100 protein-coding genes and 1 pseudogene (1 of these 101 running past the window's edge) are annotated in these 115343 nt (G+C 64.4%); 59 read left to right on the top strand and 42 right to left on the bottom strand.

The genetic code is table 11. The annotated features are described in order from the left end of the window. The 7 genes from HYR72_02445 to HYR72_02415 all read left to right on the top strand — a co-directional run. A protein-coding gene (locus HYR72_02445) for an MFS transporter (GenBank protein MBI1813819.1) crosses the window boundary here: on the top strand, positions 1 to 1077 show its 3' portion. 201 nt of this gene lie to the left of the window's left edge; the window shows 1077 of its 1278 coding nt (coding positions 202-1278); its start codon lies off the left edge, out of view; the stop codon is at positions 1075 to 1077. Between the two features lie 2 nt (positions 1078 to 1079). Beyond that, positions 1080 to 1703 (top strand): histidine phosphatase family protein, encoded by a 624-nt coding sequence (locus tag HYR72_02440; GenBank protein ID MBI1813818.1) that lies wholly within the window; start codon positions 1080 to 1082, stop codon positions 1701 to 1703. Between the two features lie 55 nt (positions 1704 to 1758). Then, complete coding sequence (locus tag HYR72_02435; protein ID MBI1813817.1) at positions 1759 to 3714, top strand: aminotransferase class I/II-fold pyridoxal phosphate-dependent enzyme; 1956 nt, start codon at positions 1759 to 1761, stop codon at positions 3712 to 3714. A 75-nt stretch (positions 3715 to 3789) separates the two neighbouring features. After that, positions 3790 to 5145, top strand: coding sequence for a sensor histidine kinase (locus HYR72_02430; protein MBI1813816.1), 1356 nt, complete (start codon positions 3790 to 3792; stop codon positions 5143 to 5145). Beyond that, complete coding sequence (locus HYR72_02425) at positions 5117 to 5764, top strand: response regulator transcription factor (protein ID MBI1813815.1); 648 nt, start codon at positions 5117 to 5119, stop codon at positions 5762 to 5764. The genes HYR72_02430 and HYR72_02425 overlap by 29 nt, the downstream gene beginning before the upstream one ends. Positions 5765 to 5867: 103 nt before the next feature. Then, the gene (locus HYR72_02420; GenBank protein ID MBI1813814.1) at positions 5868 to 6491 is read left to right on the top strand and encodes a response regulator transcription factor; all 624 of its coding nucleotides are present in this window, start codon (positions 5868 to 5870) and stop codon (positions 6489 to 6491) included. 134 nt (positions 6492 to 6625) lie between these two features. Beyond that, complete coding sequence (locus tag HYR72_02415) at positions 6626 to 7015, top strand: hypothetical protein (GenBank protein ID MBI1813813.1); 390 nt, start codon at positions 6626 to 6628, stop codon at positions 7013 to 7015. A 70-nt stretch (positions 7016 to 7085) separates the two neighbouring features. On the opposite strand, the gene HYR72_02410 is transcribed toward HYR72_02415, so the two are convergent. The 7 genes from HYR72_02410 to HYR72_02380 form a co-directional block, all read right to left on the bottom strand. Next, positions 7086 to 7538, bottom strand: a complete 453-nt coding sequence (locus HYR72_02410) for a cytidine/deoxycytidylate deaminase family protein (protein MBI1813812.1) — start codon at positions 7536 to 7538, stop codon at positions 7086 to 7088. Continuing rightward, entirely contained in the window at positions 7535 to 8608 is a 1074-nt protein-coding gene (locus HYR72_02405; protein MBI1813811.1) for a site-2 protease family protein, read from the bottom strand. Before HYR72_02405 ends, HYR72_02410 begins: the two co-directional genes overlap by 4 nt. A 23-nt stretch (positions 8609 to 8631) precedes the next feature. Continuing rightward, positions 8632 to 9492, bottom strand: coding sequence for an SAM-dependent chlorinase/fluorinase (locus HYR72_02400; GenBank protein MBI1813810.1), 861 nt, complete (start codon positions 9490 to 9492; stop codon positions 8632 to 8634). Positions 9493 to 9542: 50 nt separating this feature from the next. Continuing rightward, entirely contained in the window at positions 9543 to 10949 is a 1407-nt protein-coding gene (locus HYR72_02395) for a hypothetical protein (protein MBI1813809.1), read from the bottom strand. 57 nt (positions 10950 to 11006) lie between these two features. Continuing rightward, the gene (locus HYR72_02390; protein ID MBI1813808.1) at positions 11007 to 12383 is read right to left on the bottom strand and encodes a glutamate--cysteine ligase; all 1377 of its coding nucleotides are present in this window, start codon (positions 12381 to 12383) and stop codon (positions 11007 to 11009) included. Between the two features lie 83 nt (positions 12384 to 12466). Then, a complete protein-coding gene (locus HYR72_02385) occupies positions 12467 to 13951 on the bottom strand; it encodes a glycosyltransferase family 39 protein (protein ID MBI1813807.1) in 1485 nt (494 codons plus the stop codon). Between the two features lie 63 nt (positions 13952 to 14014). Further along, positions 14015 to 17284 (bottom strand): AAA family ATPase, encoded by a 3270-nt coding sequence (locus HYR72_02380; protein ID MBI1813806.1) that lies wholly within the window; start codon positions 17282 to 17284, stop codon positions 14015 to 14017. Positions 17285 to 17800: 516 nt separating this feature from the next. On the opposite strand from HYR72_02380, the gene HYR72_02375 reads away from it, so the two are divergent. From HYR72_02375 to HYR72_02345, 7 genes are all read left to right on the top strand, one after another. Beyond that, complete coding sequence (locus HYR72_02375; GenBank protein ID MBI1813805.1) at positions 17801 to 19459, top strand: amidohydrolase family protein; 1659 nt, start codon at positions 17801 to 17803, stop codon at positions 19457 to 19459. Positions 19460 to 19585: 126 nt separating this feature from the next. Continuing rightward, positions 19586 to 20326: a DUF72 domain-containing protein gene (locus HYR72_02370; protein MBI1813804.1), complete on the top strand. Its 741-nt coding sequence runs from the start codon at positions 19586 to 19588 to the stop codon at positions 20324 to 20326. 27 nt (positions 20327 to 20353) lie between these two features. Next, a complete protein-coding gene (locus HYR72_02365; GenBank protein ID MBI1813803.1) occupies positions 20354 to 21067 on the top strand; it encodes a dienelactone hydrolase family protein in 714 nt (237 codons plus the stop codon). After that, positions 21057 to 21365 carry a DUF3467 domain-containing protein gene (locus tag HYR72_02360; GenBank protein ID MBI1813802.1) on the top strand — a complete coding sequence of 103 codons (309 nt, stop codon included), beginning with the start codon at positions 21057 to 21059 and terminating at the stop codon, positions 21363 to 21365. Before HYR72_02365 ends, HYR72_02360 begins: the two co-directional genes overlap by 11 nt. Positions 21366 to 21506: 141 nt before the next feature. Beyond that, a complete protein-coding gene (locus HYR72_02355; protein MBI1813801.1) occupies positions 21507 to 23120 on the top strand; it encodes a tetratricopeptide repeat protein in 1614 nt (537 codons plus the stop codon). An 89-nt stretch (positions 23121 to 23209) separates the two neighbouring features. Next, entirely contained in the window at positions 23210 to 23593 is a 384-nt protein-coding gene (gene gloA / locus HYR72_02350; protein MBI1813800.1) for a lactoylglutathione lyase, read from the top strand. Beyond that, positions 23590 to 24036, top strand: a complete 447-nt coding sequence (locus tag HYR72_02345; GenBank protein ID MBI1813799.1) for a hypothetical protein — start codon at positions 23590 to 23592, stop codon at positions 24034 to 24036. The genes gloA and HYR72_02345 overlap by 4 nt, the downstream gene beginning before the upstream one ends. A 35-nt stretch (positions 24037 to 24071) precedes the next feature. On the opposite strand, the gene HYR72_02340 is transcribed toward HYR72_02345, so the two are convergent. The 7 genes from HYR72_02340 to cmoA form a co-directional block, all read right to left on the bottom strand. Then, positions 24072 to 24506: a helix-turn-helix transcriptional regulator gene (locus HYR72_02340; GenBank protein MBI1813798.1), complete on the bottom strand. Its 435-nt coding sequence runs from the start codon at positions 24504 to 24506 to the stop codon at positions 24072 to 24074. A gap of 173 nt (positions 24507 to 24679) precedes the next feature. Then, the gene (locus tag HYR72_02335) at positions 24680 to 26140 is read right to left on the bottom strand and encodes an adenylosuccinate lyase (GenBank protein ID MBI1813797.1); all 1461 of its coding nucleotides are present in this window, start codon (positions 26138 to 26140) and stop codon (positions 24680 to 24682) included. 43 nt (positions 26141 to 26183) lie between these two features. Continuing rightward, positions 26184 to 27230 (bottom strand): hypothetical protein, encoded by a 1047-nt coding sequence (locus HYR72_02330; protein MBI1813796.1) that lies wholly within the window; start codon positions 27228 to 27230, stop codon positions 26184 to 26186. 462 nt (positions 27231 to 27692) lie between these two features. After that, positions 27693 to 28871, bottom strand: coding sequence for a CoA transferase (locus HYR72_02325; GenBank protein MBI1813795.1), 1179 nt, complete (start codon positions 28869 to 28871; stop codon positions 27693 to 27695). Between the two features lie 49 nt (positions 28872 to 28920). After that, positions 28921 to 29715: an enoyl-CoA hydratase/isomerase family protein gene (locus tag HYR72_02320; protein ID MBI1813794.1), complete on the bottom strand. Its 795-nt coding sequence runs from the start codon at positions 29713 to 29715 to the stop codon at positions 28921 to 28923. 20 nt (positions 29716 to 29735) lie between these two features. Then, on the bottom strand, positions 29736 to 30509 hold the full coding sequence (locus HYR72_02315) for an S-isoprenylcysteine methyltransferase (GenBank protein ID MBI1813793.1): 774 nt from the start codon (positions 30507 to 30509) through the stop codon (positions 29736 to 29738). Continuing rightward, complete coding sequence (cmoA, locus tag HYR72_02310; protein MBI1813792.1) at positions 30506 to 31228, bottom strand: carboxy-S-adenosyl-L-methionine synthase CmoA; 723 nt, start codon at positions 31226 to 31228, stop codon at positions 30506 to 30508. The genes HYR72_02315 and cmoA overlap by 4 nt, the downstream gene beginning before the upstream one ends. Positions 31229 to 31735: 507 nt before the next feature. On the opposite strand from cmoA, the gene HYR72_02305 reads away from it, so the two are divergent. After that, positions 31736 to 32290: a Smr/MutS family protein gene (locus tag HYR72_02305; protein ID MBI1813791.1), complete on the top strand. Its 555-nt coding sequence runs from the start codon at positions 31736 to 31738 to the stop codon at positions 32288 to 32290. A gap of 58 nt (positions 32291 to 32348) precedes the next feature. Here HYR72_02305 and HYR72_02300 read toward each other — a convergent pair whose 3' ends face one another. Then, positions 32349 to 34598 (bottom strand): hypothetical protein, encoded by a 2250-nt coding sequence (locus HYR72_02300; protein MBI1813790.1) that lies wholly within the window; start codon positions 34596 to 34598, stop codon positions 32349 to 32351. A 140-nt stretch (positions 34599 to 34738) separates the two neighbouring features. Here HYR72_02300 and HYR72_02295 point away from each other — a divergent pair, with 140 nt between their 5' ends. The 10 genes from HYR72_02295 (at position 34739) to HYR72_02250 (ending at position 48125) form a co-directional block, all read left to right on the top strand. After that, entirely contained in the window at positions 34739 to 35692 is a 954-nt protein-coding gene (locus tag HYR72_02295) for a glycosyltransferase (protein MBI1813789.1), read from the top strand. A 20-nt stretch (positions 35693 to 35712) separates the two neighbouring features. Continuing rightward, positions 35713 to 36666, top strand: a complete 954-nt coding sequence (locus HYR72_02290; GenBank protein MBI1813788.1) for a formyltransferase — start codon at positions 35713 to 35715, stop codon at positions 36664 to 36666. Next, positions 36663 to 37622, top strand: coding sequence for an NAD-dependent epimerase/dehydratase family protein (locus tag HYR72_02285; protein ID MBI1813787.1), 960 nt, complete (start codon positions 36663 to 36665; stop codon positions 37620 to 37622). Before HYR72_02290 ends, HYR72_02285 begins: the two co-directional genes overlap by 4 nt. A gap of 100 nt (positions 37623 to 37722) precedes the next feature. Next, the gene (locus tag HYR72_02280; protein MBI1813786.1) at positions 37723 to 38562 is read left to right on the top strand and encodes a polysaccharide deacetylase family protein; all 840 of its coding nucleotides are present in this window, start codon (positions 37723 to 37725) and stop codon (positions 38560 to 38562) included. Then, entirely contained in the window at positions 38559 to 40223 is a 1665-nt protein-coding gene (locus HYR72_02275) for a glycosyltransferase family 39 protein (GenBank protein MBI1813785.1), read from the top strand. The genes HYR72_02280 and HYR72_02275 overlap by 4 nt, the downstream gene beginning before the upstream one ends. After that, positions 40220 to 41989 carry a glycosyltransferase family 39 protein gene (locus HYR72_02270; protein ID MBI1813784.1) on the top strand — a complete coding sequence of 590 codons (1770 nt, stop codon included), beginning with the start codon at positions 40220 to 40222 and terminating at the stop codon, positions 41987 to 41989. The genes HYR72_02275 and HYR72_02270 overlap by 4 nt, the downstream gene beginning before the upstream one ends. A 219-nt stretch (positions 41990 to 42208) precedes the next feature. Next, complete coding sequence (locus HYR72_02265; GenBank protein ID MBI1813783.1) at positions 42209 to 43318, top strand: DegT/DnrJ/EryC1/StrS family aminotransferase; 1110 nt, start codon at positions 42209 to 42211, stop codon at positions 43316 to 43318. Further along, positions 43315 to 44244 carry a glycosyltransferase family 2 protein gene (locus HYR72_02260; GenBank protein ID MBI1813782.1) on the top strand — a complete coding sequence of 310 codons (930 nt, stop codon included), beginning with the start codon at positions 43315 to 43317 and terminating at the stop codon, positions 44242 to 44244. The genes HYR72_02265 and HYR72_02260 overlap by 4 nt, the downstream gene beginning before the upstream one ends. Before the next feature lie 184 nt (positions 44245 to 44428). Next, complete coding sequence (locus HYR72_02255; GenBank protein MBI1813781.1) at positions 44429 to 45394, top strand: Gfo/Idh/MocA family oxidoreductase; 966 nt, start codon at positions 44429 to 44431, stop codon at positions 45392 to 45394. Between the two features lie 229 nt (positions 45395 to 45623). Next, the gene (locus tag HYR72_02250) at positions 45624 to 48125 is read left to right on the top strand and encodes a DUF4215 domain-containing protein (protein MBI1813780.1); all 2502 of its coding nucleotides are present in this window, start codon (positions 45624 to 45626) and stop codon (positions 48123 to 48125) included. Positions 48126 to 48443: 318 nt separating this feature from the next. On the opposite strand, the pseudogene HYR72_02245 reads toward HYR72_02250, so the two are convergent. The 3 genes and pseudogenes from HYR72_02245 to HYR72_02235 form a co-directional block, all read right to left on the bottom strand. Continuing rightward, positions 48444 to 48830, bottom strand: a pseudogene (locus HYR72_02245) (type II toxin-antitoxin system VapC family toxin). Beyond that, positions 48827 to 49102: a type II toxin-antitoxin system Phd/YefM family antitoxin gene (locus tag HYR72_02240; protein ID MBI1813779.1), complete on the bottom strand. Its 276-nt coding sequence runs from the start codon at positions 49100 to 49102 to the stop codon at positions 48827 to 48829. The pseudogene HYR72_02245 and the gene HYR72_02240 overlap by 4 nt, the downstream one beginning before the upstream one ends. Before the next feature lie 75 nt (positions 49103 to 49177). Continuing rightward, entirely contained in the window at positions 49178 to 50425 is a 1248-nt protein-coding gene (locus tag HYR72_02235; GenBank protein MBI1813778.1) for a BamA/TamA family outer membrane protein, read from the bottom strand. A 367-nt stretch (positions 50426 to 50792) separates the two neighbouring features. On the opposite strand from HYR72_02235, the gene HYR72_02230 reads away from it, so the two are divergent. Both HYR72_02230 and hpnJ read left to right on the top strand, forming a co-directional pair. After that, a complete protein-coding gene (locus tag HYR72_02230) occupies positions 50793 to 52061 on the top strand; it encodes a HAMP domain-containing histidine kinase (protein ID MBI1813777.1) in 1269 nt (422 codons plus the stop codon). Between the two features lie 238 nt (positions 52062 to 52299). After that, on the top strand, positions 52300 to 53751 hold the full coding sequence (gene hpnJ / locus HYR72_02225) for a hopanoid biosynthesis associated radical SAM protein HpnJ (protein ID MBI1813776.1): 1452 nt from the start codon (positions 52300 to 52302) through the stop codon (positions 53749 to 53751). A gap of 146 nt (positions 53752 to 53897) precedes the next feature. On the opposite strand, the gene HYR72_02220 is transcribed toward hpnJ, so the two are convergent. The 3 genes from HYR72_02220 to HYR72_02210 all read right to left on the bottom strand — a co-directional run bounded on the left by HYR72_02220 (position 53898) and on the right by HYR72_02210 (position 56177). Next, positions 53898 to 54698, bottom strand: a complete 801-nt coding sequence (locus tag HYR72_02220) for an enoyl-CoA hydratase/isomerase family protein (protein MBI1813775.1) — start codon at positions 54696 to 54698, stop codon at positions 53898 to 53900. 173 nt (positions 54699 to 54871) lie between these two features. After that, positions 54872 to 55501: an inorganic pyrophosphatase gene (locus tag HYR72_02215; GenBank protein ID MBI1813774.1), complete on the bottom strand. Its 630-nt coding sequence runs from the start codon at positions 55499 to 55501 to the stop codon at positions 54872 to 54874. Between the two features lie 205 nt (positions 55502 to 55706). Then, positions 55707 to 56177, bottom strand: a complete 471-nt coding sequence (locus HYR72_02210) for a hypothetical protein (protein MBI1813773.1) — start codon at positions 56175 to 56177, stop codon at positions 55707 to 55709. A gap of 127 nt (positions 56178 to 56304) precedes the next feature. Here HYR72_02210 and HYR72_02205 point away from each other — a divergent pair, with 127 nt between their 5' ends. After that, positions 56305 to 56787 carry a flavin reductase family protein gene (locus HYR72_02205; protein ID MBI1813772.1) on the top strand — a complete coding sequence of 161 codons (483 nt, stop codon included), beginning with the start codon at positions 56305 to 56307 and terminating at the stop codon, positions 56785 to 56787. A 68-nt stretch (positions 56788 to 56855) separates the two neighbouring features. Here the strand turns inward: HYR72_02205 and HYR72_02200 are convergent, their stop codons facing one another. After that, positions 56856 to 57206: a (2Fe-2S)-binding protein gene (locus tag HYR72_02200; GenBank protein ID MBI1813771.1), complete on the bottom strand. Its 351-nt coding sequence runs from the start codon at positions 57204 to 57206 to the stop codon at positions 56856 to 56858. Between the two features lie 412 nt (positions 57207 to 57618). On the opposite strand from HYR72_02200, the gene glmU reads away from it, so the two are divergent. Together glmU and glmS are read left to right on the top strand one after the other, a co-directional pair. After that, positions 57619 to 59079 carry a bifunctional UDP-N-acetylglucosamine diphosphorylase/glucosamine-1-phosphate N-acetyltransferase GlmU gene (glmU, locus tag HYR72_02195; protein ID MBI1813770.1) on the top strand — a complete coding sequence of 487 codons (1461 nt, stop codon included), beginning with the start codon at positions 57619 to 57621 and terminating at the stop codon, positions 59077 to 59079. A 12-nt stretch (positions 59080 to 59091) separates the two neighbouring features. Further along, the gene (glmS, locus tag HYR72_02190) at positions 59092 to 60924 is read left to right on the top strand and encodes a glutamine--fructose-6-phosphate transaminase (isomerizing) (GenBank protein ID MBI1813769.1); all 1833 of its coding nucleotides are present in this window, start codon (positions 59092 to 59094) and stop codon (positions 60922 to 60924) included. Positions 60925 to 60960: 36 nt separating this feature from the next. Here glmS and HYR72_02185 read toward each other — a convergent pair whose 3' ends face one another. From HYR72_02185 to HYR72_02170, 4 genes are all read right to left on the bottom strand, one after another. Beyond that, on the bottom strand, positions 60961 to 61677 hold the full coding sequence (locus HYR72_02185) for a hypothetical protein (GenBank protein MBI1813768.1): 717 nt from the start codon (positions 61675 to 61677) through the stop codon (positions 60961 to 60963). 114 nt (positions 61678 to 61791) lie between these two features. Continuing rightward, the gene (locus HYR72_02180) at positions 61792 to 62097 is read right to left on the bottom strand and encodes a hypothetical protein (protein MBI1813767.1); all 306 of its coding nucleotides are present in this window, start codon (positions 62095 to 62097) and stop codon (positions 61792 to 61794) included. 72 nt (positions 62098 to 62169) lie between these two features. After that, on the bottom strand, positions 62170 to 62523 hold the full coding sequence (locus HYR72_02175) for a hypothetical protein (protein MBI1813766.1): 354 nt from the start codon (positions 62521 to 62523) through the stop codon (positions 62170 to 62172). A 26-nt stretch (positions 62524 to 62549) separates the two neighbouring features. Continuing rightward, positions 62550 to 63110 (bottom strand): GrpB family protein, encoded by a 561-nt coding sequence (locus tag HYR72_02170; protein MBI1813765.1) that lies wholly within the window; start codon positions 63108 to 63110, stop codon positions 62550 to 62552. Positions 63111 to 63471: 361 nt separating this feature from the next. On the opposite strand from HYR72_02170, the gene HYR72_02165 reads away from it, so the two are divergent. Beyond that, positions 63472 to 63972 carry a hypothetical protein gene (locus HYR72_02165; GenBank protein ID MBI1813764.1) on the top strand — a complete coding sequence of 167 codons (501 nt, stop codon included), beginning with the start codon at positions 63472 to 63474 and terminating at the stop codon, positions 63970 to 63972. Here the strand turns inward: HYR72_02165 and HYR72_02160 are convergent. The 3 genes from HYR72_02160 to HYR72_02150 are packed head-to-tail and all read right to left on the bottom strand — an operon-like array spanning position 63969 to position 65919. After that, complete coding sequence (locus tag HYR72_02160; protein ID MBI1813763.1) at positions 63969 to 64748, bottom strand: SDR family oxidoreductase; 780 nt, start codon at positions 64746 to 64748, stop codon at positions 63969 to 63971. The genes HYR72_02165 and HYR72_02160 overlap by 4 nt on opposite strands. Continuing rightward, positions 64745 to 65161, bottom strand: coding sequence for an amidohydrolase family protein (locus HYR72_02155; GenBank protein ID MBI1813762.1), 417 nt, complete (start codon positions 65159 to 65161; stop codon positions 64745 to 64747). The genes HYR72_02160 and HYR72_02155 overlap by 4 nt, the downstream gene beginning before the upstream one ends. Further along, positions 65158 to 65919, bottom strand: a complete 762-nt coding sequence (locus tag HYR72_02150) for an amidohydrolase family protein (protein ID MBI1813761.1) — start codon at positions 65917 to 65919, stop codon at positions 65158 to 65160. Before HYR72_02150 ends, HYR72_02155 begins: the two co-directional genes overlap by 4 nt. Positions 65920 to 66031: 112 nt before the next feature. On the opposite strand from HYR72_02150, the gene HYR72_02145 reads away from it, so the two are divergent. The 6 genes from HYR72_02145 to HYR72_02120 all read left to right on the top strand — a co-directional run bounded on the left by HYR72_02145 (position 66032) and on the right by HYR72_02120 (position 73091). After that, complete coding sequence (locus HYR72_02145) at positions 66032 to 67174, top strand: FAD-binding oxidoreductase (GenBank protein ID MBI1813760.1); 1143 nt, start codon at positions 66032 to 66034, stop codon at positions 67172 to 67174. Between the two features lie 163 nt (positions 67175 to 67337). Next, on the top strand, positions 67338 to 68045 hold the full coding sequence (locus HYR72_02140) for a Crp/Fnr family transcriptional regulator (protein ID MBI1813759.1): 708 nt from the start codon (positions 67338 to 67340) through the stop codon (positions 68043 to 68045). 129 nt (positions 68046 to 68174) lie between these two features. Continuing rightward, positions 68175 to 69380 carry an acyl-CoA/acyl-ACP dehydrogenase gene (locus tag HYR72_02135; protein MBI1813758.1) on the top strand — a complete coding sequence of 402 codons (1206 nt, stop codon included), beginning with the start codon at positions 68175 to 68177 and terminating at the stop codon, positions 69378 to 69380. Positions 69381 to 69400: 20 nt separating this feature from the next. Then, positions 69401 to 70189 (top strand): nitroreductase family protein, encoded by a 789-nt coding sequence (locus tag HYR72_02130; GenBank protein MBI1813757.1) that lies wholly within the window; start codon positions 69401 to 69403, stop codon positions 70187 to 70189. Positions 70190 to 70240: 51 nt separating this feature from the next. Continuing rightward, entirely contained in the window at positions 70241 to 71473 is a 1233-nt protein-coding gene (locus HYR72_02125) for a thiolase family protein (GenBank protein MBI1813756.1), read from the top strand. Between the two features lie 13 nt (positions 71474 to 71486). Next, on the top strand, positions 71487 to 73091 hold the full coding sequence (locus HYR72_02120) for an AMP-binding protein (protein MBI1813755.1): 1605 nt from the start codon (positions 71487 to 71489) through the stop codon (positions 73089 to 73091). A 12-nt stretch (positions 73092 to 73103) separates the two neighbouring features. On the opposite strand, the gene HYR72_02115 is transcribed toward HYR72_02120, so the two are convergent. After that, positions 73104 to 73955, bottom strand: a complete 852-nt coding sequence (locus HYR72_02115; protein MBI1813754.1) for an SDR family oxidoreductase — start codon at positions 73953 to 73955, stop codon at positions 73104 to 73106. A 280-nt stretch (positions 73956 to 74235) separates the two neighbouring features. Between HYR72_02115 and HYR72_02110 the strand changes: the two genes are divergently transcribed. Together HYR72_02110 and HYR72_02105 are read left to right on the top strand one after the other, a co-directional pair. After that, a complete protein-coding gene (locus tag HYR72_02110; GenBank protein MBI1813753.1) occupies positions 74236 to 75039 on the top strand; it encodes a hypothetical protein in 804 nt (267 codons plus the stop codon). Further along, entirely contained in the window at positions 75029 to 75550 is a 522-nt protein-coding gene (locus HYR72_02105; protein MBI1813752.1) for a type II toxin-antitoxin system VapC family toxin, read from the top strand. The genes HYR72_02110 and HYR72_02105 overlap by 11 nt, the downstream gene beginning before the upstream one ends. Positions 75551 to 75680: 130 nt before the next feature. On the opposite strand, the gene HYR72_02100 is transcribed toward HYR72_02105, so the two are convergent. The 3 genes from HYR72_02100 to HYR72_02090 all read right to left on the bottom strand — a co-directional run bounded on the left by HYR72_02100 (position 75681) and on the right by HYR72_02090 (position 79197). Further along, positions 75681 to 76211, bottom strand: a complete 531-nt coding sequence (locus tag HYR72_02100) for a restriction endonuclease (GenBank protein MBI1813751.1) — start codon at positions 76209 to 76211, stop codon at positions 75681 to 75683. Positions 76212 to 76236: 25 nt separating this feature from the next. Continuing rightward, on the bottom strand, positions 76237 to 77178 hold the full coding sequence (locus tag HYR72_02095) for a site-specific DNA-methyltransferase (protein MBI1813750.1): 942 nt from the start codon (positions 77176 to 77178) through the stop codon (positions 76237 to 76239). A gap of 180 nt (positions 77179 to 77358) precedes the next feature. Beyond that, positions 77359 to 79197: a thrombospondin type 3 repeat-containing protein gene (locus tag HYR72_02090; GenBank protein MBI1813749.1), complete on the bottom strand. Its 1839-nt coding sequence runs from the start codon at positions 79195 to 79197 to the stop codon at positions 77359 to 77361. A 427-nt stretch (positions 79198 to 79624) separates the two neighbouring features. Between HYR72_02090 and HYR72_02085 the strand changes: the two genes are divergently transcribed. The 3 genes from HYR72_02085 (at position 79625) to HYR72_02075 (ending at position 83399) form a co-directional block, all read left to right on the top strand. Further along, the gene (locus HYR72_02085) at positions 79625 to 80773 is read left to right on the top strand and encodes an MFS transporter (GenBank protein ID MBI1813748.1); all 1149 of its coding nucleotides are present in this window, start codon (positions 79625 to 79627) and stop codon (positions 80771 to 80773) included. Between the two features lie 244 nt (positions 80774 to 81017). Then, positions 81018 to 82250, top strand: coding sequence for a cytochrome P450 (locus tag HYR72_02080; protein MBI1813747.1), 1233 nt, complete (start codon positions 81018 to 81020; stop codon positions 82248 to 82250). Positions 82251 to 82268: 18 nt separating this feature from the next. Further along, complete coding sequence (locus tag HYR72_02075; protein ID MBI1813746.1) at positions 82269 to 83399, top strand: nitronate monooxygenase; 1131 nt, start codon at positions 82269 to 82271, stop codon at positions 83397 to 83399. A gap of 25 nt (positions 83400 to 83424) precedes the next feature. On the opposite strand, the gene HYR72_02070 is transcribed toward HYR72_02075, so the two are convergent. Continuing rightward, on the bottom strand, positions 83425 to 83601 hold the full coding sequence (locus tag HYR72_02070; protein ID MBI1813745.1) for a hypothetical protein: 177 nt from the start codon (positions 83599 to 83601) through the stop codon (positions 83425 to 83427). A 140-nt stretch (positions 83602 to 83741) separates the two neighbouring features. Between HYR72_02070 and HYR72_02065 the strand changes: the two genes are divergently transcribed. Then, a complete protein-coding gene (locus HYR72_02065; protein MBI1813744.1) occupies positions 83742 to 83936 on the top strand; it encodes a hypothetical protein in 195 nt (64 codons plus the stop codon). 301 nt (positions 83937 to 84237) lie between these two features. Here the strand turns inward: HYR72_02065 and HYR72_02060 are convergent, their stop codons facing one another. From HYR72_02060 to HYR72_02040, 5 genes are all read right to left on the bottom strand, one after another. After that, positions 84238 to 85176: a transglutaminase family protein gene (locus HYR72_02060; GenBank protein ID MBI1813743.1), complete on the bottom strand. Its 939-nt coding sequence runs from the start codon at positions 85174 to 85176 to the stop codon at positions 84238 to 84240. Continuing rightward, entirely contained in the window at positions 85122 to 85868 is a 747-nt protein-coding gene (locus HYR72_02055; protein ID MBI1813742.1) for a peptidase, read from the bottom strand. The genes HYR72_02060 and HYR72_02055 overlap by 55 nt, the downstream gene beginning before the upstream one ends. After that, the gene (locus tag HYR72_02050; protein MBI1813741.1) at positions 85865 to 86866 is read right to left on the bottom strand and encodes an alpha-E domain-containing protein; all 1002 of its coding nucleotides are present in this window, start codon (positions 86864 to 86866) and stop codon (positions 85865 to 85867) included. Before HYR72_02050 ends, HYR72_02055 begins: the two co-directional genes overlap by 4 nt. Beyond that, the gene (locus tag HYR72_02045) at positions 86860 to 88356 is read right to left on the bottom strand and encodes a circularly permuted type 2 ATP-grasp protein (GenBank protein ID MBI1813740.1); all 1497 of its coding nucleotides are present in this window, start codon (positions 88354 to 88356) and stop codon (positions 86860 to 86862) included. Before HYR72_02045 ends, HYR72_02050 begins: the two co-directional genes overlap by 7 nt. Before the next feature lie 373 nt (positions 88357 to 88729). Then, positions 88730 to 90424, bottom strand: a complete 1695-nt coding sequence (locus HYR72_02040) for an amidohydrolase family protein (protein ID MBI1813739.1) — start codon at positions 90422 to 90424, stop codon at positions 88730 to 88732. A gap of 385 nt (positions 90425 to 90809) precedes the next feature. On the opposite strand from HYR72_02040, the gene HYR72_02035 reads away from it, so the two are divergent. The 11 genes from HYR72_02035 to HYR72_01985 all read left to right on the top strand — a co-directional run bounded on the left by HYR72_02035 (position 90810) and on the right by HYR72_01985 (position 106477). Continuing rightward, positions 90810 to 91151 carry an ORF6N domain-containing protein gene (locus HYR72_02035; GenBank protein MBI1813738.1) on the top strand — a complete coding sequence of 114 codons (342 nt, stop codon included), beginning with the start codon at positions 90810 to 90812 and terminating at the stop codon, positions 91149 to 91151. A gap of 17 nt (positions 91152 to 91168) precedes the next feature. Beyond that, positions 91169 to 94672, top strand: coding sequence for a leucine-rich repeat domain-containing protein (locus HYR72_02030; protein MBI1813737.1), 3504 nt, complete (start codon positions 91169 to 91171; stop codon positions 94670 to 94672). 284 nt (positions 94673 to 94956) lie between these two features. After that, a complete protein-coding gene (locus HYR72_02025; GenBank protein ID MBI1813736.1) occupies positions 94957 to 96087 on the top strand; it encodes a ferritin-like domain-containing protein in 1131 nt (376 codons plus the stop codon). Between the two features lie 13 nt (positions 96088 to 96100). Continuing rightward, positions 96101 to 96898: a hypothetical protein gene (locus tag HYR72_02020; GenBank protein ID MBI1813735.1), complete on the top strand. Its 798-nt coding sequence runs from the start codon at positions 96101 to 96103 to the stop codon at positions 96896 to 96898. A 20-nt stretch (positions 96899 to 96918) separates the two neighbouring features. Then, positions 96919 to 98160, top strand: coding sequence for an aspartate ammonia-lyase (locus HYR72_02015; protein MBI1813734.1), 1242 nt, complete (start codon positions 96919 to 96921; stop codon positions 98158 to 98160). Positions 98161 to 98193: 33 nt separating this feature from the next. Continuing rightward, on the top strand, positions 98194 to 99678 hold the full coding sequence (locus tag HYR72_02010) for an aldehyde dehydrogenase family protein (GenBank protein ID MBI1813733.1): 1485 nt from the start codon (positions 98194 to 98196) through the stop codon (positions 99676 to 99678). A gap of 9 nt (positions 99679 to 99687) precedes the next feature. Further along, positions 99688 to 101226, top strand: coding sequence for a DUF4139 domain-containing protein (locus HYR72_02005; protein MBI1813732.1), 1539 nt, complete (start codon positions 99688 to 99690; stop codon positions 101224 to 101226). Then, complete coding sequence (locus tag HYR72_02000) at positions 101226 to 102068, top strand: thioesterase family protein (protein MBI1813731.1); 843 nt, start codon at positions 101226 to 101228, stop codon at positions 102066 to 102068. The genes HYR72_02005 and HYR72_02000 overlap by 1 nt, the downstream gene beginning before the upstream one ends. 119 nt (positions 102069 to 102187) lie before the next feature. Further along, positions 102188 to 103630: an amidase gene (locus tag HYR72_01995; protein ID MBI1813730.1), complete on the top strand. Its 1443-nt coding sequence runs from the start codon at positions 102188 to 102190 to the stop codon at positions 103628 to 103630. A gap of 19 nt (positions 103631 to 103649) precedes the next feature. After that, entirely contained in the window at positions 103650 to 103988 is a 339-nt protein-coding gene (locus HYR72_01990; protein MBI1813729.1) for a hypothetical protein, read from the top strand. 104 nt (positions 103989 to 104092) lie between these two features. After that, positions 104093 to 106477: a PD40 domain-containing protein gene (locus HYR72_01985; GenBank protein ID MBI1813728.1), complete on the top strand. Its 2385-nt coding sequence runs from the start codon at positions 104093 to 104095 to the stop codon at positions 106475 to 106477. A gap of 17 nt (positions 106478 to 106494) precedes the next feature. Here the strand turns inward: HYR72_01985 and HYR72_01980 are convergent, their stop codons facing one another. Next, positions 106495 to 107181: a VOC family protein gene (locus tag HYR72_01980; protein ID MBI1813727.1), complete on the bottom strand. Its 687-nt coding sequence runs from the start codon at positions 107179 to 107181 to the stop codon at positions 106495 to 106497. Continuing rightward, a complete protein-coding gene (locus HYR72_01975; GenBank protein ID MBI1813726.1) occupies positions 107181 to 108110 on the bottom strand; it encodes an LLM class flavin-dependent oxidoreductase in 930 nt (309 codons plus the stop codon). The genes HYR72_01980 and HYR72_01975 overlap by 1 nt, the downstream gene beginning before the upstream one ends. Before the next feature lie 212 nt (positions 108111 to 108322). Between HYR72_01975 and HYR72_01970 the strand changes: the two genes are divergently transcribed. The 4 genes from HYR72_01970 to msrB all read left to right on the top strand — a co-directional run bounded on the left by HYR72_01970 (position 108323) and on the right by msrB (position 111992). Beyond that, entirely contained in the window at positions 108323 to 109255 is a 933-nt protein-coding gene (locus HYR72_01970; GenBank protein ID MBI1813725.1) for a DMT family transporter, read from the top strand. 279 nt (positions 109256 to 109534) lie between these two features. Continuing rightward, a complete protein-coding gene (locus HYR72_01965) occupies positions 109535 to 110644 on the top strand; it encodes a patatin-like phospholipase family protein (protein MBI1813724.1) in 1110 nt (369 codons plus the stop codon). A 64-nt stretch (positions 110645 to 110708) separates the two neighbouring features. Beyond that, positions 110709 to 111560 carry an MBL fold metallo-hydrolase gene (locus tag HYR72_01960; GenBank protein ID MBI1813723.1) on the top strand — a complete coding sequence of 284 codons (852 nt, stop codon included), beginning with the start codon at positions 110709 to 110711 and terminating at the stop codon, positions 111558 to 111560. Positions 111561 to 111575: 15 nt separating this feature from the next. Next, positions 111576 to 111992 carry a peptide-methionine (R)-S-oxide reductase MsrB gene (gene msrB / locus HYR72_01955; protein MBI1813722.1) on the top strand — a complete coding sequence of 139 codons (417 nt, stop codon included), beginning with the start codon at positions 111576 to 111578 and terminating at the stop codon, positions 111990 to 111992. A gap of 29 nt (positions 111993 to 112021) precedes the next feature. On the opposite strand, the gene HYR72_01950 is transcribed toward msrB, so the two are convergent. Then, the gene (locus HYR72_01950) at positions 112022 to 113269 is read right to left on the bottom strand and encodes a S1 RNA-binding domain-containing protein (GenBank protein ID MBI1813721.1); all 1248 of its coding nucleotides are present in this window, start codon (positions 113267 to 113269) and stop codon (positions 112022 to 112024) included. A gap of 233 nt (positions 113270 to 113502) precedes the next feature. Between HYR72_01950 and HYR72_01945 the strand changes: the two genes are divergently transcribed. Continuing rightward, on the top strand, positions 113503 to 115343 hold a 1841-nt coding region (locus HYR72_01945; GenBank protein ID MBI1813720.1), incomplete at its 3' end, for a hypothetical protein.

Raw genomic sequence — 115343 nt, 5'->3', positions numbered from 1 at the left:
CGCTGGAGCTTTCTCGGGTACTTGCTTCTCGGGCTTGGCGCGCTGCCGGCGGCGGTGATTGCCAATCGCGTTGGCGCACGCCGCGTGTTGCTAATCGGCCTGGCGGGAATCGGCGTGTCCGCGTTGGCCGCCGCCGAAGCGGCGCCGGGGCGCGGCTTGAGCGTGTGCCTGGCAAGCCTCGGGCTGTCGGCCAGTTGCTGCTATCCCGCCGGGCTGTGTTTGATCGCGCACACCACAGCGCCGCAGCGACGAGCGTTGGCCGTGCAGAGCCTTGTCGGCAATCTGGCGATTGCGCTGACTCCGCTGCTCACCATCGTGTTGCTGGACCAGTTCGGAACCCGGCACGCGTTTCAAGTTGCCGGGCTGGTGGTGTGCGGATTGGCAGCCGCACTGGGTTTTCTGCATGTCGATGAGTCGCGGACGCCGCGGGTCACTCAGTTCGACCGCGCGCTCGATCTGAACAACCTACCCAACCGGGGTCTGCTGTTCGCCATTCTGTGTGCCTGCGCCATGCTCGCCGGTATCAGCTATCGCGGCTTTACGTTGGTCGCGCCGGCGTATTTTGCCGAGCGAGTGTCGCTACTGTACTTCGGAGCTGTGACTGCGCTGGTCTACGCAGTCGGAGTCGTCGGTCACTACGCCGGCAGCCGGCTGGCGGATCGCTACGAGTTGCGCATGCTGTCTCTCGCGCTGCACGCGGCCAGTGTCCCGCTGTTGTTGTTGATGAGTCGCACTGCCGGCGTCGCCTTGGTCCTCACGGCGATGCCGTTCGCCTTGATCAGCTTCGGTATGCAGCCGATCGAAACCACGCTGTTCGCCCGCTTTGTGCCGCCGCGTTGGCGCGTCATGGGGTCTAGTCTGCAGCGCGGGCTGACATTCGGCGCGGGTTCACTGGCGATGTGGCTGGTGCCTTGGACGAAACCGGGCGGCGACCTCAGCGCGGTGTTTGTGTACTTCGCCGGGGTGGTGGCGGCGCTCGTCGTGGGGATCGCGATCTTTGTGACCGCCTCCGCCGGCGCGCGTATCCGCAACCGACCCGCGGAGGCGAAGGTGCCGATCGGCGAACCCGCGGTGTGACTATGCGCCTCGTGCTCGTCCGTCATGGAGAGACGGACGGCCAATCCAGCATTCGCTACTACGGTGCGACCGACGTGGGGTTGAGCGACCTCGGCCGCGCACAGATGCGCTGCGCCGCGGCAGCGCTGGCTGGCGAGCGGTTCGCGGCGGTCTATGCGAGCAACCTGTCACGGGCGCGCGAGGGCGCGCGCATCGTCTCGGTTTGTCGCGAACCGGTGATCGCCCTGCCCGGATTCAACGAGGTGGATTTCGGTGAATGGGAGGGCCTCACTGACGATGAGATTCGGGCGCATGACCCGGCGCGTCACGCCGAGTGGCGGGCACACCTGGCGGCGCGTCGCGACTTCCAGTATCCGGCCGGCGATTCGACGGCGGCTTTTCGCCGCCGCGTCGCGGCGACGCTGCATGCGCTGCTGGACGTCGCACCGCGCGGTGCCCTGCTGATGGTGCTGCACAAGGGCGTGATTCGCACGATCCTCAGCGAGTTGCTGCAACTCGACACCCCTGACCGCAGCCACCTGGCACTCGATCTCGGATCGATTCACGTCGTTGCCGCGCGCGATGGCCGATGGCGCGCGGAGGTACTCGATCGCGTCGATCACCTGACGATCGCGGAGACTCGCTGATGGCGCTGCGATTGCCGAGCTTCGGTGCGCGCGCGTTCCTGCCGCGGCGGCGCGGATGGCGGAGGTCGACTTGTCTCCGATCAAGGCGGTGGAGTTGCGTGCCAGCCGCATTCCCGGCGTCGTCTCGCTGGCGCAAGGCATTCCGAGCTTCGACACGCCGGAGCCAATCAAACAATTTGTCGCCGAGAAACTCGCCGCGGGTGCGTGCGCGAAATACTCGGTTACCCCCGGCCTGCCTGAGTTGCGCGAGTTGATCGCCGAAACGCTGCTGCACGAGGGCATGCGCTACGATCCGGATACCGAGATCATCATTACCTGTGGTGCAATCGAAGCGATCGCCGCAACGTTGCTGACCTCAATCAATCCCGGCGATGAAGTGTTGGTGACCTCGCCGACCTACGCGTCCTATATCCCGGCCATCCGGTTGGCCGGCGGCGTGCCCCGCTTCGTAGCGCTCAACGAGGATGCCAACTTCGATCTCGATCCCGATGCCATCGCGGCGGCGGTGACGCGCCGCACCGCCGCCATTCTCCTCTGCAACCCGAACAACCCGACGGGCACCATCTTCTCGCGGGCGCAGACGTTGCGGATGCTTGACGTCGCCGAGCGCCATAACCTGCTGGTGGTGACCGACGAGGTGTACAAGGATTTCGTGTACAGCGACACGCTACCGTTTAGTCCGGCAGCGGAGTCAAGTGCGCGGCCGCGGGTGGTACGGGTGGTGTCGTTCTCGAAGTCGTACGGCATGACCGGGTGGCGGGTGGGCTTCTTGCACGCGGCACGCGAGCGGGTGTCGGAGATTCTCAAGGTCCACGACACGCTCGTGACCTGCGCGCCGGTGGTGTCGCAGTACGCGGCGATCGCGGCGCTGACGTTGGCGGCACCGTATGTGGCGGAGTTTCGCGCGCAGTTTCATCGCCGGCGCGATCGCGTCATCGGTTACCTCGATGAGTTGGCGGACGTGTTCGACTACCAGCGACCGAACGCCTCATACTTTGTGTTTCCGCGGGTGAAGGACACCGTGCCGTTGGCGCGCGATTCGCGTCGGCTGGCAGCCGACATCTTGGATCGCGCCCATGTCGCGCTGGTGCCAGGTGTGGCGTTTGGGCCGACCGGCGAAGCCCACCTCCGGCTGTGCTATGCGCGCGACGATCGCGACATTGACGTGGCCTTCGAACGGCTCGCTGAGTATTTCCAAGGCCCGCGAAGGCTGCCAGCCGCTGGGCCACGGATCGCAGCGGCGCCGCTGCCTGCCGCGGGACGACGTCGTCCCCTTTGGCGCCGTGTCGGGGTCGGGGTGGTGCGCCTGCTGGCGCGCTTGTATCTGACGCGGCGCCGGCCGCGGGTTGTCGCGCTGGCCGGCAGTCGCGGCAAGACGGTGATCAAACGCCTGCTGGTCGAAGCCCTCAGTGGCGAGCGGCATGTGCGCGCCAACCCGCTTTCGTACAACACGGAGGTTGGACTGCCGCTGGCGATTCTCGATACCACCATGGACACGCGGAGCTTGCCGTCATTGACGCGCGGATTCGGCCGCGCGGTGTGGACCGCGATATGTAGCCGCAAGCCGATTGACGTGCTGGTGGTCGAGTTCGGCGTGCGCCATGCCGATGAGATGGCGGCGCATCTCCGCGTCGTGCGGCCGGACATCGCGGTGATCGCCAGTGTGAGCCCGAGCTTCAGCGAGGATCATCAGGCCTTGGCCCTGTTGCGCGCGGAGATCGCGGTGTTGTGCGACGACGTGACCCGTCGCGCTGGCACGTTGCTGCTCTGCGGTGATGATCCGTCGCTGGCCGCGCTCGCCGCCGAGTTGCCCAAGGCGTACCACTTTGATCGCGGGCAACTGGTTGTGCACGGCGGTCGATCGGCGTTGCACTTGGACGGGACTGACTGGCCGGTGCAGCGCGAGATCGTCGGCGACAGCAATCTCTACGGCCTGATCGTCGCGGCGCGTGTGGGCCAGCTCCTCGGAATCAGTGAGGCAGCGCGACGCCGCTTCCTCGGCGGCGTCTGAGCGCGCGAGTCTTTCCAATCACTCGCCTTTCGGTCTATAAGGCGCGCGCCGCCGGGGTGTCGGGGGAGTCGGTGCATGTGGTCACATCTGACGCAGATTGTGCTGCGCGGGCAAGTTCAGCATCGCCGCGTTCGCGCCGCGGCGGGAGTCGTGCTGCTGGTGCGTGCCCTCGAAGGCGCTGGGTGCTGGGCGATTCTGTTGCACCTGTACAGCGGGGTGACCGTCGCCGCCTGGGCGGTTCACTTCACCTTCGCCGCCTACGCTGTGGCCAACGTCCTCTCGTTCCGGCAGCAGCGCCGCGAGGCGCTGACACCGAATTGGATGTGGTTTGACATCGCGGCGAATCTGTTGCCGATGGCGGCGGCCGCGTACTGGTCCGGGGGCGTGTACAGCCCGCTGGTTCCGACCTTCGTCCTCAAGGTCACGAGCTACGGCCTGATCTTCGGTGCGGACATTGGCATCCAATGCCTAGCCGCGACGACCGTGATCGCGCTGAGTCTGATCGCAATCGAACAGGCGGGCTACGCGCCGACAGGCGCGCTCGATCAAGTGCCGATGCTAGCGCGCCAACGCTTGACGCTCGCCTTCGAAGGGCTGATTTTTGCCATCCTCCTACTCGGGGGCCTGCGGTTCTTTCGGATCTTACAAGAACGAGAGACGCGGCTGGCGGTCACGGTCGAGGAGAAGAATTCCCTGTACCAAGCGTCGCTGGTCGATCAAGATCATCTCCGTCGACTGTCGCAGACCGTGATGCAGGTGAGCGAGCGGACGTTGCGCCGGTTGGCGCGCGAGCTGCACGACGACCTCGGCCAAGCCCTCACGGCAGTACGTATGGATCTCGGTTTGATCGAACGGGAACTGGGTCCGGACAGTCCGGTCCGCAGCCGCGTCCACGAAGCGCGCGAGCAGATCGGCACCGTGCTCCAGAGCGTACGCAATCTGTCGCAGCTGTTGCGCCCGGCGGTGCTCGACGACCTCGGGTTAGTACCTGCGGTGCAGTCCTATATCGCGCGCTTCAGCCAGCGCACGCAGGTCGCCATCGCGTTGGAAGCTCCGCCGGCGGAAACCCGCTTACCGCGGACGATCGAAGTAGCGCTCTACCGCGTCCTGCAGGAGGCACTCACCAACGTGGCGCGTCATGCCAACGCGCAGCACGTTACTGTGCGGTTCACGGTGGATCCTGCGGTCGCGCGCCTGGAGATCCACGATGACGGGGTCGGCTTCGATGCCACTGCATTTCTCGCCCGCCCGCCGGTCGATCACGGCATGGGCGTGATTGGGATGCGCGAGCGTGTGGCGACCTATCGCGGAGAGTTTACCGTCGAATCGCAGCGAGGGGCGGGCACTCGCGTGGCATTGACGATTCCGCTCACAGCGGCCATTGAGGACAGTGACGAAGAGTATGGCGAAGATTCGCGTCTTGTTGGTTGAGGATCATACGGTGGTGCGCCAGGGGCTGCGGCGCATCCTCGAGTTGGATCCGGCGGTCGAGATCGTCGGCGAGGTTGGCGATGGCCGCGCGGCGCTCGACGCGGTGCAGCGGCTCAAGCCAGGGGTGGCGGTCATCGACATCAGCTTGCCGGAACTGAATGGAATAGAGGTCACCCGCCAGCTTGCCAAAGCCGCACCGGCTACCAAAGTGCTGATCCTGTCGATGCACGCCGACGACGCCTACATTCGCCAGAGTCTACGCGCGGGCGCCCAGGGGTACCTGCTCAAGGACGCGGATGACAACGATCTGCTCAAGGCGGTGACGGCGCTCGACGCCGGCGGATCGTACTTCAGTCCTGCGGTGTCGAAGATATTGCTCAACGGATATCTGCAGGACGGTGCGCCGCCGGCTGATGAAGAGATGGGCGGGCTTTCCGACCGCGAGCGGGAGGTGCTGCAGTTGGTTGCCGAGGGCAAAAGCAACAAGGAGGTCGCGCAGGTCTTGAGCGTGGCGGTCAGCACGGTAGAGAGCCATCGCAAGCACATCATGGACAAGCTCGACTTGCACAACACCGCCGAGATCGTTCGCTTTGCCGTGCGCAAGGGCATGGTCCAGTAGGCGGCTCCCCTGCCTTGGGTGGGTGAATTCACTAGTTCACGGTATTGTTGAGGCCGCTGGTCGGCCGTAGACTGCGTCTGATCGGATGCAACAGGATCTCGCCATGGATAAGGTGCGTGTGCTGCTGGTCGACGACCACACCGTGGTGCGGCGAGGGCTGCGCAAGATCCTGGAATCAACCAGGGAGATCGAGGTCGTCGGTGAAGTCGGTGACGGCGCCGAGGCGGTCACTGTGACCTCGGCGTTGCACCCCGATGTCGTGCTCATGGACGTGAGCCTGCCGGGTCTCAACGGCATCGAGGCGACGCGGCGGATTACCACCGCCACGCCCGGTACCCAGGTGCTGATGCTCTCGATGCATGCCGACGAACAGTACGTGCGTCAGAGTATCAGTGCGGGCGCCAAGGGCTATCTTCTTAAGGATACCGACGACGAAGACTTGGTCGAGGCCGTGCTCGCCGTCCGTCGTGGCGAAACCTACTATAGCGGCACGCTGGCGCGCGCGGTGTCGGTGGAAGGGAGCCGCTCCCCTGATGTCCTCAGCCCACGCGAGCGCGAAGTCCTCGCCATGATCTGTTCCGGTCGCACCAATCGGGAAGTTGCCGAGGTTCTTGGGCTCAGCGTCAACACCGTCGAGACCCACCGCAAACACATCATCGATAAGCTCGACCTGCACTCCACCGCCGAGCTGGTTCGCTACGCGATCCGGCACGGGATGGTTAACTAGCCCAATCCCAGGGTATCCCCTACTGTCGCACGCGGCAGGTGATCCATCACCTGTTGTTTGGGGCAAAATGCCCAAAAGACGCGATTGTCGATCCCTGCGCGTCGTCGCTATCCTCGAAGCGCGAGGAGGATGACATGGCCAGGACCCGAGGACGAGGCATCGAGTTTCTCAACGTGCTGCCAGAAGACGGTGAACGCCGTCTGATGCTGGCGGTCCTGATTGACGCGATCCGGTCCTACACGAACGACCGGCCGACCACCCCCAACATCCGGTCGTATCGCGCGTGGTTACGCGAGCGAGCGTGGTTTGCATCCAACGATCAAGCTGCCCCGTTCGCGTTCAGCAGCATTTGCGAGGCGCTCGGCCTGAATGCGGACTACGTCCGCCGGGTCGTCCTTCGGCCCACGGACGGACAGCGGCCAATACGGGTGCGCCGCTACACCGCCCGCGCCGAAGAGGTATGGCTCCGGCAGCGACGCGAGTATCAGGGGTCGGCTGCCGTTAGCCAGGCCGTTGCCGGTTGATCATTGCGCCGCCCGCCCCCCCTCCTAGGGCGATGCGCACCTCGTAGGAGCGTCGACTCCCGTCGCGCTCCTACGAGGAAATCTGTTCCAGCGCGACGTTGGTAAAGCGAAGGAGCTCCTCGATGGTCGCCAGCTTGTACGCGCGCTCATAGCAGATGCGGGTGATGCCGGTATTGATCAAGACCTTGAAGCAGTGAATGCAGGGTGTGTGAGTGATGTAGATCGACGCGTCGCGGATCGAGACGCCATTTTTCGCCGCTTGCGCGATGGCGTTGATCTCGGCGTGAATGGTGCGGAAGCAGTTCTCCTCGCTGTCACCGCTCGGGGTCTGTGAGCGGTAGATCAAGCAGCCAACGTCGAGGCAGTGAGGTAGACCCGCCGGCGAGCCGTTGTAGCCGGTGGCGAGAATGCTACGGTCGCGCACGATGACCGCACCTACCTTGGCGCGCGCGCAGGTCGACCGCTCGGCCACTTGCCGAGTGATGGTCATGAAGTACTGATCCCAACTTGGACGCTCGCTCATAGCCGGATGCCTTTCGCTACCGTGGGTTGAAGCGGCACGATCGGATGGCCGCCGAAGACGTACCGTGGCCCGTGCCGTCGCGGCGTCCGCAGGTTGAATGCCACCGGTGTCTTCTCCCCTTCAAACTGTGACTTCGCCGCGCTGAACCAGAACGGTGCTGGCATGAACGTGAGCACGAACAAGGCGACGGTCAACCAGGCCGCCAAGCGCCGCCGGCCGTCGAGCGGCGTCCACCAATCCATCGTGGGCGGATGATCGAGGCCGAGAAAAGTCACGAGCACAGCCCAGAACAGCCAGCCGGGCCACCCCTGCGTGGACAGGAACAAAATCACCGCGAGAAACGCCCGCGCCACCCAGCGGTGCCGCGGGCCGAACATGGCGTAGGTCACGTGTCCGCCATCGAGTTGCCCGACCGGCAGGAGATTCAGCGATGTGACGAACAAGCCGAACCATCCCGCCATCGCGATCGGATGGAGCTGAATCATCACGTCGTCGGGCAGCACTCCGAGCGTCAACCGGCTGAGCAGCGAGAAGATCACCGATTCGCCCAACATGTCGCCGCCCGCATTGGCGCCGAGGGGCACGATCTGCGACATCCTCAACCCCACGACGATGGCCGGGACCGCGACCATGAAGCCCGCCCACGGTCCGGCGGCGCCGACATCAAACAGCGCCCGCCGGCTACGTGGCGCCGATTCCATGCGGATGAATGCCCCAAACGTGCCGGCGATGAAAATCGGCGGCGCCGGAATGAAATACGGCAAGCTCGCCCGCACGCCGTGAGCGCGCGACAGCATGTAATGCCCCATCTCGTGAAACAACAGGATCGACATCAACGTGATCGAAAACGGAAAACCGGCACGGAGGTTGCCGACGGCCGCGAACGGGTCGACGCCGGCTTCGCGCGCTCCCGCCATCGACGTGGTCACGAAGGTCGCCGCAAACAAGATGACGTGCAGCCACGGCCCGCGCTGTCGCCGCACGCGTGCTGCTGGTGGCGCCCAGGTTGGTGCCGGCGCGGTGGTCGAGTAGTACTCGTCGACAGCTGGTTGCCTGCGAAATACCCGCATCTGAGATTCCGACTCTCCTTCGCTCAACGCTTCAGCGCGTTGCCGTTCACCGTGACTCGCACCGGTGTACCGCAGCGGGCGCTGAGCCGCTGCCGCGCGTTGCCGTCGCGCACCGCGATTTCGAGCTGTCCCCAGCTGCCGAGGATCGCCAACGGGGTTCCTTGCGGCACGCTCGCGTATGCCGGAACCAGTCCGTCGATATCATCGCTGCGCACGCGCCCGATGCTAACGGAAAGCGATGCAGGAGAATAGGAAGCCAGTTCGTTGAGGTCTTCGGCCCCGATGTTGGTGATGAGATTGCCGAAGCGGTCGATGTAGATCACTTCCCCCACGATCTGGGTACGCGTGATCCGACACGCCGGCAGCGCGAGCTCCACAATCCGATCCACCGCCGGGCCGAGCGATCTCAACGGCCGACCCTTCGCCAGGTGCGCCGCAATCGGCGCGAACACGTCGCGTCCGTGAAAGGTTTGGCTCACCGGTGCGCGCACGATCCGTCGAGCGACCAGCTGATCGATGTCCAGCGCCTGCGCCCGCCCACCACCGAGCGCGCGCGCCGCCAGCGACAGTATCCCGTTGTCGGGTCCGACCAAGAGGGCTGTCCGCGTGGCGATCACTAGGCCGCGGCGCGAACTGCCAACCCCTGGGTCGACCACCGCGAGATGGACGGTCCCGCACGGAAAGTACGGCACCGCGCTGCGCAGTAGCAGCGCGCCCCCGAGCACGTCTTGCGAATCGAGATCATGCGTCAGATCGACGAGCCGCGCACGCGGGTAGGCGCCAAGAATGACGCCCTTCATGATGCCGACGAAGGCGTTGCACGTACCGAAGTCGGTGAGCAGCGTAATGATCCCGCTGCTCGCGGAGGAGACGCGTCCGGCCATACGGTCTTGGCGTGTGCCGCAGCGCTGGCGATGAGTCAACCGGCGGCGGATCAGTAGTCATTTTGATCGATCACATCGATGACGAGCGTCGTGGTATTGTTCGGACTGGGGTCGGCCGCTGCGGGATCGCCTGCGGTCGCGGTAAAGCTCGCCGTGCAACGATGCGGCGCGAGTTCGTTGAAGGTCTTGAACGCCTTGCTCGGTAACGTGACCATGACCATCGCCGCTTTCGACTCGCCGCCGGCGAGCATCACCATATTCTGCGCGCCGGCGATCGCCGGGTCGAAGTCGGGCGTGCTGACGGTCCCCGGCGGACAATCGCCATCGCTGGCCACGAGTTGAATGAGATGTCCGGGCCGTTCGGGCACCGGCACGATGTCCGCGTTGCGCACGACTACGGGGACGAGACGTCGCGTCAGCGCGAACCCGAGGGGTATGGTGACGGTGATCGGCCGCAACCGTCGCACCGCACTGTCGTGTGTCGGCGGTGTGGTCAGGCGGCCGATTTTGTTGCCGGCGCGATCGGTGTACCAGAGGTTGCCGTCCGGTCCGGCGGTGATGCTCTGGGGCGTGCCGTGAGTGTTCGGCAACGGAAACTCGGTGATCTGATGACTGAACGGGGTGATGCGTCCGATGCTGTGCCCGCTCAACTCAGTGAACCAGAGATTGCCGTCTGGGCCGGTCGTGATCGCTAACGGCCCGCTCGCGCTGGGCAACGGAAATTCGCTGATAGCACCGTTCGGCGCGATCCGCCCGATACGGCTTGTGGTCTGCTCAGTGAACCACAAGCTGCCGTCTGCCCCCGCAGTGATGCCCTGCGGTCCGCTCGCCGGAGTCGGCAGCGTAAACTCGACCAATGATCCGGCCGGCGTGATGCGGCCGATTTGATTGCCGTTGCTCTCGGTGAACCAGAGATTGCCATCGGGGCCCGCTGCGATCGCGGTACACTTACGCGACTGCGGGCCCGGCAACGAGAACTCGGCGATGACGCCGGTCGGCGTGATCCGGCCGATTTGGTTCTTCGCAAATTCGGTGAACCACAGATTACCGTCGGGCCCTGCGGTGATGGCGGTGGGTTTACTGTCCGCGGTGACGAGCGGAAAGGTGGTGACTCCACCGATGGGAGTGATGCGCTCGACTTGGTTACCCGCGAAGTCGGTGAACCACAGATTGTGATCGGGGCCGCTGGTGATTCCCCAGCGTCCGTTGCCGGTGAGCAACGGGAACTCGGTGATGTTGCCTTGCGGCGTGATGCGGCCGATACGATGGGTCGCAAACTCAGTGAACCACAGATTGCCATCGGGCCCCGCCGTGATGGTGTAGGGTTCGCTATTCGCAAACGGCAGTGAGAATTCGGTGAAGGGTTGTGCCCCGGCACGTTGACTCTCGAGCACAATCATCAACAGCGCCAAGCCGCACGCCGCCACCCGTCGCACGGTGCGATTCACTTCATGCATGGGCGGAAGCTGGCCGGTACGCTTCCGTCTGTCAAGCGAGGAATCAGTCTGGCCGGTTCACGCGGCCAGTCGATACGCGCGCGCGGCGATGAGGTGACGGATTTCGCGATCCCAGGCGCCGGTCCATTGCTCGACCAACAGATCCGCTGGCGATAGACTGCGGGCGACGAGTTCCTCCAATCGCTCCAAGTGCAGCGACTCGTCTTCACCGCGCGCATCGAGCACGCGCTGCCGCTCGCAGCCGGTGACCGCGATCGCCACCAATTCGCGCGCCAGCTCGGCGACCGGAATGCCGCCGACGCGCGCGTGCAGTCCTTGCTTATGCGTGGCGTGCCACAGCTCGACGCGTTGCTCCCAGCTCCACCGCTTCACCAGGTCCCATGCCGCCAACAGGCAGTCGTTCTCGTAGAAGATCCCCTTGGCGAGCGCGGGCAGCGCCATCATCAACTCCGGTTCCTGACTGTCGACCGAGCGCAGCTCGATGTAGCCCTTCATGCGCGTCTCGGGGAACAGCGTGGTGAGGTGAACGTTCCAGTCGGCCAGCGTCGCGCGATGTCCTTGGTATCCGTCTTCCCAAAAGCGGCGGAACGTGAGGTGCGTCATGTCGAGCCATGCGCCGTCGCGCACAATGAAGTACATCGGCACATCGAGAGCGTATTCGATGTAGTCGGTGAAGCCCCACGACGGTTTGAACACGAACGGTAGCAGCCCCGAGCGCCGGTTGTCGGTGTCGCTCCAAATGTGGCCGCGAAACGACTGGTAGCCGTTGAGTCGCCCATCGCAGATCGGCGAGTTGGCGAACATCGCGTTCAACAGCGCGCCGGTGCCCATGCCGACGCGCATCTTCAGCACCGCGTCGGCCTCGCTGCCGAAGTCGAGGTTCACTTGCACCGTCGCCGTCTGCTTCATCATGCGCTCACCGAGCGTGCCGACCTTCGTCATGTACGGCCCCATGATGCGGTAGCGCCGCTTGGGGACCCACTCGATCTCCTCGATGCGACTAACAGGCTGCATGCCGAGGCCGAGAAACACGATCCCGTGCGCCTCGGCGACGGTGACGATCTGTTCGATGTGTTCGGCGAACTCGCGCTGGGCGCAGTGGACGCTCTCGCACTTCTCACCGCTGAGTTCGAGCTGTCCGCCCGGCTCAAGTGTGATCGCCGCCTTGAGGCCGCTGAGGGCGACCACGCGTCCGTCTTCGATGACCGGTTCCCAGCCGTAGCGGCTGGCGAGTGATTTTAGCACCGCTTCGATGCCGTGCGGGCCGGAAAACGGCACGGCGGTGCCGTCGTCGAGCCGCACCGCGACCTTCTCGTACTCGGTGCCGATGCGCCACTCGCTGCGCGGCTTGCAGGACGACTCGAAGTACTCGACCAATTGGTCGTAGCGTTCGAGCAGCACGGGCGCCGTGGCGTCAGGGATGTACTGGGACATGGTTGGTAGATCCACCCGCAGGCTCGCGCACGCTACCAGAGCGCGGCGCCGTGGCAAGAGGGACGCCGCAACGCTGCCAGACACTACGGTCCGAGACGATAGACCCGCAAGGTTGGGTTGTGGAACCCATAGCTACTCGTGGGTGGCGCAAACTCGGCGGCGAGTGGGCGCGCGAACAGCGTGCGATAGAAGGCCGCGGCGCTCGGGTCGCCGGCGCCGAAACGGACGAAGCGGTCGTACATGAAACTGCTGGCCACCGCGTAGTCGAATTCGCCGAGCCGCTCAGGCCGCTGCGCCAAGGAGAACACGTACGTTGCGTTCGCCTTAGTGAGGTGCGGCGCATAGGCGACGACCGGGTGCCCTTCGTCGTCGACGAGTTGACCCTCGAGGATGATGCGCGCGCCGGGCGGCAGATTCGCGCGCAACCATTCGGCCGCGCGCTCGCGCGTGTCGGGCGTCATCGTCGTCAGGAGTTGCAGCGAACGTACCGTCGGTTCGATGAGGAGCGCGGCGAGTACCGCCACCGCGAGTAGCGGAACGCGACGGCGCAACGCGCGCACGCCCACCATCGCCAACACCGCGAGAAACGGCAGCAGCGGCAGCACGTAACGATCGAAATTCGGCGGCGGCTTGTAGGGCGAGTTCTCGAAGATCGTGTAGCCGAGCGCGACGAACGCCGTCACCACGCGATACGACGCGGTCGGTTGCCGCAGCGCCCAGACGAAGCCGACGAGCGCGAGCGCGGTCGCGAGCCAGCCGAGACCCGGTGCGATGCTGTAGCGCAAATGAAACGTCCACAGGAAGGGCAGCGGAGACAACGCCGAGGTCGCCATGCCGGTGACCACGTTGCTGCCTTCGTGGCCGACGCCGCGCGCGAATTGCCACGTGTCCAACACCGCGAAGGGTGTCAGCGTGATGAAGGCGATCATCGCCGCGAACCCGAGCCAACGCAACTGCCGCGGTTCGTGGCCCGGCCGCTCGCGATGCGCGAGGAACGGCAGCAGCAGCGCCAGCAGCCCCGTGTACTTGGTCGCGATCGCCGCGCCACAGAGCAGCCCGGCGACTATGTAGTCGCGCGTGGTTCCACGACGCGTCAGACGCAGCGCCGCCACCGCGGCCGCGACGATCCAGAACGTGAGCGGCGCATCTTCCTTCAGATAGTGCGAGCAGAACACCGGCAGCGGCGCGACCGTAAGCAGCGCGGCCGCGCCGAGCCCGACCGCGCTGCCGGCAATCGCGCGGCCGAGGAGAAAGGTGAGCGGAATGGTCAGCGCACCGAAGGTCGCATTGACAACACGTCCGATCAGCACGACACGCGTGGGATCAACTGGCCCGTCGTTCCACGCGAACAGTCGCACCGCGACGGCGGTGGTGTAGAGCATGAAGCTCGGGTGCCAGAAGTAGTGCGGGTTGAGATCGCCAGCGGCGATGGCCAGCGCCTTCTGCGCTTTGATCGGCTCGTCAGGATGAAAAAATTCCGGCAACCCGAAATCGATGTGCCACAGTCGCAGCGCCAGCGCGGCGCCCGAAAGCCCCGCGATCGCAACGATGGTCAGCGCGCGCTTCATGGCCCCGCACGCTTACGCTGCTCGATGCCGTGGCGGCAAGCGGATGTGGGATGAGCTTGCGAACTACAGCGCTTCGGCGCGGCGGGCCCAGCCGGGCATGCCGAGACGACGGAACCGCGCGAGGGCTGCCGCTCGCAGTGCGCGGATTCGTTCGTTGTCGCCAGCCACGGCGCGGCGGGCGTACATCAACGCCTCGTCGTAATCGACAATCGCGCGCAGCGGGCGCGCGCCTTGCTCGTCGAGCACAGTGCGCGCCGCCGCGAACCACTGGCTCGCTTCGTCGCACCGGCCTTGCAACGCGCACACGCGTGCGAGCGAGGTCCGCGCGTCGACATTCGGATAGCGAAAATCGGGTTCGACCACTTTCGCGCGCAAGTTGCGCTCGATGACGTCGGCGTGGTCAGCGCGGACAGCGAACCACAGCGCATCGGCCGCGTCACACACCAATCGAGTGTAGTTGGCCGCCCAGCCCGACGCGCGTTCGATCGGAGCCAGGAGCTTCGCCACCGCCGCGACGGCCATGTCGGCTTGTCCGGTAACTCCGAAGAAGCGCGCGAACCCGGCTTGGGCCGCGGCGGCCGCCCATTTGTGCTCGGCGGGCGGCTGACTGGCAGCGGTGGCGATGTCCTCGTCCTGCAGGATGGTGTCCCAACCTTCGTCGAAGACGCGGCAGCGCTCGTCGGTGGCGGCAATCACGGCGATCAAGTGCGACGACGAACCGGTGAGCCGCTGCTTGAGCGCGCGCGCGCGTTCGTAGGCGCGCTGCGCGCGGTCGAAGGCTCCGAGTGCCAGGTACGCGCGCGAGGCGTGCGCCCAGCCGCTAACCGCGAATCCGATCTGCCCGTGCTGTTCGGCGCGTGCGGCCAACTCGGTGAACACGCGCGCGCTGGCGCGCAGGTCGCCCGCGTAGAACATGATCGTGAACGCATCGCTCCATCCACCATGACCGGCTACGAGACTCTGCAGGACATCGGCGCGCGTCGCGAACGGCGGCGTGCCCAAGTAGAAGATGAGCGCCGCGTCGCCTTGCTGCACCAGTTGCGTGACCGAGCCGATCACCTCGCGGCGTTCCGGTGTGTCGAGCGGAATGCCGGGATTGTCGGGGTCTTCGGCTTCGCGGCGAACGATATCGAACATCTTGAGGCGCGCCCAGGTGGCGTCGCGGCGATTGCCTGCATAGCGCAACCCTTCGCGGGCCAGGGTCCAGGCGCCGCGCTCGCAGCCGGCGCCCGCCAACGCCCAGGTAGTCGCGGCGAGGTACTCGGTGGCGGCCTGCGCCGTTTCGTGCGTCGCCAGCGCGCGCGCCGCCTCGCGGGCAACGCTTGCCGCCTCGTCGTATGCCAGCGTCCACGGCAGCACCAAGCCGAGGCGCGCCAGCGTGCGCGGGTGTTGCGGACTGTTGGCGGGCAGGAGTTCGAGCGCGATGCGGATGAATTGGACGGCTTCGTCCCACGCCGCCGCGCGTTCGGCACGATCCGCGGCCGCGAGCGCGTGCGGCACCCCGCGCTCCGCGCCGGGCAGCGCCGCGCTGCGGCAGTACTGCTGCGCCAGTTCCGCGGCGTGCTGCGGGAGTTGATCGGCGTAGGCACGCTCCATCGCTTCGGCGATCTCGCGGTGGATGCGCAGTTGCCGCGACGGGCTGAGTTCGCTGTAGAGCGTGTGGCGGATGAGAGCGTGGGTGAACTCGTAGCTGTCGAGTTGCTCGCCCGCTCGAATCAGTTGCGCCGTCAGGGCGGCGTCGATGGCGTCGAGCGCCGTGGCTTCGTCGAGTCCGGCGACGCGCGCGGCGAGGTCGAAACGGAAGCGCCCGCTGAACGCCGACGCGATCGACACGAGCCGAGTCGCCGGCTCCGCTAGCCGCGCCACGCGCCGCAAGATCACCTGGCGCACGCCTTCGGGGATGTTCAGCTCGATCACCGCGTGATGATTCGACCCGTTGCCGTTGGTGTGTGCCAGCGCGCCTTCCTCTCCGAAGTGAAGCAGCACTTCGCGGATGAAGAAAGGATTGCCGTCGGTCTCGGCGCTGATCGCGTCGACCGCCGCCGCTGAAACGGCGCGCGCCGCCAGCGCGTCTATCAACGTGCCGACCTCGGCCCGCGCGAGTCCGCTGAGCGTGATGCATTCGTACTCGGTGACGCGGCGCAACGCGGCGAGCGCATCGGCGAGCGGATGCTGGCGGTCGATTTCGCCGTCGCGATACGTCCCGATGATGAGCAGACGGTGCTGACGGATGAAGTGGGCGACATGCTGCAGCAACGCGATGGTGCCTTTGTCGGCCCAGTGCAGATCGTCCAGCACGAGCACGAGCGGTTGCGATCGCGCGACCGCGATCACCAGTTGCGTCACCGCGTCGAACAGACGGAAGCGCTCTTCGTCGGGTTGCAGCGGCGCGGGTTCGGGCAGATCCGGCAGCCGCTCGCGCAGCGAGGGAGTGAGCCGCGCGAGCGGCGCCGCGCCGTAGCCGAGTTGCTGCTGCAGCGCTTGCGGATCAGTTTCTCGTAGATGGTTGCTGATCGCTTCGGCGAAAGGACCGTAGGGTGGCGCCCAGTTGCCTTCGACGCAGCGACCTTGCCACACCCGCGCGCCGGCCGCGCGTGCGTAGTCGACGAGTTCGTCGGCGGTGCGCGTCTTGCCGATCCCGGGTTCGCCGGCGAGTAGGACCAATGCCCCGTGTCCAGCGCGCGCGTCGTCGAACTTCTGCCGCAGCTTGGCGATCTCCGCCGCGCGACCGACGAACGGCGTCGTGGTGAGCGCCACGCCTTCGGCGCGCTCGAACTCGACGGCGCACGCGGGCAGCGGCGTGCTGATGCCCTTCAGTTCGAGAAGCCCGGCGTCGCGAAAGCGGAACCCGTTGCGCCCGGCGAGCAGGTGCGCGACCGCGCTCGCGCACAGAATCTGACCGGCGGCGGCGCGATCGCACAGCCGCTTGGCGATCACCACCGGCATGCCGAAGTAATCTGATTCATCGCGCAACGCTTCGCCGGTGTTGAGACCAATACGAATGGCGAGCCGCTCACCCGCCGCCGCGTTGTGCGGCGCTTGCTGTATGGCGATGGCGCAGCGCACCGCGTCGGCGGCGGAGGGGAACGCGACCATCAGTCCATCGCCCAACCACTTCACCTCTTGCCCGCCATGGGCCGCCACCGCGTCACGCAAGACCGCGTGATGGGCTTTGAGCAAGCGCTGCGCGCTTTCGTCACCAACGCGTTGCAGCAACTCGGTCGAGTTCACCAGATCGGTGAACAGGATCGTCGTGGTCTCGGTGCGCGCCGCCGCAGTGAGAAGCGACGCCCCACCAGCCGCGGCCGCGTGAGGGAACTGAAAGTCCATCATCGCGGAGCAGTCCAACTTCTATGCCGAAGGGCTGCGGTTGACGGTGAGTCGTTCTACGAGAGCGCGGTTGACGCGCGGGTGCCAACTCGCCGTAGCACCCTGCCACGCGGAATTGGCAGGGTTGTTGTCTGCAGCGCTGAGAGCGCGCCGCTGCCGATATCGCCCCTCCCCCATCATCGGTGGGGACAGGCGTCCCTGCCTGTCCGCCTCTGCTCGTATGGAGGCCATCGCCTTTCGCCCAAGACGTGCTTCGACAAGCTCAGCACGAACGGACGATCAAACGATTTCAAAGTCTTCATCCGTTCACCCCGAGCCTGAAGGGTGTCTTCGCGCCTATCGACAGGCTCTCAGCAGCTCCTGGAGCGACAAGTGGATTGCGAAGCTTCGGTGACGGCGCAAAGTCGCGCGATACCGGTGATCCTCGGTTCAATTTGCCTCGTCTCGGTTGACTCAACGCTTGCTTCCGACATATCGCAGTGGAGTCCCTTCCAAGAATCACTGTCGCAGGAGAAACCCATGAGCTTGGATCTGGTGATCAAGAACGCGCGCATTGTGGATGGTTCCGGCAAGCCGTCGTTTGTCGGCGATGTCGCCGTGGCCGGCGATCGCATTGTGTCGGTTGGCCCCAGCGCGGGCGCGGCGGCGCGGACGATCGACGCCACCGGCAAGGTGGTCGCACCCGGCTTCCTCGACATCCATACGCACTACGATCCGCAGATCTGCTGGGACCGGCTGGCGACGCCGTCGTTGCTGCACGGCGTAACCACCGTCGTGCTCGGCAACTGCTCGCTGTCGCTGGCGCCGGTGCACAAGGGCAAGTCGCGCAAGCTCGCCATGATGTTCAAACAGATCGAAGACATTCCGCTCGCCACGTTCGATGCCGGTGTGCCGTGGACGTGGGAGACCTTCGCCGAGTACCTCGATACGATTCGCCCGAACCTCGGCATCAACGTGTCGACGCTGGTCGGGCACTCCGCCCTGCGCCTCTACGTGATGGGCGACGCGGCGCAAGAACGCACGGCGACCGACGACGAGTTGAGGGAGATGTGCCGCGTGTTGAAGGAAGCGATCGCGGCGGGTGCGGGCGGGCTCTCGACGTCGTACGTCGACATCGACGAGGACATGCGTCCGGTCCCGAGCCGCTTTGCCGACACGCGCGAGCGCATCGCGCTGGCACAAGCGATGGCCGAGGCCGGCCGCGGCGTGATGCAAACGGTGCCGGTCTTCTACGACCCGGCCGAGCAACTGCGCTGCATCGAAGAGCTGGGCGAGATTTCGCTCGCCAGCGGCATCATGTGTACGCTGGCGCCGATCGTCTTCAGTCCGCAGAGCCCCGACTTGTGGAAGGACTCGATCGCGAAGCTGGAAGAGCAGCAGGTGCGCGGGGCGCGCGTCTACGGCCAGTCGATGCCGCGCACGTTCGATCTCAACATGCGCCTGTCCGAGACTTCCTTCCTACTCTTCGGCTTGCCGGCGTGGAACGCGCTGATGAAGTTGCCGTTGCGCGAACGCCTCGCCGCCTTTGCCGATCCGTCGAAGCGCGAAGAACTCGTCCAGCAGGGGATGTTCCTCTTCGGCCTGTGGATGTTCACCACCATTGGCGAAACGTTCTGTGCTGAGAACGCGCCGCTGCGTGGCCGGCGCTTGGCGGAGATCGCCGAAGAGCGCGGCGTGCAACTCAGCGAAGCGGTGCTCGACATCGCGATCAAGGACGGACTGCGCACGGAATTCCAGATCCGCGGCGCGATCCACGCCGACCCGACCATCGTCGCGCAGATTCTCGATCACCCCCGCGTGTTGATCGGCGCGTCTGATGCGGGCGCGCACATCTCGCAGTTCTGCGGCGCCGGCGACACCGCATACTTGCTGGCTCGCTTCGTGCGCGAGCGCGGGGACTTCACTCTGGAACGTGCCGTCCATCGCCTCACCTTCGAACCCGCGCAGGCGTGGGGTATTGCCAACCGTGGCCTGCTGCAGGCGGGTTACGCGGCCGATCTGGTGGTGTTTGACCAGGCGACAATCGACCGCGGCGAGGAAGTCTTCGTCCATGACTTTCCCGGCGACGCCAATCGCTACGTCCGCAGCGCGGTGGGTATCGATCAGGTCGTCGTCAACGGTCAGGTCGTCGTCGAGCACGGCGCCTACACTGCCGCGCGGCCGGGCCGGATTGTTTAGTCGTGAGTCGTGAATCGTGAATCGTGCTGGTGAAGACCGCGGCACGATTCACCACCGCAAATCACCAACGGCACACCCAGTCGACTCGGTTGTTCTCTCGCTGAACGGCGTGATAGAGGCTCCCCGATGGCAACGTTTTGGGTCGGCACGTCCGGGTATAGCTACAAGGAGTGGCTGGGGCCGTTTTATCCGGCCGGGCTCTCGGAGCAGCAGATGCTGCGTTACTATGCCGAGCGGTTCACCTCGGTGGAGATCAACTACACCTTCTACCGGATGCCGACTGTGCGGGTGTTGCAGGCTTGGGGTAAGGAAGTGCCGGAGCATTTCGCCTTCACTTTGAAGGCGCCGCGGCGGATCACCCATGATCTACGGCTGCGTGACGCCGCCGACGCGGTGAGCGACTTCTGCGATGTCGCGCAGGCGCTCAAACACCGGCTGGGTGCCATGCTGTTCCAGTTACCGCCGTTCTTGAAGAAGGATACGTCGCGCTTGGAGGATTTTCTCCACCAACTGCCACCGGGCTGTCGCGCCGCCTTCGAGTTCCGCAATCAGAGTTGGTTTGCCGACGATGTGTACGAATGCCTGCGTCGTTTCGGCGTCGCGATCTGCGTCGCGGAGACCGAAGACCGCAACACGCCGCTCGAAGTCACCGCCGACTTCGGCTACTTCCGCCTGCGCAAACCCGAATACAGCGACGACGAACTCGCCGAGTGGACGCGCCGGATGCAGGCAGTCGAGGGGCAGTGGAAGGACGCGTACGTGTACTTCAAGCACGAGTCAGCCGGTAAAGGTCCGCAGCTCGCTGCTCGCATGCGCACGCTGCTCGACGGCGCCGCCGAGCCGTTGGTGTCGGCCAAGGGCGGCTGAGCCGTCGCGACTTCGCCCGCGGCGCGCATGCGCATCGAACCACGCAAGGTTGATTGTGGCGAACGCGGCGCGGTGTCCGTCGTCATCGCGTACCCCGATCAGTTCGAGGCCGGTCACAGGACCGCGGTGATCCTCGCGCACGGCGCCGGCAACGACATGACCAATCCGTTGCTCAGCGCAGTGCACGAAGGGCTGGCCGGGCGCGGATTCCTCAGCGTCAAGTTCAACTTCCTGTACACCGAGCGCGGCCGGCGCGCGCCCGATCCGGCACCGGTGCTGGAAGACTGTTATCGGCGGGTGCTCGCCGCGGTTCGCAATGATTCCACGTTGGCGCCGGCTGCGCTCATCATCGGCGGCAAGTCGATGGGCGGGCGGATGGCGACGCACCTCGCAGCGCAAGGCGAAGCGGTGCACGGCCTGTTGTTGCTCGGCTATCCGCTCCATCCCGCCGGCCAGCCGACCAAGCTGCGCGTGGCGCATCTCAGCGCGATCACGGCGCCGATGTTGTTCTTCGCCGGTACGCGCGACGCGCTGTGCTCGCTCGATTTGCTCAAACATACCTTGCGGTCGTTGCCGCGCGCGACGTTGCACGTCGTTGACGGCGGCGACCACTCATTCAATCTTCCCAAGGCGCTCAAGCGGTCGCCCGCCGAGGTGATCGACGAGTTGGTGAGCGCCAGTACGCGCTGGCTGCACGAGATCGTGCCGCCCGCGACAACGGAGGTTCGTCATGGCCGATGAGATCAAGCCGGTTCCCGAGCAACAAATTCAAATTCAGATCGACCCCGCCAACGCGCTGGGCGTGTACTCCAACTTGATGATGGTGAGCCATCGCAAGGAAGAGTTCATTCTCGACTTCCTGTTCGTGCAGCCGCAGCGCGCGCCGCAGGGCGCCCTGGCCAATCTCCGCTCGCGCGTCATCACCACGCCCGAGCACGCCAAGCGCATCCTGCGCGCGCTGGAAGAGAACATCCGGCGCTACGAAGGTGCCTTCGGCGAGATTCACGAAGCCACCGACATGCCCAAGGTGATGCACTGAGATCGTGAATCGTGTTCGTGAATCGTGATTCGTCGGAACGGACATCGGCGCACGACGTCGGCTCGCCCGACCGGCGACCCGTCGCGGGAGTTGTAGCGAGCGGTGCAGAGCGCTGCTAGAGTTGGGCGCACGAGTGGACTGATGGACGGGCGCGACGAGTGTGATCTCGTACTCTTCGGCTATCGCAACGACCTCGCGCGCGAACGGGTGCTGGAGTATCTCGCCACGCTGCCGGATGTCGCCCTAGTCGATCGGACCACGCCGGTACCCCAGCGCTTGTACGCGCAATTGTCGGCGCAGCGCGCCCACCAATTGCGCCTGCGTCTCGAATCCCTCGGTGCGCAAATCCGTGTCGTGCCGTTCAACGCGCCGAATCCCCCCGTCATCGACCCGCCGGTGCCACCGGTTGCGACCGCACTGCGGACGGGGGCGCTGGCTCTGCTGGCTATCCTACTCGTCTTCACGGCGCTGGCCTTGCGTCGAACGTCTCCACCGAATCAAGTTGGTCCGGAGGCGCGCTTGGGCGTGCCGTTCACCACCGCCGCGTTGCAACCGATCGAGCCGCCGCACCAACCGGCGACGCAACTGCACGCCGACTCTGAGGCGCTGCAACTCAACGCGGCCGCGGTCGAAATGGCGCAACGCGGCGAGCTCGAGTCGGCGGCAGAGCGCCTCCGCCAGGCGTTGCGACTCGTGCCGGATCAACCGGTGCTGCGGCAGAATTTGCAAGCGGTGTTGCTGGACGCCGGCCGCCGCGCGCTCGACGCGGGTCGCCCCGCCGAGGCGCTCAACTCCCTGCGCGAGGCGCTCGCGCTCGGTGAGCGCAGCGACGTTCGCCAGGCGATGGGAGTGGCGCGCTTGCAGGCTGGTGAGTTCGGCGAAGCGCGCGCCGATCTTGAACGCGCCGTTGCCGACGGGGCCAAGGACGCCGCGACCTGGCTCGCGCTCGGCGAAGCGTACTTGCACGAGAACGATCGGACGCACGCCCTCGAATGTCTGCAACATGCACGTGACGCTGGCGCTCACGGGCCGCAACTCGACGCCTTGGTCGAGCGGCTCGGGCGTGAGATCGACGCCGAGTGGGACTTCACGGCGCTCGAAAGCCCGCACTTCCGGGCCAGCTTTGCCGACGGCGAGAATCGCCGCGCCGCCCAATTGGTGTTGGAGGGACTCGAGGACGCGCGCCGCGCGGTTGGCTCGAAGTTCGGGGCGCTGCCGGACGGACGCGCCGAGGTGGTGCTCTATGCCGCGCAGGATTTTCATGCTGTCACGCAGACGCCCGATTGGGCCGGTGGGGCGTACGATGGCCGCATCAAAGTGCCGGTGCGTGGACTCGATGCCGACGATGCCGCGCTCGCCCGCCTGCTGCGCCATGAGTACATGCATCACGCGGCAGCGGAGCTGTCGCACAACCGCTGCCCGGTGTGGCTGAGCGAAGGCCTCGCGGTGTGGGCCGAGGAGGAGCAGGACGGCGAACGACGGACGTGGGCGGAAGATGCGCTCCACGGTGCCGCCCTGTTTCATTTGCGCGATTTGGTCGGGCCGCTCACGTCGCTGCCGCCGCAGCGCGCGTTGGTGGCCTATGCCCAGAGTTACCTCGCGGTGCGCGAGCTCATCGATCGCTATGGGGCGCGTAAGTTACCGCAGCTGGTCGGCGAGTTGAGTCGTCAGCCGCTTCCGGCCGCCTTCGCCGCCGTCTATCCGGGCGAGTTGGCGGATTTTGAAGAGCGCTGGCTGCGGTCGCTGAACTCGTAAGTCCACCGGGTGCGAGCGACCGGGCGCAAGCGACCGCTCTTGAACCCGCGCACGGCAACCGCAATAGTGCGCGGCGCGAAGGAGCTGCGATGCGTTTGCTGCACACCATGATCCGCGTCAACGATCTCGACGAGTCGTTGCGTTTCTACTGCGACACGCTCGGGATGACGCTGTTGCGCAAGCATGACTTTCCCGGCGGCCGGTTCACGTTGGCGTTCGTCGGCTACGACAGCGAAGACAAGACCGCCGTGGTCGAGCTGACCCACAACTGGGATACGCACGAGTACGATGTCGGTAACGGCTTTGGCCATCTCGCCCTCGGCGTGCGGGACATCTATCGCACCTGCGACGAGTTGCGGGCGAAGGGCGCGAACATCGTGCGTGAGCCCGGTCCGATGAAACATGGCGGGACAGAGATCGCGTTCGTCGAGGACCCCAACGGTTACAGAATCGAGCTGATTCAAGTCGCATGAGGACGTTCACTAGAGGCGTGGCGCCGATACTCGTCTGCTTAGCTGTGGCCCTCCGCGGAGCGGCTGCTGAAGAAGGTCCGGCGCAATGGCTGGCGCGCATATTCGATCCAGCGACGATGCTGTTGGAGCCATTTCCCGGCGCGCAGCTCAATCGCAAGCTCAGCACCGATGCGATTGCGCTCGAACGCGGCGGCACCAAGCAGATCGCTGTGTTCATCATCCCGCTCGATCAGATCAAAGCGGCGGCCGACCACTATGCGAAACAGTTCGGGGCCGAGGGTCAGATTCTAGGCGCCGACAGCCCGTTCGAAATGCACGTCTTCGATTTCACCCGGGCGGATGCCGTGGCGCGCTTCAAGGGCTTGCGGGTCCAGATCTCACGCTCGCCGTTCGTCGACAACAAGGGCGAGATCAAGATGGAGTACCAGCCGCCCGCGAAGTAGGCGGAGGACGATATCCCGTCCGCCGTCGTGCCGCGTCACTCGTCCGTGAGCGCTTGCCGAATCGTTTGCAGGATGAAGAGGAAATCGCGCTGTGTGCGCACCGCTCCGAGTGACGCGACGCGTTCGAGCGCGGAGAACTCGCCGCGGGTAATGCTGTGGCGCACGTGCAGGCGCTTGTTGGCCTTGAAGCGCAGCCATGCCGACTCCGGCTCCGGGCGCTCGGGGCGCATCAGAGCCTTCGCCTGCGGGTAGGCGAGAAAGTACAGCTCCTGCTGGTCGAGATCGAGCGCGCGGGCGAGCTTGGCGACCACGCTATGACTGGGCCGGCGCGCGTCACTTTCGAGGTACGCGATGTAGTTGGCGCGACAGCCGACTTTGTCGGACACCTGCGACTGGGTCATTTCTAATTGGCGGCGTCGGCGCTTGAGCACCGCGCCGAGTGAGAGTTCATTGCTGCGACGTTTGGCCATCAGAATCCTCGTCGAGTTTCGGCGGGGTGACCCGCGGTGAACGAAAACCACACAACGAGTCCATGTTTAACCGAATCTGCAGCCCATCGGAAGCCCCAAAGTTGCATTACCAGTCGATTGTGTTGGGCTCCAGGCTGCTCCGCTGTCCGCTGAGATAGCGCGTCGGCAGCTCGCTAGATGATTTCGCGCGGTACGTAGCGCTTGGCTTCGGGAAGTTGCTTCACCAGTGTTTCGACTTCACTGACAAACGCGTCGGCTTGGGTTCGGGCGGCGCCGACGAACGCGCTCTTGGCACCGAGCAACGACTGGAGCTGTTTCTGGCTCAATCCGACGCGTCGGTCGGCGGCGAGCCGGTCGAGCAGATCGTTGTCGCGCCGACCTCGGCGCAGCGCGCGGACGACGGCTTGAGTGTGCGCCTGGATCGCGGCATGGGCTTGTTCGCGTCCGGCGCCGTGGCGCACGGCTTCCATGAGGATCGTCGTGGTGGCGAGAAAGGGCAGGTAGCGCTCGCGCTCGGCGGCGATCGCGTCGGGGAAAATCACCAACTCATCGAGCACCGTCAAAAACGTCTCCAGCAAGCCATCGGCTGCCATCATCGCGCCCGGCAGCGCTACCCGTCGCACTACCGAGCATGACACGTCGCCTTCGTTCCACTGATCGCCGGCCAGTCCGGTCACCATGGTGAGATAGCCGCGCAGCACGACGTGCAAGCCGTTGAGGCGCTCGCAGCTGCGGGCGTTCATCTTGTGCGGCATCGCCGACGAACCGACTTGGCCTTCCTGGAAACCCTCGGACGCCAGTTCGAAGCCGCTCATCAGCCGCCAGGTTTTCGCGAAGCTGCTGGGTCCGGCGCCGAGCTGATAGAGCGCGCTGACGACTTCGAAGTCGAGGCTGCGCGGATACACTTGCCCGGTCGCGGTCAGTGCGTGCGTGAAGCCGAGGAAGCGCACAACCGCAGCTTCGAGCTTGGCGACTTTCTTGGCGTTGCCGTTGAAGAGCGTCAACTGATCGAGTTGCGTCCCGACGGGTCCTTTTAGGCCGCGCAAGGGATAGCGCTGCAGCACGGAGTCGAGTTGGCGAAAGGCCAGCAGCATCTCCTCGCCGAACATGGCGAGGCGGCGGCCGACGGTGGTCGGCTGAGCGGCGACGTTGTGCGAGCGGCCGGTGATGGCAACGTCGCGAAACTCGCGCACGCGCCGCGACAGGCGGTAGAGGCACGCGGCCGACTTGATGCGCACGAGTTCGAGCGAGCGGCGGATCTGTAGTTGCTCGACGTTCTCGGTGAGGTCGCGGCTGGTCAGACCCTTATGGATGTGCTCGTGGCCGGCGAGCGCGCAAAATTCCTCGATGCGCGCCTTCACGTCGTGGCGCGTGACCCGTTCGCGGGCGCGGATGCTGTCGAGATCGACGTGGTCCTTCACGCGTTCGTAGGCGGCGATGGCGGCGGCGGGGATCGCAATACCCAGCGCGCGCTGCGCGCGCAGCACCGCGATCCAGTACTCGCGTTCGAGCACGATCTTTCCGCCGGGCGACCAGAACGCCGCCATCGCGGCGCTGGCATAGCGCTCGGCGAGAATGTCGGTCGGGGCGTGATGCGTGCTCGTGGCTCGTATTCGGGACGACTTCTCACGCATGGCTCGTCACTCTTAGCACGAGTCACGCGCCCGAATCACGAGTTCACACGTGCCATACACGAGCGTAGAGTTGCTCCGCGCCGTACGTGCCCGAGTTGTAGTAGATGCGGGCGCGCTCGTCGGGCAGCACGAGCAGATAGTGGCGCCACAGGTTGGTGCTCTCCCCGTGTTGCTTGGCCGCGATGGAGAGCTGCGAGGGTAGTTCGATCGGGCTCTGCTTGAGGTCGAACTTCCAGCCCGACACCGGAAACGCTTCGTCGCAGCGCGCCCAACCACCGACGCTCGGGTCGGGTTCGCCGTGACCTTCGTACACTGGCGTGGCCGACCCATTGATTAACGCCACCCATTGTGGATCAGCGGTCGGCAAGAGCTGCAAGCCCCCAATCCATCCACTGCACCAATGGCGCGCCGCGCTGCCTGGCCGCAGGATGGGGCCGAGCTTCTCCGCTTCCGACTGCATCGGGTCGAGCAGCGCGACGGCTTGGCAAGGGCCGAGCGGTGACAGCGGTTGCTCGCTCTGCGGCTCGGCCGGGTACGCCATGTAGAAAAGCAGAATGCGACCACGATCGGCAAACCAGTAGGCGGTGACTGCATCGGCGCCGCGTCCGTCGAACGCGGCCTGGCTGCCCTTGGCGATCACCGGCGCTCCGTCGCTGTGCCAGGGGCCGCTCAGCGAGCGGGCGCGTGCGCGGCAGATCACCTTCGCGCCGTCGTAAAGGCTGGTGAAGAATCCGACGTACTCATCACCGACGCACGCGGCTTGACCGGGAGTGTGCGGATCCATCAGTACCCAGAACTTGTGGCACAGCGCGGCGTGAGGACCTTCGATCGGGAGGCGCCCGGTGCGCACCCAATCGCCGGCGTCGACATGTTTGGGGGAACGTGCGATGGCCACGCCGGTGGCGACCGAGCTGAACTGATCGCCGGCGGCGAAGTAGAACATGCGCCAGTTGGCGATCTCAGGATCCCACACGATGCACGGGTCGCCAACCACGCCGCAGTCGAAGCCGCCGGCCCGACCGCGTGTCAGCACTGCGGGGCCGAGGTGGCGCCAGTGGGCGCCGTTTGCAACGAAGTTGGCACAGTTCACAGCATTTCCTCGGCGTGTCGCTCGCTGACGACCTTGGCGGCACGTGTAGTCCGGAGCGCTGACGAGCGGTCAGACTCAGCGCGCCACTGACGCTGCGCAACTGATCAAGCGGTCCGTCAGCGAACTACGAACGACTCGTTGCGGACCTCCCAATAACGGCCCGCGTGTGTGAGTCCGTCTTGCGTGTCATGTTGCTGCTCATAGCGCAGCAACTTGCGCTGGCGCAAGCGCGCGGCCGCACAGCACCGATCTAACCCCGATGGGACAAAAGATCGGTGGGCGAATCTGGGAGGGCGAGCCTTCCGGCGAGCCGCGCGACGATGGTGCCGCGGCTCGGCGGGAGCCTCGCCCTCCCAAGACCTCATTCTCAATGACGTCAGGAATGCACGCGAAACCTTGCCCAACCGCGCAGCTTGCGCGGACAAACCGCAACCCCGCCGCCCATGTTATGTCTCATCAGGGCTAAATGGTGCCCGCCGCGCGCAAGGCGCGGATTTCGTCGCCGCTATATCCTAGTGTCGCCAACACGTCGTCGGTGTCGGCACCAAGTGTCGGCGGCAGAGACGCGACGGCGCCCGGTGTCGTGCTGAGTTTGACCGGAATGCCCGTCGTCTTGAAGGTCCCAAGTATGGGATGGAGCAACTCGACGAGCATCGCACGGGCGTGGATCTGCGGATCGGCGAAGACCTCGGCGATGTTGTTGATCGGGCCGCATGGCACGTTGTGTTGATTGAGCAGGACCACCCACGCGGCCGCATCGTGGGTCGCCAGACGCTCGTTGAGCAACGCGGTCAGCGCGGCGCGGTTCTTCACTCGGCCGCCGGGCTCGCGGAAGCGCGGGTCGTCGAGCAGCGCGGGGCAATCGAGCGCGCGACACAGTTGCTGCCATTGACGCTCGTTGCCGCAGGCGATGTTGAACGCGCGATCGCGTGCCTGAAACACGCCGTACGGCGATGCCAGCGGATGATGATTGCCGGCCGGCGGCGGTGGCTGACCACTGTCGAAGTACATTCCGGCACTCCACGACAGCACGCCAACCAGCGCTTCGAGCAGGGAGGTGGTGACTTCCTGACCGCGGCCCGACTGCGTGCGCTGGTAGAGCGCGAGCGTGATCCCCCACGCCGCAAAGGTGCCGGCGAGCAAATCGCCGATGGCGATGCCAACGCGCAGCGGGCCGCTCTCCGCAGTGCCGGTCACACTCATCAGACCCGACATGCCCTGCGCGATCTGATCGAAGCCCGGTCGTTCCGCGTACGGACCGGTGGCGCCGAAGCCGGAGATCCCACAGTACACCAGCCGCGGATTGAGTGTGGCGAGATCGCCATAGCCCAACCCGAGTCGCGGCATGACCGACGGCCGGAAATTTTCGACGACAACGTCGGCGGCGGCTACCAATCGACGGAAGACCGGTTTCCCCTCGTCACGCCTGACGTCGAGCGTGACGCTGCGCTTGTTGCGATTGGCGGAGAGAAAAAAGTAGCTATCGGTGCCGCGCGCGGTTTGCGCAAACGCGCGGGCACCAGCGGGCGGCTCGATCTTGATCACCTCAGCGCCCATGTCGCCGAGCAACATCGTGCAGTACGGCCCGGCGAGATAGCGGGTCAGATCGAGGACGCGAAGACCCGTGAGTGGTCCCGACATCAGCGCCGCTCGGCGAGTGGCTTGCGAGCCCGTTTGGAGGGGCGCCGCATCACTTTCCTTCAAACCGCGGCGTGCGCTTCGCCAGAAACGCGGTGATGCCTTCTTGGTAGTCGGCGCTGTTGAAGCAGCGCACGGCGGCAGCGCGGATCGCGGCAGTGTCGCGAGCGCTCGGCGGCTTGAGCGATTCTTGAATCGCGAGTTTGTGGGCGGCCAGCGTCAGCGGCGCGTTCGCGGCCATGCGCAGCGCGTAATCGCGGGTCCACTCTTCGCATTCCGCGTGTGGCACCACGTGGCTGACAAAACCGATGCGCAGCGCCTCCGCCGCGTCGATCGTACGGGTCGATAGCAGGATGTCAGCGGCGGCGCTCGAGCCGACGACGTGGATCAAGCGCTCGATGGCGTCGAGCGGATACGCCAAGCCCAAGCGCGCGGCGGGGATGGCGATGCGCGCGTGATCGGCGGCGACGCGCAGGTCGCACGCCAGCGCCACCGCGCAGCCGCCGCCGAAGCACAGCCCGTTGATCATCGCAATCACCGGTTGCGGTGCTGCCGTGATCGCCTGCCACGCGGCGGCGGTATCGCGATCGTAGTCGGCGGTCATCGCGGCGTTGGCGCGGATCGCCGGGAACTCCGAGATGTCGGCGCCGGAGATGAACGCGTCGATGCCGGCGCCGCGGACGATGATGACTCGCACGCCCGCATCCTGCCCGAGCGTGTTCACCTGCGCCGCAAGCGCCTGCCACACCGCACGAGTCATGGCATTGCGCGCCTGCGGTCGGTTGACAATCACCCACGCCAGCGGCGGCTCACGCCGCACCAGGAGCTCGTCGGTTGGAGTACTCATTGGAAGCGGTGAAGCCCGGTTCAAGAATCCAACCGGTGCGTTTTTTTGAGCCAGCGCACGGTGCCGTACGCGACGAGTATCGGCACGTAAGCGAGCGCCAGGAACATGATTTTCCCCGCCTCGGCGTGGTAGCCGAAATGGACCAGCCGTTCCCAGATCAACATGGCGATCGCGGCCGACGTCCAGGCGAAGGTAGTGCCGTATTCTTTGCGCAACACCCGCTTCCAATCGAACGTCATGGGCGCGAGGGTCTCCCGCAGCCCGTGAAGTCGGGGCCAGAATCGATTCACCCGCCGGCAATAGTCGGTATAGTCCGTCCCGAACTTCTCGTGCAGAAAAGACTCCTCCGCCCGGATGATCGACAGAATGCCGCCGAGGTAGGCCGGCAGCGCGAAGGCATAGACCCAGCGCGAGTTGTAGATGACTGCCAAGCCGGTGAGCAGCAGGAAGTTGCCCAGATACATCGGATTGCGACTGTGCGCGTAGAAGCCCTCGCACACCAGCGTGGGCGCGTGCAGTTGCTTGTTCGCGCCGCCGCGCACGATGTAGGCGTAGCCGATCACGGTGACGCGCACGATTTGGCCGGTCAGACACAGCAGCAGCCCCAACAGGTCGGCCCACATGTTGGCCACCTTGCTACCGAAGAGGTGTTCCGGGTGAGTGAGCAGCAAGATCACGACGAGCCCGGTCGGCGCCAAGTAGTCGCGGAAGCGAAAGACAAAGCGGCCGATGCTTTGCACGGCGCCGCTCGCCGGTGGCGCCGCGTTGGCCCGCGATTCGGGAGTAATGCTCATTTCAGTGCCAGCAGGCCGCAGAAGTTGTACCACTTGAAGAATACTTCCGTGCAGCGGAAGCCGGCATTGCGCAGCAAGAGTTCGTTCTCGCGTAGGTGATACGGAATCAAAACGTTCTCAAGCGCCTCGCGCTTCTGTGAAATCTCGATGTCCGAGTAGCCGTTGCGCCGCTTCAAATCGTAGTAGTACTTGATGAACAGCCGGTTCATCAGCGACTCCTCCGCCAACACTTTCTCGACCAAGATGAGGCAGCCCTGATGGTTCATCCCGTCGAAGATCGCTTGCATCACGCGCTCGCGAAACAACGGGCGCACGAACTGCAGGGTGAGGTTCATGATGACGACCGAGGCGTTCTCGAGGTGCAGCCCCTCGTGCATATCCTGGCGGCGCAATTCGTGGCGGCGAGTGAAATTCGCCTGGCGCAGTTCTTCCGCGGCGCGCTCGAGCATGTCGGCGGAGGAGTCGATGCCGATGAAGTTTACGTCCTGCTCGATCGACTGGAGCATGCGAAAAGTGGCGCCCGTCGAGCAGCCCAAGTCGTAGATGTTGCTGCCGCTCACCGCGAAGTCGCCGACGATCTCGCTGATCATGCGCTGGACCTCGGTGTAGAAGGGTACCGAACGGATCAGCATCTCGTCGAACACCGCAGCGGTGTCGGCGCTGAAGGTGAAATCCGTCACCAGCGGGCGCGGGACGGCGTACAATTTGTCTTTGGCCATGGTCGTCGCCTCTATACTGATGGCAGAGCGAGACTTCAGATAGCGAACCTTGCACCTCGTTGCCAGCCCCGGGGTCCTTGCACGAAAAGTGGCCCCTTGATACGCCGCCCTTCGATATGAAGCCTGCGGCTGCTACTCAGGCCGGCTACTCGGGGATGCGGTTTCTCTTCACTTTCTTCCGAATCCGTTTGCCCGAGTAGATCGCGAAGCGATCGTATCGAGGGCCTGCTTCTGCAAAGCCGCCTCGGCCGAGAAGAAGAATACCGATAAGAATACTGACGGGCGCTGCCTTCCATTGATATGGTTGGACGGCTAACGTTGGCCACAGCGACGACGTGTGGCATGCGGCGACGAGACAAGCGCCCGGCGGCGACCAAAGAGTTCAAGTACCAACCGTTTCGCCAAATCGGCAAGCGGGCGGTTGCGGTGACGCCGGTCGCACCGGTGCAGAAGCTACAACCGGAACCGCTGGCCGCCGCCGACGATCTGAGCGCGTTTCTGAATGAGATGGCCGGCGTTCGGCAACTCGGCGAGCGCGAACGCGCGCGTGTTGATGTCCCACCCCCGGCGTCGGCTGCCCGCGCGGTTGTCAGTGCCGACGCGGAAGCTTTCGCGGAGTTGTCGGAACTGGTGGCCGGCACCGGTCACTTCGACATCAGCGACAGCGATGAACACGTGGAGGGGATCGCAGACGGTGTCGACCCGCGGTTACTCAAGCGGCTGCGCGCCGGGGAGTTCGCGTATCAAGCGCACCTCGATCTGCACGGCCTCACCGCCGCTGAGGCGCGCGTCGCTGTCGATCGCTTCCTGTTCGCATCGCATCAAGCGGGGCAGCGCTGCGTGTTGATCATTCACGGCCGCGGGCTCAACTCGAAGGATCACGTCCCGGTATTGAAGCAGCGCGTCGCCACTTGGCTGGCGCGTGGGCGGTGGTCACGATTCATCCTCGCCTTTGCCAGCGCCCGCGCGTGCGACGGCGGTGCCGGTGCGCTGTATGTTCTGCTGCGCCGCGACCGCAAGGCCAAGCGGGCGGTGCACGTACTGAACGGCGCGAAATGGTGATGTCGTGGGCCGTGATTCGTGAGTCGTGATTCGTGAGCACAGACGAGCACCGGTCGCGTCATCTATGCATCTGGCTTTCTGCTTTCGACTTTGCGCTTTCTGCTTCTAACAACGACAAGATCCGAAAACCGGTGCGGCCGGCGATCGTAAAGGGCTTGGCCCAACTGCCGAACTGGATGCGATCAGCCGCGGCGCGGGCGCTGGCCGCCAGTCGAGCGTCGTGTGTCAGCGCCGCGACGTAGGCGACGGCGGGGTACAAGCGTAGATCGCCGTCAGGTTTCGCTGCGACAGCGCCTGCGTAGGTCCGCAGCCACTGTTCGATGTCGGCATCGCGTGTCGCCGCGTGCGTGTTGGCCAACGCATCGGCGAGGATGCCGATCTTCCAGCTGCTGAGGTCGGTCGGAGCGAACGCTTTCATCCCGCGCTGCGCGTAGTCACGCGCGGCCGTGAGGTAGCGCGGCTCGCCGGTGGCCTGCGATACCGCCAGCAACGCGATCACCGGCCAGCCCCATTGGCGCGGATTGCCGCGCACGACGCCGGCTTGCAGGCGGCGCACGAGGTAGTCGGCAATGCCGCGCGCGGTGTCGAGTGCGCGGTCGTCACCGGTCAAGTAGAAGTAGGAGATCAGACCTTCCGTCCACGTGTGGCCGAGATCGACACCGCTGTGCGCGAAGCTGAAGTGCAGCGGGTTCTTGGGATGATTCATGCCGATCCACTTCGGCTGCTGCGGCTGGGCGTGGATGACGTCGACATCCATGAAGTGGCGCGCGGCGGCGGTCATCAACTCGTGGTAGGTCGCGGCACCGGTGGCGGCGAACGCGAGCGCGGCGACTTGCGTCAGATCGTACTCGAGGTTGCCCCACGCATCGCAGCCCTTCGTGGTGTCGTGCAGCCCGGGGTAGTTCCAATCGCCCCAGTTGAGCATGCCGAAGGCGCCGATGCGTACACGCTCGCTCCCGGCGGGCGGGCAATCGCCGTGCGCCGCTTCGTCCCATCGCTCCGCGGCGGTGTGGGATTCAACGTCCGGCAGGGCGTTGTTGAGTCGATGGAGAAAGGCGTCGGTATCCTTGCCGGGTGCGATCGCGTTCGGCAAGGCCGCGGTCGCGGCGCTCCACAGCGGATCGATCTGCGCGGTCAGCGGCTCGGCGAGCGCTGCGGCTGTCTCCGCAGGCGGCATTGTATCGAAGAAGTTGACGACGAACTCATGGGTCTTCGCCGCGCCGACGCCGATTTGCGCCGGCACGGCGCTCGGCGCCCACATATTGTAGGTGAGCGTCGTGGGCATGACTTCGAAACTCTGCGGGTACTCCTGCCAAAAGAAACGGCTGGCGATGCCCATGCCGCCGGACGCTCCGCTGGCTTCGACCCAGCCTGCCGCGTGGCCCTGGTGCCGCTTGCCGTTGAGGCGGAAGACTTGGTTGTCGAGCTGGATCAACTTGACGCCCGCCTTGGGGACACGCCCGGTGCTGGGTGCATGTTCGAGGCCGAGTCGATAGGTCGATGCAGGCAGCGCTGACGTGATGGCGAGTTGACGCACGGCGGTAGTTTCAGCTGGTCCGGTGGCGACGAAGGTGAAGAAGATGCGCACGAACGGCTGACCGGCGTACGCATGGACGCGGACCAAGTAGTCGAAGCCGGGCGCGAGTTGTCCGCGCATTTCGATTTGCGCGCGCAACGGACCGTTCTCGCGTACGGTGACGGCACGCGGTGGCCGCGGTTCGATTCGTTGATCGAGCGTCATGAACGCGCGCAACGGACCGGCGCGCAATGGGTGTCCGTGCAAACGGATGTCGTCAAGGATCGCGAAGGTCGTTCGCGGCACGGTGAACTGCAACGGACCAGTGTCGATGGCCACGCCGTCGCTGCCTTCGACGACCTGCATTCGCGATCTCGACGCCGGTGAAGCTGCTCCGTTGGCCGTGACGGTCAGCTTCGCGGTGTCGTGCGCCGCGATGGTGACGGCAACGTCCGCGAGCAACCAGCGCACGCTGCCATCGTCCCACCGACTCAACACGCGAGTCTGGACCGGGAGCGCGCTGCCCTTGCTCGTCTTCACCGCGATCGTCGTAGCCTCGCGTAGAACGCCGCGAGGAAACGGCACGCCGGTGCTTACCGGCCAACTCGTGCGCGCCATACCCACCGGCTCGTGAATGGTCAGTGTGGCTGACGATGACGCTGGCGTCGTGGACGGATGCGCGGGCAGGTTGCGCGCGTGCACCGGCGCGCAGCCGGCAACGGCCACCACGACGAGCGCGGTCAGGATGCCTGGGCGCGCGGCGCGAGCCGATTGGTGGAATGTGAGCCGCAACGCGGCTGGTGATAACGGCCGCAACCGCAGGCGTCAAGCTCACCAAATTGAATTCCGTAGCCGTTTGTGGTCTGCACTCGACCAACCGAAAGGATGTCTTCGCGGTGTTACCCGCCCGCTCCGTACCAGCCATGGATGTCATGGACGCACCTCCCGAGACGACGCCCGCCGCGATCGACGTGTCGGTGGTGATCCCGATCTACAATGAGGTGGCGAACCTCGAGACGCTGCACACTCGGCTGGTGCAGTCGATGCGCGAACTCGGGCGGTCGTACGAGATCTGGTACGTCGATGACGGCAGCTCCGACGGTTCGCTCGAGGCGCTCACGCGCATCAGCGCGAGCGATGCGCACGTCGGCATCATCGAGCTGACGCGCAACTTCGGCCAGCATGCCGCTGTGCTCGCCGGCTTTGCCGCCGCGCGCGGCGAGATCATCGTCACGCTCGACGGCGACCTGCAGAATCCGCCCGAAGAAATTCCTCGGCTGGTGGCGAAGATCGACGAGGGGTTCGAGGTCGTTGGTGGCTGGCGGGAGGCGCGTCAGGACCCGACCTTCCGCAAACTGGCGTCGCGCGCGATCAACGAACTGACCTCGCGCACGGTCGGCGTCAAAATGAAGGACTACGGCTGCATGCTGCGCGCCTATCGGCGCGCGGTGGTGCGTCAGATCATCGATTGCGACGAGCGATCGAGTTTCATCCCGGCGCTCGCCAACTCGATCGCCAAGCGCACGGCGGAGATCGAGGTCGGGCATGCCGACCGCTTCAGCGGCACGTCGAAGTACGGGCTGCTCAAGCTCATGCGCCTGTCGTTCGATTTGATGACCGGCTTTTCGCTGTTGCCGATCCAGATCGTGAGTCTGGCGGGATTGATTGTCTCCTTCGCCGGCGTCGGCTTCGGTGTGTTCCTGCTAATCCGCCGCTTCTTCGTCGGGCCGGAAAGCGAGGGCGTGTTCACGCTGTTCGCCATTCTGTTCGTGTTCATCGGCGTGCTGATTTTCGCGGTGGGACTGGTTGGCGAATACGTCGGACGAATTTATCTCGAAGTGCGCCGCCGTCCGACCTATCGGATCCGCACGATTCATCGGCTCTAACGATTGTGAGTGATGATGCCATGCGCGCGGTAGTCTTCGCCTATCACGACATCGGCTACGTTTGCCTGGAGGAACTACTGCGAGGCGGCGCCACGGTGGCGGCCGTGTTTACCCACGATGACGATCCCGGCGAAGAAGTCTGGTTCCGCTCGGCGCGCGTGCTCGCCGCGTCGCACGGCATCCCGGTGTTCGCGCCCGACAATGTCAACGCGCCCGAGTGGATCGCGCGCGTACGCGGCTGGGCGCCGGATTTCATCTTCTCCTTCTACTATCGCAAACTGCTGGGCGCCGAGTTGCTGGCGCTGGCGCCGCGCGGGGCGCTCAATCTGCACGGCTCGCTGCTGCCGCGCTACCGCGGCCGCTGTCCGGTCAACTGGGTGTTGATCCACGGCGAGCGCGAGACCGGTGTGACCCTTCATTATATGGAGGTGAAACCGGATCGCGGTGACATCGTCGCGCAACGCGCCGTGCCGATCGGCGACGACGACACTGCCCTGACGCTGTTTCGCAAGCTCACCGAGGCGGCGGCCGTGTTGATGCGCGACACCTACCCGTTGCTGCGCGACGGCCGCGCCCCGCGCATCCCACAAGACCATCGTGCGGCCAGCTACTTCGGCGGCCGCAAGCCCGACGATGGCCGCATCGTGTGGGGCGCGGACGCCGCCACGATCCGCAATCTCGTGCGCGCGGTAACCCACCCCTATCCCGGCGCCTTCGGCATCTGGCGCGGGCGCAAACTGTTCGTTTGGGAGGCGCAGCGCGTTGAAGCGCCGGCCGTCGACCGCGGTGGCGCGGTGCCGCGCCCCGGACAAGTGCTGGCGGTCGAGGCTGGCGCGCACGGCGGGATTGTGGTCCAAACCGGCGGCGGGGTGCTGCGGCTGACCCGCGTGCAGTTGGAGAGCGAAGCACACGAGCACTCGGCGAGCGATGGGGCGCGCCGCTACGACATTACCGAAGGAGCGCTGCTGACATGAAAATTCTCATTACCGGGGGCGGCGGCTTCGTCGGCTCACATTTGTCCGAAGCCTTTCTCGCCCGCGGCGACGATGTCAGCATTCTCGACACCGGCACCGTCGCCAAAGTGCGTCACCTGATGGGCAAGCCGGGCTTTCACTACATCCGCGACAGCATCTTCAACGTCGAGATCCTCGAAGGACTGATTGCCCGCGCCGATCTCGTCTACCACCTCGCGGCGGTGGTCGGCGTCGAGTACTACGTCGGCGATCCCTACGAAGTGCTCAACGTCAACGTGAACGGCACGCAGAACGTTCTGAAGCTGGCGTTCAAGCACGGCAAGAAGGTGGTGTTCGGCTCGACCTCGGAAGTCTACGGGCGCAATCCGAAAGTGCCGTGGCGCGAGGATGACGACCGCTTGCTCGGGTCGACCCGCATCGATCGCTGGTGCTACTCGACCTCGAAGGCGGTTGGCGAACACTTCTGCTTCGCCTATCACAAGATGGGGTTGCCGGTGACGATCACGCGCTACTTCAACGTCTACGGTCCGCGCCTCGACCGCCTCGACGTCGGCCGCATCATCACCATCTTCATGGGGCAGGTGCTGCGCAACGAGCCGCTGACGGTGATCGGCGACGGCAAGCAGACGCGCTGCTTCACCTACGTCGACGACGCGGTCCAGGCCACCATTGCAGCCGGCACCGCCCCCAACACCGAAGGCGACGTGTTCAACATTGGCACCGCGGTCGAGACCACAATCCTGGAATTGGCCGAGACGATGATCGCGATCGGCCGCTCGTCGTCGACCATCAAGTTCGTTACGCAGGAGTCGGTCTACGGCACCAGTTACGAGGACATCCCGCGCCGGGTGCCCGATAACACCAAGATGCACGAGGTGCTCGGCGTGAAGGCGGAGACCACGCTGGCCGATGGCTTGCGCAAAACCATCGAGTGGTTCCGCACGACGCAGACCTGATGCCCCGGCGGTAGCAATCAAGCCTCGCGCATCGCACATCGAAAACTGAATCGTGTCCGCTCGACTGGCTCTCAAGGTTGATATCGACACGCACGTCGGCATGCAGCGCGGAGTGCCCGCGCTGTTGGCGCTGTTCGAGCGCCTCGACGTGCGCGCGTCGTTCTTCATCTCGTGCGGTCCGGATCACTCCGGGCGCGCCATTCGGCGGGTGTTCCATCCCGGGTTTGTACGCAAGATGCGCCGCACCAACGCGGTCGGTATGTACGGCTGGCGTACGGTGCTGTACGGCACGTTGCTGCCGGGGCCGCAGATCGCGCGCGCGTTCCCCGAGATCATGCGCGCAGTGGAGGCGGCCGGACACGAGGTCGGGGTCCACGGCTACGATCACGTCTATTGGCACGATCGTCTCGCCCGCCTTCCGCTGGCTGCGGTGCGCGCCGAGTTTCGGCGCGGCTGCGATGTCTACGCAGAGATTCTCGGTCACCCGGCGCGTTCGTTCGCCGCGCCCGGATGGCAATGCACGGCGAACAGCCTGACCTGCTTCGATGAAGCTGCGCTGCTCTATCACAGTTGCACGCGCGGCGCGGCGCCGTACCGGCCGCGCGTCGACGGCCATGTCTTTGCGACGCCGGAGATCCCGAGTACCTGGCCGACGCTGGATGAAACCTACGGCGAAGTCGCGACCACGACTCCCGAACTGGTGCGTCACTATTTGGGATGCGTGCACGCGGGCCTCAACGTCCACACGATTCATGCGGAGATGGAGGGGATGCCGCACCTCGACTTGTTCAGGGCGCTGCTCACCGCGGTCAAGCGCGACGTCCAGTTCGTGCGCCTAGACGCGGAGGCGAAGCAGCTGCGCGCCCCCGAGTTGCCGATCCACGACCTCGTCGCGCGCCCGCTCGCCGGCCGGCACGGAACGGTTGCGACCCAACAATGACCGCTGTACCGGCCCCGGCTCTCGATGAAGCCGCGGGAGCGATTCCGTCGTGGGTAACACTCGTGTTCGCGGCTGCGGTGGTGGTGGCCTACACCTTCTCGCTCGCTTTCGGCGCGCTCGCCGAACCCGACGAAGCGCGCTACGCCGAGATCGCCCGCGAGATGCTGGTGCGGCACGATTGGGTGACGCCGACGCTGAACTTCGTCAAGTACTTCGAGAAGCCGCCGCTGGTGTACTGGCTGACGATGCTGACGTTCACCATCTTCGGCATCACCGACTGGGTGGCGCGCGTCGTGCCCGTCGCGTCGGCGTTGCTGACGCTCGCGCTCACGTGGATCATCGCTCGGCGCATCTACGATCGATGGGCGACGTTGGTCGGCGTGGTGGTGTTGGCGACCTCACCGCTGTTCTTTGCGTTGGGACAGACCCTCACTCTCGATGCCACGCTGATGGCGTGCTTGACCGCGACGCTGGTGTGCTTCTGGTTCGGCTACCACGACGCCGCGCGGCGGCCGCGATTCTATCGCCTGATGTATGTCGCGGTGGCGCTCGGCGTCCTCACCAAAGGGCCGGTGGCTGTCGTGCTGAGCGGTGGAATCGTCGTCGCCTTCCTGATCACTCAGCGCGATTGGCGTGCAATTGTACCGCTGCTCGATCCGATCGGGATCGGATTGTTCGCCCTGGTGGCGTTACCCTGGTTCGTCTTGGTGAGCACTCGCAACTCGGAGTTTCTGAACTTCTTCATCATGGATCAACATGTGAAGCGGTTCGTCTCACCGGATGAGCATCAGGAGTCGAGGTGGTTTTTTCTCCCGTTCGTGGTGCTCGGGTTGATGCCGTGGAGTTTGGCGCTCGCGTTGTTGCCGCACCGCTGGCGGGCGCTGCCGCGCGTGACGACGTGGTCGGACGGCACCTGGTTCTGCGTGTTGTGGGCGAGTGTCGTGATTGGGTTCTTCAGCTTATCGGCCTCGAAGCTGATCACCTACATTCTGCCGGCGTTTCCGCCGCTGGCGCTGCTGACGGCGCGCGCGTTGCAAGTCGCGTTAGCCGAGGACGTACCGCTCGGCCGCCGGATGGGGATGGTCTTTACGTACCTCGGGTGGATCATGGTGATTGGCGGGGGCGTCGCGGCGTTGCTGCACGCGGACCCGATCGTGCCGCGGATCCTCCCCTCGCTCGGTGTCGGCGGTGTGGTGATGGTGGTGGCTGGCGGGCTGGCGCGGCGCGCGCCCACGCCGCAGCGCGCGCTAGTGGCGGTCGCGGTCGGATGGTCGCTCCTCTTGTGCGCGGCGATTGCCGGGCGCGATGTGACCAATAGCTACCGTGGACTCGCCCGTGTGATTCACGCCCACGCGGGTCCCGACGATCAGATCGTGATCTATCATCACTACGTGCAGGGCATGCCGTTCTACACCGAGCGTCGCGTGGTGCAGGTTGGCGGGCGCGGCGAGCTGACGTTTGGCAGCGAGCAGGGCGATCAGCGCGCGTTCTTTTGGCGCGAAGACGATCGCTTGTTGCAGGCCTGGGCCTCGCCGATACGACTCTTTCTCGTCATCAATCGTACGGAGTTGGAAACATTGAAGCCGCAGCTGGTCTCGCCGCCGACTGAGATTGCGGCCGAAGGCAAGAAGGTTGTGGTCGTGAACCACCCGTTGTCATGACCGACGACGTGATGCCGGCTGTCGGCGAGTCGGCGCGGCCGAGCGCGGAGCCGAGCCGCTCCCCGCTCCTGATAGTGGGCGGCGCCGCGCTGCTCATCGGCTTGTGGTGGCTGCTGCAACTGTGGGGGCTGGGCGCGCATCCGTTCCACACCCACGGTGAAGCGCGCGAGGCGTTGGTGGTGTGGCAGATGACGCATGACGGCGGCTGGATCCTTCCGCGCCGCGATGGTCCGAGCGGCAGCGAGATCCCGTCGAAGCCGCCGTTGTTTCATTGGCTCGCGGCACTCACCGCGGTCATCCACGGCGACACTGACGAGTGGAGCATTCGGTTGCCCTCGGCAGCTCTGTCGCTGGCGGGCGGGTTGGTGACATACGCCACCGGCGTCGCGCTGTGGGGCGCCGGAGCCGGGTTGTGCGCGGCGACCATCACGCTGACCAGCTTCGAGTGGCAACGCGCGGCCACCGGCGCGCGTGTCGACATGGCGTTGACCTTCGGCCTGGTGGTCGCGTTCTGTTCGTACTTGTTCTTCGCGCGCCGCGACGGCCGCCCGGGCTGGCTGCTGCCGTTCTATGGTGGGATGGCGTTCGCGGTGTTGGCGAAAGGCCCCGTGGGCGTGGCGTTGCCGGCGTTGTTGATCGGCGCAAGTTGCGCCGTGCAGCGCGACGTCGAACCGCTGCGTCGCTTGCGGCTGCTGCGCGGATTGACGGCAGTAACCTGCATCGCCGGCCTGTGGTACCTGCTGGCGATGTGGGTCGGCGGCTTCGCGTTCGTCGGCAAGCAACTGTTGAACGAAAACGTGTTTCGCCTCTTCGATGCCAACGACTTCGAAGGCGGCCACCGCCACGGACCTTTCTATTTGTTGTGGAGTCTGGCGGCGGGATTCCTACCGTGGACGTTGCTGCTACCAGGTGCGGTGACGGCGTGGTGGCGTGCGCGCGCCGAATGGACGAGCCGCGACCCGCGCGTCTACATGCTGCTGTGGATCGTGATCGTCTTTGCGCTCTACTCGCTGGCCGTCAGCAAGCGCAGCGTCTACCTGCTGGCGCTGTATCCCGCGCTCGGCCTGTTGCTGGGTTCGTGGGTCGCCGATGTTGTGCGCTCGGGTGCGACCGATGTGATGCCGGGATGGTGGCGTATCGTGCTGCGGGGGCTCGCTCTAACGCTTGCCGGATTGATCGGCGCGCTCATCGCGCTGACGATTTTCGCCGCGCTCGGTATGCCGCTAGTCGAGTGGGTTGCGGCGCGCTTTGGAACTGAGGCCGGATCGTACGGCACGTGGATCGCGGCCGCACTGCGCGGCCAGTGGCTAGTGAGTCTCGGCTGTCTCGGGGTCGCGGCTGCTGCGGCATGGTGGCTGGCGCGCGCGCTGGCGGCGCGGGCGTGGCCGCCGGTGGTCGTCGCGCTGTTGCTGATCCAGTGCGCCGGCGCGGTGCTGACATCGCAAGTTGTGATGCCGGCGATTGCGGGTCATCTCACCTATCGTGCCTTCATGCCTGCGGTGCGCGCGGTGATCGGCACGCAGACTCCACTTTTCTTCTACCGGACCTTTGAGTATGAAGCGGCCTTCTATTGGGGCGGCCACATTGGAGTGTATGGGAAGGATCTTTCGGCGGCGGCGCCGCGCTACCTACTGATGACTCGTCGCGAGTGGGAGCAGTTGCCGGCGGCGCCGCGCGATCTCTACGAACGCGTGCCGCTGCCGGCCGCGGTCGAAGAGGGCGACGAGCAACGCCTCGTTTTGGTGCGCAAGCGCGCTGATGGCTGAACGAACTTTGATGCGAAGAGAACTTCACCGTCGAGTCGCCAAGAACGCCAAGCCGGCACAGGCTGGGGCGCGTTGCACCAAAAGTCGAGCGACATCTCCACTCGTCATTCCGGCGAAAGCCGGAATCCAGGATCGCGCCCCAAGCCCCCGGCTGGATACCGGCTTTCGCCGGTATGACGGACCCATTGCCAGCATGTTGCGGACCGCACCGCCAATCGGATGAGCACAACCATTCCTCTCCTGGACCTGAAGCGCGAGCACGCGCTGTTGGCGACCGAGATTGCCGCGGCCTGGTCGGCGATGCTGGCGGAGATGCATTTGCTCAAGGGCCCCAACACGCGCGCCTTCGAACAGGAGATCGCGGCCTATGTTGGCGTGCCGCACGCGGTGGGAACTTCGTCGGGTACCGAAGCTCTCGCCCTTGGTGTCGCGGCGTTGGGGATCGGCGCCGGCGACGAAGTCATCGTCCACGCCAACGGGTTCATCGCCGCGGTCGAAGCGATCCGATTCACCGGCGCGCAGCCGGTCGTGGTGGACGTGGAAGCCGACGGTTACGGACCCGATGTCGAGCAGGTCGCGCGCGCGCTGACGCCGCGGACACGCGCGGTGATGGCGATTCACCTCTACGGCGCGCCGCTGCGCTTGCAGCCATTGCTGGATCTGGCCCGGGTGCGCGGCATCGCGGTGATCGAGGACGGATCGCACGCGCACGGTGCCGCGCGCGACGGGCGGCGCGTCGGCAGCTTCGGCGCCGTCGGCTGCTTCAGCGCCGGCGTGGTGAAGAACCTCGGCGCATACGGCGATGCGGGGTTCGTGACCACCGCGGACGATGCGATCGTCACGCGCCTGCGTCTGCTGCAGACCCACGGCCAGGAACGGAAGAATCATCACGTCATCTATGGCGGCAACTACCGGCTCGACGAGGCGCAGGCCGCCGTGTTGCGGGTGAAACTGCGCCATCTCGACACGCGCAATCAACGCCGGCGCGCCATCGCGGCGTTTTACAGCGAACGGTTTGCGCCGTTGGGCGTCGGTGTTCCGGTAGAGCGGCCGGGCGAAGTGCACGTCTACCACCAGTACGTGATCCGCACGCCGCAGCGCGACGCGCTTGCCGCGCATTTGAAGCGCGCGCAGATCGAGACCGGCATTCACTATCCGGTGCCGTTGCACCGCCAGGTGGCGTGGCTGCGCGCCTACGGCGAAGGGCCGGCGCTACCCCGCGCGGAGCAACTCGCGGGCGAGATTCTGTCGTTGCCGGTGTTTCCCGATCTCACCGACGCCGAAGTCGAGCGGGTGGCTGACGCGGTGGTGGCGTTCTTCCGCCGATGAGCGCGGGTCATTTGGCGTTGCCGGCGTTGTCGGTGGTGGTGCCGGTGTTCAACGAGGCAGGCAATGCGGGACTGCTGTGTCGCGAAATTTGCGCAGTGGTGAGTGCGATGACCTCCGACTTCGAGATCATCTTCGTCAACGACGGCAGCCGCGACGGCACGCTCACTGAGTTGCGCGCCGAGTTGTGTGCATTGAATGCCGAGAAGCCGCGCCTGCGCGTCCTCGATCTCGACGGCAACTTCGGCGAAGCGGCCGCGCTGTCGGCGGGCTTCCACGCGGCCCGTGGCGACCGCGTCGTTACCCTTGATGGCGACGGGCAGAATGATCCCCACGACATCCCGCGCTTGCTCGCCGCGCTGCACGGTGAAGTGCGAGTCGTCACCGGCTGGCGCCAGCAGCGCCAGGAGAGCACGCTGCTGCGCGTGCTGCCGTCCATGATTGCCAATAGATTGATCGCGGCGGTGACGCGCCTGCCGGTGCACGACAACGGGTGTGGCTTGAAAGCGTACGACCGTGAGGTGTTGGGCGACCTCCATCTGCCGTCCGGCTTGCACCGTTTTCTGCCCGCGATTCTCGGCGTGCGCGCGCACGAGGTTGCGGAGGTGCCGGTGAACGATCGACGCCGTCAGCACGGCGTGTCGCACTACGGCATCAGCCGCACGGTGATCGTGCTGCGTGACGTGCTGGCGCTGCGCTTCATTCTCACGCACCCAAGGCTGTTCGAGGCGGCCTTCGGCGTGCTGACGTTCGTTGCGGCCGCTGTCGCGACGGTCGCGGTGCGGCGAGCCGCGCCCGGTGGAGCGTTGATTGCGCTGCTGTTAGCCAGCGTCGCGCTGATGAACTGGTGGAACTTGCGCCGCTTCAATCGCGCGCAACGCATCGGTGTCTACCGAGTTCGCGGCGAGTATGTCCGTGAAGCGATATGAACGGATTCACCACAGAGCACACCGAGAGCACCGAGCCAAGGAGGAGCAAAGCGAAAGTCCATTGCCAATGGGTTTAGGAAAGTGCTCGAATACTCTCGTGCCGACTCTCCCTCTGCGATCTCTGCGTTCTCGGTGGTGAAGTTCATGTCAGATCAAGGCTAACGCGGGCCGAAGGAGCGTCGCAGTGAGTGACGTGGCGATCGGATTGATTGGGCTGGGCTACTGGGGCGAAAAGCTGCTGCGAACCTTTCGCAATACGGCGGGGCTCCGTGTCGAGGCAGTCTGCGACGGCGATGTGGCGCGCGTACGCGCGGTGGGCGACAACCTGCGCGCCTGCGCCGACGCCGCCGCGCTGTGTGCTGACCCGGAAGTGACCGCGGTGGCGGTCGCCACGCCGCCAGCGACGCACTTCGAGCTGGCGCGCATGGCGTTGCGCGCGGGGAAACATTGCTGGGTCGAGAAGCCGCTGGCGCTGCGTGCGGTCGAGGCGCGTGAACTCGTGACCCTCGCCGCTGCGCACAGCGTCACGCTGTTTGTCGACGAGACCTTTCTCTACGACCCGCTGGTGCGGCGCGCGAAAGAGTGGATCACCACCGGCCGGCTCGGTCGCCTGTACCATCTCTCATTCGAACGATTGGGGATGGGTCGCATTCGGCGCGACTCGAACGTGTGGTGGAACTCCGCGCCGCACGATCTGGCTATCCTGCGCTACCTAGTACCGACGGATGTTGCGACGATTCGTGTCGAACAGTTCAGTTACATCCAACCAAAGATCGCCGACATGGCGGTGGCGACGATCCGGTTGAGCGACGGCGTGTCGGCGCATGTGTACTTGAGCTGGCTGTCGCCGGTGAAAGCCGCGCGCGTCGTCGCCGTTGGCTCGAGAGGCATGTGGCACTTCGAAGGCCGCTTCGGCCAGCGCAAGCTGACGTTCTTCGACTACGCCGTCGCCGATCCGGCGAGCGTGCAAGGCAACGTTATCCCAACTTCTGACTGCAAGCCCAGTGAAGTCATCGCCGGAGGTGACGAAGAGCCGCTGGCGCTCGCCGCCGCGGCGTTTGTCGAGTCGGTGCGATCAGGATCGCCCGCGCCCAGCGCCGGGGAGTATTCAGCCCGCGTAGTCGAGTTGCTGGAGGCAGCGGAGGGGTGAACGGTGAGGCGTGAGTCGTGAAGGGTGAGTCGTGAGTTCGTGAAACGTGAGTCGCGAGAGATTGACGCCGTCGCCTCCGGCCATTCACGATTCACGAAGTCACAGATCACGAGTCACGATGTCATTTGTGTTTGCCAGCGCGTTTCAGCCCGTGCTATTGACGACATCGTTCGTTCAGTAGTCGGAGGCCAACAGGCGAAAGCCGCTTCGCATGCGGCAGGAGGGGGCAATGAGGCGACGAAGCGCTGCGGTACTCATCTCCTTGACGCTGGCTGTGCCGGCGGTCGCGTGGGCGGCAGCGGGCGACCTGGACCCAACCTTCGGCAACGGTGGGATCGTTCGCGGTACATCGGGCTGGATTGCAGCCCTTGTCGTTCAACCCGACGGCAAGGTGGTCGCGGTCGGGTCGACGGCTGAAGGGACTGCGCTTGGTCGCTACAACGCGGACGGCAGCGTAGATACGACGTTCGGCACAAATGGGCTTGCGATCTTGCCCAGTTCGCCAGTCTATGGAGGCTTCGCGAGCGCACTCGTGCTTCAGCCGGACGGCAAGCTCGTCGCGGGTGGGGCCCTAGGGAAAAGTCAGACTGACCAAGACTTTGCCCTCGTTCGCTGCAACCCCGATGGGACCTTGGACTCGACGTTTGGCAGTAACGGCGTTGTCGTCACGCCGATTACAAGTCAGGCGGAATATGTGACCACTCTGGCGCTGCAACCCGATGGCAAACTGCTGGCGGCCGGATATGCATTGTCCCCTGCCAAGCGATTCAGGTTTGGCGTCGTGCGCTACAATCCAGACGGCAGCCTAGACCGATCCTTCGGTAGAGGCGGAATCGTCCTTACCCAGATTGGATTGAATGACTATGCGGAGACGATTGTCGCCCAGCCCGATGGCCGAATCGTCGTAGCCGGAACCTCTTGCGACGCCAAAAGGTGTACCTCCTCGCTCGAACGTCTGACGTCGGCTGGCCGCCGCGACTACACATTTGGCCGCGTCGGAATCGTAAGATCGATTGCGAACGGAATCGAGGATTTGGTGCTGCAACCGGATGGCAAGTTGGTAGGACTCGGACCTGAGTCGGGAGTTGGAGGGTACCTGCAACGCTACAACACGGATGGAACGCTCGACACGACCTTCGGGGCGGGCGGTGTTTCGAGCGCAAATTTTGTGAGCGGTGGCCACGCGTTGGTGCGGCGGGCCAATGGAACTTTTGCGGTTCTTGGAACGTCTGCAAGCGTCTTGACCCCGCGCGATACGAGTTTCCGTCTCTCCCGCTATACGGCCGACGGCAACTGGGACTCGTTGTATGGCAGCGATGGCGTGATGACAACGAACATCGGAACCGACTGGGACTGGCCCACCGCCCTCGTGCAGCAGCCCGATGGCAAGCTCGTCGCGGGCGGAACATCGAGGCTTGGGTCTGGGATCGGCGATTGGGTGCTTGTTCGCTATCAGGACGGTGACTGCGGTAGTGGCAGTGTCGACCCTGGAGAAGAGTGCGACGACGGTAACCTGACCGACGCCGACGGCTGCGATGCCAACTGCACGGTGACGCGATGCGGCAACGGCGTTGTGACCGCGGGTGAGGAATGCGACGACGGCAACAACGATGATCACGACGGGTGCAAGAGCAACTGCACGCTGAATACGTGCGGTGACGCCGTGGTCCGCACCGGGATCGAGCAGTGTGACGACGGCAACGCGATCGAAGACGACGGCTGCAACTCCGTGTGCGTCCGCGTCGGCTGCGGCGACGGCGTGCTCGGCCTCACCGAAGAGTGTGACGACGGCAACACCGTCAACGGCGACGGTTGCGACTCGAGCTGTCGCACCGAGCTATGCGGCAACGGGCGAGTCGAAGGGAACGAGGCGTGCGACGACGGCAATACGGTGGACGGCGACGGGTGCCAGGCCAACTGTACCTGGTCGCTCGTCTATGATGCGGTGCTCTCGTCAATCAGGATGCCGATTGCAATCCAACTCACGGCGACGCGTGCAGAGGTCAACAAGGACCTCCGCCTAGTGGTGCGGGATGGCGCCGGTCCACTGCCGAGCGGGCACACGATTCGGCTGGTGAGCAGCGACGGAGACTGCCCGGCTGGAACCGTTGCGCAATCTCCGAACGATAGTGTCAGCATCCACGTGACCCGAACTGCCTTCCCCAACGCGACCAAAGAAATCCCCCAGCGCTGCACGCTCACGTTCAGCGTTCACGCAGAACCGCAAGACGTGACAGAGCCGACACCGGAGAACAATGTCGTAAGTGTGGAGCTCAACGTGCTCGACGGCACGGTCCCATCGGTGGCGACGCAGACCCGGTTCGTCCTTAGGAGCCTCAACTCAATACGTGCGACGATTCTGCGAGGCTGGGACAGTCTGCCTGCTATTGTTTCGCTTGACGTTACCACGGCGAAAAGTGGTGTTGGCACGCCCCAGCCGACTCGTGAGATCAGCATCACGATCCAAGACGGGACCTGTCCGTCAGGCATGCTTGAGAACGGTCCCTTCGTTTTGGGGACCTTGGGCACCACAATTGCCGGGCGCCCGCCCAGGTCGCGCGCGCACCAGTTTGTCAACCTGACGTTGAGCAAGGATGGCTTTCACGCGGCCTCAGCCAACTCGCCAGCGCGTTGCACTGCGCTCGTGACCGCGACATCGCCGGGGGTTGATTCCGAGGCTCAACAAACGACCCGATTGACGATCGACGTGGTTGATCAGAACGATTTCTAGACGGTGAGTCGTGAGAGGTGAGTCGTGAGACGCCCGTGAAGCGCGAGTCGTGAGCGGTCGATGCCTTCCGATTCGACGATTCACGTCTCACGCTTCACGCCGCACGGACTCAAAACGGATGATCGACTCCGGTAAACACGCTCGGGCCGCCGCCGGTGCTGGCGAAGTCGACGTAGGCGACGACTTGCGGCGCGATCACGGCACGGAACCCTAGACCGCCGGCGGTGGCATCGCCCACGATGCCTCTTTGAGTTCCAACTATTGTAGGCACAGAGCCCGTCACCAACAGCACGTTCTCCCGATTCGAACGCAGGGGACCTACCACAAGCGCGAGATGCCGTACCGATCGAATATCGCGTCGCCGCTGATCAAGGGTGCACCGTCCACTTGGGCCTGAGCGATGAGCAAACGATCGAACGGGTCGCGATGATGGAGAGGAAGACGCGTCTGCGCATCAGCGTATTCCACAGTAATCGGCAGAAGCGTCGCGCCGAGGTCCATTCTCGCCTGGTTCATCCACTGCCGGTACGGCATCGACAATGAGAGCTTCCCCAGGCTGACTTTGATCGCGATCTCCCAGACGCTTGCCGCACTGAGGAACAGCTCGTTCGCCGGGTCAATGATCGCGGTACGGGCTGCAGCGCCAAGCAGGTGATCTTGATCGACCCATCAGATGACGGCGTGGGTGTCGAGCAGGACTCTCACTCCATGTATTCCTCGAAATCATCGAGCGGCGCATCGAAGTCCGGGGCCATGTACAACACCGTGCCGCGCAGTGTCCCGGGCCGCGGTGGCTTTCGCGGGCCCGCACCAACGGCAGGAAGGAGGCGGGCCACCGGCTGACTGTCCTCGGTAATGACCACCTCCGCCCCTTCGTGCAGATGGTGGATCAACTCGGGTAGCTTGGTCTGGGCCTCCTGAAGCGAGATGCGCGTCGTCACGATGAACCTCCCATGAGCTGGAACGCAGTGTGGCATCAAAGGACAGTTTACTCAAAGCCCCGAACACTCACGATTCACGGCTCACGACTTCACGCCTCACGCCTCACGGATTCAGAACGGATAATCCACCCCCGTAAACACGCTCGGGCCGCCGCCGGTGCTGGCGAAGTCGACGTAGGCGACGACTTGCGGCGCGATCACGGCGCGGAAGCCGAGGCCGCCGGCGGCGTGCGGGTCTTGCAACGGAAACGTGCGCGAGGAGTTGAACACGCGCCCGAGCTCGAAGAACGGCGCCACCTCGATGTGGCCGTGGACTTTGAACTGCTCGACCAGAAACGCCGGCTGCCACACGTTGCTGCGTAGCTCGCTGCGCAGAAAGCAGCGATTGTTGTCGATGTAGCGATTGCTGCCGGCGCCGCGAAAGCTGCGCATGCCGCCCAGCGGGCTGCGATCGTAGAACGGCGCGCGGTCGCCCCCTTGGATGTAGTCGAGCACCGCCTGGGTGGCCAAGACGAATTGCTTGTCGCGCTTGAGCGGTAAGAACGAGCGGCCTTCGAGTCCGTACTTCACATACGACGCCGAACTGCCGAGCGCCTGATCGATCACTTCGATACCGCTGTCGGCCAAGACGCCTTCGGTGGGAATATCGCTGAAGTCGCGCGTGTCGTAGCGCAGGCCGAAGCGCTGGCCCACCACCGTTGCCCCGTCGATCCCCGGGGTCTGTGCGTACTGCGGATCGCCGACCAACTGCGTGATGCTATCGATCCCGCCCTTGCGCAGACGCACCACCCGCCAACGCGTGCGCGTCGTCGCTTGCAGATGATACGGCAGGTTCACGCCGAGCGAGCCGGAGAGACCGCCCGTGTCTGACGTGTAATTGGTCTCGGCACTCTGCGTGGTTTCGTTGCCGAAGCCGAAGAATCGTTCGAAGGGATCGTTCTCGTGGAGGCCTTGCACGCGCGCGTCGAGCCATCCGTCGAGTAGATCCTCGCCGGAGTACATCGCCTCGAAGTACTCGCCGATCTTAGTGGCCTTGCCGCCTTGCAGGAGGAGTTTCTGTTTGGCGGTCGGGTAGTCGAAGAACCGCAGCGACGGATACACCCCGGTGATGTCGTTGTAGCGGATGTCGGGGGCGACGATGCTGCGCAGTTGCTGTTGGTCGTTGGAGATCAGCACGACGGGCAAGACGCCGACGGTCACGCCTTCGTTCGGATCGGTGGTGACCTCTGGAACCGGCACCAAGGTGGCGTTCTTCGTCAATTCAAGGAACGCCCGAGTGGTAGACGCCGCCGCGAGGTTGAGCAGCACTGCGGCTGCGGCCAGCGACCACCAGCGCGGATGTCGAGATGCCGTGCGCACCGCTCGCTCAAACCACGATCGCTGACTCAAAGAAAGCTGGCCCGAAGGAAGGGAGACCTCGATGATGTGAGTGCTGTGGTGGATTGCAGAGAGATCACGACGCATCGCGATGCAACGGTTTGGCGCTGTCCCGACTGTATGGGATGCGGTGGCGAACATCTCACGTCATCGACGCGGCGGTCCCGCCGGTTGCCTGGGTCAGTGCCGAAGCGCACGGACCAAGAGATGCGTGGCATGGCCAGTGCAATGTCACATGATGCGACCGCAATGCGGTACCGGGCTGTGTGTGAGAGGCCCGCTGCTTACGCGGGCTGCGCGCCGTTCTCACCCAGGGTCGGGAAGGCGGAGGGGGCGGGAGGTTGCGATCATGACCAAGGCTGAGCCGACGCCCGAAGAATCCAGAGTGCAGACCCTGCTTCTGCTGCGCTGGGTGCTCATCATTGCGACATCCTATCTGTTGCTGTTCAGTCGACTCCAACAAGCGACTCCGGCGGTCGCGCTCTTCGTCGCCGGGTATTTCGCGTCCAACCTGGCATTGACTTCTCTGCTCCCGCGAATGCGTTCGCGTCGCGTGATCGACGTCGCAGTGGTCCTCTTCGACACCGTGGCGATTTGCTTCGGGTTGGTGCTTACCGGCAACGTCACCCACGACTTCTTCCTGCTCTACTTCCTGATCATGTTCATAGCCGCGCTCACCGAACGGCTGGGGCTGGTGGTTGGGGCGGCGGTGCTTGCCTGCCTCGTGCATTTGATGACGCTGTCGCGTTTCGTCGCGGTCGGCGATTTGGTCGCGAATGGCTACCTTCTGCGCATCCCCTTCTTCCTCGTCGTGGCGCTGTTTTTCGGTCATCTCGTCGAGGATGAAGGACGGGCGCGCGAGCGCGCGCGTCTGGAGTTCGTGTCGACCGTCAGCCACGATCTCAAGAGTCCGCTGGGGGTGATTCAATCGATCGCCGAACTGCTGCTCGACGACGCCGCTGGCGCACTCACGAACGACCAAGCGCAACTGGTCCAGCGCATTCGCGCCAGCGCGCATCATCTCATCGCGCTTTCGCACAACCTGTTAAACAAGGCCCGCATCGACGCCGGCCGTCTGACGCTGCAACCGACGCCAGAAGACCTCGCAAACCTCGTTGCCAATGCCGTGGAGCGCGCCCGCTGCGCCGGCGATCTCAAGGGCATCACGCTCAAGTGTTCGGCGGCGACCGATCTGCCGATCGTGCAGATCGATACGGCGTACATCGAGCGTGTGGTGTCCAATCTGCTCGACAACGCCATCAAGTTCACGCCGCGCGGGGGGATGGTGGATGCGTCGGTGTCTCGAGAGGGCGACCAGCTCGTCCTCAGGGTCGCCGATACGGGCCGCGGCATTGCGGCCGCGGAACTACCCTCCTTGTTCGAGAGAGATCATCGCCGCGCACAATCGAGTCGGGAGGGCTCAGGGTTTGGACTCTTCATCGTGCAGGCCATCGTCAGCGCCCATGGCGGCGCGGTTGAGATGGAAAGTGACCCGGGGCGAGGGACGACCGCGACCGTGCGGCTTCCAATTGCGGCGCTGCGGGCGGAGCGGTCATCCCCACCGTCCCGCTGGTGGCGGATCTTGCGCAATGACGCCGAACCCGTTGCGCCGGCTTAGATTGGATTTCTCGCTCAGTGGGCCGTGTTCGGCGCGTAGGATGGGCACACTGCCCACCGTGCGTCGGGGGGAAGTCGCCGTCGCTCGAACCGGACCGCGCGGTGGGCCCACCCTACAGGTGTCGCGACGTTCCGCCGTTCACGAAAACACACCGGGCGCTTCGTGGACTCAAAGAGTCTTGCGTTCGTTGGCGCTCGCGGATAGGCTCCGGCGCGACTGGCCGAAGGGGGAGGGTCTGATGTCGATGAAGACGCTGTTGCTGAATCCGCCGTCGTATGACGACTTCGATGGCGGGGCGGGCTCGCGTTATCAGGCGACGCGCGAGGTGTGGTCGTTTTGGTATCCAACCTGGCTCGCCTACCCGGCGGGCATGCTGCCGAACACGCGCCTGCTCGATGCACCGCCGGAACATCTCAATCAGCAGCAAGTCGTCGACATCGCCAAGGACTATGACTTCGTCGTGCTGCACACCAGCACGCCCTCCTTCAAGCTCGACCTGCGCACCGCGGAGATGATCAAGTCGGCGAATCCCGACTGCCTCATCGCCTTCGTCGGTGGCCACGTGACCGCGCAGCCGGATCAGTCGCTGCTCGCCTCGGAGGCGCTCGACGTCATCGTGCGCAAGGAGTTCGATCACGCCGTGCGCGACCTCGCGGAGGGACGCGACCGCGCGGGGATCTCCAACATCAGCTACCGCGTCGATGGCAAGGTGCGCCATAACCCCGAGCGCTTGCCGCTCGATGGCGGCGACCTCGACTCGTTGCCGTTTGTCACCGAGATCTACGCCCGCGATCTGAATTATCTGAAATACAACAGCCCGTACTGCCAGTATCCGTACGTGTCGCTCTACACCGGGCGCGGCTGCCCGGCGCGCTGCACGTTCTGCCTGTGGCCGCAGGTCACCACCGGCCACTCGTACCGCACGCGCAGCCCGGAGAACGTGTTCGAAGAAGTGAAGAACATGAAGCGGCTCTTTCCGCAGATGAAGGAGATCTTCTTCGACGATGACACCTTCACCGCCGATCCGCCGCGCGCTCGCAAGATCGCCGAGTTGATCAAGCCGCTCGGCCTGTGCTGGTCGACCAACTCGCGCGCCAATGTCGATCGCGAGACCTTGCGGGTGCTGAAGGAGGGCGGCCTGCGCTTGTTCGTGGTCGGCTACGAGTCGGGCAACGATCAGATTCTCAAGAACATCAAGAAAGGCGTCAGCACCGAACGCGCGCGCCGCTTCACCAAAGATTGCCACGATCTCGGCATCCTGATTCACGGCACGTTCATCGTCGGCCTGCCCGGCGAAACGCGCGAGACCATCGAAGAGTCGATCCAGTTCGCGCGCGAGATGAACCCCGAGACCTTGCAGGTGTCCCTCGCGTCACCATACCCGGGCACGCACTTCTTCGAGTACGTGAAGGACAACGGCTTCCTCGTGCAAGACATCTACAACGACGAGGCCGGGTACCAGCGCTGCACGGTCAGCTACCCGGATATTTCGAGCGAAGAGATCTTCGCGGCGGTCGAACGCTTTTACAAGAAGTATTACTTCCGCCCAACGTACATCTTCAAAGCACTCAAGAAAATGGCGCGCAGCTCAGAAGAGCGCAAACGCATGCTGAGCGAGGCCGGACAATTTTTGGGTGCGATGCGCAATCGTAAGAGCAGCGCCAACGGCATCAGCGCCGGCACGGCCTGAGCGACGCGCGGGCGATCCGATTCGTCATTCCCGCGGAAGCGGGAATCCATCTTGGAACCTGCCCACCACCCCGCCTGGATACCCGCTTTCGCGGGCATGACGGACCCTCGGCTCGATATCTTTGCAACAACCCGCAACGGACGAGTTCAACTCTCCGTGTACTGCGGCCGGCGCTTTTGCAGGAACGCCAGCACGCCTTCGCGGAAGTCGTTGGTCTGCGTGCAGAGCACCTGGTTGCGGTCTTCCATTGCGATGACTTGCTCGAGGCTGCCAGCGTCGATGCTGGCGTTCAGGCACTCCTTGGTGAGACGCAACCCGACGGGCGAGGTCAGCAACATATCGTCGACGAGACGGCGCACCGCGGCTTCGATCTCTCCATCGGGAACCACCTCGGACACCAAGCCGGTGGCGAGCGAACGCTGCGCGTTGATGAAGCGGCCGGTGAGGAGTAGCTCCGCCGCGACCGAGGCGCCGACCAGGCGCGGCAGAAAATAGCTGACGCCGACGTCGCATGCTGACAGACCGATGCGGATGAACGCGGCGTTCATGCGCGCGCTCTCCCCCGCGATGCGCACGTCGGCGGCGAGTGCCAAGGCGAAGCCACCGCCGCACGCCGCGCCGTGCACGCCGGCAATGATCGGCTGCGGTGCTCGCCGCATCAGCATCACCAGCTCGCTGATGCGGCGCTGACCGCGCAGCGCAGCTTGCACGGCGCCGGCGCCGCCGTCGCCACCGGTGTTCTCCTTCAGATCGAGGCCGGCGCAAAAGGCGCGCCCGGCGCCGCGCAGCACGACGATGCGGGTGTCGAGATCGGCGGGTAGCCCGCCGAAGTAGTCGCGCAACTCCGTCACCATCGTGCTGTTGAGCGCATTGAGCGCGTCGGGGCGATTGAGCGTCAGCCAGGCGACTTGTCCGTCGCGTGTGAGATCCAACGTGGTGTACGACATCAAAAATCCTTTCGTCAGCAATTGCGGTAGCCGGAGGGAGAGGAAACCGCCGATGCACGCCGATGAACGCCGATGGGGAATTGGATGCAGCTCATCGCTGGATCACCCAGTGCATTCTTTCTCCCGCTCTTCCGAAAGCTCCGATCGGCGTCCATCCGCGTCCATCGGCGGTTTCATGATCTCTTCTTGTCGCCGAACTCGGCTTGGTAGTCGGCGCGAGCGGCGTTGAGGATGGCGCGCGCTTCCATCGAGTTGTAGACCGGGTCGACGCTGATCGGATTCGCCGCCTCGCCTGGGATGGCCTTGTAGGTGAGGAAGTAGTGGCGCAAGCGATCGATCACGGCGCGCGGCACTTGGGTGATGTCGGCCATCTCGCCGTAGGTCGGATCGCCGAGCAGTACGGCGATGATCTTGTCGTCGGCCTCGGCTCGTTCCACCATCCGCAGGCCACCGAGCGGACGCGCTTCGAGCAGGATCTCGCCGCGCGAAATCGGCCGATCGGTGAGCACGCAGATGTCGAGCGGATCGCCATCGCCGCTGGTGACTGTTGGCGCGCCCGGAATCGGATGCGCGGCGACGAGCGTGTGGCAGTAGGTCTGTGGCACGAAGCCGTACAGCGTTGGACAGAAGTTGGAGAAGCGTTGCGGACGATCGACCTTGAGATAGCCGGAGTGCTTGTCGATCTCGTACTTCACGCCGTCGGTCGGCACCATCTCGATGTAGACCCGCACGATCTCCGGAAAGCGCGACCCCGGATCAACGCCGTGCCAAGGATGCGGACGAAACGCGAGTGGTTGATCCATAGCCTGCCTCAGATGCCTTCCAACTCAATCAGCAGAAGGAGAGGAAACCGCCGATGGACGCCGATGAACGCAGATGAGGAATGCGGCGCGACTCATCGAGTGATCGCCAAGGGCATTGTGATGACGTGTGCCGATGTCTCCCGCTCTTGGGGATGACTCTGATCGGCGTTCATCGGCGTGCATCGGCGGTTGCATTTCTTCCGCGCTACGGCACGGTCGGCGTCGCGTCGGGCGGGGCTTCGCTGACATCGACGAGTTGCAAGTCGCGTGACCCGGCGCGGTGACGGCCGAGCACGATCAGCTTCTGCCCTGGCGCGGCACCGGTGAGTTTGCCGACGGCGGGCGATGGGCCGCGCAGGAGGAAGCTCACGCGATAGGGCGTGATCTCCTGCAACACCTGACCGTAGGTACGACTGCCGGTGACGACGACCATCTTGCTGAGATCGAACTCATAGTCCTTGCCTTGGTACTGCAACACGAGATGCGCTTCCGGTTTGATCCCCGCCGGGGCGTTAGTCACGTAGCCCTCGAGCCGCAGCAGATCGGGAGAGCCGGCACGATTCGGGCCGATGGCACCGACTTGCGTGCTGGCAACGACTAGGCAAAGGACGCCGAGCGCCGCCAGCCAGCGTAGGTAACTAGTCGATGCGGGTGTCCGCACGGCCCTCGACGACATGGCGGCGGATCATACGTCGAGACGTTGGTGGAACGGAAGCGGTGCACGGGTTGCCTTCTGTGTCGAATGGTGGCACTTGCCCGGGCCGAGCGACCGCGCGTTGCGGTCAGACCAAGGAGAATTCCGGATGCCGATCGACAAGAATGAGTTCCGCCGGGTGCTGGGTCACTTTGCCGCGGGGGTTACGGTGGTGACCACGCGCGGCGCCGACGGCAAACCGTACGGCTTGACGGCGACGGCGTTCACCTCGGTGTCGCTGCTGCCGCCGCTGGTGCTGGTGTGCGTCGACAAAAAGGCCGACAGCTATCCGCACTTCAGCTCGGGCATCTTTGGCGTCAACTTTCTCGCCGTCGATCAGGAGGCCATCTCGGGCCGCTTCGCCAAGTCAGGCGGCGACAAGTTTGCCGATGTTTCGTTTCGCTGGGGCAGCGTCGGAGTGCCGTTGCTCGCGGGCACCGTCGGTTCGCTCGAATGCCGCACGGTCCATGTTTACGACGGTGGCGATCACACGATCTATGTCGGGGAAGTCGAGGGCGCGGAAGCGACTGAGCGCGATCCGCTACTGTACTTTCGCGGCGCGTACCGGGGGATAGTCGGCAGTAGGCAGTAGGCAGTCGGCAGAAGACGGCAGGCAGAAGAGATCCTTCATCCGGCTGCCGACCGTCCCCTGCCGACCGCCTACTTTTCTCCGCGCATCCACTGATAGGTCGGATTGGCCATCCAGCCGAGCACTTTGCGTGGGCTGGTGATCACCTCGACATCGGCTAGGACACGAGTCTGACACGAGAGTCGATATTCGGGCCCTTCCCAGCCGGTCTTCTTCTCGTCGGTCGGAGTGCGAGCGGACAGCGCGCGGGGGTTGCTCACTTTCACCCGACAGGTGCCGCACAACCCGAAGCCGCGGCAGTTGAGGATGTTGGTTGGAAAGACGTAGAGGTCGATTCCGTTGGCGAGCGCGACTTCGCGTAGATTGCTGCCTGCGGGGCAGTGAACGGTGACGTTCTGCTTGACGAAGTGAACTGTCGGCATGTGGCAGAGCCTCCCGGCGGGCGTCCATAGCGAAGCCATCTCAGCGGAGCAAGCGGTGTCGTCTGCGTCGCGTCGCGCCCGCGGCAATTTCTCCGCCGTTGCTCAAGATTGATATCGCCGATGACGCACATGCCGCGCGCACAGCGCGCGACAGCGCGGCGCTTCGAGTTGCCGATCATCACGCGCTCACTGGCATGTGTCCTGCTCTGCTCGATGGTCAGGCAGGCAAGGGACGCAGCCCTTGCCTAGACTAACCGCGGGGAGCTGCAGACGTGCACGGCGGCTGCAGCTCCCCTCTTCCGCATGCGCGCGTTGCGCGCGCGCTCAACACGCTTCGAACGGTTGACGGTCTGCCACCTGCCGCTATAATCCGCGCACTTTGGCGTCTCCCCAAAAACTCGCTGCAATTGTGATGGCCGCCGGTCTCGGCACGCGCATGCGCTCGCGCCAGGCCAAACTGTTGCATCCACTCACCGGCTTACCGTTGATCCGCTACCCGTTGCGCGCCGTGAGCGCGCTTGACGCCGATCCGGTGGTGGTCGTCATCGGCCATCAGGCGGATGAGATGATGGCGGCGTGTGGCGAGCACTCGGTTCGCTTTGCGCATCAGTCGCAGCAACACGGGACCGGTCATGCTGCTCAATGCGCCGCCGAGGTGCTGACAGACTTCACCGGCGATGTGCTGATCCTCTACGGCGATCTGCCGTTGCTGACCAGCGAGGCGCTGGCGAGTCTGGTGGCTGCGCATCGCGGTGCGGGAGCGGTGTTGTCGTTGCTGACCGCGACCATCGACGATGCCCACGGCTTTGGGCGCATCATCCGTGAGCACGGCCGCGTTGTCGGCATCGTCGAGGAGCGCGATGCGAATGCCGCCCAGCGCGCGATTCGCGAGGTGAACGTCGGCGTCTACTGCGTCGCATCGTCGTTTCTCTTCCCCGCGTTGAAGCGGTTGCGGTCGAACAACGCACAGGGCGAACTCTATCTCACCGACATCGTCGGCCAGGCGGCGGCGCAAGGGAGCGTGATCGCGGACGCGCCCGTGGCGGAAGCCGAGGTGGCGCAGGTGAACTCGCGCGTCGAACTCGCCAACGTCGAACGAGCGCTGCGCCAACGCATCACCCATCGGTGGATGACCGACGGCGTTACGCTCGATGATCCCGACACGACCTACATCGGGCCGGATGTGATGATCGGGCACGACACGGTGATCGGTCCCAACGTGATCCTGCGCGGTAGCACGCAGATCGGCGATGCCTGCCGCATCGATGGCAGCGATCTCATCGTCGATTCCGTCATCGACAACGCGGTGCACGTGAAGTTCGGCGTCGTAATCACCGAGTCGCACATCGGCGCAGGGTGTCAGATTGGCCCGTTCGCCCAACTGCGGCCGGGCACGCACCTCGCCGCCAACGTCCACATCGGCGATTTCGTCGAGACCAAGAACGCCGTGATCGGCAGCGGCACCAAGGCGAATCACCTCGCTTACATCGGCGATGCCGAGATCGGACGCGACAGCAATGTCGGCGCCGGCGCGATCACGTGCAACTACGACGGCGTTCGCAAACATCGCACCGTGATCGGCGCGCGTGTGCAGATCGGCAGCGACAGCCAACTGATCGCGCCGGTCACCATCGGCGACGACGCCTACATCGCCACCGGCACCACCGTGATGCAGGACGTGCCCGCGGGCGCGCTCGCCTTCACGGTCAAGCGGCAGGAGCACCGCCCCGGTTGGGTTGCCACGCGGCACGCGCGCGAAACCAAGGCTGGACCGGCGACCCCGGCCAAGAAAACCAAATCAACCACCAAGCGCCGCGCGGTGCCCAAGCTGCGAGCGCGCACGGCGGCGGCAAAGAAGCGCAGAAGTCGATAGAGGCACGCGGCTATGTGCGGCATCATGGGCTATGTCGGTGACCGCGAGGCCAGCTTCATCTTGTTCCAAGGCCTCAAGCGCCTGGAGTATCGCGGCTATGATTCCGCCGGGATCGCTATCCGCGCGGACGACGGTCGCATCGACATCCGCCGCTGCATCGGCAAGCTCGATCAGTTGGAGAAGCTGCTGCGCGAAGCGCCGCTGCACGGTCCCATCGGCATCGGCCATACGCGCTGGGCCACCCATGGCGGGGTGACCGATGCGAACGCGCACCCGCACCGCGCCGGCCATGTGGTGTTGATCCACAACGGCATCATCGAGAACTATCTCCTGCTGCGCGCAGCCATGATCGCCAAGGGGCGGACGATCAGCTCGCAGACCGATACCGAGATCATCTCGCACCTGATCGACGACTGGATGCAGCAGGGGCTCGACTTCGTGGCGGCGACGCGTCGCGCCATCGAGCAACTCGAAGGCTCGTTCGCGATCGTGGTGATGTGCGACCTCGAACCCGACAAGCTGCTCGCCGCCAAGAGCGCGACGCCCATCGTGATCGGGCTCGGCAACGGAGAGAATCTGATTGCCTCAGACATTCCCGCGCTGCTCGATCACACGCGCGACGTGTTGTTCCTCGAAGACGGCGAGTTGGCGGAGGTCACCCGCGATCATGTGAAGCTGTCGACCTTCGCCGGCACGCCGGTTACCCGTGCGCCGCGGCGCGTGCTGTGGGATCCGGTGACGGCGCAGAAGGGTGGCTACAAACACTTCCTCGCCAAAGAGATCCACGAACAACCGCAGGCGATCATCGACACCACGCGCGGTCGCCTCGAACTCGAAGCCGGCGACGTGGCGTTGCCCGAGATCGACCTCGGCCCCGAGTGGTGGCAACGCATCGACCGCATCACGCTCGTGGCGTGCGGCACCGCGTGGCACTCGTGCTTGATTGCGAAATTCTACATCGAGCAACTGGCGCGCATCCCGTGCGACGTCGACTACGGTAGCGAGTTTCGTTACCGCGATCCGGTGGTCGATGGGCGCACACTAGTGATCGCGGTGTCGCAGTCGGGTGAGACCCTCGACACGCTGGCCGCACTGGCGACCGGGCGCGAGCGGGGCGCGCAAACGCTGGCGATCTGCAATGTGGTCGACTCCTCGATCGCGCGCCGCGCCGCCGCGGTGCTGTACACGCACGCCGGGCCGGAAATCAGCGTCGCGTCGACCAAGGCCTTCACCACGCAGGTGACGGCGTTGTTTCTGCTCGCGCTCCACCTCGCTCGGCGCCGCGGCACCGTGACGGCAGAGAACGGGCGCGAGTTGCTGCAGCATCTCGTTACGGTTCCGCACCACATCGAGACCGTGTTGCAGCAAGACGCAGCGATCGAACAACTGGCGCGGCGCTACGAACACGCACGCGACGTGCTTTTCCTCGGCCGCGGCATCAACTACCCGATCGCCCTCGAGGGCGCGTTGAAGTTGAAGGAGCTGTCGTACATCCACGCCGAGGGCTATCCGGCCGGCGAGATGAAGCACGGCCCGATCGCGTTGATCAACGAAGAAGTGCCGGTGCTACTGTTGCTGCCGCACGATCGCGTGTACGCCAAGACGGTGAGCAACATGAAGGAGGTCGAATCGCGCGGCGGCAGGATCATCGCCGTCACCGACGCGGTCGACGACGAGCTGGAAGCGGTGGCTGCCGACATCTTGCGCGTGCCCACCCTGCACCCGCTGCTGATGCCGGTGGTGCTGACGATCCCGCTGCAGTTGTTCGCCTACCACGTCGCAGTGCGCCGCGGCACCGACGTGGATCAGCCCCGCAACCTCGCCAAGAGCGTCACAGTGGAGTGATTCCGCATTCCGCATTCCACAATCCGCAATCCGCAATCAAATCACATATCCCTTCGGGCCGTGGGCGACGATGACAGGCTCGCCGTAGCTTAGCGACTGATCCGCGTTCACGTCGATCTGATGCAGCGCGATCTCGAAGCGGCCGATCGGACACTGCACCAACACCGCTAGGCGCGCGCTGTCGGCGGCGAGCACGACGGCGGGTTCGTACGCCTCGACGGGATGCATCACCTGCCAGCCCTCGCCGGCGGTGATCTGGCTCAGCTCGTCGGCGGAGGCGATCAGATGCGAGTGCGCCCAGCGCGCGCTCGCCCACAGTTCCTGCATCGCCAGCCAGTATTCGAACACTCCGGCTGCCGTGCGTGGAAACGTGAAGTGGCGGTACAGCAGCTCCACGTCCTGAGTCGGTGCGCTCGCGAGGGCAGACGCGACCGCATCGGGCGCCGCGTGCCAATCGAGGAGCTGGCGGACTGTATCGACATCGGTGCCGGCGCGCGCGACGAATGGCCGCACGAGCAAGTCGCGCCCTTGTTGGCCGTAGCTGCGATAGCGGACGACGAAGGCGGTCGCGAGTTGCACGGTGGGGATTGCGGCGAGCACTTCCGCAGCGTTGGCTTCGAACAGCTCCTCCCAGTAGCGCGTATCGGGTTGCGCTGGCGGTACGCCGAGCCGGTCGACCGCTCGCTGACGCGCGGCTTCGATGCGTTTCGTCAGTGCGCGCACGTGCGCAGCAGGAATGAATTCGACGGACATGAGGGGGCAGGGGTTAGGGGTTACGGGTTAGGGATTTTGAATCGCTCATTCTGAATTCTGACTCCTAAATTCCGACTCCTGCCTCCTCGCTCCTGACTCCTGCTTTCCGATTTCTCACCGCATTCGGCGTCGCGCCGCGGCGCGGAGCGGAATCACGTTTGAGGCGTGCGGAGGTGCATCGCTGATTTGTTCGTGCGGCTTGGCGCCGCGCGCCGACACCGGTCGCTCGGGATGGCGCAAGATCAGCGCGGCTTCGCGTTCGCTGATCGGCCGGCCGAACAGGCGGGCGGGTCGGCCGTCGTCCACCTGCGCGTTGGCCCACGCGGCGAACTCCTTCGCCGACGGCGCGTGGCCGAGCGCCACCGTGCAACGGCGCACGACAAACCCGAGCATCATCTTCGGGAGTGGGAGCGAAGCCATCGGTCGAGGGTTGTCGCCGATTGGCGCGCACCCGTCAAGACGATGGGCGGCCGCGCCGGTAGGTAGCCAGCGTTAGCCCGAGGGCTTGAGGATGAAACGGATTTGCTTCTCCGCGCAGAACGATTTGAAGGCTGCCATGTCCTCTTCAGACGACAAGAGCGGCTCGCCACCGAACCGTTCGCATCCGGGTGCCCATTCGAGCGTCGAGCCGGGCGGCAACGTCGCCAGGAACTGCTTCAGCGACGCCACGGACTTGAAACCCGAGTTGCCGATGACGAACAGATACTCCGGTTTGTCACCGTCGAAAACATAGACCAGCTCCATCCGATATTTTGGTGGATCCGGTGCCGGCGGCGGCTGTGCCATGATGTATGACGGCATCAGCGCGAGTCCAACCATCGACAGTCGTAGCGCAGACGAGATCATTGCCGGTCGATTTCCGTTTCAGCAATTCAGCGCGCCGGCGCCGCATAGCGCAGCACTTCACTGACAAAATCGGTCTTCGCTGCCGTGTAGGCATCGCGATTGGTGGGATTCTGCGCGGCCAGTTCGTACTTGAGTGCGGCGTAGCGCGCGGCGACGTCGGCGTGCGCGCGCAGATGGTCACGGAAACGCAGCATGGCCTGCGCGTCGTCGGGCAGCCGCACGTGAACGTGATGCGTGCGGCGGGTGCCAAACGGCGGCATGCCCTTGACGAAGAACAGCCGATCCCGCCGCGGATTGTCGGCCCAGTACACGTAGCCGAGCGCTTGGATCGGCTCGATGAGCCTGGGCCAGGCAGCGGTGTCCGGCCCGATCAGCACAATGTCGATGATCGGCTTGGCGGCGAGACCGGGAACCGCGGTGCTGCCGACGTGTTCAATGACGAGCGGCGCGAATTCCCCGAGCTGCGCGCGTAGTGCCGCGGCTTCCGCAGCGAACAGCGCTGGCCAGCTCGGGTCGTACGGCAGCAGCTCCACGCGATCGCGCTCGGCGTTGCTCCAGCGCTGTCCGTCGTGGGTCACGCTTGGCATCGAGTGATCCGCCACGCGGCTGCGAGTGTTTCCATCAGCGCACCGAGGCCCCGTTCCGATTTGGGCATGGTGGTAGCGGCTTACCACATCGCACCCGGCGTACGCACGAGTTTCTGTGGAGTCGCTATGCCTGGCTCGACTTGGCGGGTGTGTGATACTATGCGTTTCGCATGACGGCCGATTCGCGACGAATTCCTTTCCCGAGCGATGAGCTGCCTATGAAGGTTGTCGGACGGCGACAGTGGCGAGGCGGGCTTGCAGCCACCGCGGGCCTGCTTGAGCTCGCACTGCGTCTCCGCGGTGACAAGCCATTCGTCCCCAAGGGAGTGCATCGCTTCGCAAGTTTCGAAGAGAGCGACGCATGGTCTCTGACGATGCTGACGAGGCCCCGGAAGCACGCCCCCCGCTCCTAGCGGATCTCGTCGCGCTGTGCCGAGATCTGAACGCGGCGGACGCAGCGTACGTGGTCATTGGCGGCATGGCCGTGATTCAGGTCGGCTTCCCGCGGGCCACGGGAGATATCGATCTACTGATCGACGTCTCCCCGACAAATCAAGAACGCGTGCGGCGGGCACTGATGAAGCTACCGGATCAAGCCGTTCGTGACGTGGCCTCCGACGATCTCGACCGCTACGCTGTGGTACGCGTGGCCGATGAGATCGTCGTCGACCTCATGAAGGCGGCGTGCGGAATCGCGTACGAAGAGGCCCGCAGGCACGTAGATATCGTCGCGGTCGACGGTGTTTCTATCCCGTTCGCGAACCCCGAGCTGCTCTTGCGGATGAAAGACACGTATCGCGAGAAGGACAAGCTCGACCGTGCCTTCTTGGCGCGTCTCATCGAGCAGCGGAAGGCGCACTAGCCGCGGCGCGCGGCGGTGCCGCCGTCGATGGGGATCACCGCGCCGGTGATGTACGCGGCATCGTCTGATGCGAGGAAGGCGGCGAGACTTGCCACTTCTTCCGGCTGACCGAAGCGGCCGAGCGGAATGTCCCCCAGTTTTTTGGTCTGCCAATCATCGCCGCGATAGAGCGCGGAGAACTTGATCGAGCGCTCGGTTTCGATGAAGCCCGGACAGATCGCGTTGGCGCGGACCTTCTGCGCGGCGTAGTCGAGTGCGATCGATCGCGTGAGGCCGACCAGGCCGTGCTTCGACGCCACATACGCGCCCTGATTCCAGTTGCCGGCCAATCCCGAAGTCGAAGCGGTGTTGAGGATGCAACCGCCGCCGCTTGCGGTCATCTGCAGCAACGCGTACTTGCAACACAGGAAGGCCCCGGTGAGATTGACATCGAGCGTTGCCGCCCACCACGCTTCGGGTAACTCGGCGACGCGTTCAGACACCGGGTCATCAGGCCGGTTCTTGGCTGCGTTGTTGACCAAGATGTCGATGCGCTCGAACGCCGCGACCGTCTCGTGCATGAGTTGCCGCACCTGCGCCGCGTCGGCCACGTCGCAGATCACGGCGCGCGCGAGGTTCCCGTTTGCCTCGATGAGGCGAATGGTTTCCTCGAGACGCGCCCGGCGCTGACCGGCCACTACCACGCGGGCGCCTTCGCGCGCGAAACGCAGCGCAATCGCACGGCCGATCCCCGAGCCGGCGCCGGTCACCACCGCGGTCTTGCCCTGCAGCATCATGGTGCGAGGCGATCGGGAATCCGCTGGAGCCCGTAGAGGTGCTTGCAGTTGGTGTGCAACATCTTCTTGACGTCGTCGCGCGCCACGCCGCGGAACACGCGCGCGATGGTTGTGCGACTGTTCGGCCAGTCGGTACCGGTGTGGGGATAGTCGGTCGACCACATGAGGTGATCGAGGTTGAGGCGGTGGCGCAGTTCTATGCCGACGGTGTCGATCATGAACGTCGCCCAGAAGTTGCGGTGAAAGACGCGGCTCGGCATCGTCGGCAAACTCTGCGCGGTGTCGGTGAACCAGCGGTAGCGTAAGAACATGTCGTCGGCCTGTTCGAGCATCGCCGGAATCCAGCCGATGTTCGCCTCGACTAACAGCGCGCGCAAACGCGGGAAGCGTTCGAACAGCCCGGTGAAGATCATGCGCGCACCAGCGGCACGGTGTTCGCGCCGGATTTGCTGATACAGGCGCGCGGTAGCACCGCAGTCGGTTCGAAGCGGCGGCGCTTGACCGGCCCGTCGGCGTGGAAGCTGCCGATGTGCAGCGCGACTGGAACCCCGGCTTCTTGCGCCCGCGCCCAGAACGGATCGTCGTCGGTGGTTGGTTCGACCGAGCCGTTGGGAAAGGCCGCAATCAGCACGCCCGCGAAGCCGCGTTGCAGCGCCCAGTCGAACTCCGCAACCGTATCGGCGACTCCGGTTGACGGCATGATCGCATGGCCGAAGAGACGATCGGGCGCGGCGCTGCAGAATTCAAGGATCCATTCGTTGTAGGCGCGCACGCAGGCGAGTTGCAGCGCGCGGTCATCGCCGAACATGCGCGGACCCTCTTCGCAGACACTCGGATAGAGCAACTGCGCGGCGATGCCGTCGACGTCCATATCAGCGAGCCGCGCGGTTGCCTCGAAGTGACCGGGGCGGATGGTTTCGTAGGTCAGGCCCGACGGTCGGAAATCGAGATAGCTCGCGCCCGCCGCCGCCATCAGACCGATCGGCCGCACGCGCTCGCCGTCGTTGAACAGCCACACGTCACCGTCGTCGCCGCGCATCACTTTTGGAGCCAGGGCCCGCAGTCGCGCCGGGACGCGTTCCTGCCACACGCCGGGTGGTTCATACACATGCGCGTCGGCGTCGATGATCGGGTAGTCGATGCTAGCGGTTTCGCTAAAGGGCTCCGACACGAGTGGCGCTCCTGAAAGGAGCCCCGTGTACGCTCTGACAGGGCTACGCGTCAAGCCAGGTCGGTGCCCAGCTCGGCGCACGACTTGACCGCGGGTCGCCCGCCAGTGTCCAATGTCGATCGTGCAGAGCCGGGATCGTTTTGAAGTCATCATCATCGGCGGCGGCATTGCCGGGGCGTCGCTGGCGTATTTTCTGACTGAGAAGGGGATGAGCGACATCCTTCTCATCGAGCGCGAATCGCAGCCGGGCTATCACACCACCGGCCGTAGCGCGGCATCGCTCGTCGAGTGGGATCCGATTCCCGCGTTGCAAGAACTCAAGGCGCTGGGCGCGGCGTTCTTCCGCCATCCGCCGAGCGGTTTCTCCGAGCATCCGTTGCTGCGCGCGGCCGGAATCCTAATCACATTCCAAGAACCAGCGTGGAGCGCGGTGCAGCAGGCCCTGCCGCTGCTGCGTAGTCGCGGTACGGTAGTGGAATCGCTGTCGGTGTCGGAGGTGCTCGCCCGTATACCCGTGCTGGCGGTCGACTGCTTCGATGGCGGCGTGTTCCTGCCCGAAGACGGACATCTCGACGTTCACGAACTGCTCTGGAGCTATCTTCGTCACGCCGGACAGCGCGGCGCCCAACGTCGCTGCGGGGTGGAGGTGCGCGGTATCCGCGTGGAAAGCGGACGTGCGCGATCGGTGGTGACCAACGATGGCGAATTGCAGGCGAAGTGGATCGTCAACGCCGCCGGTGCGTGGGCGGCGCAAATCGGTGCGTTCGCCGGCGCGACGCCGATTGCGCTCACTCCGCGGCGCCGCACCATCATCACCTTTGCCGCTCCCGCCGACCTCGACGTGCGCGGCTGGCCGCTAGTGGCGAACGAGTCGCATCATCTTTACTTCTCGCCCGAATCGGCTGGCTTGCTGGCGAGTCCGATGGACGAGGACCCGATGGAACCGTGCGACGCCACACCCGATGAGTTGGTCGTGGCCGAAGCCGTCGCGCGTCTGGCGAAGGTGGCGCCGCGTCTGGCGCCGAAGACACTGCGGCGCACTTGGGCGGGCCTCCGCACCTTCGCACCCGATCGCGTACTCGTGGTCGGCGAGGATCCGCGGGTGAAGGGATTCTTCTGGCTGGCGGGGCAGGGCGGTTGCGGCATCGAGACCAGCCCCGCTGTTGGCCGGATCGCCGCCGAGCTTCTGCTCGACGGTCGCACCGAGCGCTTCGATGCCGCGCTGCTGGCTCCTGCTCGGTTCGCCACAGGATGAAGATCGGACCTCCGGCGCTACCCATTCGCAGCGTTCGGATTACGGCTTCCCATTTCTGATGTAGTGACACCGGCGGACACGTCAAAAGTCAGCCTTCTCGGCGCCCCGCCGGCACGGAACGCGATGTGCGGTAATGCTTGGGACACAACGGGGAGGTGCTCCCATGCGCAAGATTCAATGCGAAGCGTGCCCGGTCCGTCACCAAGGTTGGATCTGTGATCTGTCGGCGGAAGCGCTCGATGAATTTCGCGCGGCCGGCACCACGGCGATTTACAAGCCGCGGCAGGTGCTGTTCACCGAGGGCAGCCCGACCACCGGTCTCTACTTGGTCTGCCACGGGTTGGTGAAGCTGTATCACTCCGATCGTTTCGGCCGCGATCACATCCTCGAGGTCGCCGGCCCTGGCGCCGTGTTGGGGGAGCTGCCGCTGAATGGCGATCAGCGCTTGTCGGTGTCGGCGGAGGCGATCACCGAATCGCAACTGTGCTTTCTCCAACGCGATCGATTGGTCGCTTTTCTGCAGAAGCAGCCGATGACGGGCGTGCGCCTGATCGCCGCGCTCAGCGCGGAGTTGGCCCTGGCTCGGCGCAAAGTGCGCGACCTCGCACTCAAAGGCGCGGAAAGCCGCTTGGCGGGTTTGCTGGTGCAACTCGCGCGCGCGACCGGCGACTTGGAGTCGGGCAAACGCCTCCAGCTCCGCTACACTCGCCGCGAGCTCGCCGAGATGGTTGGGGTCTCCACCGAAACCGCCATCCGACTGCTGGCGAAGCTGAAGAAGAAACACGTCATCGGCATCGAGCGCCGCGACATCGTGATCGCCGACGCCGATAAGCTCTCGCGCGTCGCCAGCTACGACGAAGCGGAAACCTGAGGCGCCAGCGATGAGCAATCTCGCGCTGCGGGGCGCCACTCGGCTGCGGCCCATCAATCTGAGCGCTGACCGAGGTCATATCACTCGCCCTAGCGGCGGGTAGGCTGGCCGTCAGCGGGAGGTCGCGCGATGCCCTTGGCTGATATCGAAGTGACCCTCACCGACCAGGAGCGGGAGATCCGTGACAGCGCGCGCCGGTTCGCTGAGAAGGTAATGCGTCCCGCCGGTATAGCGTTGGATCGTTTGCCGGATCCGGCCGACGTGATCGCGCCGGGCTCAGTGCTCTGGGATGTCTTTCGGCAGCACCGTGAGCTCGATCTCGATGTGCTGGACTACGCCGGCCCCGAGCTGACGCCGCTGGAGCGCTCGCGCTTGCGCTTTCTCGTCTGTGAGGAACTCGGCTGGGGCGACGCGGGTCTCGCCATCAGTCTCGGCGTTGCCGGCTTTCACAAGATGTTCGCGCAGATGTCGGCGCGCCCGGCGCTGATGGAACGCTTCGGCACCGCGGAGAACCGGGACATCGGGTGTTGGGCGGTCACCGAGCCCGATCACGGCAGCGATTCACTGACGGTGACCGAGCGCCACTTTGGCGATCCCAAACTCAAAGCCAATTGTGTTGCGCTGCGCGACGGCGACGAGTTCGTCATCAATGGGCAGAAGTCCGCGTGGGTTTCCGACGGCACCATCGCGACGGTGGCGACGCTGTTCTGCACTGTCGACCCGAGCCAGGGTTTCAAGGGTGGCGGCGTGTGTCTTGTGCCGCTCGACCTGCCCGGCGTCTCGCGCGGCAAACCGCTCGACAAACTCGGTCAGCGCGCGCTCAACCAGGGCGAGATATTCTTCGACCACGTGCGCATATCGGCGGACTACATGATCGTCGGCCCCGACGCCTATGCGATGGTCGTCGAGGCCGTGCTGACGATGGCGAATGCCTCGATGGGCGCAATTTTCGTCGGCCTCGGCCGTGCCGCGCTCGAACTCGCGCTGGCGTACGCCAAGGAGCGCGTCCAGGGCGGCGTGCCGATCATCGAGCACCAGAGCGTCAAGGCGCGCTTGTTCAAGATGTTCATGCAGGTGGAAGCCGCCCGCTCGCTGGCCTGGCGCGTGATGCTCTACAACAGCACCAACCCGCCGCTGGTGCAGTACTCGATCGCATCGAAAGTGTTCTGCACCAACACCGCCTTCGAAGTCGCGAGCGCGGCGCTGCAGGTCTTCGGTGGTAACGGCCTCACCCGCGAGTACCCGATCGAGAAGATGCTGCGCGACGCGCGCGCGTCGATGATCGAAGATGGGTGCAACGACGTGCTCAGTATCGTGGGTGCGGCGAAACTCTAACCCAGAACCGGAGGAGGGTCATGGAACTCAGAGAAGTCATCGGCCGGCGCCGCTCGATTCGATTTCTCCTGCCGTACAAGCCGGTCGAGCCGGAGAAAATTCAACGCATGCTCGAAGCCGCGAGGCTGGCGTCGCACTGGGGCAACGTCGGCAGCTTGCGTGCGGTCGTGGTGTTCCGCGATAGCGCGCCGAAGGACGTGGTCGACTCACTGGTCGCACCGATCGCGGGTTTCCAGATCCGCCTCGCCCCGGTGGTCATCGTCTGGTACATCGACACCGCCGCAGTTGACGATCAATCGAACCGCTTGCGCGAGTTGCTCGCCGCCGGCGCACTCGGCTTCGGTGATGGCAAGAAAGAGGCGCTGGAAACGCAGCTCATCCCGATCTTCGATTCGATTCGTGAAGGGCTCAAGCAGCCCGGCTTGGGTGAAGTCGATTGCGGCCAAGGCATCGCCCAGGCGACGTTGATGGCGTTCGAACAAGGGCTCGGCACATGCTGCCTGGGGTCGCCCAATCTCGATCAGATTCGCAGCAACCTTGGCTTGCCGGACACCTGCCGGGTGTTGCTGCTGCAGACCGTCGGCTATCCGGCCGAGAGTCCCGACGCTGGCGGCCAGCGTCCGCGGCAACCGTTCGAAAAACTCTTCCACCTGAATCGCTACGGCAAGCCGTTCCCGCGCAGCGAGAAGGTAGTCGACGAATTGAAAGACGACGGCATGATCCAAAGTCCGGCGCCGCAGCCGTGGCGCGAAGAGGAACTCAACTACTTGAAGCATGCGCTCGGGATCAAAGGACATGGGCTGATCTGAGGTGCGGGGCGAGAAGGAGCTTTCGGATCAGGTGAAGGAAAGGATGCTGTCATGCGCTTCAACGCGGTGATTGCCGGGGTCGGGATGACCCAGTTTGGCAAGCACATGGAGACCGGCCTCAAAGCGCTCGGTGCGCAAGCGGTGCATGCGGCGATTGCCGACGCGGGGCTTGAGGCGCGTGACCTCGAAGCCGCGTTCGTCGGCAACGCGGCGGCGGGACTGGTGACCGGCCAGGAGTGCATCCGCGGCCAGGTGATTCTGCGCAGCATTGGGATCGGCCGCATTCCGGTGGTCAACGTCGAGAACGCGTGCGCCAGTGCGTCGACCGCGCTCAACCAGGCGTGCGCGATGGTGACGGCGGGCTTCTACGACGTCGTGCTCGCGCTCGGGGTCGAGAAGCTCTACCACCCCGACAAGCGCAAGAGCTTCGCGGCCTTCAGCGGGGCGGTCGATGTCGAAATCATGGCCGGGCTGCTGGAAGCGCTCCGCGCGGGCGCGCAGGCGCAGGGGGGTGAGTCGGCGGGCACCGGCGCGGGCGAGAAGCGGTCGATGTTCATGGACATCTACGCGGCGGCGGCGCGCGCCCACATGCACCACTACGGAACCACCGTGGAGCAATTCGCCGCCATCGCCGCCAAAAACTCGTTGCACGGCAGCATGAACCGGCGCGCGCAGTTCCGCGAGGTGATGAGCGTGGCCGATGTGTTGGCCGCGCCGATGATCGCCGAGCCGCTCACGCGCCCGATGTGCTCGCCGATTGGCGACGGCGCCGCCGCCGTGGTGGTGATCAGCGAACGCAAGGCGCGCGCGCTCGGCATCAAGAACCCCGTGCGCGTGGTGTCGAGTGTATTGCATTCCGGATGGGATCACGGGAGCGACGAGCCGGGCACGGTCGAGGTGTGCGCGAGCGAAGCGTACGCCGAAGCCGGCGTCGGACCGAACGACCTCAGCGTGATCGAGTGCCACGACGCCTCGGCGCCGGCCGAATTGATGGCGTATGAATCGCTCGGTCTGTGCGCGAAGGGCGAGGGCGGCAAGCTCGTTGATTCGGGCTCCACGAAGTTGGGCGGCCAAATCCCGGTCAACACGTCGGGTGGATTGCTGCGCAAGGGCCATCCGGTCGGCGCCACCGGCATCGCGCAAATCGTCGAGCTGACGGAACAGTTGCAAGGCCGCTCCGGCCAGCGCCAAGTCGAACACGCCCACGTCGCGCTCGCGCACAACGGCGGCGGCGCCATTGGGACTGACGCCGCGGCGATGTGCGTGACCATCCTGATACGTTGAGGGAATCGGTTCCATGCGCGAACGCAACGACCTGATTCTCGCCGACCTCGTCGCGATCCGCGCCGAGCGGCAGCCGGATCTCGACGTGCTCACGTTCGAACGCTGGAGTTTGGGCAACGCCGAACTGCCCGACGAAGTGCGAACCTATGCCGATCTGCACACCAACGGCCATCGCATCGCCGCCGCACTGCTGGCGCGCGGCATGAGTCCCGGTCAGCGCTTCGGCTTGATGATGCGCAATCATCCGGAGTTCGTCGAGACCATGATCGGCGCCTCGATCAGCGCGTGCGTGTTCGTGCCGATTGATCCCCGCACACGCGGTGAGAAGCTCGCCTACATGCTGCGGCAGTCCGGTTGCCGCGGCGTCGTGTGCGCCGACTATTGCCTCGATCAAGTGGAGGCGGTGCGCGCGGCGCTCCCAGATTTCACGTGGATCCTCGCGCTCGAAACCCGCGAGACCCCCGAGCCGGTGGCGCTCGCCAATGCCGAGTCACTCAACGCCGCGCTCGCCATGCCGGCCGTAACGGTCGATGTCCGACTGGCGAATCCGAATGATCCGCTGCAGATCATCTATACCTCCGGTACCACTGGCGACCCCAAGGGCGTGGTATTCCCCAACGCACGCTTCGGCATGTTCGGCATGCTCGGCGCGTTGCTCGGTTACCAGCCGGATGATCGACCCTACACCGGTCTGTCGCTTACGCACGGGAACGCGCAGGCGGTTACGCTCGGGCCGTCGCTCAACATGGGATTGCGCGCGGTATTCAGCCGGCGCTTCACTAAGTCTCGCCTCTGGGACATCTGTCGTCGCTATCGCTGCACCACCTTCTCGATGCTCGGTGGCATGGCGACGGCGATCTATAGCGAGCCGCCGCGCGCCAACGACACGGACAATCTCGTGCGCATGGTGATTGATGCCGGAATGCCGGCGGCGATTTGTCAGCCGTTCGAGCGCCGCTTCGGCGTGCAGGTGTTCGAGTGGTACGGCGCGGTGGAAGGCGGCCTCGCGTTCAAGCCGATCGGCGATGGTCCGATCGGCAGTTTCGGAAAGCCCGTGCCCGGCCTCGATATGAAGATCGTCGCTGAAGACGACAAGGAGTGCCCCCCGGGCGTGATCGGCGAGATCGTCTCGCGTCCGGCGAGCGGCGAAGCCGCCAGCGTCGAGTACTACGCGAACGAAAAGGCGTCGCAAGAAAAAACCGCGCGCGGGTGGTTGCGCAGTGGCGACATGGGTCATCGCGACGCCGACGGCTGGTTCTTCTTCGACTACCGCAAAGGCGGCAGCATTCGCCACAACGGCGACTTCATCAATACCGGGTTCGTGGAGAAGGTCATCGCCGAACACCCGGCGGTGGCCGACGTCTTCGTCTACGGCGTGCCGGCGGCCTCGGGTGCGCCGGGCGAGAAGGACGTGGTTGCGGCAATCGTGGTCGAGCCCGGCGTGGCGCTCATCCCAGCGACGATCTTCGAGGCGTGCCTTAAAGGCCTTGAGCCCAACTTCGTGCCCTCGTACTTGCAGGTCGTCGACGAGATCCCCAAGACCGCCTCGGAGAAACCGCAAGAGCGCTTTCTGATCGAGCGCTTCAAACCCGGTGACCCCGGGATCTTCACCGCATAGCAGCGACAGTCCTTACCTCCTCGATCGCTGCGGGCGGTCCCGCGAGAGATCGGCTCCGCCGTCGGCGAGAATGAATTGACCGGTGACATTGCGCGCGAGATCCGAGGCGAGATACACCGCCGTGCGCGCGAGATCGTCGGGCTCGGTCATCCGGCCGAGTGGAATCGAGGCGCGCAAGGCTTCGAGGTACTCCGGCGACAACGCAGCGCGCACGCGCTCGGTCAGCATAGTGCCGGGCGCGATGACATTGACGCGGATGCTGTGGGCCCCGAGTTCGTAGGCAAGTGTCCGACTCAAGTGATTCACCGCGGCCTTGGCGGCGCCGTAGAGCGCGAGGTCGGGCGCCGGCCGCTGGCTCTCGCCCGAGCTGACGTTGATGATACAGCCGCCTGCGCCTTGCGTGACCATCGCGCGCGCCTCCGCGCGGCAGCACAGCGCGGTCGCGATCAGGTTCTGCTCGACGATGTCGCGGAAGTACTCGCCGTCCATGTCGAGGAACGGCCGCGCGTGCCGGCTGGCGAGCATGCCGACGTTGTTAACCGCGACGTCGAGACCGCCGAGATCGCGCACCACGGCGCCGACCATGGCCTGAACTTCATCCTCGCTACGAACGTTGGCGACGCAGACGATCGCCGAGTGCCCTGCGGCGCGAATCATCGTAACGGTTTCGGCGGCGCGCCCAGCATCGATGTCGTTGACCGCTACCGCGCAGCCGGCGCGTGCCAACCACACGGCGATCGCGCGTCCCGACCCAGCGCCCGCTCCCGTCACCAGCGCGCGTTTGTCTGCTAGGCCGAGGTCGATCATCTCATGTTCGGTCGGCGGCAAAGCGCATTCGGGATCCTTGGTGGGCACGGCGTGCATTCTGTCTGCACGGCGACGCGATCGTCAAGGCCGAACCTCGGTTGGTGGACCTCGGTTGAACGTCGCTGAGAGTCGTCCTGCTGCACCGTCGCCGATCAGTTGCTTCTAAGTGAGCCGCCGCCCGGTCGCCGTGCTCAGCGCCTCAACAAACCGGCCACCGTCGCCAACTTCGAGCTTGTGGGTATGGTAGCGGTACCTTTGCTTGCCCTACCTCGCGGTCTCCCCTACCTCGGTCTCCGCTGGACACCCCGTCGTGGCGGTTGCTAAGATTCGGGCAGCCATGGCCGACTATCGTCTCATCGTGCAAATGAAGGGTCCGTCCACTGGCGATCGGGACGTGCGGCTTGATGACTTCCTTGATTTCCTTTTTGATCTACGTACGGTCCTCCATGCCACTGACCGCGCTATAGCTCACAGTGACGAGCCAACCACATACTATAGTGTGCGTGATCTGAGCCATTCGAGCCCGGCGACAGTGGTGCTCCGCGCCGAGAAGCGGGAAATCGATTTGGATCTACGCGATCGCGTCTTGACCACCTTCGTCGGCGGGGTGAACGAGATTTTATCGGGTGCCGTGCCTAGAGGTTTTGGCGCAGGGCTGCTCCTCGACTATCAACAGCTGGCGAAGCACCTCAACGGGCGTCTGCGCGAAGCATCCTTCGAGCATCGCAGTGTGAAGGCGAAGGTCTCTGCGTCCTTCGGAGAGAAAATCGCGCAGATCGTCGGTCCGGATCGGCGGGAGCACGGCGCTGTCTCTGGGATGCTGGACATCATCAACGTTCATCAGCCGCGCCCATTTTTCTGGCTCTATCCTGCCGGTGGCCAAGAGCGGATCAGGTGCTTCTTCACTCAAGAGCTGGTGGCCAAAGTCGGGCAAGCCATACGGCGCCACGTCACGGTGACCGGGATGCTGCGATTCAAAGCGAAGATGCTTCAACCGCACGCGGTGAACGCGCGCGAGTTAGAAGTCCACGATGCGGATGTTGACCTGCCATCGCTTCGCGGTCTTCGGGGCATTGCTCCTGATGCCGCGAACGGGGAATCCTCTGACGTGTTTGTCCGAAGGCTGAGGAATGCCTGGTAGGCGAGTTGTCTACTGGGACTCGTGCATTTTCATCGCGTGGCTCAAGGATGAGCACCGCGCGAATCCGCTCGACATGGATGGCATCGCCTACCTCGTGGATGAGTGGGACGCTGGGCGGTTGGTCATAGCCACCTCGACGATCACACGCATCGAGGTGCTGGATTCACGTCTCATGTCCGAGCAAGCGGCGCAGTTTCAAGCATGTTTACGGCGTTCTACCATCCGCGTCGATGGCGTCACATCCGCAGTTGCTGACCTCGCCCACCAGATCCGCGATCACTACCCTACACCGAGGATTACGACGCCAGATGCAATTCACTTGGCGACGGCGATCGCGATACCTTGCGAAACCTTCTTTACGTTCGATGGTGCCGATCCAGTCGACAAGAAGGTCCGAAAGATTTTGCCTCTTGGCCCTACAATCGCTGGCCGGCATACCTTGGATACCAAGGCGCCCCGCCGACCCGTCTCGTCACAGGGAGTGCTCCCACTTTTGCCGCCGAAGAAGTAGCACCTAAGGGTTCCGTTTCCGTCGACGCTTCAGTCGTTCCCGTGCCACACCGCTTCGCGTCGCAGCACTTTCTCTTTGCTCGCGGTGAGGATCTGTTTGAGCGCGCGCGCTCAAAACGGCTGTAGGCGGGTCAAACCATCTTCTGCGCAATCTGCTCATCTAGTATTTCGCGGACGGTCAGTGGAATGATCATTCGCCCGGACTTCCGCAAGAACGCACGGATTTCAATGTAGGCATCCTGCGTGAAATCGAACGAGACGAAGTAACCCTTGGTGCGATCCTCGCGCGCCATCACGGCTTCGAACGAGTCAATGTCCGGTCGGCCAGCCTTGTCCTTCTGCTTCACTTGGATCGGATACCATTGATCCATGAAACCAAGTTCCTGCGCTTTCGCTTCCTTCTCGCGCCGCTGCGAGGTGTCGCGCCTCTGTTCCACTGCCGACACCGGATAGATACGGCCATCGATTCCCATGTCGCCGACTTGTGCTTTGTTTGGGATGCCGCCGAGCGCGATGACTGCCCAATTCTCAAATTCAAAGTGCGGCAGCTTGCGGAGTTGGTCTTCGCTGCGCGGCAAATCGCGCACCACGAAGCCTCGTCCCGCCTGCCACAGCTCCTCATTCTCGCGCAGCTTGCAGACATCGCGCAGCCGCTTCGCCATCACGCGGCACGCAGTCGGCGACACGTCAATGCCGATCCACTGGCGTTTCAGATTCTGCGCGGACACAAGAGCGGTCCCGCAGCCACAAAAAGGCGTCGAGCACGATGTCGTTTTCATTGGTACTCGCGGCGATGATTCGATCTAGCAGGACGAGTGGCTTTTGCGTCGGGTAGCCGAGACGCTCAGAACTGGTGTTTGCGATACGGGGAATATCGGTCCAAATGGATTGGAGTCCCTTGCCTAGCGTATCGTCGAGGTACACTTTTTGGCCGTCCATTCGCGGCGTGCCATCTTTCTTCGTAAGGATCAGACCTTCGCGCCACCATTTCTCAAGTTGCTCGACGCTATACCCCCAGCCGCGACTCGGCGGAGGCTTTGTCCCGCGCCACTCGAATTTCCCAGAATCGCTATCCAGTCGCTCGGCGGTAAGGTTCTCGCCCTTGTACCAACGCCCGTCCGCGTCCTGCTTATAGCGTTTCATCTGCTCGCGGCTATAGGGGAGCCTGATCGCGTTCCACGTATAGGTGTCTGATCCCGTGTAAAAGAAGATCGTGTCGTGGATGCGCCCATACTGACGGGCTTCATTGTGAGAGTTTGAACGCTGCCAGATAATTTCGTTGCGAAAATTGTTCTCGCCGAAAATCTGATCGAGCATGACCTTGACGTAGTGCGAGGCGTGCCAGTCGCAGTGGTAGTAGAAGCTGCCCGTGGGCTTGAGCACGCGCGCCAGCTCGACGCAGCGCGGGCGCATGAACTCCAAGTAGGCTTGTGTCGAGGCGTGCCGATCCTCGAACGCGCGCTTTTCCTTCGTCTCGCCCCAGAACGCTTCATAGTTGCGGTTCGAGTTGAACGGCGGATCGATGTAGATCAAATCGACGCAATGATCGGGCAGCTTTGGGAGCTGATCGAGACAATCGCCGCAGTAGATGATGCGGGTGTCGAGCAGGGACGAAGGGCGACGCGGCACGCGCTGCCACTACCAGAAACACCGCCGACCTGTCACGCGCCGGCAGCATATGCACCCGAAGACACCTGCTGGATCGGCGGCGCGCGATGTTGAGCTGTCGATGGGAATCCACTGTCACGATGAGGTGGCTTCTTGTGTCCTCCGTCTGCGTCCGCTTCCTTCGGTTATCGCGGCCCCGCATCATCGCTGTCTGCTACTCCGCCGTGCGGCAGAACCGCCGAGCGTTGCGGCTGCCAGCAAACAGAGCGCAAGTACCGTGAGGAGCTGGGTACCGGATGTCATCGTCGGAACCGCCGTCGGTATCCGGCGCAACGGGATGTTGTTGTTGATGATGAAGGGGTCACCGAGCTCGAGATTGAACGTGAGATAAAAGGGCGTGCACGCATTCGAGGTCAGCATGCCTGTTGCGCCCGCTTCACCGTTGCCCAAGCTCAACGGGTCCATGCCGCCGGTCGGATCAAACGGCGGCGGATCCTGGCGCAGACACATCTTGCTCGGACGAAATCCAGTCGGTGGCTGGATCGTGATGGTATAGAGGCCGGCCACGGCGACGGTGAACTGATAGAAGCCTTGCGAGCCGTTGGCCAGAAGGCTGACAGGTCCTGCTGGGCTCACCTGCACGTGTCCGCCCTTGAGAATGCGGCCGGTGGCCTCGTCATACAAATGGCCGCTCGGATCGTAGTCGAGGAAATTGGGAATTCCATCGCCGTCGCGGTCGGCGGAACCTTCGATGGCATCGGGGATACCATCGCCATCGGCATCCGGCGGGCCCGGTGTCTTCGTTGGCTTGGCTGTTCGGCTGGCCGTTCTGCTCGGACTAGGCGAGGCGGTGGGGGTCATCGTCGGCGTGGCGGTCGGGGTGGCGGTGGGCGTTGTGGTGGGTGTTTGGGTCGGCGTCGTCGTGGCCGTAGCGGTTGGTGTGTCCGTCGGAGTGACCGTCGGTGTGTGAGTCGGGGTTGCGGTCGGCGAGTGAGTCGGCGTCTCAGTCGCGGTCGTGGTCGGCGTGTCAGTCGGGGTGCTCGTGGGCGTTGCCGTCGGAGTATCGCTCGGTGTGGCCGTCGGCGTGTCCGTCGGCGTCTCGGTCGCAGTCGCGGTTGGCGTGGCGGTGGCCGTATCGCTTGGAGTCGCCGTAGGGGTACTTGTTGGGGTTGCGGTTGATGTTTCAGTCGGCGTCTCTGTCGCAGTAGCTGTGGGCGTCGCTGTTGGTGTTGCGGTCGGGGTGCCGGTGGGCGTGGCTGTCGGTGTGTCAGTGGGTGTCTGCGTGGGAGTCGGGCTCGTGCAATCCAAGGTCGCAACGGACTGAGCGATGATGATATCGCCGTTGATCGTTCCAATACCGGCGAGCGCGACATTCGTCAGGGTGATGTGGATCGCGTTGACCGTCAGGCCCGCAGCCGTCGAGCCGTCCCCAGTTTGTACTTGCTCATTCAACACGACCTTCACGCCGGAGACATTGAGCAGGATCGTATTGGCGGCCGGCGAGACGGCAATAGATAGTCCGATCGCCAGCGTGCTGGTGACGCTCGGGTTGGCAAAGGTGGTGCTGCCCGCCGCGCTGAGCGAGTCGCCACACGTCCCGGTGATCGAGGCGGTCGATTGCACTGAGGTGGCGTCGATCGTTAGCAACGACAGCAAGGTCACCACGTCGATATCGAGCCCATTCACCGTCGCATCAGCGCTGGCGCTGTCGGTAGTAGGCAGCGTGGAGCTAGCGTTCACAGTCAGGGTGCCCGTACTCAGCACTTGTCCCGTCAAGGTGTCCGACACCAGCACCGAGGCCAAGGTGTCGGTGAGCATGTAGGATGGCGGCGCGCTCCCTGACACTGTCGGCAGTGGGGCGCTAGTAATGCTAACGGTCGGTGGTAGGGCAGGCACGACACTCAGACTCACCGACTCGCCGAATGCCGAGCTGCTGCCTGTATTCGCTGCAGCCGCCAACGGCCGCCAGACTGTCACCAGCATCAGCAACCCGAAGCACGCTGCGATGATTCTTACCGAGCGAATCCACCGTGACTTCATAACGCTCTCCCTGCGTGACTGCGACCGTCAGGGTTGCGTGCGCCACAGCAGGCGGTCCGGTGACTGGAGTTGGGCCAACCCTGAACAAACGCTTCAGATCAATTTGATCGACATCGTCGCACGCATGGAGGTCGCGTCAAGATTGCAAGTTCAGTTCGACAGGCAGCTTGCATTTGACAACCGGTCCGAGGCGACGCTTGCGCTCATCATCGACCGAGCTGCTGTGGATGCCGCAATTTCAGTTGACGCGAGGCTGCGGCGTGATCGCGGTTTTACGCCGCCGTCTGGGGGCGCTCCCGATGCGCTGAGCGCGGAGCGGACGTCTCGCCTCCGAACAGTCGCACCACCCATAGACCGAGGCGACGGCTCTTCGTGCAACCTGCTATAGCTCCCGCACCATGCCGGCGATTCGAGTGAGAGGAGCAGCATGAAGCTCGCCGTCGCGCTCGCCTCGGCGTCCTTCTTCATGCTCGGCGCCTGCGTCACGTTGCCCGGGATGGTCTTGCCACTGTTGCTAGTGCAGTTTGACATGCGGTTGGTCGAAGCCGGCTCGATGCTTGCGCTGCAACCGATCGCGTATTTGCTGTCGGTGCTGGTTTCCGGGCGATTGCTCGCGCGCTTTAGCACGCGTGCAGTGCTGCGCGTGAGCGTGGGCACATTCGCCGTCGGCATCGCCGGTTTCGCGCTGACGTCAACGTGGCGTGCGGGCGCCGCGCTGCTGTTCGTCAGCGGTCTGGGCTTCGGGGTGATGGAAGTTGCGCTCAACTCGCTGCTGATCACCATCGGCGGCGAACGGCGCTCGAACTTGCTGAACTTCTCGCATCTCTTCTTCGGCGTCGGATCGTTCGTGGCACCGGCGCTGACGGCGCAAGCCGTCGCCGCCGGGGTGACGTGGCGCGTGCCGTTCGCGGTGGCGGGCGGCTTCACGGCGCTGGTGGCGGCCGGATGGAGTTTTCTCCGTGTGCACACCGACGCACCCAGCGCGGCCACGAGCGACTCACCGCGCGCACGGGCGACCACGCCGCTCACTCTGCTGCTTGCCGTGCTGCTCGGTGTCTACGTCGGTGTCGAAACCGGCATCGGCGGCTGGTTGACGAAGTACATGGTGAGCGTTCGCGATGTCAGCCTCGCCTACGGCGGCACCACGCTGTCGCTCTACTGGCTCGGGCTGGCAGCCGGTCGGCTGGTGCTGACCGGGCTGGCGCATCACGTGCGCGAAGAACGTCTCATCGTCGGGCTGGCGGCCTTCGCCACAGCGGCCGCCGCCGCCGCTCTGCTGGCACCCCAGGCTTGGTCTGCCACGGCTGCTTTCGCGCTAACCGGCCTCGGCTTCTCCGGAATTTTCCCCGCCGTGATCGCGCTCGGTGGCCGGCACCACCCACACAACACCGCGGCCGCCACCAGCGTCTTGATCGCCGGCGCCGGGCTCGGCGGCATCGTGATCCCCTGGGCGATGTCGGCAATCGCCGACGGCGTTGGTTTGGTCGCCGGGATGAGTTTCTACGCGCTGCTCTCCGGCGCGATGGCCGCTCTCGCCGCCGCGCTGCTGCAGCGTCTGCGACCCGACGAATCCTGATCCAAGCCCGCCCTCGATACGATCGCTTCGCGATCTACTCGGGCAAACGGGTATTCGATTCTCTGAGAGAAACCGTTTCCCCGAGTAGCAGGCCCCGAGTAGAAGCCGAAGACTTCGTACCGAGGGGCTGCGTATCGAGGGGGGACTCATTGCGCACCCCCTCTCGCCCGAGCGCAATCTCGCAAAAATGGGTTGACGCACCACGCGCCAAGTTGATAAACAAACGTTCGTTAAGGTCAAAACTATGCAACTTAGCGACGTCGATCTCACCGATCCAGATCTCTTTCAGCGCGGCACGCCGCACGAGATGTTCACCGTGCTGCGGCGCGAAGCCCCGGTCTTCTGGCACCCCGAGAAGAACGGCCGCGGCTTCTGGGCGATCACGAAATACGCCGACTTGAAGGAGATCTCGAAGAACCCGGGACTGTTCTCGTCCGAGCGGCAGGGTGCCATCATGCGCGACCCGTTGCCGCAGGATCTCCCGTTCGTGCAGTCGATCATGCTCAGCATGGATCCGCCGCGCCACCGCCAGTATCGCGGCTTGGTCAACAAGGCGTTTTCGCCGCGCATGATCACGGGCCTGCACGGGCGCGTGCGCGACATGGTGAAGCGCATCATCAACCGCGTGATCGAACGCGGCGAGTGCGACTTCGTCGAGGACATCGCGGCGCTGCTGCCGTTGGAAGTCATCTGCGAGATGATGGGCGTCCCCGACGCCGACCGCCGCAACGTGTACGAAGTCGGCAACCGCATGGTCGGCTTCGACGACCCCGATCTGCAGCCGGACGGCCAGCCTTCCGCGATGAACGATGGCCAGGCCGCCGCCGCCGAGATGTTCATGTACGCCGGCCATCTGCTCGAAAAGGCGCGCACGCATCCCGGCGACGATCTCGCCACGGCGTTGGTCAACGCCGAGCTCGACGGTCACAAGCTCAGCGACTCGGACTTCAACTTCTTCTTCCTGTTGCTGGTCATCGCCGGCAACGAGACCACGCGCACCGTCACCAGCAACGGCATGCTGGCGTTGATCGACCACCCCGATCAGTTGCGCGATGTGCGCGCCGATCCCTCGCTGTTGCCGTCAGCAATCGAGGAGATCCTCCGCTACGCACCGGCGGTGCATAATTTCCGCCGCACCGTCACCGCCGACACGGTGGTGCGCGGCCAACCGCTCAAGACCGACGACAAGCTGACGATCTGGTACCCGTCGGTGAATCGCGACGAGGACGTGTTCGAGAACTCGCAGGTATTCGACATCCGCCGGCACCCCAACGACCATCTGGCCTTCGGAGTGGGCGAGCACTTCTGCCTCGGGGCGAATCTGGCGCGGCTCGAACTCAACGAGATCTTCCGCGGCATCGTCACCCACCTGCACGACATCGAACTTGCCGCCCCGCCGCGCCGCTTGCGCTCGACCTTCATCAATGGCGTAAAGGAAATGCGCATCCGCTTTCGCCCCGGCGCGATCGAAGCGTGAGTCGACAAGGAGTCTGCAATGCGTACCGAACTGTGCGATCAACTCGGGATCGAGTTTCCCATCTTTGCGTTCAGCCACTGTCGTGACGTCGTCGTCGCCGTTAGCAAGGCCGGCGGATTCGGTGTTCTCGGCGCGGTCGGATTCTCACCCGACCAGCTCGAGATCGAGTTGAAGTGGATCGACGAACACATCGGCGACAAGCCGTACGGCGTCGACATTGTCATTCCCGGCAAGTACGAAGGCATGGGCGAAATCGATCCGAAGAAGCTCGAAGAGCAGTTGCTCGCTTCCATCCCGCCGCAGCACCGGGCGTTCGCCGACAAGGTCCTCGCTGATCACGGCGTGCCCAAACTGCCGGCCGACGAGAAGCCGGCGAGTCAGTTGTTGGGTTGGACGGCCGCGACCGCGACTCCGCAGGTCGAAGTTGCACTCAAACATCCGAAGGTGAAATTGATCGCTAACGCGCTCGGTACACCGCCGAACGACGTGATCGCAGAGATCCATGGCAGCGGCCGGTTGGTCGCCGCGTTGTGCGGTTCGAGCAAGCACGCGCTCTCACACAAAGCGGCGGGCATCGACATCATCATCGCGCAAGGCTACGAGGGCGGCGGCCACACGGGCGAGATCGGCAGCGTGGTGTTGTGGCCCGAAGTGATCGACGCGGTCGCGCCGACCCCGGTGCTCGCCGCCGGCGGCGTCGGCACGGGCCGGCAGATCGCCGCGGCGCTGGCCATGGGCGCGCAAGGGGTGTGGACCGGCTCGCTGTGGCTCACCGTACAAGAAGCCGACGCGCCGCCGGCGCAGACGCAGCAACTCCTCGACGCGAGCAGCCGCGACACCGTGCGCTCGCGCTCATTCACCGGTAAGCCGTGCCGCATGCTGAAGAACGATTGGACCGAAGCGTGGGAAGGCCCCGACTCGCCCGGCACGCTCGGCATGCCGATGCAGTTCATGGTTACCTCCGACGCCGTCTCGCGCGGCCACCGCTACGCCGACAAAGCGACGAAGGTGATGTTCAACCCGGTCGGTCAGATCGTCGGCACGATGAACACCGTGCGTCCGGTCAAAGAAGTCGTCCGACAGTTGGTCGAAGAGTACCTCGAAGCCAGCGAACGGTTGCAGCGACTCACCGCCGGCGCGGCCGAGTGAGGTTCGAGGAACAGGCGGCTTGCTCTCAAGCGCGCTTCGGCTTTAGGCGCGGCGCCTTCGGCTTGAGATTCACGAGCCTCCGCCGGGATTTCTTTTCCTGCTCGCGAAGATCCGCAACAATTGCGTCAATGTCGTTGTTGAACTTCGCAGCGTGCTGCTGCCGCACTTTCCTCACTTCTTCGACGATCGGATCCTTCCACATACTCATTCTCCTAGGAGCTCCTCCGGCGTACAAATGACCGGGAGTTCATAGCCCGCGGCGTTGCAGGTCGCGCTCAGGTTGTGTCTGATCTGCGCATTCGCAATGTGCCGACAATTCCATGTAACCAGGTAGTCCATACCGTGGACTACGGCGAACGCAACGTGAACGGCATCTTCCGACGCTTCGCTGGGGATTCCACCGGACTTCGTGATTCGCCGCGCCAATTCCCCGATGGCCTCAGCGGCAACCAGCACTGGCACGTGTCGCAAGAGGCGCAACCGCTTCGCGGCGGCATCGGAATCGCCGGCCGACGCTTCCTGCACGACAAGTTGTGAGCAGAACAGGTCGAAGTCACGCCGTCGTTCGCGCCACCATTTGTGCGTACTCTTCTGGTGGCCAGCCACAATTGGGTCTCGACTCGGACGGGCCGCGAGATAACTGACCACGGACGTTTCAATGTAGACCTTGTCCTTCACCGGAGCCGACCGTCACTCTCGATCTGCGCGGACCGAAGGATACGTCAGCCGATAGGGTCAGGCAAATGCGGAGTCAGAAGACTCGTCAAAGGAGAGGGATAGAACCGAATGCGTTACCTGACGACGACCAATCCGATCTGTTCTCTACCCGTCGCGAAGTCTAGTCCTCGCTGCACCGCTCTCCACACTCGCGAATTGACAACTCTACCTGGGGTGTGGCGACAGCGTCGCCGCCACAGAGCGTGCCGCTGATCGGTGCGGCAGCCGCCGGCTGCGCGCTGGCGGCGACGGCGATGTGCTGATCAACGACCGCGACGCCTTGCAGCGGATCGAAGCCGCGCCAACCGGCGCCCGGCAAGAACACTTCTGCCCACGCATGCAAATAGCGACGATCGCTCTCGACCGCTCCGCAGTAGTACCCACTGACAAATCGCGCCGCCAGGCCGACGGCGCGACACGCGTCGATGAACAGCACGGCGAGATCCCGGCAAGCGCCGGTGCCCTCGCTGAGCGTAACTGCAGCCGCCTGTGGGTCACCCTCCAGACGGATTGTTGCTCGCGACCGTTCGGCAATCCGTCGCGCCAGCGTCGTGAGAAATGGCACGGTCTGTCCGGTCGCGTCTCGCAACACTGACGTGGCGAACGCGGTAACCGAATCGTCTGGGTGCGAGCGGAGTCGGTAGGGCGCGAGCGCGCGCTCCAATTCACCGCTCGGATGCAGCGGCAAGGTCGTCGCCCATGCATCGAGAAGGAAATCGAACGGGTTCGTCCGCCGAGACTCGACGGTGCAGGTGGTGGAGATGATCAGCGAATCCGTCAGGCCGTCGAACCACACCTGCGCGACGGCGTTGCCATCGAGATCGACACACTCCGACCATCCGACCGGACGTGGCTGAACGCGAGCCCGAAAGTCCAGCAGCGCTTGCGAGCCATCGTTACGCGGGCGCAGCCGCAGGACATGCGGATCGAGTCGCACCGCCCGTTGGTAACGGTAGCGAGTCGTGTGCGTGACGGCGAACCGCATCGGCACAACGCGGATGCCACTCACCTGGTGGCCACGCGCCGCGAAGGCAGCCGCGCCAGCAAGGGCTCGATCCAATCCGACTGCAACTCGTTCACCGAGCGACGCAAGCGCTCTTGCCACCAGTTGGAAATCTCGGCGAGGTCTTGCTTCTCATAGCGCTGCTGCACGAGTTGGTATGAGTCGCGCTCGTAGAGCACAACATCGATGGGGAAGTCGACGTCCGCTGCACTGATGCGGGTGGAGTCAAAGGCGAGACAACCGACCTTCAACGCGTAGGACATCGGATCCTGGTACTTCAACGTGCGATCGAGTACCGGCTTGCCGTAGCCGGCCGCGCCGATGATCTGCGATGGCGTGCCCTGCCCGACCTCAATCCAATTCGCTTGCGGGTACATCAGATAGAGCTTGTGCTCGCGGTCGCGTTCGAACTGGCCGCCGACCAACGCGTGGATGTTGAAATCCAGCCCACTGCCGGTCAACGCGACCTTGTCCTCTTCGGCAACGCGACGCACCTGCGCACCGAACGCGTTGAGCGCCTTGAACACGCGATCGAACGTCGGACCGCTTTCGTCCAGCACTTCCTCGAAGTAGGTGAGTGCTTTGTCGCGCACCGAGCGCAGACCGGACGTCATGATGAAGAGCGACTGGCGTTCGCTTTCGTAGGTAAAGATCTTGCCGGCGGTGCTGCATTCGCTACCGGCGGTCACCAGCGTGTCCGCAATCGAGACCAGGCCGTCGTCAACCTTGATGCCGAGACAAAACGTCATTGGTTTGCACCCCAGAAACCAGAAGCGGGACCGTACGGCTGCTCGATGGCCATCGACCGAACGAAGAAGGTTTCGTGAATCGCATCCGCGACCAAGTTGAGTCGGAGTTGCAGACCGTCGAGGAACTCATGCACGCCGGCGGCGATGATGCCGCGAACGTCGGTGAACGCGAGTTCCGATCGCAATTGCCCGAGGCGCTGTTCCGCCGGGTTGCTGAACGTGCCGCTCGGCGTGCCCGAGATGGCATGCAGGGAATCGTCGGCAACGATCAGGCAGCAGTGCACCGCGCGCGGGAACTCGCGATCGAGCAGCAAGAAGTCGACGATGCCGTCGGGCGCCACGCGGCCGTGCCGCTTGCGATACATTTCGAGCGCGCTGGCCGAACGCAGCACCGCGGCCCACTGGACGTCATCGACGGGAGAGCCGACGTCGGACACGGCGGGCAGCAGCAGAAAGTATTTCACATCCAAGATGCGCGTGGTCTTGTCAGCGCGTTCGAGTTTGCGGCCGAGTCGATCGAAGCGCCACGCTTCGCCGTGCGACATGGTGGCATCGGTCACTCCCGTAAAGAGATGACTCGCCATCCGCACTTGGGTCAGAAACTCTTGCGGCGCCTCCAGCACGCGCGGCTGCCGCGCCGCGTCCCGCACCAGAAGATAGAAGGTATTGAGCTGCTCCCACATTTCGCTGGTGATGACTTCGCGGATCATGCGGGCGTTCTCGCGCGCCGCGGTGAGACACGACAGAATCGAATTCGGGTTGTCGATGTCGAACGCGAGAAACTGGATCACGTTGGTCCGCGACGCCACGTCGAAACGCTCCGCGAACCGCACGCGATCGCCGGACGTAGTGACCAACGCTTCCCACTGCTCGGCCGTGGCCGCGGTCGGCAGATCGAGCGTGAGATGGACGTTGACTTCCACACAGCGGGCGACATTCTCCGCCCGCTCGATGTAGCGGCTCATCCAATAGATCGAATCGGCGACGCGACTCAGCATGCGACCGATGCCGCTCCGGCCGCTGGGGTGACGTCGGCGTGAGCGGTGCCGCGTGCACCGTCCGCGACCACCCACGTGTCTTTGCTGCCGCCACCTTGCGATGAGTTCACCACCAGCGAGCCCTTCTTGAGGGCCACGCGCGTCAACCCACCGGGCAGCACGTAGATGTCGCGGCCGTACAGCACATACGGACGGAGATCGACATGGCGCCCTTCGCAATGGTCGTCGACCAGCACCGGCGCGCGTGACAAACCGAGCGTCGGCTGCGCGATGTAGTTGCGTGGATGCGCGGCGATGCGCCGCGCGAATTCCTCGCGTTCGCTCGCCGTCGAATGCGGCCCCACCAGCATGCCGTAGCCGCCCGACTCGTTCACCGCCTTCACCACCAACTCGTCGAGATGGTCGAGCACATACTGGCGGTCCGCCGCATCCCAGCACACATACGTCGGCACGTTGGGCAAGATCGCATCTTCGCCCTCGTAATACTGGATGATCTTCGGCACGTAGGCGTACAGCACCTTGTCGTCCGCGATACCGGTGCCCGGCGCGTTGACGAGCGCCACCCGCCCGGCACGGTAGACGTCCATGAGGCCGGGCAGCCCGAGCAACGAATCCGGATTGAACGCCAGCGGGTCAAGGGCATCGTCATCGATCCGGCGATAGATCACATCGACGCGTTGCAAGCCGCGCGTCGTACGCGCACACACCCAACCGTCGGCCACCACGAGATCGCGTCCCTCGATGAGTTCCACGCCCATCTGCTGGGCCAGGAACGAGTGCTCGAAGTAGGCCGAGTTGAAAACGCCCGGCGTCAGCACCGCCACCGTCGGTGACCCACCGGTCTCCGGCGCGACGTACTGCAGCATGTCGAGCAAGCGGCTGGGGTAGTCATCGACCGGCAGGACGCGCGAGGCATCAAACACTTCAGGGAAGGTGCGTTTCATCACGTGCCGGTTTTCGAGCACGTACGAAACCCCCGACGGACAGCGCAGATTGTCCTCCAGGACGTAGATCTGCCCGTCGCGATCGCGCACCAGATCGGTGCCGGTGATGTGGCACCAGATGCCGCGCGGCGGATGAAGCCCGACGCAGGCTTGGCGGTACGAGGCGGCGGAGCGGACGATTTCCTCCGGCAGGATGTGATCCTTGAGGATGTGCTGCTCGTGGTAAATGTCGTCGACGAAGGCGTTGAGGGCGTGCACGCGTTGCTTGAGGCCGCGCTCGATGCGCGCCCACTCACTCGCCGCCACAATCCGCGGGACGATATCGAATGGAAAGATCCGTTCGGTGCCGGCGGTATCGCCGTACACGTTGAACGTGATGCCCATTTGCAGCAGCAAGCGTTCGGCGGTGTGTTGTCGCCGCCGCAATTCGTCGGCGGAAAAGGACTGGAGTTTCCCGACGAGTACTTCGGCTTCCGAGCGCGGTTGCCCGTCGGCGAGTAGCAACTCGTCAAAGAAGTCCCCGGTGTCGTAATCCTGAAAGAGCATAGGTCATCGACCGGCAGACCGGCGACGTTCAGAGAAGCATGGCGCGTGCCGCCACCAAACGCGCACCGGGCCTGCCCGGTGCGTTAACGGGACTGAGTAGTGTGGCTGCAAATTGATCAGCTGCTCACGGCACGGGCAGCAGCGGATTTTGACGAGAACGCGGTGAATCTCGATCAGCGATCAGCGGGCTTTGCACAAAAGGGGCCCTCGATACGATCGCTGCGCGATCTCCTCGGGCAAACGGATCTTGGGGGGATCGCTCAAGAGTATCCGTTTCCCCGAGTAGCAGGACCGAGTAGGAGCCGCAGGCTTCGTATCGAGGGCTGCATATCGAGGGGCTCCCCTCAGGACGACTCTTTTGTGCAAAACCCGATCAGCAACTACTCCGCAGCAGCCGCCCCGCGGCTACACCGGTTTGCTTGTCGTTCTCGATCGTGACTTCACCGTTCACCAGCACGTAGCGATACCCGATCGCCCGCTGGATGCGGCGCCATTCGTTGGCGGGGAAGTCGTGGACCTTTTCCACCGGCGTCATCGCTAACCGATCGAAGTCGTAGACGACGATGTCGGCGGCTTTGCCCTCTTCCAACGTGCCGCGGTCGGTGAAGCCGGCGCAATAGGCCGGCAAGGTCGACAATTTCCAGTGCACGTCTTCGAGCGAGAGGACGTTGTTGTCACGGGTGGCGCGGATGATGGTCTCGGTAGGATACCGGCCGGCCGTCAGGAAGCGCGTGTGCGCCCCGCCATCGGAGACGCCGGGGATGACGTACGGATCGAGCATCAGATCGCGAAAGCCGGCGAGCGTGGTATTCGCCGGCAACGAGAAGAACGTCGCCTTGAGGCCATCGGCGCACGCGATGTCGAGCAGCACATCGACCGGATCTTTGCCGAGCTGCTCGGCGATATCGCCGATGGTTTCGTTGACGTACTGTTTGGTCTCATCGCAGAAGGTCTCGGCGACGACGATGTTCTCGATCGCGCTCAGCGCAATCCACGGCCGATTCGCGCGGAGATCGGGGCGGCGCGCCGGGTCGGAGAGTTTCTGCAGCCGCTCGGCCACCGTGCCGGTGGTCGCTTCAGCCCAGCATTGCATTTCGTCGAACAGGTTCCACTCGTCGAACGAGAAAGTGAATCCGGCGTCGGTGGTGACGCCTTGGCCGTACACCGGCAAGCCGCGTTCGTGACAGCCGCGCAACCACGCGAGTTGGCCGAGATGCACGTGCGGCGCGTTGTCGAAGGCGAGCACCACATTCCAGAGAATCGGCCGGCCGCTGACCTCGGCCAACGTGGCGAGGTGATCGAGCGTGGTGCCGTCGCTCTTCGCCAGCGTCATCTGAATGAAGCCTTCGTTGCGTTCGGCCAGGACTTCGGCGAGATGGATGCAGGTTTCGTCGCGCATGACGTCGCTGACCATCGGCGTGCCGTCGAAGTCGCGCTGCACCTCGACGCCGCTGCCGGGTTCGAGCCGCTGCGCCGACCAACCGCCGGCGCCGTGATCCATCGCTTCGTGTAGCAGGCGCCGCATCTCGGTGTGCTCGGCCTCGCTCGGCATCACGCCGGCTTTGGCGCGCTCAGCACCCAGCACCCACACCAGCAGCGGCCCCACCGGCATGAACGGACGCACGTTGATCGACTTGGGCAGCCGATCGAGACAGTCGAGAAATTCCGGGAACGTGATCCAGTCCCACGGCAAGCCGGCCTTCATCGCGTTGTACGGGATCGCCTCGACGCGCGTCATCGAGCGCATCGCCCGCTCGCGATCGTCGGGACGCACGGGAGCAAAGCCGAATCCGCAGTTGCCGATCACCACCGACGTCACGCCGTGCCAGCCCGACAGCGTGCAGTACGGATCCCAGAACACCTGCGCGTCGTAATGCGTATGCAAGTCAACGAAACCCGGCGCGACGATCATGCCGTCGGCATCCAACACGCGGGTGGCATCCGCTGGCTTGATGTGCCCGAGCTTGGCAATGCGGCCGTTGGTGATCGCGACGTCGCAACGCCGTCGCGGCATGCGCGTGCCATCGACAACCATGCCGCCTGTGATCACTGTGTCGTAGCGAGCCATCAAGAACCTCCGCGTGCGTGGCGCTGCGTGCTCACGCACCCGGTGCTAGTCCTCCGGCGTCACGCTTGTCAAATGGAGAAGCGATTCTGGGTAGTGTCCTAGTTTGGGGTGGCCTTTGACTCGATCGCTTGGCACCGATTTGGAATTCCTTGCCCGGCTTGCCGTGAGCCGTGGAATTCTCGTATCGTCGTGCCGGTCACCATGAGCGACGCAGACTTCATCCACGATGTCTTCCTCAGCCACATGCTCTGCATGTCGGCGTATGCGTTCGGCCCCGACTGGGCGGTCCGGTACGTTCCGTTTTCGCGACCCGCTGAATAAGGAGGGCGGGCGCAAGAAGCTTGAGCTTTGATATTCTAATCTGGCATTTCAAACGAAGCGGCCCATGAACAGCACACGAGCAACTCAACTGGTCCCCATTGAGCGGGTCGAACGACTGATCCATCTGGCGCGAGGGGAGAAAGTGTTGCTCGACGCCGATCTGGCCAAGCTCTACGGCGTTACCACCGGCAACTTGAACAAAGCCGTCAAGCGCAACCGGGGCCGGTTTTCACCCGATTTCATGTTTCAACTGGCGGATGAAGAGGCGACGGCTTTGATCTTCCAATCTGGAATATCAAAACAACGGGGCGGACGAAGACACAACCCCTATGTCTTCACCGAGCAAGGCGTGGCGATGCGCTCCAGTGTGTTGCGGAGCGAGCGCGGAGTGAAGGTGATGGGATAATCTGGAAGCGATCGACTATGGCACGAGACGAAGCATATCGAAACGCGGAACAGAAGATTGAAGCAGCGCGGCGGACGGGGGCGAAGGAACTCGATCTGGGGCCGTGGGATGCGAACTTGCAGAGACTCACAGAGTTGCCGGAGTCGCTGGGTCAGCTCACGCAGTTGCAGTCGCTGAACGTCTCGCGCAACGAACTGACAGCGGTGCCGGAGTGGCTGGGTCTGCTCACTCAGTTGCGGTCGCTGAACCTCTCCTCCAACCAATTGACGGCGCTGCCGGAGTGGCTGGGCCAGCTCGCGCAGTTGCAGTCGTTGGACCTCTCCGAGAACCAACTGACGGCGCTGCCGGAGTGGCTGGGCCAGCTCGCGCAGTTGCAAATGCTCGACCTCTCCTTCAACCAACTGACGGCGCTGCCGGAGTGGCTGGGCCAGCTCGCGCAGTTGCAGTCGCTGGACCTCGGCAACAACCAACTGACGGCGCTGCCGGAGTGGCTGGGTCAGCTCGCGCAGTTGCAGTTGCTCGACCTCTCCTTCAACCAACTGACGGCGCTGCCGGAGTGGCTGGGCCAGCTCACGCAGTTGCAGTCGCTGAACCTCGCCTGCAACCAACTGACGGCGCTGCCGGAGTGGCTGGGCCAGCTCACCCAGTTGCAGTCGCTAAACCTCGCCCAGAACCAGTTGACGGCGCTGCCGGAGTGGCTGGGCCAGCTCACCCAGTTGAAGGAGTTGGAACTCTGGTCAAACCAACTCCCGGAGCTGCCGGACTTCACATTTGATCTGAAGGAGTTGGTTATCCTCTCACTTTCCGACAACCGTCTCAGGTCATTTCCATCTCGGATTGGCGAACTAAGGCAACTTAGGGAAATCTATGCAGGAGGCAATGAGTTCGAGAGCCTTCCAGATGCAATCGCCAACCTCCGTGAGCTACGCCGCCTTGTTCTCGGCGGTGAAGGACTCGCCAAAGGCTGGACTAGGGAACCTCCGATGGCTGGCAAAGTGGCTGATTTGCCTCTCTGCATTGTTCAACTCATCCATCTCGAAGATCTCAATCTAGACGGGAATCCACTTAATCCCGAACTCGCCGCTGCCTACGAAGAGGGTCTCGACGCTGTCAAACGGTACCTGCGCGCGAAGGCGGAAGCGCAGGTGGCGCTGAACGAGGCCAAGCTGATCCTCATCGGCGAGGGCGAGGTGGGGAAGAGTTGCCTGCTCGGCGCCCTGCGCGGCGATCCGTGGGAAGAGGGCCGCCCGACCACGCACGGGATCGAAATCAAGCCAGTGAAGGTGACCGCTCCCGGCAGCGGCACCGAGATCACGCTGAACGGCTGGGATTTCGGCGGGCAGCGGGTGTATCGACCCACGCACCAGTTGTTCTTCAGCGCCCCTGCCGTCTATCTGGTGGTGTGGAAGCCGCGCGAAGGTCCGCAGCAGGGTTTCGTGAAGGAGTGGATCAAGCTGGTGAAGCACCGCGAGCCGGAGGCGAAAATCATCGTCGTCGCCACGCACGGCGGTCCAAAGGAGCGTCAGCCCGACATCGATCGGCAGGAAATCTGGGACCTGTTCGGCAAGGAGACGGTGCTCGACTTCTTCTTCGTCGAAAGCAGGCCGCGCAGCTATGATGAGAAAAGAAAGAGGTGGGTCGGGGAACGTACTGGCATCAATGATTTGAAGGACGCCATCGCCCGCGTCGCCGCCAGCCTGCCCGAAGTGGGCCGCTCGGTTCCGAAGCGGTGGGAAGAGATCCGCACCGCGCTGAAGGAAAATGTAGCAGCCTATCTGCCGCTGGAGACAGTCCTCAAGCTTTGCACGGACCGCAAGATGGACGAGGAAGAGGCGAAGGATTTTATCCGTGTCTCGCATCGGCTGGGCCACCTGATCCATTACGCGCACGACCCGGCTTTGCGGGACATTGTCGTCCTCAAGCCGGACTGGCTCTCGACCGCCATGAGCTATGTGCTCGACGACAAGCAGACCCGCGACAGCCACGGTTTGGTGGAGTTCGCTCGCCTGGGCGAGGTGTGGAACGATCCAGCGCGGCCGGCTGAATCGCGTTACGACGCCAGCCTGCATCCGCTCTTCCTGCGATTGATGGAGCGGTTTGACCTCTCTTACAAAGTGGCCGTGCCCGCCGAGCCGGAGGATGCCCTCGGATTCTGGCAGCGGATGGGGAGACTCCTTGGAACTGCAAAGAAGCCACCCGCCGAACTCCATTACACCAGCCTGATCGCGCAGCTGGTCCCGGACCTCCGTCCGTCGGAACCGGAACTCGCCGCGGTGTGGCCTGCCAATCTTCCCGACGGCGACGGTCAGCAAGTGCAAATCTGCCGGATTGTGGAGACGAAGAACGGGCAGTCGGCCACTGCGGAGGGGTTATTCTACCAGTTGATCGTCCGGCTGCACAAATTCTCGCTGGGGCGCGTGAACTACAAGGAGAGCGTCCACTGGCAGCGTGGCTTGGTGCTGGATGACGACTACAACGGGCGGGCGTTGCTGGAGCACACCGGCAACGATGTCCGCATCACCGTGCGCGCGGCGTATCCCGAGGCTTTTCTGGCGGTGCTGACGCGCGAAGTGAAATGGTTGGTGGAGAGTTTCTGGGCGGGCTTGCGCTGCGACGTGATGGTGCCGTGCATCGACCCGTGTGGTCAGAAGCTGCCGGGCACTGGCTTGTATGAAGTGCAGAAGTTGATCGAGAGCAAACGGCGCAGGCGGCCGGACTATCCGTGTCCCGTCTGCAACGAGTGGCAGAGCATCGACTGTTTGCTGCGCAACGCGCCGGCGGCGCGGCGTGATCCGGTGACGGAGTTGCTGGAGAACTTCCAATCCATGAAGGCCGAATTAGCCGTCATCCGCCCCCTGTTGCTGTCGCAGCACGGCGCGGTGATGCGGCGGTTCGACACGAACGAAGCGCGTATTCTCAGCCGCGTGGACGACGCCTTCGCGGGCTTGATGCGAGCCTTGGTCGATGAAGCGAAGGAAGGGCCGCGGCTGTTCAGCCTGCAACCGGTTGAGCGCTTAGCATTCAATCCCAACGGCTGGGTGAAAAAGAAATTCCGCGTCACGCTGTGGTGCGAGCACACGCGTTTGCCGCTTCCCTTGCTGAACAAGCACGAGAAGGAAGGCGTGTATGAATTTGACGTGACGCGGGAGTGGTTCGCGAAGGCGGCGCCATTCCTCAAGGTGTTGGCGGGCACACTCAGTCTGGTGCTGCCGGTGGCTGCGTCCGCCACCAAGCTGGCGCTCGACGAAGCCGCTTACAAGGCCCTGGAGAACCAACTCGATTTCGGCAAGGGGTGCGCCGAGGCGATGTTGAGCGCAGGTGAAAAAACGACGGAATGGCTCGCAGAGAAAGATGGGCCGGAGGTAGAACGTACCGGAGTCATCCGCGCCGACGGAGGTGTGTTGCGGGAGTTTCAGGCATGGCTCAAAGAGAAGGACGCAGGCTTCGGGGGATTGGTGCGGGTGCAGAACAAGCGGCAGGAGTTCCTCTGGGTCCATCCGCAGTTTGCGAACGAGTATTGAGCGCGAGCAACGCGAACCGGTTCTGAAAGGCGATTCCGTAGCCGCAAAGCCGCCGAGACACAGAGGCGAGAGGGGTTGGTCCGATCGCTCGACTCGAACACCCGAGTGCCACTGGAACACCTTTCAGAGAAATGGACTCTCTTCAAGGAATGCTCGCCTTGCGCCTTCGCGTCCTTGCGACTTTGCGTTGAAATATTTTCGGACTGGGGATGATAGTTCCCGTGCGGTTGACCAGAACCGGCACTGACGATAGCGTGCCCGCCCAGGCCAGCAGGAGGTTGTTGATGGTCGACCAGATTACGTACGATCCGATCTACAACACGGTGGCGCCGGATGACTTCCCCGCCATGCTCGAGGTCGACCGCTACGGCGATCGCACCGGCGCGTTCGACAGCATCATCGCTGCCACCCACGATCACTTCTGGGACCCGACCGATCCGGTCTACGTAAATTTCGAGCAGCCCTTCGACCTGAGTGCCGACACTATCCTGCCAAAGGAGATGGTGCCCGAGCTGAACTCTGCCGTCGCCGATCGCTTGGACGCGCAGCAGCGTATCGAGCTGGCGAACGAAAGCACGCGCTGGGTGCTGTCGTCGATTCTCCACGGTGAGCAAGGCGCGCTGTCGCTCTCGGCCAGCTTGTGTCAGTTGCTGCGCGATCCGGGCGCGCAGGAGTACGCCGCCAATCAAGTGCGTGAAGAAGCGCGCCACGTTACCGCCTACGCCGCCTATATGAAGGCGCGCTGGGGTGCTCCGTTGCCAGCCGGCCACACGCTGAAGGTGTTGCTCAACGAGATGGTGACGGCGCCCGAGGTCTACAAGAAGCTGGTCGGCATGCAGATGCTGGTCGAAGGTTTGGCGATGGGCGCCTTTGCCACGCTGCATTCGCGCGCCAAGGACCCGCTGCTGGTCAAGCTGACGCAGTTGGTGATGACCGACGAGGCGTTCCATCACAAGTTCGGCAAGATCTGGGCTGACCGCACGATTCCAAAACTCACCGAAGAAGAGCACCAGCGCGTCGAAGACTGGGCCGCGCAATGCTTCCAGACGCTGCTGTTCAACCTGATCAACGCCGAACAGAAGCAGATCATCTACGCGCGCTTCGATCTCGACTGGCAATGGGTGCGCGCCGCCGTCATGGAGGCGTTCACCGACGACGATCGGCGTCGCCTGATGAAGCAGAGCAACAACATCTTCCGCGTGCTGATCAAGACGTTGCTCAAAGCCGGCATCATCACCGAGCGCACGCGCGGCCTCTACGCGATGTGGGTCGACATGGACGAGTTGGCCGGCGAGAGCGACGAGATGGTCGGCGATCCGATCGCGATGGCTGGCATCGAGTACCTGCGCGACATCAATCGCAATCGCAAACGCATTGGTCGCGCGCTCAACGGCGAGGCCGCGTCGGCGGCGTGATCGCCGCATCGCCATGCCGTCTCCCGCCGAGCTGATCGACCTCGCCCGCTATCCGATTCTCGATCTCGCGACGCAAGCTGCGCGCACGCTGACCGCTGCCTGTCGCCGGCAACTCGACGGTACCGGCGCCTGCGAGCTGCCCGGCTTCCTCACCGCGGCGGCGACCGCGGAACTCGTGCACGAGGCGGAAACTCTCGCCGCGCTCGCTCATCACAGCAACGGCGTTGGGACCGCGTATCTAGAGATCCCGGACTTTACGTTGCCGAACGATCATCCGCGCCGCGTCATCGGCAACTCCGCCGTCGGCGTCATTGCCTACGATCAATTCCCCGCGCACTCGCTGCTGCGTCAGCTCTACGAGTGGGAGCCGCTGATGCAATTCATCGGCGCGGCGCTGGCGCGGCATCCGCTGTATCGCTACGCCGACCCGCTTGGGGCGCTCAACGTGGCGGTCATGGGCGAGGGCGAGGAACTATTCTGGCACTTCGATCAGACCGACTTCGTGACTTCCATCGCCCTGCGCGACGGTGACGAAGGCGGCGACTTCGAATACGTTCCGCTTATTCGCAGCGTCGGCGAAGAGAACTACCCGCGTGTGCAGCGGCTGCTTGCGGGTGAGCGCGATGACATCGTGCACGTGCCGATGTGTCCGGGCACGCTGCTGCTGTTTGAAGGCCGCCATTCGATTCACCGCGTCACGCCAATCCGCGGCCAGACGACGCGATTGGTGGCGCTGCTCGCCTACGACACCAAGCCCGGCACGCGCAGCACCGAGCTGTTGCAGTTGGCGCGCTACGGCCGCGCAGCGTAGCGCGGAGGCGTGGCGCAGCCGTGGCGAGTGCGACCCGCATCGAACGTGACCTCATCGGCGAGTTGGCCCTCCCCGCCGACGCGCTCTTCGGAATTCACTCGCAGCGCGCGCTTCTCAATTGCAGCTTCTCGCAACACCGCCTGAGCGACTATCCGGTTTACGTGCGCTCGTTGGCGCAGGTGAAACGAGCGGCGGCCCGCGCCAATCGCACGGCGGGCGTGCTCGACGAGCGCCTCGCCAACGCCATCGAAGCAGCGTGCGAAACGCTGATCGCCGGCCGCTATCTCGATCAGTTTCCGGTCGATCTGCTCGCCGGCGGCGGTGGCATCGCGGTGAACATGAACGTGAACGAAGTGATCGCGAACCTTGCCAACGAAGCGTTGGGTGGACGCCGTGGCGTCTACGATCCGGTGCATCCGAAGCAGCATGTCAACGCGTCGCAGTCGACCGCCGATGTCTGCCACACGGCGACGCGCTTGGCGTTGCTCGATCAGTGGGTGGGATTGCAGCGCGCCTTGGATGCGTGCGGCGTCGCGCTGCGGGCCAAGGCCACCGAGTTCGCGCCGGTCATGACCTTGTCGCGCACCTGCTTACAAGACGGACTGGCGGTCTCGATGGGGGAACTCTTCGGTGGTTACGCTGCGTTGCTCGGGCGGCGCACGACCGAACTCGCCCGCACTGTCGAGGCGTTGCGCCAGGTCAATCTCGGCGGCACGGTGATCGGCTCGGGCGACGGCGCTCCGGATGCGTATCGAGCGGCGGTTCTTCCGGCATTGAACGACATCACCGGTCAGCAACTCACGGCGCGTGAGAATCTCTACGATGCGGCGCAGAACATCGACGATCTCGCCTCGGTCTCGACGCAACTTGCGTTGCTCGCGGACAGCATGATGAAGATCGCCCAGGATCTGCGCCTGCTATCGTCGGGCCCCGACGGTGGCTTCGGCGAGTTGCGGCTGCCGGCGGTGCAGGAGGGTTCGTCGTTCTTCGCGGCGAAAATCAATCCGGTCGTGCCGGAGACGATGCTGCAATGCGGCTTCCAAGTGCTCGCTTGCGATCGCGCGGTGCAGCTCGCGCTCGAACGCGGCGAGTTGCATCTCAACGTGTTCGAGGGTGTTGCCGCGGTGAACCTGTTCGATGCGTTCGCGATGCTGACCAACGGCGTGACGTTGTTTGCGGAGCGCTGCGTGAGTGGCATTCGCGTGAACGAGGAACGTTGCCGTGCTCTGGCAGCGTTCGGAAAATCCACAATTCAACGCTGAGGCGCAGGGACGGAGAGGCGGAGAGAATCCCAAATGGAACCCGCACGACTCGACTGGGCCCGTGAATGGTTGCGCACGCCAAAGCGCGGGTTCATTGACGGCGTGTGGCGTGATGGCGGCGGCGGCTCCGTCGCGACGATCAATCCCACGACCGGCGAATTGCTCGGCACGCTGCAGTGCGCGAATGCCTCAGCGGTCGACGCCGGCGTGGCGGCGGCGCGGCGAGCGTTTGCGAGTGGTCCGTGGGGCGCGCTGGCACGGCGCGAGCGGGCGCGCGTGCTGCGCGCCATCGGCGAGGTCGCACGTACGCATCGCGCCGAACTGGCCACGTTGATCGCGCTTGAAAACGGCAAGCTGTACCGCGAGGCGTACGACGACGACATGCCCGACACCGGCGATGTGTTCGACTACTACGCTGGCTGGACCGACAAGGTTTACGGCGAGAGTTGTCCTGTCGACGGCGACTTCATCAATTACACCGCGCGCGTGCCGGTCGGTGTGTGCGCCCTGATCGTGCCGTGGAATTTTCCGCTGTTGTTAGCGGCGTGGAAGCTGGCGCCGGCGCTGGCGATGGGCAACACCGTGATCATCAAGCCGTCGCCGTCGACCTCGTACTCGCTGATTCGTTTCATCGAGTTGGTTCACGAACAGGTCGATGTCCCAGCGGGTGTGATCAATCTCGTGCTTGGCGGCGGCGAGGTCGGCGAGCAGCTCAGCGCGCATCCGCAGGTGGACAAGATCTCCTTCACCGGCAGCACCGCGGTTGGCCGCCGCATCCTGCACAACGCGGCCGACTCGAACTTGAAGACGGTGACGCTCGAACTCGGCGGCAAGTCGCCCAACATTGTCTTCGATGATGTCCCTGATTTCGACTTCGCGGCCGAGCGATCGTTCCAGTTGATGTTCGCACAGAAGGGCGAGAAGTGTTCCGAGCCGACGCGGTTTCTGATCCAGCGCGGTATCTACGACCGCTTCGTCGAGCGCCTGGTGGCGATGGCGGAGCGCGTGGTGTGCGGCGATCCCTTCGATACGCGTAGCGAGCAAGGCCCGCAGTGTACGCAGGAGCAGATGGAGAAATGCCTGCGTTACATCGCCATCGGCAAGGCCGAAGGCGCGCAACTGCTTGCCGGGGGTGGGCGCGACGTGCGCGGCAGCAATGCCGCCGGTTACTTCGTGCGGCCGACGATCTTCGCCGGCACCAACGCGATGCAGATCGCACGCGATGAGATCTTCGGGCCGGTGCTGGTGGTGATCCCGTTCGCCGAAGAAGCCGAAGCGGTGCGGATGGCCAACGACACGCCGTACGGGCTCGCCGCCGGTGTGTGGTCGCGCGATCTCTCGCGCGCGCATCGAGTGGCCAATCAGCTCGACGCCGGCATGGTGTTCATCAACCGCTACGGCTGCTACGACTTCGCCAGCCCGTTCGGCGGCCTCAAGCAGAGCGGCTGGGGCAAAGAGATGGCCGCCCATTCGCTCGCCGCGTACACAAAACTGAAATCGATCTGGGTGAAGGTGTAAGGAGTTGCCATGCAAGTTCGTGTCTCGCACGCGCTAGCGTTGGTTGCGCTCGTGGTTGGGATTGCCGCCGCCGACGAGCCCGCCGGATCGACTGCGTTGACGATCTACAGCAGCGCTGCACCCGGGGCTATTCCTCCGGAACTCTATCGGCCCGCGCCGCAAGGCGGCGAGTATCGCGCGCCGTACGTCGGGCAGATTCCGGGCTATGCCGTCGTCAAGCAGGAGCGCGCGCTCACGCTCGACAAGGGGCACAGCAGCATCCGCTTCAGCGATGTCGCGGCGCAGATCGATCCGACTACCGTGTCGTTCGAGTCGCTCACTGATCCCACCGGCACGCATGTGCTGGAGCAGAACTACCAGTTCGATCTCGTCAGCACCGAGAAGCTGCTGCAGCGCTACCTCGATCGCACGATCACCGTCGAGCAAACCGTCGGCAACGCGATCACGACAGCGACCGGCACGCTGCTGAGCACGTCGGGGGGCGTGGTGCTCAAAGACGCCAACGGCGCGGTGCAGATCGTTAACGGCTACTCCAACGTCCGCTTGCCCGAGCTGCCCGGCGGATTGATCACTAAGCCGACGTTGGTGTGGGACATCGACACCGACAAGCCCGGGGCCCATCGCGCTCGCGTCAGCTACCAGACCGGCGGCATGACGTGGTGGGCCGACTACAACCTCGTCTTTGCTGAGGGCAAGGACGCCAACAGCGGCGTGCTCGACGTTGGCGCGTGGGTCAGCATCATCAATCAATCGGGCGCGAGCTATCCCGATGCCAAGCTCAAGCTGATTGCCGGCGACGTGCACCGCGCGCCGATGCGCGCGGCCGCCGGTGGGCGAGCTGACATGTTTCTCGCCAAGGACGCACGAACCGCACCCGGCTTCGAAGAGAAGGCCTTCTTCGAGTATCACCTCTACACTCTCGGGCGCTCGACCACGCTTCCGGACAACTCGACCAAGCAACTCGAATTATTCCCGAGCGCGCGCGATGTGCCGTGCGACAAGGTGCTGGTGTACTACGGTTTGAGCGAAGGGTATCGCGGCTTCTTCGGCAGCCCGGTCACTGACCGCAATCTCGGCGCCGAGTCCAACAAGAAAGTCGACATCTACCTCCGCTTCAAAAACGCGAAGAACCACGGCATGGGCATGCCGCTGCCGTCGGGCCGCGTGCGCGTCAGCAAACTCGACCCGGCCGATCAGACGCTCGAGTTCATCGGCGAAGACACCATCGATCACACGCCCAAAGACGAGCCGGTGCTGATCAAGCTCGGCAGCGCGTTCGACGTGGTGGGCGAGCGCAAGCAGATCGATTTCAAGATCGACACCGCGCGCAATTCGATGGAAGAGACCATCGAGATCACGCTGCGCAATCACAAGGACGAGCCGGTCACTGTGCTGGTGAAGGAGAACCTCTACCGCTGGACGAACTGGACGATCGCGCAGAAGAGCCAAGACTTCGAGAAGGTCGACGCGCGCACGATTCAATTTCCAGTGCCGTTGAAGAAGGACGGCGGCGCCACGGTGCGTTACACCGTGCGCTACACGTGGTGATGGCCGAATCCCGCCCGACGCCGCTGACGCGCTTGCTGCGACGGCTCGCCGTCGAACAACTCGATCGCGACTTGTTTCTCGGCTCGTCGGGACGTGGCGAAGGCGCGCTTTTCGGCGGGCTGGTCGCGGCGCAATCCGCCGTGGCGGCCGCACGTACGGTCGCCGATCGGCAGTTGCACTCGTTGCACGGCTACTTCCTGCGCCCCGGCAAACACAACGTACCGATTCGTTTCATCGTCGATCGCATTCGCGACGGCCGCACGTTCGCGACGCGGAGCGTCGTCGCGCATCAAGCCGGCGAAGCGATCTTCCATCTGTCGGCGAGTTTCACCAAACCAGAAGACGGCATCGCCCATCAGGACTCGCTCCCGCCCGCGGCGCCCGAGCCGGAAACGCTGCCGGACTGGGAGGACGTGCGCGCCACGTTGCTCGGCGATCCGACCAAGCGTCGGCCCGACGGCCCGATCGAAGTGCGCGTGTGCGATCCCGATAGCCCCGACCCGAACGTGAAGCTGGCGCCGCGCCGGCGCGTGTGGCTGCGTCCGCGTGGCCCGGTACCCGACGATCCGCTAGTGCACACCGCGCTGCTGATATTCGCCAGCGATCGTACGTTGCTGCGCACCGCCGCGCGTCCGCACGGGTTGACGTGGCGGTTGCGCACCGGAGCGAGTCTCGATCACGCCGTCTGGTTCCATCATCCGCCCCGCTTCGACGACTGGATTCTGTTCGCTACCGAGAGCCCGGTGGCGCACGCCGCGCGCGCGTTGCTGCTTGGCGCCATGTACGATCGCAACGGCACGCGCGTGGTGTCGGTCGCGCAGGAAGGATTGCTGCGAAGGTGATGGACACAGGCAAGATGCCTGTGCCACCGATGGTTGTCGGTGATCTTCCCAATCATGTGGTGGCACCGGCTTCCAGCCGGTGTTCCGTCTCTATCGATTGCGGTGTATAGCCCGCACCCATGAGTGACGAACACGCTACTCTCGATGCGACCGCGCAAGCCGACTTGATTCGGCGCGGTGACGTGAAGCCGATCGAACTGGTCGATGTAGCCATCGCGCGCATCGAGCGGATCAATCCGAAACTCAACGCGGTGATCACGACGATGTTCGATCGAGCGCGCACGCAGGCCCAGTCGGCCGCGTTGCCAGCCGGACCGTTTCGTGGCGTACCGTTCTTGCTGAAGGATCTCGGCGCGCACTCGGCCGGTGATCCGTATCACGTCGGCATGCGCTGCTTGCGCGACATTGGCTGGGTGGAACCGCACGACACGCACCTGGCGGCAAAGTTCCGCGCGGCGGGTTTCATCTTTCTCGGCAAGACCAACACGCCCGAGCTGGGGCTGCTGCCGACCACCGAGCCGCAATCGTACGGCCGGACGCGCAATCCGTGGGATGTGTCGCGCTCGTCGGGCGGTTCGAGCGGCGGCGCCGCGGCGGCGGTCGCTGCCGGTATGGTCGCGGTGGCGCATGCGACCGATGGCGGCGGCTCGATCCGCATTCCTGCGAGCCATTGTGGGTTGGTCGGACTGAAACCGTCGCGTGGACGCAACTCGCTCGGTCCCGACGCCGGTGAACGCTGGGGCGGCTGCTCGGTCGAGAACTCGGTCACGCATTCGGTGCGCGATACCGCGGCCATCCTCGACGCCGTGCACGGGCCGATGCCTGGCGATCCGTACTCCGCGCCGCCGCCCGCTCGTGCGTTCGCGGCTGAGGTTGGTGCCGATCCCGGCCGTCTGCGCATCGGACTGCTGACGCGGGCACCCAACGGCGTGCTGGTGCACCGCGACTGCGTCGCCGCGGCCGAAGGCGCGGCGCGTCTGCTGGCGTCGCTCGGCCATACAGTGGAAGACTCGTCGCCCGCCGCGTTGATGGACGTGGAGATCCTGCGCGCGTTCGGCACCATGTTGTCGGCGGCGGCGGCGCGCGCGCTCGATTTGTGGAGCGAGAAGACCGGCCGCACAATCGGCCGCGACGGCGTGGAGCCGATGACCTGGGCGTTTGCCGAGCTAGGCCGGCAGGTGTCGGCGCGCGACTACCTGCGGGCGGTCCAGTCGGCGCAAGCGCAATCCCGCCGCATCGCGAGTTGGTGGGCGAGCGGCCTTGATCTTCTACTCACGCCGACGACGGCCGAGCCCGCGCCGCCGCTCGGCAGCTTCGCCTCACCGCCCGACAATCCGCTCGCCGGTTTGATGCGGGCGGGCGCGTTCAGCACCTTCACCTCCGCGTTCAACATGACCGGCCAGCCGGCGATCTCGCTGCCGCTGCACTGGACCGACGCGGGCCTGCCGATCGGCGTGCAATTGGTCGCGGCGTATGCGCGCGAGGATCTGCTCATCCGCGTCGCGGCGCAGCTCGAACAGGCGCAGCCGTGGCGCGCGCGGCGTCCATCAATCCATGCGTGAACGGGGAAAGGAACCGCCCATGGCCAACGAGTCGTTGCCGATCGCCTGCGATCTGAACGCCTTCACGGGTGATGAACGAGTCTGCTACGAGGCGCTCGCGACCGCGGTGCGCAGCGGCGTACGCGAAGTGCGCGAGCTAGCCGACGGCTTCGCGCTGCGACTGGATTCATCCGCCAGTCAGGCGGCCGCTGAGTTCGTGTTGTTCGAACGACGCTGCTGCCCCTTCTTCCGCATCGCGCTCGAATGGGAACCGGCGGCGGGACCGCTGTGGCTGCGACTGACTGGCGGCGAAGGGGTGAAGGAGTTCGTGGCGGCGCGAGTGCGCGACGTCAATCCTTCCGCGCAATGCCGCTGCTGATCCGCGCGATCAGCGACGTTGACAAAGGCGCCACGTTGATCCACAAGCGACGTCACGATGGTGGCGTGTAAAGTACACTGTCCAGTTGTGCATCACGATCCTGCATGCATTGCACCGATCACGTGATGCTCCACATCTGGCAGCGAGTCGCGGCGGTGGTGGGCGGCCTTGTCCTCGGCGCGCTGGCAACCCCGTGTGCGGCGCAGTACTGCGCCTTCGTTACCAATAGTGCGGACGCCACAGCGGTCATCGATACTGGTGAAGACCAGATTGCGGCCCACATTAGGCAAGGCGCGCTCACGACTGGAGATCTAACGCCAGATGGTCGATTCCTCTATGCCGCGAAGCTGTATGAAAGTACGATCGTGGTGATCGACGCGCGCACGTACGACAAGGTCGGGGAAATTGCATTGAGTGGAAATCCCAAGCTCAAGGACATCGCGGTCAGCCCGGACGGCCGATTTGCCTATGTCGCCTTTCAGGCAGCATCGGGTCAGGATTATGGGGGAGGAGTCGCCGTGATTGATACGGCGCAGAACAAGATCGCTACGTCTGTTGACGTTGAATATTTTCCGACACGCGTTGCGATTACTCCAGATTCGGCATTCGCATATGTAACCAAGGGCCTGTTTGGTGGCGTTGCCGTCATCGACACGAATTCGAGGGCGGTCGTGCAGCGGATCGCCGTCGGCAGCTATCCTGAAGGCATCGCCATCACTCCGAGCGGTGACCGCGTGTACGTCGCGAACTCGTTGTCGGATTCCGTTTCTGTGATCGATGTCTCGACGGGGTCGATTGCATCGACCATCCCGTTTACTCATGGCAGCGCGCCGACCAATCTGGCCGTGAGCGCTGAGTTGCGGCGTGCCTACGTGGCGCAGTTGAATACGGGCGAACTCTCCGTGATCGACCTCGATACGAACGTGGTTGTTGGGAGCATCTTTCTTGGCGACGGCAGCTATCCAAGGCACGTCGCCATTACCCCGGACGGCCGTCGGGTCTACGTGACGCTGGCGGGCTATTCCGCTGTTGCGGCGATTGATACGGCTACGAACGCGGTGGTCGCCACGACTACGGTTGGAGGACAACCGGGAAAGATACTGATCGGCACAATACCCGGCGGCTGTCCGGTGCAGACTCCGACACCAACCCCATCGCCCGTTCCCAATGCACGCTTGCTGACATCGGGTGGGGACGTCGCAGAGGTCTATGATTTGGACATCAGTGACGACGGCACCGTGGTCGCTTACACTAACCTGGCCGATCTGATCGCAGTGGAAACCGACGGTGAGAATCGTCGGCAACTGAACGATGGCCAGAGATCGGGTCGCGCTTGTGACCACGTTCGCGTAAACGGAGATGGCACTCGCGTCGTGGCAACCTGTACCACCTTTCAGACGGAGCCGGGCAAGGGTGGTGATGCAGAGATGGTGCTGTTTACGCCGGGCGGCCCAATTGCGATCACGAACCCAAGCGCACGGCCCAACTTCGGCCCGGACATCAGTGCTGACGGTCGCACAGTCGTGTTCACATCGACGGCAGACTACGTCGGTACCAATCCTGACCATCATGGTGAGATGTTCCTCTGGCGCGAGAACAAACCGCTGCGGCAGGTGACGAAGGCAGGTCCGAACGATGACGCTGTCTACTCGCCCCAGTTGAGCGCCGACGGTCAGCGGATACTGTTCGAGCGATCAACCTATGTTTATGTACCGGACAATGACAACGGTGCAACGTTCGCCGAAGGGCATCTTTACTTGTTCGACGTTCACAGCGGGAAGACCATCCAGCTCACCTCTGCGGACGCGTATGGATGGCGCCTTAGCCGTGATGGAAAATGGGTGGTGTTCGAGTCGTCGGCCGACCTCGTTGGCACGAACCAAGACGCGCGCGCTCAGCTCTATGCTCAGCAAATCGGCGGGCCCTTGCGACAGTTGACACACAACACCGATCCAAGGGTGTTCATCGGCAGCTACACTCTGAATGCCGACGCATCGCGCATCGCGCTGATGCTTTCTGTCGGCCCGTACGGCGTGGGGCAGATGATCACTCCGACCGGCGTACACCAGCTCCTGGGCGTACCCCGCGATGCGCAAGGGCTGAAATTTGACGCGACGGGCGAGCACCTCGCCTTTGTTGCCTATACTAATATCGTTGGCAGTCCACCCTACTTCTTTCGAAGTCCGCAACTTTACGTTCTCACGCTACCGTCCGACCCGGGGCCATTGATCGCGACAGCCACACCAACCCCAAGCCCAACTCCTACGCGTGCCCCGACGCCGACCCCTGGCCTGTGCTTCGGCGACTGCGATGACAACGGTGCCGTGACCGTCGACGAGTTGGTGAAGGGCGTCCATATCGCGCTCGATGAGACGACGTATGCGGGGTGTCCACGGGCGGACAGCGATGGCAATCGGCACGTGACGATCGATGAACTGATTCTCGCCCTCAATGCTTCTCTCTACGGATGCGTCCGCACCCAGCACTGAGCATTCTTTGCAGCGTATCAGACGCTACGGCTGCTGACCGGCGCGATCAGCAGCGTCGGCACGCCCGATGTGTGGCTGCGCACGGTGGCGACCTCGGTGCCTGACTTCTGGCCCGGGCGGACGTGGCTGACGTCGATGCCCGCTTGCAGCAGCCGATCGCGGCATCCGGCGAGATCCGCCACTTGATACGCGATACCGAAGAAACGGTCGGGGCCGGAACGATCGGGCGGCGGCGGCAAGCTGCTGACAAACTCGAGTGTGATGTCGGCACTGCGGAAGAAGCAGATGCGCAGCGCGCGCGAGGGGAACTCGCGATCGAGCGCGAGCCGCACGCCGAGACGATCGCGCCACAGGGCGATCGCGCGGTCGAGGTCCGGTGTGTTGATGACGACGTGATCGATCGCGTGCACGGCGTTGGCCGAGACCGTGGTGATCGAGGGACTGGTCATCGCTCCAATGCGGACATCGAGGCCGTTGAACGCGTCGACATCGACCGGCCACGTCGGCGTGCTCATCGCGGCCGGCACGAAACGAATCGCGTGAACGCCGGGTGCGCCGACTTCCAGTTCGACCGCACCGCGTTCGAGTTGGAAACGTCGCGTGCCGCCGGCGGTCGTCACCGGTGCACTGCCGAGTAGTAGCGCGTAGTGCGCTGCGGCGCGATCGAGATCGTCGACGCCGATGTGAGCGCTGTCGAGTTGCATCACTGGAACCGCGGCACGATGTCGCGGCCGTAGAGTTCGATCTGGCCGACCAACTCATCGGGCGGAACAATGGGGAACAGGACGAACTTCGTGCAGCCGGCGGCGACATAGGTGCGAATGACGTCGGCACACTCCTCCGGCGTGCCGATTGCGCTGCGCGCGGCCATCGCGTCGGCGGGTGCGCGAAAATTCTGCGCGACCAGTTCGGCCACTTGGCGAGTGCGGTCGCGGTCACGGTTGACGTAGGTGAGCAGTACGACGCCGGCTTCGCCCGGATCGATGGTGCGCCCCAGCGCGGCGCCGTACGCGGTTAGTTTGGTCATGCCCTCGGTGAATTCCGTCGGCGAGATGAACGACGGGAACCAGCCGTCGCCGTACTTTGCCGTGCGCCGCAGCGCTGGGTTACTGCGGCCGCCGATCCAGATGTCGAGCGCGCCGTGGGCAGGGCGTGGCTCAATGGTCACGTCGTCGAAGTGATAGAAGGTTCCGTGGTGGGTGACGTTCGGCGCGCTCCACAACTTGCGCAGCACCTCGACGCCTTCTTCGAGGCGTGCGACGCGCTCCTCGGGCTTGATGCCGCAGGCGATGCAGTCGCGCGGATCGCTGCCCAATCCGACCGCCATGATGATGCGGCGACACCCACCGCTGAGATAGTCGAGCGTGGCGTAGGTGCGCGCGACCTGCACTGGATCGCGGGCGGGCAAGGTCAGCACCGCGGGTCCCATCTTGATGCGCTTGGTGCGGGCGGCGAACAACGCCATCACGCAGGCGATGTCGAGCTGCGGTTGGCGCGACACGATGCGGTCGGAGAGCCAGATCGAGTCGATGCCGAGATCCTCGGCGCGTTCGGCATACGCGCAGATCGTCTCGGGGCTCGGCATGCCGAAGCGCGAGAGCCCAAAGCCGATGCCGATCTTGATACCGCTCATGTTTGTCTCCCGTCGCGCGCCATCATGCGCGCCGCGCAGCGTTGTGGGAAGCGGGGGCAGCAGGTGGGGGCATCGAGGTTGGATTGCGGACGCAGGCTGAAGCCTGCGGCTACGGGGAGCCGCTACATTTGGCGGGCGCACCTTGCGACGGTACGGCGGAGCCGGTAGACCCTCGCGACCATGATCACAGCCGGCGTGAGAAGAGCGTTCGCGTGAATCGAAAGGAAGAACGCTTGGGGCTGCTGTTCGCCGCCCTGTGCGCGCTCAACGGGGCGTTTGTGCCGGCGGTGGCGAAGCTCACCACCGGCCACGCGGCCCCGTTGTTCGTCGCTGCCGTGACGAGCGTCTTCGGCGGTGTGTGTGCGGCGATCGTGTTGGCACTGCGCGGCGAGTTGCGTGGGCTGGTGCGGCCAACGGTGGGGTTGCGATTGGTCGCGATTGGCGCGCTGGGTACCGCGGGCGCGCACTTCCTTTTCTTCCTCGGGGCGAGTCGAGCCAGCGCGATCGACGCGGTGCTGTGTCTGCAAATCGAGCCGGCGTACGCGCTGCTGTTGGCCTGGTTCGCGCTCGGTCATCGGCCGACACCGCGTCGCGTGGTCGCCACCGCCGTATTGCTCACAGGCATTGCGCTCGCGGTTGGTGTACACGGGCTTTCCGGATCGAGTGGCGTGTGGATCTTGCTCGCGACGCCACTGTGCTGGCAGACCTCGCACCTGATCGTGCTGCGCGGGCTGATCGGCGTGCCGCCATCCATCTTGACCGGTGCGCGCTACATCCACGGGGGCGTGATCCTCGCACTCGCGTGGCTGGTGACCGGCGGATTGTCCGCACTACCCGTCGCTTCGATCCTGTTGTCGCAACTGCCGTGGTTGGCGTTGCAAGGCGTCGTGTTGAGTTACGGAGGCACGCTGCTCTGGTATCAAGCCATCACGCGGCTCGATCTCGCGCGAGCGACATCGATCGTGGTGCCGTCGATTCCGTTGCTGTCGTTGGTTGCGAGCTTCGCGCTGCTCGGTGAAGTGCCGACACTGCAACAATGGCTCGGCCTCGCGCTGACCGCTGCCGGTGTCTTTGCGTTCGTGACCGCGTCCGATGCATCCGGCGCGCCCGCCCAGGCGGTGCCGCTAGCGGATGCCGCGGGTTGAGTCCCTTCGCTGTTAAGGTTGCGCCCGCACTCAATGCACCTCGACTCGCCAAGCAATTCGCATGGCGGGTGACCTACCACGGCCGCCGCGGCCTGGCCGAATGTCCCCCGTGTGAAGTTGGCCGACGGGTTGTGGCGTTTGCGTCACGCCCTCGCCGTTTTGCGCGCTCGATCGGGTGCCGTGGCGGATCCGGGAAGCGCGCTGCTCGTGCTCCGATGCCTCTGGAGTGAAGGCATGCAACCTGCAGTGAGAATTCGCAGGTGATGGTGATCGCAACGAATGACCCTCCGTTCGCTCCGGCGCAAGAAGCGCAAAACCGCCTTGGTGCTCAGCGGTGGTGGGATCACGGCGGCGGCGTATGAGATCGGTTGTCTCGCGGCACTGGATCAACGCCTTGGCAGCCAGTTCGCGAACACGTTCTTCGACATCTACATCGGCGTTAGCGCCGGCGCGATCATCGCCGCAATGGTGGCGAGCCAGGTTCCGGCCGGCAAGCTGTATGCGGCGATTGCCGAGGAGCAGCAGTGTCTCCTCAACTTCAAGCGCGGCGACATCTATCGGTTTGACGGCTGGAGTTTCCTCGGCGCCTGCTGGGGGGCGATCCGCGACGTTGTCACGACCTCCTACACGCCGGGGCCGAGCTGGCGCGACTTGTCGTTCTCCGAGTTTCTCTATCGTTTGCAGGAGCAGCTCCCGTCGGGCCTCTTCTCCCTGACCCCGTTGCGCGACTACTTGGCGGAGATTTTCCGCTGCGAAGGCATCGCCGACGACTTCGTCCGCCTCGCCCGCGAGTTCTACGTTCCGGCCATCGACCTCGATCGCGGTCGCCGCGTGGTGTTCGGGAGCGAGGGGTGGCGCCATGTGGCGATCAGCGATGCGGTGCCGGCGTCGTGCGCCGTCCCCGCGTTCTTCCGACCTTATGAGATCAACGGCCGCCACTACATCGATGGTGCGACGGCCGGCAACACGCCGATCGACGTAGCCATCGAGCATGGCGCCGAGTTGGTCGTGGTGGTGAATCCGCTGGTGCCGTTTGACAACGATCCTGAACAGCCGGGCTCGTCGGAGCCATCGCCGAAAGCGGTCACAAGTGTTTCAGAGATGGGAGTGAGCTGCATCGGCGAGCAGTCCAGCCGCATCAGCAGTCGCGAACGATTCGAGGCCGCGCTGGTGCTGTGTCGTCGCGCGCACCCTGATGTCGAGATCGTGGTGTTCGAACCGAGCTGCACCGATTCGCTGATGCTCTTGCGCAGCCCGATGAGCTTTCAACGCCGCCGTCACGTGATGGAGTACGCGCATCAGGTGACGCTCGAGACGATCGATGCGCGTGCCGAGTGGTACCAAGACCGCTTCGACGGTCACGGGCACCCGCGCGCCGCGGCATCGTGAGCCAGTCACGTTCGTGGCCGGCGTGCTATCGCCTCAGCCGCGCTGCGTGCTAAGTATCCGACCCATGCATCGATGGACGATCGGTGATGTGACGATCACCCGCGTGATTGAAAGCGAAGTGCCGATGCCGGGGACGTTCCTCCTGCCGGATGCGACACCCGAACGTGTGCTGCGGCACGCGAGCTGGTTGCGGCCGCGCTTCATCGACGAGACGGGCCGCCTGATCGCATCGGTGCACGCGTTGGTGATCGAGTCGTGCGGCCGACGCATCGTCGTCGACACCTGCATCGGCAACGACAAGCAGCGCACCAATCCGCATTGGACCAATCTCCAGGGGCCGTTTCTGCAAGACATGGCGGCGGCCGGCTTTCCGCGCGAATCGATCGACACGGTGCTTTGCACTCATCTCCACATCGATCACGTCGGGTGGAACACGATGCTGGTCGACGGTCGCTGGCTGCCGACGTTTTCGCGGGCACGTTACCTCTTCGCACGCGCTGAGTGGGAGCACTGGAGGCAGGTCACGGACAATGCCGATGGCGACGTGATCGGCGACTCGGTGCGGCCGATTTTCGATGCCGGCCTCGCCGACCTGGTGGCGTCGGATCATCGTCTCACCGACGAGGTGTGGCTCGAACCGACACCGGGGCACACCCCCGGGCACGTCAGCGTGCGGATCAGCTCACGCGCTGCGGAAGCGGTGATTACCGGCGACTTGATGCATCATCCCGTGCAGTGCGCGGAACCGCAATGGCCGAGCAGCTTCGATGTCGATGCCGACGCCGCGCGCACGACGCGGCGCGCGTTTCTGACCCGCTATGCCGACGGCCCCGTGTTGGTATTCGGCACGCACTTCGCCACGCCGACCGCTGGCCGCATCGTGCGTGATGGTCCGGCGTGGCGCTTTGAAGTCTGACGGAGCGAACGACTGATGGGAGCCAAAGTGAGCAAATCAGAAGACGAGTGGCGCCAGCAGCTCACCCCCGAGCAGTACGCGGTCTGTCGCAAGAAGGGGACAGAGCGTGCCTTCAGCGGCCAGTACTGGGACCATCACGCACGTGGGGTCTACCGCTGCGTGGCGTGCGATGCGCCGCTGTTCAGTTCGGAAACTAAATTCGAGTCCGGCACGGGCTGGCCGAGTTTTTCTGCGCCGCTCGATCCCGGCAACGTCGGCATCGAGAGCGATCGCAGCTTCTTCATGCGGCGTATCGAGGTTCATTGCGCTAATTGCGAGTCTCACCTGGGTCACGTGTTCGACGATGGTCCGGCGCCGACCGGCCAGCGCTACTGTCTGAACTCGGTGAGCTTGAATTTCGATCCGCAAGACGAGCCGAAGGAAAAGAAATAGTTCGAAGCGCGCTGCGTGCGCGCGCAGGTCTATCCCTTCTTCGAAACCGCGAGCAGATCGGCGAACGTGCCGAGGGTCTTGCGCTCATTGGCTTGCGCGACCGCGGCTTGTTCCTCCTGACGCGCTTCGACCTTGCCGGCGTCCTGCTCCTTGCGCGCGTGTTCGACCATCGACAGACTGAGGCGGCGCTTCTCGGGATCGACCGCCATGATGGTCACGTCGATTTCGTCGCCGATGTTGACCACCTGTCGTGGGTGAGCGATGCGGCGATCGAGGGCCATCTTCGAAACGTGCACCAGCCCATCGAGGCCGGGTGCGACTTCGACGAACGCCCCAAAATTCTCCAGGCGACGCACCGTCCCGCGCACCGTGGCTCCGACAGCAAACTGCTCACGCGCCGCGCCCCACGGATCAGCCGCCAGCGCGCGCAGCGAGAGGCCGATCTTCGGTCGCGTGCCGCCATCACCCGGTTCGACCTTGAGGACCTTGACCTCGACGGCTTGGCCGACGGTGAGCACGTCGGACGGATGGCGCGCGCGCCCGTGGCCGAGTTCGCTGATGTGCACCAAGCCTTCGACACCGCCGAGATCGACGAACGCGCCGAAGTCGCGCACGGAAGTCACGGTGCCTTGGACGACCGCGTCGACCTTGAGGCGCTCCCAGGTCGTAATCGCCTGCGCGGCCGCCTCGTCGTCGAGCAGCGCGCGACGCGACACCACGACGTTGCGTCCACCGAATTCGATCTTGATGATGCGGAAGCGCAGCCGCTGGCCGATGTACTGCGCCGCCTGGCCGCGACGGCGATCGATCTGTGATCCCGGGCAGAAGGCGCGCACGGTCCCGATCTGGACATCGAAGCCGCCCTTGTTCTCCCCGGTTACGATGCCTTCGACCGGAATTCCGCCGGCGAGTGCCTGATCAAGTTCGCCCGACACATGACCGCCGCGACCAACGGTGCGTTTGAGCGTGATCTGGCCGGACTGGCCACCATCGTCGGTGACGGTCGCTTCGACTTGATCACCGACGGCGAGCTGCACTTCGCCGCTCTGGGAATCGCGAAACTCATCGAGATTGATGACGGCCTCGCCCTTGCCTCCGATTTCGACGAACGCACTGCTGGCCGAGAGGGCGATCACGTGGCCACGCACGACATCTCCGGCGACGATCTTCTTGCGTCGGGTCTGCTGCGTTTCACTGGCGGCGAGCATCGCGGCGAAGTCTTCTTCACCCGCCGCGCTGCCGGGCTTCGCCGGTTGTGAGTTGTCGGGATCGATCATGATAAACGGCCTCCGAAAAAAATAACGCCTCGAACTATAGCGCGCCTGTCGCGTGAGCGAAACAGCCAGCGCGACAAATCCGTTGGCGATGCTGCCTCTCGATTTTCACCGAAAGATTGTTGACCCGGCGACTCCGCTGGGTGTATGCCCCGCGCGTCGGTGTCATCTTCTCCCCGTCGTGAGCGGCGCGCGGTTACGCGTTGCGAAACGCGGCGGTCGGTAAGGAGGGTCCCATGTGGTCGACTCGTATGCGGCTGAACCTGTTCGCGATGACGTGTCTGCTCGCCGTGGTTGCACTGGTGGCTCCTCCTCCAGCCCACGCGGTGAGCAAAACGTTCACCGGCGCGATGTCCGCGGATTGGTTCAACGGTGGCAACTGGAATCCTGCCGGTGCTCCGGCAATCGGCGACGACGTCATCCTGGCTAGTGGTACGCTCGACCTCAGTGGCGCCAACGCGACCGTTGCCACGTACACGCAAACCGGAGGAACATTTACCGGGAGCGCAAACCTGACGGTGAGCGGCGTGATGACGTGGCAGGCGGGGTTGATCCGGGGGACGGGGAGCGTGAACGCGAACGGGGGGTTGGTGCTGAGCACGACGACGACGATCACGTTGTTCGATACGCGCACGTTGAACAACGCCGGGGTGGCGACGTGGACGGGGCCGGGAACCTTCTCGCTCGGGGGCAACGCGATTTTCAACAATCTGATGGGCGCAACCTTTCAGATCAAGACGGCGGCCGACATGGGGGCGGGGACGTTCAACAACCACGGGATGGTGACCAAGGAGCTCGGCAGCGGCGATGGGATCACGGTGCTCTCGTCGTTCTTCACCGACAGCGGCATGTTGAAGGTGCTCAGCGGCACGCTGCAACTCGCCGGCGACGGGCTCCATCAGGGGACGACCACGGTGATGGCGGGGGCGGGGTTGGCATTCACGGGTGGCGACCACACGGTGAGCGGATCGCTGACGAGTCCCGACACTATCGGGTTCACCGGGGGCACCATCACGTTTACGTCCGGCAGCACGTACAGCGTCGGTACGCAGACCCTGGTGACCAACGCTGCGGTGACGTTTGCGGCGGGCGCCAACGCGACGCTGTCGAACACGTTGAAGATCGAGGGCGGCAGTCTGACGCTGAACACGGGCATGGCGAAGACAGTGACGACGTACATGCAGACCGCGGGGACGCTCACGGGCGCGGACGATCTGACGGTGACGGGCGTGATGACGTGGCAGGCGGGACTGATCCGCGGGACGGGCAACGTCAACGCCAACGGCGGGTTGCTGCTGAGCACGACCTCGACGATCACCTTGTTCGATACGCGCACATTGAACAACGCCGGGGTGGCGACGTGGTCAGGGCCGGGGGCCTTCTCGATCGGTGGCAACGCGATCTTCAACAACGTGATGGGGGCGACCTTCCAAATCAAGACGGCCGCCGACATGGGGGCCGGGACGTTCAACAACCACGGAATGGTGACCAAGGAGCTCGGTAGTGGCGACGGGATCACGGTGCTCTCGTCGTTCTTCACCGACAGCGGCATGTTGAAGGTGCTCAGTGGCACGCTGCAACTCGCAGGCGACGGGCTCCATCAGGGGACGACCACGGTGATGGCGGGGGCGGGGTTGGCGTTCACGGGTGGCGATCACATGGTGAGCGGCTCGCTGACGAGTCCCGACACCATCGGGTTCACCGGGGGCACCATCACGTTCACGTCCGGCAGCACGTACAACGTGGGGGCGCAGACGCTGGTGACCAACGCCGCGGTCACGTTCGCGGCGGGCGCCAACGCGATGCTGTCGAATACGCTGAAGGTCCAGGGCGGCAGTCTGACGCTGAACACGGGCACAGCGAAGATGGTGACGACGTACATGCAGACCGCGGGGACGCTGACCGGGGACGACGACTTGACGGTGACCGGCGTGATGACGTGGCAGGCGGGATTGATCCGCGGGACGGGAAGTGTGAACGCCAACGGCGGGTTGGTGCTGAGCACGACCTCGACGATCACCTTGTTCGATACGCGCACGTTGAACAACGCGGGCGTGGCGACGTGGACGGGGCCGGG

Source organism: Deltaproteobacteria bacterium (assembly GCA_016178705.1).
Taxonomy (GTDB): Bacteria; Desulfobacterota; Binatia; order HRBIN30; family JACQVA1; genus JACOST01.
Note: the sequence above shows the minus strand (reverse complement) of the source record. Positions and strands in the feature narration are given on the sequence as shown.

What these genes read in the sequence shown, in the direction of transcription:
- HYR72_02440 (MBI1813818.1), top strand. Translation starts at nt 1,080, where the DNA reads ATGCGCCTCGTGCTCGTCCGTCATGGAGAGACGGACGGCCAATCCAGC.
- HYR72_02435 (MBI1813817.1), top strand. Translation starts at nt 1,759, where the DNA reads ATGGCGGAGGTCGACTTGTCTCCGATCAAGGCGGTGGAGTTGCGTGCC.
- HYR72_02430 (MBI1813816.1), top strand. Translation starts at nt 3,790, where the DNA reads ATGTGGTCACATCTGACGCAGATTGTGCTGCGCGGGCAAGTTCAGCAT.
- HYR72_02425 (MBI1813815.1), top strand. Translation starts at nt 5,117, where the DNA reads ATGGCGAAGATTCGCGTCTTGTTGGTTGAGGATCATACGGTGGTGCGC.
- HYR72_02420 (MBI1813814.1), top strand. Translation starts at nt 5,868, where the DNA reads ATGGATAAGGTGCGTGTGCTGCTGGTCGACGACCACACCGTGGTGCGG.
- HYR72_02415 (MBI1813813.1), top strand. Translation starts at nt 6,626, where the DNA reads ATGGCCAGGACCCGAGGACGAGGCATCGAGTTTCTCAACGTGCTGCCA.
- HYR72_02410 (MBI1813812.1), bottom strand. Translation starts at nt 7,538, where the DNA reads ATGAGCGAGCGTCCAAGTTGGGATCAGTACTTCATGACCATCACTCGG.
- HYR72_02405 (MBI1813811.1), bottom strand. Translation starts at nt 8,608, where the DNA reads ATGCGGGTATTTCGCAGGCAACCAGCTGTCGACGAGTACTACTCGACC.
- HYR72_02400 (MBI1813810.1), bottom strand. Translation starts at nt 9,492, where the DNA reads ATGGCCGGACGCGTCTCCTCCGCGAGCAGCGGGATCATTACGCTGCTC.
- HYR72_02395 (MBI1813809.1), bottom strand. Translation starts at nt 10,949, where the DNA reads ATGCATGAAGTGAATCGCACCGTGCGACGGGTGGCGGCGTGCGGCTTG.
- HYR72_02390 (MBI1813808.1), bottom strand. Translation starts at nt 12,383, where the DNA reads ATGTCCCAGTACATCCCTGACGCCACGGCGCCCGTGCTGCTCGAACGC.
- HYR72_02385 (MBI1813807.1), bottom strand. Translation starts at nt 13,951, where the DNA reads ATGAAGCGCGCGCTGACCATCGTTGCGATCGCGGGGCTTTCGGGCGCC.
- HYR72_02380 (MBI1813806.1), bottom strand. Translation starts at nt 17,284, where the DNA reads ATGATGGACTTTCAGTTCCCTCACGCGGCCGCGGCTGGTGGGGCGTCG.
- HYR72_02375 (MBI1813805.1), top strand. Translation starts at nt 17,801, where the DNA reads ATGAGCTTGGATCTGGTGATCAAGAACGCGCGCATTGTGGATGGTTCC.
- HYR72_02370 (MBI1813804.1), top strand. Translation starts at nt 19,586, where the DNA reads ATGGCAACGTTTTGGGTCGGCACGTCCGGGTATAGCTACAAGGAGTGG.
- HYR72_02365 (MBI1813803.1), top strand. Translation starts at nt 20,354, where the DNA reads ATGCGCATCGAACCACGCAAGGTTGATTGTGGCGAACGCGGCGCGGTG.
- HYR72_02360 (MBI1813802.1), top strand. Translation starts at nt 21,057, where the DNA reads ATGGCCGATGAGATCAAGCCGGTTCCCGAGCAACAAATTCAAATTCAG.
- HYR72_02355 (MBI1813801.1), top strand. Translation starts at nt 21,507, where the DNA reads ATGGACGGGCGCGACGAGTGTGATCTCGTACTCTTCGGCTATCGCAAC.
- gloA (MBI1813800.1), top strand. Translation starts at nt 23,210, where the DNA reads ATGCGTTTGCTGCACACCATGATCCGCGTCAACGATCTCGACGAGTCG.
- HYR72_02345 (MBI1813799.1), top strand. Translation starts at nt 23,590, where the DNA reads ATGAGGACGTTCACTAGAGGCGTGGCGCCGATACTCGTCTGCTTAGCT.
- HYR72_02340 (MBI1813798.1), bottom strand. Translation starts at nt 24,506, where the DNA reads ATGGCCAAACGTCGCAGCAATGAACTCTCACTCGGCGCGGTGCTCAAG.
- HYR72_02335 (MBI1813797.1), bottom strand. Translation starts at nt 26,140, where the DNA reads ATGCGTGAGAAGTCGTCCCGAATACGAGCCACGAGCACGCATCACGCC.
- HYR72_02325 (MBI1813795.1), bottom strand. Translation starts at nt 28,871, where the DNA reads ATGTCGGGACCACTCACGGGTCTTCGCGTCCTCGATCTGACCCGCTAT.
- HYR72_02320 (MBI1813794.1), bottom strand. Translation starts at nt 29,715, where the DNA reads ATGAGTACTCCAACCGACGAGCTCCTGGTGCGGCGTGAGCCGCCGCTG.
- HYR72_02315 (MBI1813793.1), bottom strand. Translation starts at nt 30,509, where the DNA reads ATGAGCATTACTCCCGAATCGCGGGCCAACGCGGCGCCACCGGCGAGC.
- cmoA (MBI1813792.1), bottom strand. Translation starts at nt 31,228, where the DNA reads ATGGCCAAAGACAAATTGTACGCCGTCCCGCGCCCGCTGGTGACGGAT.
- HYR72_02305 (MBI1813791.1), top strand. Translation starts at nt 31,736, where the DNA reads ATGGCCGGCGTTCGGCAACTCGGCGAGCGCGAACGCGCGCGTGTTGAT.
- HYR72_02295 (MBI1813789.1), top strand. Translation starts at nt 34,739, where the DNA reads ATGGACGCACCTCCCGAGACGACGCCCGCCGCGATCGACGTGTCGGTG.
- HYR72_02290 (MBI1813788.1), top strand. Translation starts at nt 35,713, where the DNA reads ATGCGCGCGGTAGTCTTCGCCTATCACGACATCGGCTACGTTTGCCTG.
- HYR72_02285 (MBI1813787.1), top strand. Translation starts at nt 36,663, where the DNA reads ATGAAAATTCTCATTACCGGGGGCGGCGGCTTCGTCGGCTCACATTTG.
- HYR72_02280 (MBI1813786.1), top strand. Translation starts at nt 37,723, where the DNA reads ATGCAGCGCGGAGTGCCCGCGCTGTTGGCGCTGTTCGAGCGCCTCGAC.
- HYR72_02275 (MBI1813785.1), top strand. Translation starts at nt 38,559, where the DNA reads ATGACCGCTGTACCGGCCCCGGCTCTCGATGAAGCCGCGGGAGCGATT.
- HYR72_02270 (MBI1813784.1), top strand. Translation starts at nt 40,220, where the DNA reads ATGACCGACGACGTGATGCCGGCTGTCGGCGAGTCGGCGCGGCCGAGC.
- HYR72_02265 (MBI1813783.1), top strand. Translation starts at nt 42,209, where the DNA reads ATGAGCACAACCATTCCTCTCCTGGACCTGAAGCGCGAGCACGCGCTG.
- HYR72_02260 (MBI1813782.1), top strand. Translation starts at nt 43,315, where the DNA reads ATGAGCGCGGGTCATTTGGCGTTGCCGGCGTTGTCGGTGGTGGTGCCG.
- HYR72_02250 (MBI1813780.1), top strand. Translation starts at nt 45,624, where the DNA reads ATGAGGCGACGAAGCGCTGCGGTACTCATCTCCTTGACGCTGGCTGTG.
- HYR72_02240 (MBI1813779.1), bottom strand. Translation starts at nt 49,102, where the DNA reads ATGCCACACTGCGTTCCAGCTCATGGGAGGTTCATCGTGACGACGCGC.
- HYR72_02230 (MBI1813777.1), top strand. Translation starts at nt 50,793, where the DNA reads ATGACCAAGGCTGAGCCGACGCCCGAAGAATCCAGAGTGCAGACCCTG.
- hpnJ (MBI1813776.1), top strand. Translation starts at nt 52,300, where the DNA reads ATGTCGATGAAGACGCTGTTGCTGAATCCGCCGTCGTATGACGACTTC.
- HYR72_02220 (MBI1813775.1), bottom strand. Translation starts at nt 54,698, where the DNA reads ATGTCGTACACCACGTTGGATCTCACACGCGACGGACAAGTCGCCTGG.
- HYR72_02215 (MBI1813774.1), bottom strand. Translation starts at nt 55,501, where the DNA reads ATGGATCAACCACTCGCGTTTCGTCCGCATCCTTGGCACGGCGTTGAT.
- HYR72_02210 (MBI1813773.1), bottom strand. Translation starts at nt 56,177, where the DNA reads ATGTCGTCGAGGGCCGTGCGGACACCCGCATCGACTAGTTACCTACGC.
- HYR72_02205 (MBI1813772.1), top strand. Translation starts at nt 56,305, where the DNA reads ATGCCGATCGACAAGAATGAGTTCCGCCGGGTGCTGGGTCACTTTGCC.
- HYR72_02200 (MBI1813771.1), bottom strand. Translation starts at nt 57,206, where the DNA reads ATGCCGACAGTTCACTTCGTCAAGCAGAACGTCACCGTTCACTGCCCC.
- glmU (MBI1813770.1), top strand. Translation starts at nt 57,619, where the DNA reads ATGGCCGCCGGTCTCGGCACGCGCATGCGCTCGCGCCAGGCCAAACTG.
- glmS (MBI1813769.1), top strand. Translation starts at nt 59,092, where the DNA reads ATGTGCGGCATCATGGGCTATGTCGGTGACCGCGAGGCCAGCTTCATC.
- HYR72_02185 (MBI1813768.1), bottom strand. Translation starts at nt 61,677, where the DNA reads ATGTCCGTCGAATTCATTCCTGCTGCGCACGTGCGCGCACTGACGAAA.
- HYR72_02180 (MBI1813767.1), bottom strand. Translation starts at nt 62,097, where the DNA reads ATGGCTTCGCTCCCACTCCCGAAGATGATGCTCGGGTTTGTCGTGCGC.
- HYR72_02175 (MBI1813766.1), bottom strand. Translation starts at nt 62,523, where the DNA reads ATGATCTCGTCTGCGCTACGACTGTCGATGGTTGGACTCGCGCTGATG.
- HYR72_02170 (MBI1813765.1), bottom strand. Translation starts at nt 63,110, where the DNA reads ATGCCAAGCGTGACCCACGACGGACAGCGCTGGAGCAACGCCGAGCGC.
- HYR72_02165 (MBI1813764.1), top strand. Translation starts at nt 63,472, where the DNA reads ATGGTCTCTGACGATGCTGACGAGGCCCCGGAAGCACGCCCCCCGCTC.
- HYR72_02160 (MBI1813763.1), bottom strand. Translation starts at nt 64,748, where the DNA reads ATGATGCTGCAGGGCAAGACCGCGGTGGTGACCGGCGCCGGCTCGGGG.
- HYR72_02155 (MBI1813762.1), bottom strand. Translation starts at nt 65,161, where the DNA reads ATGATCTTCACCGGGCTGTTCGAACGCTTCCCGCGTTTGCGCGCGCTG.
- HYR72_02145 (MBI1813760.1), top strand. Translation starts at nt 66,032, where the DNA reads ATGTCGATCGTGCAGAGCCGGGATCGTTTTGAAGTCATCATCATCGGC.
- HYR72_02140 (MBI1813759.1), top strand. Translation starts at nt 67,338, where the DNA reads ATGCGCAAGATTCAATGCGAAGCGTGCCCGGTCCGTCACCAAGGTTGG.
- HYR72_02135 (MBI1813758.1), top strand. Translation starts at nt 68,175, where the DNA reads ATGCCCTTGGCTGATATCGAAGTGACCCTCACCGACCAGGAGCGGGAG.
- HYR72_02130 (MBI1813757.1), top strand. Translation starts at nt 69,401, where the DNA reads ATGGAACTCAGAGAAGTCATCGGCCGGCGCCGCTCGATTCGATTTCTC.
- HYR72_02125 (MBI1813756.1), top strand. Translation starts at nt 70,241, where the DNA reads ATGCGCTTCAACGCGGTGATTGCCGGGGTCGGGATGACCCAGTTTGGC.
- HYR72_02120 (MBI1813755.1), top strand. Translation starts at nt 71,487, where the DNA reads ATGCGCGAACGCAACGACCTGATTCTCGCCGACCTCGTCGCGATCCGC.
- HYR72_02115 (MBI1813754.1), bottom strand. Translation starts at nt 73,955, where the DNA reads ATGCACGCCGTGCCCACCAAGGATCCCGAATGCGCTTTGCCGCCGACC.
- HYR72_02110 (MBI1813753.1), top strand. Translation starts at nt 74,236, where the DNA reads ATGGCCGACTATCGTCTCATCGTGCAAATGAAGGGTCCGTCCACTGGC.
- HYR72_02105 (MBI1813752.1), top strand. Translation starts at nt 75,029, where the DNA reads ATGCCTGGTAGGCGAGTTGTCTACTGGGACTCGTGCATTTTCATCGCG.
- HYR72_02100 (MBI1813751.1), bottom strand. Translation starts at nt 76,211, where the DNA reads ATGGCGAAGCGGCTGCGCGATGTCTGCAAGCTGCGCGAGAATGAGGAG.
- HYR72_02090 (MBI1813749.1), bottom strand. Translation starts at nt 79,197, where the DNA reads ATGAAGTCACGGTGGATTCGCTCGGTAAGAATCATCGCAGCGTGCTTC.
- HYR72_02085 (MBI1813748.1), top strand. Translation starts at nt 79,625, where the DNA reads ATGAAGCTCGCCGTCGCGCTCGCCTCGGCGTCCTTCTTCATGCTCGGC.
- HYR72_02080 (MBI1813747.1), top strand. Translation starts at nt 81,018, where the DNA reads ATGCAACTTAGCGACGTCGATCTCACCGATCCAGATCTCTTTCAGCGC.
- HYR72_02075 (MBI1813746.1), top strand. Translation starts at nt 82,269, where the DNA reads ATGCGTACCGAACTGTGCGATCAACTCGGGATCGAGTTTCCCATCTTT.
- HYR72_02070 (MBI1813745.1), bottom strand. Translation starts at nt 83,601, where the DNA reads ATGTGGAAGGATCCGATCGTCGAAGAAGTGAGGAAAGTGCGGCAGCAG.
- HYR72_02055 (MBI1813742.1), bottom strand. Translation starts at nt 85,868, where the DNA reads ATGACGTTTTGTCTCGGCATCAAGGTTGACGACGGCCTGGTCTCGATT.
- HYR72_02050 (MBI1813741.1), bottom strand. Translation starts at nt 86,866, where the DNA reads ATGCTGAGTCGCGTCGCCGATTCGATCTATTGGATGAGCCGCTACATC.
- HYR72_02045 (MBI1813740.1), bottom strand. Translation starts at nt 88,356, where the DNA reads ATGCTCTTTCAGGATTACGACACCGGGGACTTCTTTGACGAGTTGCTA.
- HYR72_02040 (MBI1813739.1), bottom strand. Translation starts at nt 90,424, where the DNA reads ATGGCTCGCTACGACACAGTGATCACAGGCGGCATGGTTGTCGATGGC.
- HYR72_02035 (MBI1813738.1), top strand. Translation starts at nt 90,810, where the DNA reads ATGAACAGCACACGAGCAACTCAACTGGTCCCCATTGAGCGGGTCGAA.
- HYR72_02030 (MBI1813737.1), top strand. Translation starts at nt 91,169, where the DNA reads ATGGCACGAGACGAAGCATATCGAAACGCGGAACAGAAGATTGAAGCA.
- HYR72_02025 (MBI1813736.1), top strand. Translation starts at nt 94,957, where the DNA reads ATGGTCGACCAGATTACGTACGATCCGATCTACAACACGGTGGCGCCG.
- HYR72_02020 (MBI1813735.1), top strand. Translation starts at nt 96,101, where the DNA reads ATGCCGTCTCCCGCCGAGCTGATCGACCTCGCCCGCTATCCGATTCTC.
- HYR72_02010 (MBI1813733.1), top strand. Translation starts at nt 98,194, where the DNA reads ATGGAACCCGCACGACTCGACTGGGCCCGTGAATGGTTGCGCACGCCA.
- HYR72_02005 (MBI1813732.1), top strand. Translation starts at nt 99,688, where the DNA reads ATGCAAGTTCGTGTCTCGCACGCGCTAGCGTTGGTTGCGCTCGTGGTT.
- HYR72_02000 (MBI1813731.1), top strand. Translation starts at nt 101,226, where the DNA reads ATGGCCGAATCCCGCCCGACGCCGCTGACGCGCTTGCTGCGACGGCTC.
- HYR72_01995 (MBI1813730.1), top strand. Translation starts at nt 102,188, where the DNA reads ATGAGTGACGAACACGCTACTCTCGATGCGACCGCGCAAGCCGACTTG.
- HYR72_01990 (MBI1813729.1), top strand. Translation starts at nt 103,650, where the DNA reads ATGGCCAACGAGTCGTTGCCGATCGCCTGCGATCTGAACGCCTTCACG.
- HYR72_01985 (MBI1813728.1), top strand. Translation starts at nt 104,093, where the DNA reads ATGCATTGCACCGATCACGTGATGCTCCACATCTGGCAGCGAGTCGCG.
- HYR72_01980 (MBI1813727.1), bottom strand. Translation starts at nt 107,181, where the DNA reads ATGCAACTCGACAGCGCTCACATCGGCGTCGACGATCTCGATCGCGCC.
- HYR72_01975 (MBI1813726.1), bottom strand. Translation starts at nt 108,110, where the DNA reads ATGAGCGGTATCAAGATCGGCATCGGCTTTGGGCTCTCGCGCTTCGGC.
- HYR72_01965 (MBI1813724.1), top strand. Translation starts at nt 109,535, where the DNA reads ATGACCCTCCGTTCGCTCCGGCGCAAGAAGCGCAAAACCGCCTTGGTG.
- HYR72_01960 (MBI1813723.1), top strand. Translation starts at nt 110,709, where the DNA reads ATGCATCGATGGACGATCGGTGATGTGACGATCACCCGCGTGATTGAA.
- msrB (MBI1813722.1), top strand. Translation starts at nt 111,576, where the DNA reads ATGGGAGCCAAAGTGAGCAAATCAGAAGACGAGTGGCGCCAGCAGCTC.
- HYR72_01950 (MBI1813721.1), bottom strand. Translation starts at nt 113,269, where the DNA reads ATGATCGATCCCGACAACTCACAACCGGCGAAGCCCGGCAGCGCGGCG.